Raw genomic sequence first — 113,432 nt, 5'->3', positions numbered from 1 at the left:
CGACGAGGGCGCCGAAGGCGGGGAGGGCGAGTGCGACGATCTCTCGGTCGTGGCGTCGCCGGAGAGCCTTCGGTGCCGTCGGAGCCTGAGTCATGGCGGCAATCTAATCTTCCACAGGTAAGAGATGCAACTGTCTTGCAGTCCTTACTGGCGGTCAACGTGGAGGCTCGGCTGTGTGCCGTTTGTTCTGATCTTGGTCCAGTCGGCAAAGTTTTTCTCCCCCACAGCCGGTGGACGGAGAAATGCCAGGTCAGAGCCCCTGTGGCGAGATGGTTATGACTTTGTCCACAGTGCTGTCCCCCGGTCCGTGCACAGGTTCCGGAGGGTTCTCCACAGCATCTGGACCTTCGTCCACATGGCCTGTGGATAACCAGATTGGCTGACGGTGCAGACGGGCCTACCTTGGACCGTCGCCCGACGCGCCCGAAGCGGAGTCTGGCCGTTCGTTTTGTCAGTGTCGTGCCGTAGAAAGAGTGGCACGGCGAGGTCCGCGGGGCGGACGGGAGGAGGTGGCCCGGGTGAGCATTTCCGAGCCCTTGGACGACCCCTGGGCAGCCGACGGCGGTCCCAGCGACCGTCTTCCCGTCTCCCGCCAGCGCCGCGGCGAAGGCCGCGGTGGCCGCGAAGACCAGCACGAGCGGGGCAGGGACACCGGGGGCTGGGACGGCGGTTCCCCCGGCTTCGAGCGTGTGCCTCCGCAGGACCTGGATGCAGAGCAGTCCGTCCTCGGCGGCATGCTCCTCTCCAAGGACGCCATCGCCGATGTCGTGGAGATCATCAAGGGCCATGACTTCTACCGGCCCGCTCACGAGACCGTCTACACGGCGATCCTCGACCTCTATGCCAAGGGCGAGCCGGCCGACCCCATCACCGTCGCTGCCGAACTGGTCAAGCGGGGCGAGATCACCAGGGTCGGTGGGGCGCCGTACCTGCACACCCTGGTCCAGTCGGTCCCGACGGCGGCCAACGCCTCGTACTACGCGGAGATCGTCCACGAGCGCGCGGTGCTGCGGCGCCTCGTGGAGGCGGGCACCAAGATCACGCAGATGGGATACGCGGCGGACGGCGATGTCGACGAGATCGTCAACTCCGCCCAGGCCGAGATCTATGCCGTCACCGAGCAGCGCACCAGTGAGGACTATCTGCCGCTCGGCGACATCATGGAGGGCGCACTCGACGAGATCGAGGCGATCGGGTCACGCAGTGGCGAGATGACCGGTGTTCCCACCGGGTTCACGGACTTCGACTCCCTCACCAATGGCCTGCACCCGGGCCAGATGATCGTCATCGCGGCTCGTCCCGCCATGGGTAAGTCCACGCTGGCGCTGGACTTCGCCCGTGCCTGTTCCATCAAGAACAATCTGCCGAGCGTGATCTTCTCCCTCGAAATGGGCCGCAACGAGATCGCGATGCGTCTGCTGTCCGCCGAGGCCCGAGTGGCGCTGCACCACATGCGCTCGGGAACGATGACGGACGACGACTGGACCCGGCTCGCGCGCCGCATGCCGGATGTGTCGCAGGCTCCGCTCTATATCGACGACTCCCCGAACCTCTCGATGATGGAGATCCGGGCGAAGTGCCGACGCCTCAAGCAGCGCAATGGTCTGAAGCTGGTCGTCATCGACTATCTGCAGCTGATGCAGTCCGGTGGTTCGAAGCGCGCGGAGAGCCGTCAGCAGGAGGTCTCGGACATGTCCCGAAACCTCAAGCTGCTGGCGAAGGAGCTGGAGCTCCCGGTGATCGCGCTGTCGCAGCTGAACCGTGGCCCCGAGCAGCGTACGGACAAGAAGCCGATGGTCTCCGACCTGCGTGAATCAGGCTCCATCGAGCAGGACGCCGACATGGTCATCCTGCTGCACCGCGAGGATGCGTACGAGAAGGAGTCACCGCGCGCGGGCGAGGCGGACCTGATCGTCGCCAAGCACCGTAACGGCCCGACGGCGACGATCACAGTCGCCTTCCAGGGGCACTACTCCCGCTTCGTGGACATGGCACAGACCTGACCAGGAGCAGTGTGGGATCCCGAATCCCTGTCGGAATCCGCAGCACGATGTCGGAGCCGTGTACTTCACGTTTGGTTTCCGAGCCGGAGCTTCAGCGGTTGGCCAAGTGCGGCCGAGGAGGGGGAGCGCGCGCTCAATTTCCCTGAGGGTCCATGAACCGGGGAGCGGTCGCTCCAGGCCTTATTGCTCGTGCCGGCTGGTGTCGGAGCTGTTGCCGAGGACATTGTCGATGTAAGCCGCGAGCGCGGAGCGCAGGGCTTCGGGCGCCATCTTCTGATCGTCGATCAGGTGAGCCACGAGGTCGGCACGGATGGCGGCCAGCAGTGCGTGCGCGGTGAAATCAGCGTTGTGCACGCCGGGCACGTGCTCCAGTGCCACGCGGAGGATTTCATGCCACCAGCCGTAGTGCTCGGCCTGGTAGGGGCTGCTGAGCCCGGCGTCCTCCGCAGCCGACATCAGGCGCCGGTTCTCGATCTTGAAGCGCAGTGAGGCGTTGAGGAGGTCCAGCACCTGCTGGCGCGGTGAGGACCCGCCTGCGTCCTGTGCTTCTTGCACGGCTTGCTGGAGGGGTCCGAGGCGGGAGGCGATCACGGCGCCGATCAGGCCGGCACGGTCGCCGAAGCGGCGGAAGAGGGTGCCCTTGCCCACACCCGCGGCCGCGGCGATGTCGTCCATCGACACGCTGGTGGGGCTGCTGCTGTGGGCGAACAGGGCGTCGGCGGCAGCCAGGATCGCTTCTCGGTTGCGCAGGGCGTCCGCGCGCTCTGTGCGCTGGGCCACGGGTCCTCCTTGGTCTTCGGCCTGTCCCGGCCCCCCGGAATGGTATCGGTGGGTTCGCATCAGCGGTGGCTCGCGCCCGGCTGCCCTTCCCGCATCAGGTACGGGCAGCCGAGCGGTCCGCGTGACGCGAAAACGGGTCAGACCGTGTCGTCGAGCCAGTCGAAGATGCGCGCCACCGAAAGGCGGAGGGCGCCCGGGTGGCAGTGGGAATCGGCGCCTTCTTCCTCGGTGAAGCTCAGGAGCGTCTTCGGCGCGGTGAGGTGCCGGTACAGCTTGCGCGGATCGGATTCCTCGGTGGCGGAGTAGTACAGGTCGTTGGTCGCCTCGCACACCAGCACGGGGCAGGTGATGTTCGCGGCGCTCCCGTCCCTGAAGTTGTAGCGGGCGTACTCGGCCAGGAACTCCCGGTCCGTCGAGGTCCCGGTGACGTAGCGGCCGTGGTCGAAGGCCCAGCGCATGATCGGGCTCTCGGCGCGGGCGGCGGCGATCATCCGGTCCAGTTCCTCGTCGTGCTCGGCTGCCGAGCGCCGGACGGCTTCCTCGTGCGACAGCGGGAGGTGAGCGGTCAGAGCGGAGACGGCGTCGAAGACACCGTCGACGGCGACGACAGCTGCAAGGCGCGGCTCGTAGGCCGCCGCGCGGGGCGCGAGGTAGCCGCCGAGACTGACGCCGAGCAGCGCGATGCGGGCCGGATCGACGCCCGGTTCCTTGGTGAGGAAGTCCAGGACGGGACCGACCACGTTCTCCCAGTCCGGACGGAAGGTCATCCCGTCCCGGTGGATGGCTGAGGGCTGCCCGGGGCCGTCGAACGTCAGGACGTGGTAGCCGCGCTCCTGTCCGCCGAGTGCGCCGAAGAAGTGCAGTTCCTCGGCGGCGCCGTCGAATCCGTTGTGCATCACCAGTGCCGGCTTCGGGCCCTCGCCCGCCGCCCGGTAGAAGTAGCCGCGAAGGACGGTGTCCTGGTAGGGGATATCCACGGGCGTGATGTCGGTGAAGTGGGCGACGGCGTCGCGGAAGCAGGCGACGCTGCGCCCGTAGGCGTGGTCGATGCGCGGGTCGTCGGGGTTGCCGTGGAGGAAGAATTCGGCCGCCCGGTAGTAGCTGGAGGCGCGCAGCAGTCCGTCGCGGGCGCTGATGGGGTGGCTCCGGCGCGCCTCGGTTTCCAGGCGCTCGGCGGTGGACAGCCACGCGTCGTGCCAGCCGTCGTAGTCGCCGGGGGTGACGCGGGAGGCGGTGGCCACGACTTCGCCGACGTCCGAGCCGCCGTAGGCGGCGAGACCGAGGTTGCGCAGGGTCTCGAACCAGAACGCCGGGTCGTCGTGGAACATCAGCTGCTTCAAGACACCTCCCTTTCAACGAAGGCACGGAAGGTGCCCGGGGGGCGGCCGGTGAGGCGCTGGACGGTGTCCGAGGTGCGGTCCTCGGCCCCCTCGGCGATGGCGACGTCCATGCTGGCCAGCATCGTGGCGAACTCCAGCGGTATCTCGGCTGCCCAGCGGTCGCGCAACTGTTCAAATGTCAGCTGCCGGTGCACCACCGGCCGACCGGTGACCTCGGCGATGGTCGCTGCGACGTCGGCGTAGCTCAGCGTCTGCGGCCCGGTGAGGATCAGGTCGGTGTTGGGGGCCTGTTCGTCGGTCAGGGCGCGTACGGCGACGGCGGCGATGTCCTCCGCGTCGATGAACCCGACGCGGCCGTCTCCCGAGGCCGACATGATGGCGCCCTCTTGGGCGATGCTGCGCGCGTGGGGGGTGGAGCCGGTGAAGTTCTGCATGAACCAGGAGGGCCGCAGCACCGCCCACTGCTCGAACAGGCCGGGCAGGGCCTGGTGGACCTGTCCCACCGCCGGACCGCCTGCGGGGATCGCCGATGAGCTGAGCAGCACCGCGCGGTGCACGCCGGCTGCGAGGGCCTGGCGGAGGAAGGGCAGCATGGCTTCGGCCGGGCCCGAGGAGCCGATGGGCGGGATGAGGTAGGCGCGGTCGACGCCGCCGATGGCCTCGCTCCAGGTCGCGGGCTCGTTCCAGTCGAAGCGGACAGCCTGGGTGCCCTCAACCGGGGTGGCGCTCCGGCCGGCGGCCTTGACGCGGTGGCCCTCGGCGATCAGGCCGGCGGCGACGCGGCGGCCGGTGGTGCCGGTGGCCCCGATGACAAGGGTGACGCCGGGGGTGCTCATCAGTTCGCTCCTGCGAAGTCGGCGCCGGGCTGCTGAACGGCGAGGGGGTTCCAGTAATCGCGGTAGGAGGTGATGCGCTGGTCCTTGACCGTGACCACGGCGATGTAGGTCATGTCGAAGGGGCTGTCGGTCTCGACCAGACGGCCGACCCCGCGCATCTCGACCACGATCGTCTCGGTGTCGGTGGTCTGGTGGATCTTCACGTCGGGGAAGTCGTGGAGGTCGACGTGGTCGGGGTAGTGGCGCATGTAGTCGCCGACCGCGGTCTTGCCTTCCAGCCGCTCGGGCCAGCCTTCGGGCGCGAAGGGGAATTCGAGGACGCCATTGTCGTCCCACAGGTCCACCCAGCCGGGGATGTCCTTCTCCAGCAGCAGTTGCAGGCCGTGGCGGTAGAGCTCGGAAGGCGTCATGGGCATGGTCATGATCAAGGTTTCCGTTTCCGCTCGAAGGTGCAGCGATCTTGACCCGTCGGGACATCGCCTCTCGTCACGAGATGGGCGATACCTCCCGTGATGGTGGTTTCTCGCGACGGGCCATCCGAACATATTCGGACCGACAGTCCGTATAGCTGGATCGTACGGACCGCCGGTCCGCTTTGCAAGCCTGGGCCCGGTCGGCCGCTGCCCGGACGACGTTCGTTACGGACGGCTTCTCGTACGCGCGCCGCGTAATGTCACGTCAGTTGCTCGACGTGACGAGGCGGCCCAGATAGACCTGCCTCATGACCTCCTCTTATGACGAGCTCCTTCCTGCCACGCGGCGGGCGCTGTTGCATCGCATCGCCGTTGCCCAGTCCGAAGGGCGCGCGCCCTCCTTTGTCGCCGGGGTGCAGCGCGACGGGCAGCTCATGTGGTCGGGCTCCCGCAGCTCGGTCGACGGACATGCGCCCGACGCCGACACCCAGTACCGCATCGGCTCCATCACCAAGACCTTCACGGCCGTCCTGGTGCTGAGGCTGCGGGACGAAGGTCTGCTCGACCTGAACGACCCGCTGGAGCGGCACCTTCCCGGCACCGGGGTCGGGGATGTGACCATCGCTCAGTTGCTCGGTCATAGCGCCGGCCTGAGCGCGGAGACCACGGCGCCGTGGTGGGAGCGCACGCCCGGCTCGCTGCGCCCCGAACTCGCCGACGTTCTCGGAGACCAGTCGCGGATGCATCCGGTCGGGCGGTGCCACCATTACTCCAACCCCGGCTATACAGTGCTGGGTTCACTGATCGAGGCGGTACGGAAGGCCTCCTGGGAGGACATCCTGCGGAGCGAGATCCTGGAACCGCTGGGCCTGCACCGTACGAGCGCGCGGCCCGAGGCCCCGCATGCCGGTGGCTGGGCGGTGCATCCCTGGGCCGATGTGATGCTCCCCGAACCTTGCGAAGACCTTGGTCTGATGGCCCCGGCCGGACAGCTCTGGTCGACCGCCGCCGACCTCTGCCGCTTTGCTGCGTTCCTCGCCGAGGGCGACGAGCGCGTGCTGAGCGCGGCGTCCGTGCGGGAGATGAGGACGCCGTCCGTGCCGGCCGAGGCCGGGGAGTGGGAGAGCACCTATGGCCTGGGGATGCAGATCGTACGGAAGGAGGGCCGCACCCTTGTCGGGCATACGGGCTCGTTGCCCGGCTTCCTCGCGGGGCTCTGGGTGAGCGTGGACGACGGCATCGCGGCCGTCGCGCTCGCCAACGCCACCTCGGGGCCGTCGGCTGGTGCCGTGGCCGCCGATCTCGTCCGGATCGTGGCCGAGGCCGAACCGCGTATCCCCGAACCCTGGCGGCCGCTGCCGGAGGTCGACCACGCTCTGCTGGAGCTGACCGGGCCCTGGTACTGGGGGACTCAATCCTTCGGGCTGCGTCTGGTCGCCGACCGGGGTATGGAATTGCAGCCGCTCGGCGGTCCCGGCCGCGGGTCGCGTTTCGCCGGCGAGGTGGATGGGACCTGGACCGGACTCAACGGCTACTACGCGGGGGAGACGCTGCGTGTGGTGCGGCTCGAGGACGGCTCGGTGAGCCATCTCGATCTGGCCTCATTCATCTTCACGCGTGCGCCGTATGAACCGGGGGCGGCTGTTCCGGGTGGCGTGGACAAGGAGGGCTGGCGCGGACTCAAGGCGTGAGACGGAGCTGATGTTTCACGTGAAACGGGAGCGAGGAGGGTCCCGGGCCCGCTTCAGGCCGTCAACTCCCGCTCCAGCGGGGTACGGAAGCGCGGCGTGATCCGGGCTTCGGCCACCCAGGCCGACAGCCGCGAGGCCTCTGCAGCGATGGCGGCGGCGGCCTCAGAGCCGGGGTCCGTCAGCAGCCGCCAGACGATCTCGCCGTCCGCGCGCTGGGCCCAGCCGCCGATGATCTGCCCGTTCCACCACACCGTGGGTCCGACATTGCCCGAGCGGTCGAAGAGCGCCGAGCTGTGGTCCGCGGTCAGGTGGAAGCGGCGGTCGGCCCAAGCCATGGCGCTCGGGTCGAGCGCTGGCAGCAGGGCGGCCCAGGGTTCCAGGGGCTCCTCGGGTGCCGCGTCGCCGGGAGCCACATAACCGGTGCCCTCAGAGAGGTCGACCTCCTCTACCCCGGCGGCAGCCATTGCCTTGCGTACGTCTGCGAGGCTCCACCCCGTCCACCACTTGAGGTCGGACTCGGTGGCCGGTCCGTACGACTGGAGCCAGCGTCGCGCCAGTTCGGTCCGTGCCTCAGTGGGCGACAGCGTGGGCCAGGGGTCGCTTGCCGTCCAGCGGAACTGGCTGGAGGTCCAGGAGCCGCGCGGCCGGTCCCGCCGGATGCGGCAGTCCGCGGCGAGCAGCCGGATCACACGGGTGGCGACGCCCTGCACCGTCTCGTACTTCTTGCCGGGGAAGACTGTGATCTTCGTCTTCAGTGAGGGCACGTCGGTGGAGAGCTGGCTGCCGGTGGCGGAGCCACGGGTGGCGATGGCGGCGAGTACCGCTACCTCGGCCTCGGCCAGCCAGGTCTCGTCCAGACCGTTCGCGTCCTCCTCGAGGTGGCTGAGCAGTGTCCTGCGCTCCTTGACCGCGATGGCGCGAGCGGTGGAGGCGTCGACGTACGGGGCGAGTTCGGCGGAGACCGCGAAGAGCGTGCGCCGCATCGAGAGGAGCCGGACGAGCGTCACGTCCTCGTACAGAGACTGCTCCACTGTCTGGACGCTCGGGTCGGTGAGGCGTGCGCAGGCGGAGAGGAAGACGGTCGCGGCATCGGTGGCATGCAGCGCGACGAGCGCGTCGGCGACCGCCACCGGTGAGTCGGTTCGTACGGACGGAGCCAGCAGATGGCGGCGGCCGAGCCGGATGCGGCGCTGCTCGTCACTGATCCGGTGCATGCTGAACTCCCTTGGTCAGAGAAGGAGTTTGAAACCTGCGTGGGATGCCTCGAAGCCGAGCCGTTCGTAGAAGCGGTGGGCTTCGGTGCGGGAGGCATCGGAGGTCAGTTGCACCAACTGGCAGTTCTGGCGGCGGGATTCGTCGATGGCCCACTCGATGAGACGGGTGCCCAGACCGAGGCCGCGTTCGTCGGCGTGGATCCGTACGCCCTCGATGATCGAGCGGGTCGAGCCGCGCCGGGAGAGCCCCGGGATGATCGTGAGCTGGAGGGTCCCGACGACCTGGTCCGCGCGCACGGCCACGGCCTGGATCTGGTTCGGGTCCTGGCTCAGCCGCTCGAAGGCGGCGGTGTACGGGGCGAGGTCGTCCGGCGATTCGCGCTGCGCGCCCAGCGGGTCGTCGGCGAGCATCGCCACGATCGCCGGGATGTCGTCGAGAACCGCGGGCCGTATGTCCAGATCGCTCATGGTCCGCAGATTACGCGGGGACCCGCAGTTCCTCGACGGCCCGTACCAGGGGAGCGAGCTCAGGGTTCTTGGCCGCCTCGTCGAGGGCCTCGCGCAGCGCTGCGTCATTGGTCGGCCGGGCCTCGGCGAGCAGGGCCAGACCGGACTCGGTGACATCGGTGTAGATACCGCGGCGGTCGGTGTCGCAGAGATAGCGGGTCAGCAGGCCGCGGTCCTCGAGCCGGGTGACGAGCCGGGTGGTGGCGCTCTGGCTGAGGACGACGGCGTCCGCCACCTGCTTCATCTGCAGATGGCCGCCGGGGCCGCTGTGCTGGCGGCTGAGGACATCGAGGAGGGAGTACTCGCGCATGCTCAGGCCGTGCTTGCTCTCCAGGGCACGCTCGACGTGTGCCTCGATCCTCCCGTGGAGCAGAGAGAGGGCGCACCAGCTCTGGGAGAGCGCGGTGAGTGCGGGCTCGGTCGCGGTCATCTGTCTTCCTCCTCCGTGCCGGAGCGGCTCTGCCCAGGATAGACGACGAACGCAATAGTCCGCGTTTGCAATTATCTGTCGCTTGCCAAGGGGCTAGCCCGCGGCCACCGACAGCGGCGCGAAGCGGCGTGTCCAGTCGCCGGGGAGGTCCGGGATGCGATAGGTCATCACGGTGTTGAAGGCGACCGTTTCCAGGCCGTGTTCCTTCACCCACGCGATGAGTTGCTCATGCCGTACGTCGATGTCCGTACGCAGCGGCCGGTCCGTGCCCGCCGCCAGCGAGGCGACCAGGGCCTTCGCGGTCTCCGTGTCCCGGGCGATCAGTGGTCCGACGACATGGGTCTGCATATTGGGCCAGGCCGCGGCGTACCCGCTGAGGACCCCGTCCTCCTCCGCGACGCGGAGCTGATCCGAGAAGGCCGGCAGCCGCGTGATCATGTGGGTGCGGTCGAGGCCGAAGACCTCGGCGTCGAGACGCACGATCGCGGGAAGGTCCTCGGCCGTCGCCGGCCGGGTGGTCACCCTTGCCTCGGGGAAAGACTCCGGGGCCCGCAGGTGGCCGCGGACCATTTCGGCACGGCCGGTCTCGACGAAGCCCAGCTGCTCATAGAGGGGCTGCCCGTACGGCGTTGCGTGCAGCGTCAGCGGGATGTCCCCGGCCTCGTTCACAACGTGCTGCATGAGACGGCGCCCGACGCCCCGGCCGGCGTACCTCTCGGCGACAAGCATCATCCCGACCGCGGCGAGCCCGGGGCCGTAGGAGGTGACCACGCAGGCGGTCACCAGACCCTTGCCCTCCGGGTCATCGATTCCGTACCCCGTACCGGCCGTGAGCAGCAGACCCCATTTGTGCTCCTCGCGCGGCCAGCCCCGGTCCTCGGAGAGATCTGCGCAGGATGTGAGGTCGTCGGTGGTCAGACGGCGGATGGGCAGCTCGGAGAGCGGTGTCGACATAAGGGTCAGGCTGTCGGACGCAGTGATCGCTCGTCCAGCGCTTTCCGGGAAGTGGTCAGGCCGCGCAAGTGCCGACCGCGACGGGTGAGACCCCATGGCTTGAGTACCGAGACAACCGTCATGAAGACATACGTCGTGAAGGAGACGACAGGTCCCATCACCAGGCCCAGAGGGTCCGCCAGCGTCGCTCCGGAGGCCACGGTGTCGACCGCGCCATTGACACCCGGACGCAGCGCGAAGATGGATGCGGTGAGGGTGATGAGCGTCAGCCAGAACTTCGCGTAGACCCAGCGGTGTCGCGCGAGACCCCACCGTGTTCCGAGCGACAGCACGAGGCCGCTGAACAGGGTGAGCATGGCGAGAGGAATCACCAGCCAGTCCGTGAAGACCTTCATCGAGCGGCAGGCGGCCTCAATCATGGCGGCGGACTCTGTGGTGGCTGCGGTGAGGGAGAGCGCGAGCAGGCCGAGTGTGAGCCCCAGCCAACCGGCGGATGCGGCGACATGGACGACGAGGAGAGCCCGGCGTGCGGGGCGCTTGAGTGGTTTCACGTGAAACACCGTGCCGGGCGGGCAGACATATCGCGTCTGACAGCGGGAGTAGCCCCGCGTACTAACCTCGGCGTACATGGCGTACCGGAAGAGAAGACCCAGCCTTCACATCTTCGATCTCGACGGCACTTTGATCCGTGGCTCGGCGGCGACCGTGGAGATATCCCGGCAGCTGGGGCTGCTGGAGGAGATCGGTGAGCTGGAGCGGGAGCTGATCGCCGGAACGATAGGCCCGCCGGAGTATGCGGTGCGTGTGCATGCGCTCTGGGGCGGTCTCACGGACGCTCATGTCTCGGCAGCGTTCGAGGCCGCACCCTGGCTCGACGGCATCCAGGACGTGTGGCGGGAGATCCGTGAGAGCGGGGACTACTGCGCCGTCATTTCACTCTCACCCTCCTTCTTTGTGGAGCGACTGCTCGGCTGGGGGGCTCATGCGGCGCACGGATCACGCTTTCCCGACGTGCCGTTCACCCGGCCTGTGGAGCCGGAGGGCATTCTCAATGCGACCGCGAAAGTGAAGATCGCGAATCGGCTCTGTGCAGAGTTTGGGGTAGGTCTGGACACATGTGTTGCGTATGGTGATTCCATGTCCGACGCGGAGATCTTCGCGGTAGTGCCCACAACGGTGGCGATGAATGCCGATCACCATCTGTCGGGTCTGGCTACGCATGCCTATACGGGGGGCGATCTGCGCGAGGCCTACGAACTGGTGCGATTCCGCCGCTAGTTCAGGAGCCCGGAGGTGGTCCGGGCGACCCGGAATTTGGACATGGGGGCAATGGAGCCTAACGAAAAAGCGGGTCCGGATGCCCGGACTTTCCGCTCTTTGTCCCCTGTGTTGGTGCTCCCTGGCATGCTGCGACGACGGGCGCTGCGGGCAATGTCACATTTCTTGCTCAGTCGTCCCGATTCAGCTTGCGGTCGTGGTTAGTGTGGGCTGGCAGTAGTCCTGAGCGAAGCGGGGAATGAAGCACGTTCCGAGTTGGCGGAAGTGCGGACCGACCGAAAGATGTTCGAGGCGAGGCAGACAATGGACGCTCCGACCACCACGTCGGCCGACAATGGCACTTCGGACGAGAGCAGCGGGGGCGGATGGTTCACCCCTCGTAGGCGGCCGGTCCAGGGCCGGACCGACCCTGGTGAGGAGGCTTCCGCGGGTGACGCGGGTCAGGAACGGATAACGGCTCCGAGGCGTCCTGTCGCTTCCATACGCCCGGTCGGCTCCGTCACCTCTCGTCCGGAGCGGCCGTCGGCGAGGGATGAGCCGCGGCCCACGACTCCCGTCGACGAAGCCCCGTCGGCCGGGGCGGCCGAGACCACGGGTGGGCGCCAGGATCCCCTTGCCCGCGAAAGCCGGGCGGATCCTCGCGTGCCGAGCCCCCGTGAAGCGCCCCACCCCCACCAAGCCCCTTGGCCCCGTGATGCGATCTGGCCCGCCGAGAGCCCGCAGCGACTCCATAGCGCGGGCCAGGTGGACCAGGCTCACGAACCCGCGGCACAGCCTCACGGCACAGCGGGCAGACCACAAGAAGCCGCGGAACGGCCCTACGAAGCCGTAGGACCGCGCGAAGTCCCCCGGCCGCACGAAGCGCCGCGCGAGGCCCCACGCGAAGCCGGCCAGCCGCGCGAGGCCCCCCGTGACACTCCCCACCCGCAGCCCGCCTCGCCCGCCGGCGACGCCTCGCCCGACGCGATCCTCATCCGCCGCACCATGGCGGAGATCGGGCCCGTCGCGGACAAGGTCACCTCGTACTTCTACGCCCTGCTGTTCGTCCGCCACCCCGAGCTGCGGAGCCTCTTCCCCGCCGCCATGGACGCACAGCGCGACCGGCTCCTCAAAGCCCTGCTCACCGCCGCCGAGCACATGGACAACGCGGAGGTGCTCACCGACTACCTCCAGCACCTGGGCCGCGGCCACCGCAAGTACGGCACCGAACCCGCGCACTATCCCGCCGTCGGCGAGGCCCTGCTCGGAGCGCTGTCCCGGTACGCCACCTCGACCTGGGACGAGGCGACCGAGGCCGCTTGGGTGCGCACCTACACCACGATCTCGCAGATCATGATCGACGCGGCCGCCGAGAACGAGCGGACGGCGCCCGCCTGGTGGCACGCCGAGGTGGTGTCGCACGATCTCCGCACCCCCGACATCGCGATCATCACCGTGCGCCCGGACCAGCCGTACGCGTTCGTGGCCGGGCAGTACACAAGCCTGGAAACGCCCTGGTGGCCGCGGATCTGGCGGCACTACTCCTTCGCCGGTGCGCCCCGCGCCGACGGTCTGCTCTCCTTCCACGTCAAGGCGGTCCCGGCGGGCTGGGTCTCCAACGCCCTGGTCCGCCACGCGCGCCCCGGCGACATGCTGCGGCTCGGCCCTCCTGCGGGATCCATGACCGTCGACCACTCCACCGACAACGGCCTGCTCTGTCTGGGCGGCGGCACCGGTATCGCGCCGATCAAGGCACTGGTCGAGGACGTCGCCGAGCACGGTGAGCAGCGCCCGGTGGAGGTCTTCTACGGGGCGCGTACCGACTACGACCTGTACGACATCGACACCATGCTCCGGCTCCAGCAGACGCACCCGTGGCTGTCGGTGCGCCCGGTGGTGGACGACCGTGCGCAGTTCCCGGACGCCGTGCGGGAGTTCGGCCCGTGGCACGAGTACGACGCCTATCTCTCGGGGCCGCCCGGCATGATCCGCAGCGGTGTGGACGCGCTGCGCGGCATCGGTATCCCGTCCGCCCGGATCCGCCACGACTCCCTCGAAGAGCTCGTCGCGACGGGCGACTAGCGCACGACAGCCGAGGCGGGCAGGGTCAGCCCAGGTCAGGGGCGTGCATCGCGCGCACGCCCTCGATATTGCCGTCCAGGTAGTGCCGCAGCGACAGCGGTACGAGATGGACGGCGGCGATGCCGACCCGGCTGAACGGCACCCGTACGATCTCGTACTCCCCGCTGGGTTCGTCGATCTCCGGGCCGTGCCGTCGCGAGGGGTCCATGGACTCCAGCCGGCAGACGAAGAAGTGCTGCACCTTCACCCCCGTCACACCGCCGTCGGCGATGTGCTCGACGGTGTCGACGAAGCAGGGCACCACATCGGTGATCTTGGCGCCGAGCTCTTCGTCCACCTCCCGGTGGAGCGCGTCCACCACGGTGGCGTCCTCGGGCTCGACTCCGCCGCCGGGCGTGAGCCAGTAGGGATCCACGCCGGGCTTGGTGCGCTTGATCAGGACGAGATCGTCGCCGTCGAGCAGGATGGCGCGTGCGGTGCGCTTGACCACTGGCCGTTCGGTCATGGGTAGAAAATGGCCCGCCAGACCTGTTCTGAAACTCCTGGCAGCCCTGCGGTCACCAGTCGACCGCAGCACGCAGAAGCAACTCGTGCGCCCGCGCGATGTGCGGGAGTGCGAGTGTGCCGGTCCGGACGACGAGAAAGTACGTACGCAGCGGGGGTACGGGAGGGTCGAGCAGTGCCACCACACGTCCGCTGCGGAGCTCCTCCTCGCACAGATAGCGCGGCAGCACGGCGAGGCCCGCGCCCGAGGCCGCCGTCTCCAGGACGGCCCGCAGGTCGGGGGCGATCACGGCGCCCGCGGCGGCCGGCCGGGAGTCGAAGACGGCGGACCAGTAGCGCGAGACGAACGGCAGGGATTCGTGGACTTCCACGACGGGCAACTGCTCGAGCACCACATGCCCGCCGCGCAGCACTCCGGGACCCAGCCGGGCCGCCCAGCGCGGCGAGGCGACCAGGACGTGCTCCTCGTCGCAGAGCGGCGTCGCCGTGAGCAGCTCGCCGCGCGGACGGGCGGTGGCGATGGCCAGATCGTGGTGTCCGGCGGCCAGACCTTCCAGCGTCTCCTCGGCGTTCCCGAACGAGGCTCGCAGCGCGAGCCCCTGGGATATGAGCGGGGTGAGGGCGGGCAGGGCGCGCAGCGACACGAACTCCGGGGGACCCGCCAGATGCAGGGTCCGTACGCCCGACTCCTCGTCGAGACCGGTCTCGGCGATCTCCACCAGGGCGTCCAGATGTGGGGCGGCCCGGTGCGCGAGTTCGTCGCCGATGGTCGTGGGGGTCACTCCGCGGGCCTGGCGCAGGAACAGCGGCCGCCCCAGCTGCTTCTCCAGCGTGCGGATCTGCCCGGTCACGGCGGGCTGGGAGAGCCCCAGCAGTGCGGCGGCACGGGTGAAGGAGCCGGCCCGGTGCACCGTGACGAATGTGCGCAGCAGGGCCAGATCCATGCCAAGCCCCTCTCGACCGACGATGCCCGCGGACCGGACAACTATAAATAAGTCGATAGGTCGCTGTCGCTACTGTGATTGGACACTGACGCAGAGTCAACTAGCCTTGTTCGCGCGGTTCTTCGCGCAGGGAACCGAGGGCGGTCCGAGCCATGAGGGGGGAGGCTCGGACCGCTCGTTTTGCGTAGCGCCGCTCAGCGCGCCGTTGTACTCCGGCGTACGCCCCTCGGTCCACACCGCGCGCGGCTTCGTGCGCCCCCGCCCCGAGTCGCCGCCCCCCAACCCGAACTGCCCGGAACCAGCGACTCCGCCCTACTGTGCCGCCTCGTCCAGCGCCCGCAGCACATCCGCCACCAGGTCCTCCGCGTCCTCGGCGCCCGCCGAGAAGCGGATGAAGCCCTCCGGAACCGCGTCGCCACCCCAGCGACCGCGCCGCTCAGCGGTGGAACGCACCCCGCCGAAGCTCGTCGCGTCGTCCACGAGCCGCAGCCCGCCCAGGAAGCGTTCCGCGTGCCCCCGATCCGGCAGCACGAAGGAGACCACGGTGCCGAAGCGCCGCATCTGCTGCGAAGCGATCTTGTACGAGGGGTCCGGCGGCAGCCCGGGATACCGCAGCCCGCTCACCTCGCCCCGGCCGCCCAGTGCCTCCGCGAGCGCCAGCGCATTCGCGCACTGCCGCTCGATCCGCAGCTGCAGCGTGGCCAGCGAGCGGTGCGCGAGCCATGCCTCCATCGGGCCGGGAATCGCCCCGACCACCTTGCGCCAGCGCCGTACACCCGCCACCAACTCCGGATCCCGGCAGGTCACATGGCCGAGCAGGATGTCTCCGTGGCCCGTCATGCCCTTGGTGTCGCTGGCCACGGAGAAGTCCGCGCCGAGCTCCAGCGGCCGCTGACCGAGCGGCGTCGCGAGGGTGTTGTCGACCGCGACCAGCGCGCCGGCCGCATGCGCCGCCTTCACCAGCCGCCGTACATCACACACGTCCAGCCCCGGATTGGACGGCGTCTCGATCCACAGCAGCCGCGCCCCGTCGAGCACGCCCAGTTGCGCGTCGCCGCCCGTCGGCGCGGTCCTGACCTCGACGCCGTAGGCCTCGAGACGTTCCCGTAGCAGCGGCAGCGCCTGATAGCCGTCGTCCGGAAGCACCACCGCTTCCCCGGCCTTCAGCTGCGAGAAGAGCACCGCCGAGATCGCCGCCATCCCCGAGGCGAAGGCCACGGTCCCGACGGACTCCCCCGGCGCCTCGAGCTCGCCGATCGCCCGCTCCAGATGGGTCCAGGTCGGGTTCTCGTCGCGGCCGTAAGTGTAAGGACCGGTGGGCTCGCCCGGGAGGTGGAAGTGGGCCGCGAAGACCGGTCCGGGCAGGGTCGGTTCGTACTTCACCGGCTCGGGCAGCCCGGCCCGTACCGCCCTGGTGCCGTCCCCCAGACTCCCGCCGTCGCCTGCATTCATGCCGCCGCTCATGCCGCACGCTCCTCGACTGCCATCCGTACGACGTCGAGCAGCCCCTCGCTCGCCGCCTCCACCATCTCAAGGCACTCCTCGAAACCGTCCATACCGCCGTAATACGGATCCGGAACATCCAGGTCCCCGGCCGCGGACGGATCGTACGACCGCAGCAGCCGCACCTTCGCGGCGTCCGCGGCCGTCGGCGCGAGCCGCCGCAGCTCCCGCAGATGCCCCTCGTCCAGCGCGATCACCAGATCGAGGAGCGGGAACCAGGAGGCGCGGAACTGCCGGGCGCTGTGCCCGGACTCGTAGCCGTTCGCCTCCAGCACGGCGACGGTGCGGCCGTCCGCACCGTCGCCCTCGTGCCAGCCTCCGGTGCCCGCGCTGTCCACCTCGACCAACCCGTCGAGTCCGGCCTCGGCCACGCGCGCGCGGAAGACGGACTCGGCCATGGGCGAGCGGCAGATGTTGCCGGTGCAGACGAAGCAGACGCGATACGCAGAACTCACTCGGTGTTCAGTCCTTGTCCGGCAGAGCGACATTCATCGCCCACGAAACGACAGAGATGATCAGGCCGCCGAGCACGGCGGTCCAGAAGCCCTCCACATGGAAGTTCAGGTCGAACTGGTCGGCCAGCCAGGAGGTCAGCAGCAGCATCAGGGCGTTGATGACCAGCGTGATCAACCCGAGGGTGAGGATGAACAGCGGCAGGGTCAGCAGCTTCACGACAGGCTTGACGAGGAAGTTGACCAGACCGAAGAGCAGCGCCACCAGGACCAGGGTCCAGGCCTTCTTGCCGGTGCTGTCCCCGGTGAGGGTTATGTCCTCCAGCAGCCAGATGGCCACCAGCAGGGCTGCCGCATTGGCGATCGTCTTGACTAGGAAATTCATCATGTGTCTGATCGTGGCAGACGTGATCGGACCTACGGCAGGGGCGGACGGACCATGAAGGCATTCCGACTGGATGAGCTGGAGGCGGAGCGCGCCGCCAACGACGGCGCATATCTCCAGTTTCTGCGCGAGCGGAACATGTCGGTCGGGCTGTACGCACTGGATGCCGGTGATCTCGACCCCCAGCTGCCCCACCGTCAGGATGAGGTCTACTTCGTCGTCAGCGGCCGCGCCTCCATCACGGTCGGGATGGAGACGACCCAGGTCGGACGGGGCAGTGTGGTCTATGTCCCCGCCGGAGTGGCCCACAAGTTCCACCACATCACCGAGGATCTGCGGGTCATGGTGGTCTTTTCTCCCCCTGAGAGCTGACCGGAACCCTGCCCGGTCCCTAGGGGTTCGCTCAGGGGAGATCAAGGGCTCGCGGGCCCCCGGACGTCACCCCTCGCGCATAGCATCGAAGCCAGGAACCCAGAGAAACGAGGTAGGGACGATGGCTGTGCGGGAGATATTCGCGGGGATGCCGTGGTGGGTGAAGTGGGTCGCGGTGCCCGTCATCGCCCTCGTGCTGTTCGGCGGCCTGATCGCGAGCGTGATCGGCTTTGTGATCGGACTGCTCTTCAAGGTCCTGCTGTTCGCCGCACTTGTCGGCGGACTCGTCTTTGTCGTACGGAAGTTCATGTCGTCCTCCAGCTCGCGCAGCGACTGGTAGTGACCAAGAGGGGCATATCCGGACGGGCGTTAGCCCGGCCGGGAGGACACCCCGAGCGGCGGCCGCTGCGGCTTCTGGAGGCTGCGGGCTCCCATCGGGGCGGAGCCCCCGCGAGACAGCTCGCGCGCGAGGCAGGCCCTCCGCTTCCTGTCGTCGCCCTCGCCGACACCCCTTGTACCCCTGCAGTCGAGGTGTGGGCCGTTCTCAGCTCGCTGGCGCTCTCTATCAGTATCTGAAAACTCACTCCTTGTGATCTTCGAGCGCGTACTGGACGATTACGTCAAGAGGGCCATGGGGATCTTTCCTGGCCTTTTTGACGAGCTTCCGTTCACTGCTTCATCCACTGCGGGGTACATGATGCGCGAGTCGGTCCAGGCCGAGGTCCTCATGAGTTTCCTTGTCTCCGAGGAGCTCTCCTTCCGGATCCCGGTGGAGATCCGGTACGAGACGAAGGATCCGTTCGCCGTGCGGATGACCTTTCACCTGCCCGGAGATGCGCCTGTGACCTGGACCTTCGGTCGGGAGTTGCTGGTGGACGGCATCAACGGCCCGAGCGGGGACGGCGATGTGCACATCGCGCCGACGCGTCCCGGGAAGCTGTCCGATGTGGCCATCCGGCTCCAGGTCGGCTGCGACCGGGCGCTGTTCCGGGTGAGTGCCGCGCCGCTCGTGGCCTTCCTCGACCGCACGGACAAGCTGGTGCCGCTGGGGCAGGAGCGTACGGTCGTCGACTTCGAGTGCAATCTCGACGAGGCCCTCGGGCGCATCCTCGCGGAGGAGAACGCCGGCTGAGCGGCGCCGGGGCATCTACGGCTTGTGCCCGCTACCTCTTACGCCGGCGGCCACTGCCGCCACGCATCGCAGCCCGGCCTGTCGCCGGGAGAGGACCCGGCCGGTCGGCGGAGACCACCAGCGCAGCCAGCGCGGTGGTCACAGGCACCGAGGCGACCAGGCCGATCGAACCGATCAGGGTCCGTACGATCTCCTCCGCCACCAACTCGCTGCTGGCCACCGTCCCCACACTGCTCTGGGCGATCGAGAAGAGCAGCAGGAGTGGCAACGCGGCGCCCGCGTAAGCCAGTACGAGCGTGTTGACGACGGACGCGATGTGGTCCCGGCCGATGCGGATACCGGCCCGGTAGAGCGCCCGCCGGCCCATGCCCGGGTCCGCCTGATGCAGTTCCCACACCGCCGAGGTCTGGGTCACCGTCACATCGTCGAGCACACCGAGCGAGCCGATGATGACGCTCGCCAGCAGCAGACCGCTCAAGTCGATGTTCGGAAACAGGCCATGGATCAGGCCGGTGCTGTCGTCGGTGTTGCCGCTCAGACTCGCCCAGCCGATGAACAGCGAGCCCAGCAACCCGATCACCAGCAGCGAGATCAGGGTGCCGATCACCGCGACCGAGGTGCGCGCGCTCAGCCCGTGGCACAGATAGAGCGCGATCAGCATGATCGCGCTCGCTCCGACCACCGCGACGATCAGCGGATTGGAGCCCTGCAGGATCGCGGGCAGGATGAACAGGGTCAGTACGGCGAAGGAAGCAGCGAGCGCGATCAGCGCCATCACACCGCGCATCCGCCCCACCAGCACCACCACGAGCGCGAAGATCCCGGCCAGCAGCGCCAGCGGGAACTCGCGGTCCACGTCGGTCACGGAGTACTGAAGATCACGGGGCGCGTCGGGGGCGTACGCCACCACCACACCCTGGCCCTCGCTCAACTGACGGGTCGCGTCCGGCTGGACGATCTCGACGAAGGTGCGGCCCTTGTCCTTGCCGGTGGTGACCTTGACCGTCGCCTTCTTGCACGTGCCCTGCTGGGCGTTGACCGCCTCACGTCCCTCGGGTGTGGAGGTGTCGCCGGTCGGTGGGACCTGCGCGGCGTTCACGTCCTTGCAGTCGACCTTCTCGACCCGAACCACCTTGCCCTGCTCGGTCTGCCGGTCGAAGCCGACACCGGTGCGCTCATGGCCGGGAGCGCCGCCAGGCCAGAGCACGACGAGGCCCACGACGACGGCCGCGGCGAAAGGAATCAGCACCGCGGCGATGACCTTGCGGAGGTGCTGCGAGACGGGTGCGGCGGGCCCATGGCTGTGCGAGTGGCCATGGGGCTCGGGCGTCTGCGGCGGGGGTGTCGGCGATGAGGTCACCGACCGATCATCGCAAGAACGACGGGGCCCACTGTTCAGCACGCCGGAAATGACGCTAGCGTGGTGGCACCTTTGCACACGCGGGAGCTCGGAGCACCGGGCTGAGAGGGCGCTGAAATCCGTACGAACCGTACGGAAACGGCTGCGCCGACCGCCGAACCTGTTACCGGGTAATGCCGGCGTAGGGAGTAGGTCACGATGACCGTTCAGGATGCACGCACGCCTGCCTCGAATCAGCCCGAGGCCGGGAAGTCCATCGGCTGGCACAAGGGATACGTCGAGGGCTCGCGTCCCGACCTCCGGGTGCCGGTCCGCCAGGTGCACCTCACCAACGGCAAGGACGTGACGCTGTACGACACGTCCGGCCCGTACACCGATCCGAACGTCGAGACCGACGTCCGCCGCGGGCTTGCGCCGCTGCGGGAGAACTGGATCATCGGCCGCGGCGACACCGAGGAGTACGCGGGCCGTCCCGTCCGCCCCGAGGACGACGGGATCAAGCACACCTCGCCGAGGGGCGGTCTGCGCAACCTCGACGCGGTGTTCCCCGGCCGCCCGCGCCAGCCCCGGCGGGGACGCGACGGGCAGGCGGTGACGCAGCTCGCGTACGCCCGCCGGGGCGAGATCACGCCGGAGATGGAGTACGTCGCGATCCGCGAGAACGTCTCCCCCGAGGTCGTACGCGAGGAGATCGCCGCAGGTCGCGCGGTCCTTCCCGCCAACGTCAACCACCCGGAGATCGAGCCGATGATCATCGGCAAGCGGTTCCTGGTGAAGGTCAACGCCAACATCGGCAACTCCGCGGTCACTTCCTCCATCGAGGAGGAGGTCGAGAAGATGACCTGGGCGACGCGCTGGGGCGCGGACACGGTCATGGACCTCTCCACCGGCCGCAACATCCACACCACCCGTGAGTGGGTGCTGCGCAATTCTCCCGTGCCGATCGGCACCGTGCCGCTCTACCAGGCGCTCGAGAAGGTCGACGGCAAGGCCGAGGAACTGACCTGGGAGATCTACAAGGACACGGTCATCGAACAGGCCGAGCAGGGCGTCGACTACATGACGGTCCACGCGGGTGTGCGGCTGCCGTACGTCCCGCTGACCGCCAACCGCAAGACCGGCATCGTCTCGCGCGGCGGCTCGATCATGGCGGCCTGGTGTCTCGCGCACCACAAGGAGTCGTTCCTGTACGAGAACTTCGAGGAGCTCTGCGAGATCCTCGCCGCGTACGACGTGACGTACTCCCTCGGCGACGGTCTGCGGCCCGGCTCGATCGCGGACGCCAACGACGAAGCACAGTTCGCGGAGTTGCGCACGCTCGGGGAACTCAACTCGGTCGCTAAGCGTTTCCAAGTGCAGACGATGATCGAAGGCCCCGGTCACGTCCCGATGCACAAGATCAAGGAGAACATCGACCTCCAGCAGGAGATCTGCGAGGAGGCCCCCTTCTATACGCTCGGCCCGCTCACCACGGACGTGGCCCCCGCGTATGACCACATCACCTCCGGCATCGGGGCGGCGATGATCGCCTGGTGGGGCACGGCGATGCTCTGCTACGTCACGCCCAAGGAGCACCTGGGCCTGCCGAACCGTGACGACGTCAAGACGGGCGTCATCACCTACAAGATCGCTGCCCATGCGGCCGACCTCGCCAAGGGGCACCCGGGCGCCCAGGAGTGGGACGACGCGCTGTCCGACGCCCGGTTCGAGTTCCGGTGGGAGGACCAGTTCAATCTGGCCCTCGACCCGGACACGGCACGGGAGTTCCACGACGAGACGCTCCCGGCCGAGCCGGCGAAGACCGCGCACTTCTGCTCGATGTGCGGTCCGAAGTTCTGCAGCATGAAGATCTCGCAGGACATCCGCCGCCAGCACGGTGGCTCGAAGCAGGAGATCGAGGAGGGTATGGCGGAGAAGTCGAAGGAGTTCGCCGCCGCGGGCAATCGCGTCTATCTGCCGATCGCGGAGTGATGCCCCGCCGGGGCGCGCGCCGCTGAGTGGTGTCCCCCCAGCACCGGCCGGGGATCACTCCGGCTGGTGCTCGGGGCCGCCGAAGTCCGGGCTCGTGAAGTCCGGGCTGGTGAAGGTGGGGCGCTGGCCCGATGTCGAGCCCTCGCTCGGGCTGGAGTAGTCCGGGCCGCTGTAGCCGACCTTCGGGATACGGCTCACATGGCGCGGCGGGGCCGCGGAGGTCGGGTCGGCGCTGGGGTCGGCGAGCGCTGCTCGCAGGAAGGGCAGGAGACCGCGCTCCAGCAGGGCGTGCCGCCAGGCCTCTTTGGCCCGGGACACCTCGTCGGGCAGTTCGCCCGTTGATTCCTCGGCCGGGAGTTGGGTCGCGCCATTGCGCAGCGCGGTCAGCAGCAGCCCTATCGCGGCGACCAGAATGGCGGCCGCCGTGAGGGCTGCGAAGAACCAGCCCGCCGCGACCATGGTCGCCGCGAAGGAGGGCGTGGGGCTGAGCATCTTCAGGATGTAGCCCACCAGCAGGAAGATCAGTGCGGCTGTCCCCGCGAGCACCGGGGCCAGCACGGCTATGACGGCGGCGAACCCGGCGCCGTTCTGGGACGCCCCGTCGGCGGCGGAGGCGGGCACGGAGATCCGGGTGGAAGCGGCGGCCGCGGGGGAACGCATGTCCTCGCGGATCTTTGTGTAGTGCTCGTACTCGGCGGCGGCGGCGGTGGTGATCAGTGCCGTCGCGTTCAGGGCCATCGTGCGCAGCTGTTCGGCGTTCAGGCGCTGCCCCACGGCAGCGAGGTCCGGACGGTCATGGGCGTTGCGCAGCGCGTCGTCGAGGATGCGCTCGTACTCGGCGCGGTCCTCGGTCAGCAGGTGCGGAGCGCTGTTCATGTGCATCCCCCGATGCTCCGTAGGGCCGGGTTGCCCGCATGGATCGGGCGGTTGGGCAGAAACGGAGGAGAGCCTGCTACGGATAAGCCGATGGTAGAGCGGTTACGGCACGGCGTGACAGGGGCTTTCCGTAAATCGCCTGCCGGGCTCTGCTCAATTGGACAGAGGAAGTTGGACGACAAGCAGCTTTCCGGCCATGGTCACGCCGCCGTCCATGGCGATCGCGAGCCCGTCCGCGTACACATGCGGGCCTTCGACGACCGGACGTGCTCCGTCCTCGCCGTCCTCGGTGCCCACCTCGCCGAGCAGATACGGAATGGGGCTGTGGCCGTGGACGACGCGGTTGCCGCCGTAGGCCGCGAGCAGTTCGCGTACGGCCTGCGGTCCCGCGTCGTCACGGAAGGCGAAGCGCTTGGTGAATTTGCGGAACAGGTCCCAGCACTCGTCGGCGTCATTGCGCGTGAGGATCGCGTGCACCGTGTCGTTGACGTCTTCGATGCTGGAGCCGTACTCCAGATACGCGGTGGTGTCGGAGTGCATCAGCAGATGCTCGTCCTCCTCGATCACCGCGTCGAGCCGCGCCATCCACTGGAGATGGACGTCCTGGAGCCGGTCCATGTCGGACTTCTGACCGCCGTTGAGCAGCCAGGCGGCCTGGAAGGTGGCGGTGCCGGCGCCGGAGTTGACCGGGGTGTCGCCGAACCGCTTGGCGCCGAGGAGCAGCAGTTCGTGATTGCCCATCAGGGCCTTGCAGTAGCCGCCGGCGGCCGCGGCCTCGGCGGAGAGCCGCATGACGAGGTCGATGACGCCGATTCCGTCGGGACCGCGGTCGGTGAAGTCGCCGAGGAACCAGAGGCGGGCATGGCCCGCCGCCCATTTGCCTTCGGCGTCGATGAGGCCCTGTTCGGTGAGGGCGGCGACGAGTTCGTCGAGATAGCCGTGGACATCGCCGACGACATAGAGCGGACCGAGGCCTTCGGGCGCGGGCGCCTCGTCGGGCGCGACCTGCACCTGGACGGTGTCGCCGGGACCGCCGGCGCTGATCACCGGGAGGTCGCGCGCGGTGGGGGTGTAGCCGTCCGGGGTTTCGCCCTCGGGGACCGCGTTGCCGGGATGGCTCGACTGAGGTGACTGTTGTGACTGCACGGGCACCTGCGCATACGGCGGCACACGGAAATCGCGCAATGTCGCCGTCCGCACCACGGGTCCTTGACCGGCCCCCTGAGTCATCGACCCCTCCACCACCGTCGCGCCGCCGTTCACCTCTCGGCCCAGCCTGGTCGGGGTGGTCCGCGGTGTCGTGCGCCCATCATAGGAATGAGCTCCGCGCTGTGTGACGCACCAGGGGTGGTGAATCCGTCAGCACCCCTGGTTCGCCGGTTGTTTCGTCCCGATTTATCAGGTCTAGTCCGGTGAAGGTGATCGCGGGGCGCTCACGGTCGTTCGCGGAGGGCGGCGCTGCGAGGACGTCCGCACGATCAGTTCGGTGGGTATCACCTGTTCAACCGGCCGGTCTTCGTTGATGCCTTCGATGGCGTCGATGAGGAGCTGGACGACCGCTGTGCCGATCCTGCGCGGTTTGAGCGAGAGCGTGGTGATGGGCGGTTCGGTGGTGGCGTACACGGTCGATTCGCTGCAGCAGACGAGCAGCAGATCCTCGGGGACGCGCAGGCCGTACCGCCGGGCGGCGGCGAGCAGATCGGTGCCGTTGGGGTCGAAGAGCCCGTAGACCGCGTCGGGTCTGTCCGGGCGGGCGAGCAGCCGGTCGGCGGCGACTGCGCCGGCGCACGGGTCGTGGGCGGGGTAGGACTCGTAGACCGGATCCTGGCCCACGCGCTCGCACCAGCTCAGATAGGCGGTGGTGGACAGACGGGTGTAGGTGTCGGTGGTGGTGCCGGTGAGCAGGCCGATCCGGCGGGCGCCCGCGTCGGCGAGATGGTCGAGCAGATCGAGTACGGCGGCTTCGTGGTCGTTGTCGACCCAGGCGGTGACCGGAAGGGTTCCGGCCGGCCGGCCGTCGGAGACGACGGGCAGGCCCTGGCGGACGAGTTCGGTGACGACCGGATCATGGTCGGAGGGGTCGATGACGACGGTGCCGTCGAGGGCGACGTTCGACCAGACGTCGTGGCGTGAGGTTGCGGGCAGGATGACAAGTGCGTAGCCGCGGGCGAGCGCGGCCGAGGTTGCGGCTCTCGCCATTTCGGCGAAGTACGCGAATTCGGTGAAGGTGAAAGGTTCATCCCCGTACGTCGTCACCGTCAGGCCGATGAGGCCTGATTTTCCGGTACGGAGGGTTCGGGCCGCTGCGGAAGGGCGGTAGCCCAGCCGGTCGGCGACTTCGCGGACATGTTGGCGGGTGGCGTCCGGGAGCCGGCCCTTGCCGTTGAGCGCGTCTGAGACAGTCGTGATCGAGACACCGGCCGCGGCGGCCACGTCTCGGATGCCCGCCCGACTCTGCCGGCTGCTCCGGCGGGATGTCTCCGTCCGGCTCACCTGGTGCTTCCCTGCTGCTGTCATGGCGAGCCGATAGTAGGGCTCGCGTGGGTGGTTGAGCCGGTCGCATATGCACGCGTTGACAGGCACGTTTCTGCATGATCACTTACGCCCAACTACCTTGGAAGTCAAGGAAGTTGTGGGTTGCGCCCAGGGCGTCTCGGGTGCCGGGTCGCACAGGCCTGTCGAATGGTCGATGTTTCGAAGAGGTCTCAACTCACCACTACGGGTGATGCGCGCCACGGCGTGAGCTACCGGCGCGCGCCGCGGAGGCGGGCGCTCCCCCTTTCCTGGCCACGGCCATTCGCAGTGGCCGGGAATCCTCATAAGGTGAGCAGTATTCGAACCTGCCCAAGGTGCGAGAAGCTACGAGAAGGCACGAGGAGGACCTGCGGTGAGCGAGACGAGCCCCAAGCTGCGCGCTGAGCTGGACGGCATCCCCACCTACAAGCCGGGCAAGCCCGCGGCTGCCGGCGGCCCGGTCGCGTACAAGCTGTCGTCCAACGAGAACCCCTATCCGCCGCTGCCGGGTGTGATCGAGAGCGCGATTGCCGCGGCGCACGGGTTCAACCGCTACCCGGACATGGCCTGCACCGGCCTGATGAACGAGCTGGCGGACCGCTTCGCCGTGCCAGTGACGCATCTGGCCACCGGCACCGGCTCGGTCGGCGTCGCGCAGTCCTTGCTGCAGTCCACCTCGGGCCCGGGGGACGAGGTCATCTATGCCTGGCGGTCCTTCGAGGCGTACCCGATCATCACCCAGATCAGCGGAGCGAAGTCGGTGCGGGTGCCGCTGACCGCCGGTGAGGTGCACGATCTGGACGCGATGGCCGACGCGATCACCGACAGGACCCGGCTGATCTTCGTCTGCAATCCCAACAACCCGACCGGCACGGTGGTGCGCAGGGCCGAGCTGGAACGATTCCTCGACCGGGTGCCTTCGGACGTCCTGGTGGTACTGGACGAGGCGTACCGCGAGTTCATCCGCGATGCCGAGGTCCCGGACGGCATCGAGATCTACCGCAACCGCCCCAATGTGGCGGTGCTGCGCACCTTCTCCAAGGCATACGGCCTGGCGGGACTGCGGGTCGGCTTCGCGATCGCCCATGAGCCGGTGGCCGCGGCGCTGCGCAAGACCGCGGTGCCCTTTGGTGTCTCGCAGCTCGCGCAGGACGCGGCGGTCGCCTCGCTGCGCGCCGAGGACGAGCTGCTCGGCCGGGTCGGCTCGCTGGTCTGCGAGCGCGCGCGGGTCTACGACGGTCTGGTCCAGCAGGGCTGGACGGTGCCGGAGACCCAGGCGAACTTCGTCTGGCTGCGGCTGGGCGAGCGCACGCTCGACTTCGCGGCGGCGTGCGAGAAGGCCGGTGTCGTCGTCCGGCCCTTCGCGGGTGAGGGCGTGCGGGTCACGATCGGGGAGACCGAGGCCAACGACCTCTTCCTGCACACCACCGCGGCGTTCCGCAAGGAGCTCTAGGGGGACACCCTCGAGCCCGGCAAGATCAGCCGGACAGGGCCTAGGCCGCCTCGGCTCGTTCGACGCGGACCGGGTCGCCGGAGCGGACCGTCGCCAGCGGCGGGGGTCGCCGTCGATCCGGCCGAGGACATTGCACGGGCTCGCGAGGCGGCACTCTCCCTCAGAGTCCGAGAGCGGGGTGGGGGCCGAAGGGCAGCGCGAGCGCGTTGCCCTTGGTCCAGAACGCGACCGTGCCCGGCTCGACCACCTGTCGTGCGTCCGCCTCCAGGGCGGGGGAGACGGTCGTGTCGAAATAGTCCTCGTCGCCCCAGGTCAGGGCGGTGAGCGGCAGAGCCCCTGCGAGCGCCTTGCTCGTGGGGGTTTCGTCGAGGGTTGCGGTCAGGTGCCCGGCGGGCCATGAGATACGTATCTGCACGCGCCGAATTCAACAAGATGTTGAACTTCCCGGGAAGGGGTACCCCCGCCCGACGGTATGGATTTCGTATGAGCCATAATTGCTTGTGAATGTGAACGCGTTCACAAGCTCGCCTTGATTGTCCCGAGATCGATGGGATTGGAGGGGCAAGCTGCCGATCACTACGGCGATGTAAGGAGAAGACGACGTGGACCTGGCTCTGGCGCCCGAGACTCTGGCGCGATGGCAGTTCGGCATCACCACCGTCTACCACTTCCTCTTCGTTCCTCTGACGATCTCGCTCGCCGCGCTCACCGCCGGCCTGGAGACGGCATGGGTGCGGACACAGAAGGAGAAGTACCTCAAGGCCACGAAGTTCTGGGGCAAGCTCTTCCTGATCAACATCGCCATGGGTGTCGTCACCGGCATCGTCCAGGAGTTCCAGTTCGGCATGAACTGGTCCGACTACTCGCGCTTCGTCGGTGACATCTTCGGCGCCCCGCTCGCCTTCGAGGCGCTGATCGCGTTCTTCTTCGAGTCCACCTTCATCGGACTGTGGATCTTCGGCTGGGACAAGCTGCCGAAGAAGATCCACCTTGCCTGCATCTGGATGGTGTCGATCGGCACCATCCTCTCCGCGTACTTCATCCTGGCCGCCAACTCCTGGATGCAGCACCCCGTCGGCTACCGCATCAACAAGGAGCGCGGGCGGGCCGAACTCACCGACTTCTGGCACGTACTCACCCAGAACACCGCGCTCACCCAGTTCTTCCACACCATCACGGCGGCCTTCCTCGTCGGTGGCGCCTTCATGGTCGGCATCGCCGCCTTCCATCTGGCGCGCAAGAAGCACATCCCCGTGATGCGGAGCTCGCTGCGGCTCGGGCTGGTCACCATCGTCGTCGCCGGACTGCTCACCGCTGTCAGCGGCGATCTGCTCGGCAAGGTCATGTTCAAGCAGCAGCCGATGAAGATGGCCGCAGCCGAGGCACTGTGGGACGGCGAGGCGCCCGCGCCCTTCTCGGTCTTCGCCTACGGCGACGTCGAAAAGGGCCACAACAAGGTCGCGATAGAGATCCCGGGACTGCTGTCCTTCCTGGCCAACGACGACTTCACCTCGTTCGTCCCCGGCATCAACGACGTCAACAAGTCCGAGCAGGAGAAGTTCGGGCCCGGCGACTACCGGCCCAATATCCCCGTCGCCTATTGGGGCTTCCGCTGGATGATCGGCTTCGGCATGGCGTCCCTCACCATCGGCCTGATCGGACTCTGGCTCACCCGCAAGAAGTTCATGCTGCCGGCGAGCCTGCGGACGGGCGAGGACGAAGTGCCCCATCTGGTCCTCTTCAAGAACAAGGCGCTGAACCCCCGGCTCACCAAGTGGTACTGGATCATCGCCCTGTGGACGATGGCCTTCCCCCTGATCGCCAGCTCCTGGGGCTGGATCTTCACCGAGATGGGGCGGCAGCCCTGGGTCGTGTACGGCGTACTGCGCACCCGTGACGCGGTCTCCCCCGGTGTCTCGCAGGGCGAGGTGCTCACCTCGATGCTCGTCTTCACCCTGCTCTATGCGGTGCTCGCCGTCATCGAGGTCAAGCTGCTCGTCAAGTACGTCAAGGCCGGACCGCCCGAGCTCACCGAGGCCGACCTCAACCCGCCCACCAAGATCGGCGGCGACGACCGTGACGCCGACCGGCCGATGGCCTTCTCGTACTGAGGCCCTGAGGAGCTGCTGAGGCATGGAACTTCACGACGTCTGGTTCGTACTCATCGCCGTCCTGTGGATCGGCTACTTCTTCCTGGAGGGCTTCGACTTCGGGGTCGGCGTGCTCACCAAGCTGCTCGCGAGGGACCGGACCGAGCGGCGGGTCCTGATCAACACCATCGGGCCCGTCTGGGACGGCAACGAGGTGTGGCTGCTGACGGCCGGCGGTGCGACCTTCGCCGCCTTCCCCGACTGGTACGCCACCCTCTTCTCCGGCTTTTATCTGCCGCTGCTGCTCATCCTGGTCTGCCTGATCGTGCGCGGAGTCGCCTTCGAGTACCGGCACAAGCGGGAGGAGGAGCGCTGGCAGACCAACTGGGAGCATGCGATCTTCTGGACCTCGCTGCTGCCCGCCTTGTTGTGGGGCGTGGCCTTCGGCAACATCGTGCGCGGCGTGAAGATCGACGGACAGAAGGAGTACGTCGGTACCTTCTTCGATCTGCTCAACCCGTACGCGATTCTGGGCGGGCTCGTCACGCTGACCCTGTTCACCTTCCACGGCGCCGTGTTCGCCGCGCTGAAGACGGTGGGCGACATCCGGGTACGGGCGCGCGCCCTGGCCCTGAAGCTGGGGCTGCTCACCGCCGCCCTGGCGCTCGGCTTCCTGATCTGGACCCAGGCCTCGCACGGCGACGGCAAGAGCCTGGTCGCGATGACGGTCGCGGTGGTGGCGCTCGTCGGTGCGATTGTGGCCATCAAGGCGGGGCGCGAAGGCTGGTCGTTCGCGCTCTCCGGCGTCACGATCACGGCCGCCGTCGCGATGCTGTTCCTCACGCTCTTTCCGAACGTCATGCCGTCCACGCTCAATGAGGAGTGGAGCCTGACGGTCACCAATGCCTCGTCGAGTCCGTACACCTTGAAGATCATGACCTGGTGCGCAGGCATCGCCACTCCGCTGGTGCTGCTTTACCAGGGCTGGACGTACTGGGTCTTCCGGAAGCGGATCGGTACGCAGCACATCGTCGATGCCCATTAGTGGGGGATGTTTCACGTGAAACCGATCGACCCGCGTCTGCTCCGGTACGCCCGGGCCACCCGCCGATTCCTGATCGCGGTGGTGCTCCTCGGACTTGTCGGGGCGGCGCTGGTCGTCGCCCAGGCGATGCTGATCGCCGACGTGGTGGTGGGGGCCTTCCAGAAGGGGCTCTCCACCGCCGGTCTCGGGACACCGCTGATCCTGCTCGCCGCGGTCGCCATCGGCAGGGCGGTCGTCTCCTGGCTGACCGAACTGGCCGCGAACCGGGCGAGCGCGGCGGTCAAGTCGGAGCTACGGGGGCGGTTGCTGGAGCGGGCCGCTGAGCTGGGGCCGGGCTGGCTGAGCGGGCAGCGTACCGGGTCGCTGGTCGCGCTCGCCACGCGTGGAGTCGACGCACTCGACGACTACTTCTCGCGCTATCTCCCGCAGTTGGGGCTCGCGGTCGTGGTGCCGGTGGCGGTGCTGGCGCGGATTGTGACCGAGGACTGGCTCTCGGCGGCGGTCATCGTGGTGACGCTGCCATTGATCCCGGTGTTCATGGTCCTCATCGGCTGGGCCACCCAGGCCCGGATGGACCGCCAGTGGCGGCTGCTGTCCCGGCTGTCGGGGCATTTTCTCGATGTGGTCGCCGGACTGCCCACCCTGAAAGTCTTCGGACGGGCGAAGGCGCAGGGCGAGTCGATCCGTTCCATCACCGCGGAGTACCGGCGGGCCACGTTGCGGACGCTGCGGATCGCGTTCCTCTCGTCCTTCGCGCTGGAGTTGCTGTCGACTCTTTCGGTGGCGCTGGTCGCCGTCGGCATCGGGATGCGGCTCGTGCACGGGGATCTGGATCTGTATACGGGTCTGGTGATCCTCATCCTCGCGCCCGAGGCGTATCTGCCGATCCGGCAAGTCGGGGCGCAGTACCACGCGGCGGCGGAGGGGCTTTCGGCCGCGGAGGAGATCTTCCAGGTTCTGGAAAGGGAGCCTCGGGCGAGCGGTACGGGGGAGATTCCGGGCAGTCTGCGGTTGAAGCTGGACGGGGTGACCGTCCGCCATGCGGGGCGCAGCGAGGCGTCGTTGGACCGGGCGTCACTGGTGGTCGAGCCCGGGGAGACGGTCGCGCTGGTCGGGCCGAGCGGCGTCGGGAAGTCGACGCTGCTGAATGTGCTGCTCGGGTTCGTGGAGCCCGCGGCGGGGCACGTGCGGGTCGGGGGCGTGGACCTTTCCACCCTGGACCTGGAGTGCTGGCGGGAGCGGATCGCGTGGGTGCCGCAGCGGCCGTATCTCTTCGCGGGAACGGTCGCGGAGAACGTGCGGTTGGCGCGGCCGGACGCCGATGACGCGGCGGTGCAGGAAGCGCTGCGGCAGGCGGGGGCATACGGCTTCGTGGCGGAACTCCCCCAGGGCGTGGACACGGCGCTCGGCGAGGACGGGGCCGGTCTCTCGGCCGGTCAGCGCCAACGGCTCGCGCTGGCCAGGGCGTTCCTCGCGGATCGGCCGCTGCTGCTGCTCGACGAGCCGACGGCGGCGCTGGACGGCGAGACCGAGGCGGGCATCGTCGACGCGGTACGGCGACTGGCCTCCGGCCGGACGGTGCTTCTGGTCGTCCACCGGCCGGCGCTCCTCGCGGTGGCCGACCGGGTGGTGGAGGTGGGGGGGTCGCAGGGCTCCTTTGCGGTGCCGGGCCCGTCGGCTTCGCCGGAAGGTGCCATTGACAGCGCGGTCCGTCGCTCCGAGCCGGTTCCCTCGGCGGCTGCGCCGGACGGTGGCGGACAGCTCTCTGAGCGTGGCCCTGCCGGGAGCGATACGCCCGGCTTCGCGCCGTCCGGAACCGGTGGGCTCGCGCGGGTGCGGGGGATGGCCGGAGAGCTGCGGGGGCGGTTCGGGCTCGCGTTGCTTCTGGGGAGCCTCGCGCTGGGATCCGCCGTCGGGCTCATGGCCGTCTCGGGGTGGCTGATCTCGCGGGCCTCGGAGCAGCCTCCGGTCCTCTATCTGATGGTGGCCGTAACGGCGACCCGGGCCTTCGGTATCGGGCGGGCCGTCTTCCGCTACGCCGAGCGACTCGTCTCGCACGACGCCGTGCTGCGGATGCTCGCCGAGCTGAGGGTCGCCGTCTACCGCAGGCTGGAACGCATTGCGCCCGCCGGCCTGCGGCAGACCCGGCGCGGGGATCTGCTGTCCCGGCTCGTCGCGGATGTGGACGGGCTTCAGGACTACTGGCTGCGCTGGCTGCTTCCCGCGGGCGTCGCCGTCGTCGTGGGTGCGGGATCGGTCGGATTCACCGCATGGCTGCTGCCCGAGGCCGGGGCCGTGCTTGCCGTTGGACTGCTCGTCGCAGGTGTTGCCGTACCGCTGGTCAGCGGGACCTTCGCCCGGCGGGCAGAGCGGCAACTCGCCCCCGCACGCGGGTCATTGGCCACCCATGTCGTTGATCTTCTCGGCGGGAGCGCCGAGTTGACGGTCGCCGGAGCCCTGAAGGGACGGATCGAGCGGACGCGGGCGGCCGACGGGCGGCTGACGCGGATCGCCTCGCGCGGCGCCGCGGCCACCGCGCTCGGTGCCGGGCTCTCCGCCCTGGCCTGCGGGTTGACCGTTGTGTGCGCCGCGTTCGCCGGCGTACAGGCGGTGCGGGACGGACGGCTCGACGGGGTGTCCCTCGCCGTCGTGGTGCTCACCCCCCTCGCCGCCTTCGAGGCCGTCACCTCACTGCCGCTTGCCGTCCAGTACCGGCAGCGGGTCAAGCGCAGTGCCGAGCGCGTCTACGAGGTCCTGGACGCGCCTCTTCCCGTACACGAGCCGGACCACAGCGGCACGCCGCCCGTGACGGCGTTCCCGCTCGAACTGCGGGGACTGAGTGCCCGGTACGCAGGGCAGGAGCGGGACGCGCTCGAAGGCTTCGATCTCACCCTGACCGCGGGCAGGCGCATCGCAGTGGTCGGCACATCGGGCTCGGGCAAGACCACCCTCGCGCAGGTGCTGCTCCGCTTCCTGGACGCCAGGGAGGGGACGTACACGCTCGGCGGTGTGGAAGCGGCCTCGCTCGACGGGGACGCGGTCCGGCGGTTCGTCGGACTGTGCGCGCAGGACGCCCACCTCTTCGACAGTTCCGTACGGGAGAACCTGAGGCTTGCGCGGACGCAGGCGACGGAGGACGAACTCCGGCAGGCGCTGGACAGGGCACGGCTGCTGGAGTGGGTCGACGCGCTCCCCGACGGTCTCGACACCCTCGTCGGTGAGCACGGCGCGCAGCTCTCCGGCGGCCAGCGGCAGCGGCTGGCCCTGGCGCGTGCCCTCCTGGCCGACTTCCCGGTGCTCGTGCTCGACGAGCCTGCCGAGCATCTCGACCTGGCGACGGCGGACGCGCTGACGGCGGATCTGCTGACGGCGACCGAGGGCCGGACGACCCTGCTGATCACGCACCGGCTGCAGGGTCTCGACGCCGTGGACGAGATCGTCGTCCTGGAGGCGGGACGTACGGTGCAGCGCGGCTCGTACGCGGAACTCGCCGCGGCCGATGGCCCCCTGCGCAGGATGCTGGAGCGTGAACGGGCCGCCGACCTGCTCTCCGCCCGGATCGGCGAGGCCGCACAACCGGCTTTCTTCACGAAATAGGACTAATTGCTGGGCCGGTCGGGCGTACGACACCTCACGGGTACCGGGAATCGTCCCGGCGCCGGGTGACGATCCGGGAATGTGCCTGAGACACCGCGACCGGCTGCTGCTCGTCCCGGTGCTGCTGTGCGCGCTCATCGGTACGGCTGTGGCCCCGGCCACGGCGTCCGACGGGCCGACCGCCAGTGCCGAGGTGGCGCGGCTGTACGAGGACGCTGCCAAGGCCACCGCGACGTACGAACAGGGCAGGCGCGCGGCCGACGCACAGCGCACCGCCGCGGGCCTGCTGCAGGAGCGCCTGAACCGGCAGCGGCTCGAATTCGCCGCGATCCACGACGCGGTGGGCGGTGTGGCCCGCGCCCAGTACCGCACCGGCGGCCCGCTCGCGCTCACCGCCGGGATGCTGCTTGCCAAAAACCCCGATGAGCTGATGCGCGGACAGCGGCTGGCATGGCAGGCGGAGAGAGCCGTGAACCAGCTGATCGGCCGGGCCCGGGCGGCCGAGCGGCGGCTCTCCGTCGCCGAGGCGCGGGCGAGGTCCGCCTGGCGCGAACTCGACGTACGCAAAGAGCGGCTCGCCGCGATCAAGCAGGGCATCGAGACAAAGCTGGAGGCCGCGCAGTGGACGCTCCAGGCGGAGGCGGACGAAAGCGTCGCGGCGGGCAAGTGCGCGGGTGCCGTGGATCTCAAAGAGACCGGGGGCGCGCCGCCGCCGGGCACCGAGTGGGTGACGCCGGTGGAGCACTACGAGCTGTCGGCCGGGTTCGACAGTGCCGGTCAGCACTGGGCACACCGGCACACCGGACAGGATTTCGCGGTGGGCATCGGGACCCCGGTGCGCTCGGTCGGGGCGGGGCGCGTGCTCTCGGTCTCCTGCGGCGGCGCCTTCGGGATCCAGATGGTGGTGCAACACCCGGGCGGCTACTACACGCAGTACGCGCATCTGGCGGCGGTCACCGTCGATCAGGGCGAACAGGTGCGGACCGGGCAGTGGATCGGGCAGACGGGCACGACGGGGAATTCGACAGGGCCGCACCTGCATTTCGAGGTGCGGCTCACGCCGTATCTGGGGTCCGGGGTGGATCCGGCGGTCTGGCTGCGCGAGCACGGGGTCCCGCTCTAGCGGCTGTCGTTGCCCTCGCTGTGCTTGTTTCCCTCGTAGCCCTTGCTGTGCTCGTCGTGCTCCAGGCGGCGGGCGAGTATCTGCTCGATGACGACCGCGACGCCGTCCTCGTTGTTGGCGACGGTCCGCCCGGACGCGGCGGCTATCACGTCCGGATGAGCGTTGCCCATCGCGTACGAGGTTCCCGCCCAGGTCAGCATCTCCACGTCATTGGGCATGTCACCGAAGGCGACGACCTCGTCGGAGGAGATCCCGCGCTCGGCGCAGCAGAGCGCCAGCGTGCTCGCCTTGCTCACACCCAGTCCGCTGATCTCCAGCAGCGCGGTCTGGCTGGAGCGGGTGAAGGACGCGTGCTCGCCGGCCGCCGTACGGGCCAGGGCGAGGAAACCGTCGGGGGTCAGCTCGGGGTGATGGGCGAGCAGCTTGATCACCGGGGCAGCGGAGCCGGGCCCCTCCTCGCGGAGCAGCTTCTCGGCGACCGCGACGGTGGCGCCCGGGTCGACATGGAACGGCGGATAGTCCGGCTCGTAGTGGATGCCGGTGGTCGTCTCGACCGCGAAAGATGTCCCGGGGGCGGCATCGCGCAGCGTCCGGACGACATCGAGGGCCGTATCCCGCTCCAGGGGGCGGACCTCGATCACCTTCCCACCGGCGTGCAGATCCACGACGGCGGCGCCGTTCGCGCAGATCGCCAGACCGTGGCCGTGGACGTGGTCGCTGACGACGTCCATCCAGCGGGCCGGGCGGCCGGTGACGAAGAAGACCTCTATCCCGGCCTCCTCGGCGGCGGCGAGTGCGGCGATGGTGCGGTCCGAGACGGACTTGTCGTCACGCAGCAGAGTGCCGTCGAGATCGGTGGCGATCAGCCGGGGAGCAGCGGGCAGGGCGCGGGGATCGGTAGCTGAGGTCACAGATCCATTCTCTCGTACGCCGGCGCACGGGTGTGCGGGCGGGCGCACATGTGAGAGTGCACGGACCACTTCTGGGCCACGTAACCTCGAAGCATGCGTTTGAGTACCGTGATCCTTCCTGTCCGTCCCTGGCACCAGGGTGGCCGCGACGAGTGGACCCGAGCCGAGCAGCTCGGTTTCCACACCGCGTACACCTACGACCACCTTTCGTGGCGTACCTTCCGCGACGGCCCGTGGTACGGCGCGGTCCCGACGCTGACCGCGGCGGCCGCCGCCACCGAGCGGCTGCGACTGGGCACCCTGGTCACCTCGCCGAACTTCCGGCATCCGGTCACCCTCGCCAAGGAGCTGATCTCGCTCGACGACATCTCCGGCGGCCGGATCACGCTCGGCATCGGCGCGGGCGGCACGGGCTTCGACGCCACGGTGCTGGGCCAGGAAGCCTGGACGCCTCGCGAACGGGCCGACCGCTTCGGTGAGTTCGTCCCCCTCCTCGAACGGCTGCTGACCGAGGACTCCGTGACGTACGAGGGGACCTTCTACTCGGCGGTGGAGGCCCGCAACAGCGGGTGTGTACAGCGGCCGCGGCTGCCCTTCGCGGTCGCCGCCACCGGGCCGCGCGGGCTGAAGCTCGCGGCGAAGCACGGGCAGGCATGGGTGACCACGGGTGACCCGAAGCTCTTCGAGACGGGGACGCCCGAGCAGTCCGTCGACGCGATCCGCGGGCAGGTCGAGAAGCTCGGCAAGGCGTGCGCCGACATCGGGCGGGACGTGGCCGAGCTGGACAAGATCCTGCTCACCGGCTTCACACCGGAACCGGGCAAGGTGCTGGAGTCCCTCGATGCCTTTGTGGACTTCGCGGGCAAGCACTTCGAGCTCGGCTTCACGGAGATCGCGATCCACGCACCGATCCCGGACTCGGACTTCGCCGCCGACCAGGCGGTCTTCGAGCAGATCGCTACCGAGGGCCTCGCCCAGCTGCGCCGCTGAGTGCGCCGCTTCCCCGCCCCGCTCACCGGCCCCGCTTCCCCGCCCCCCTTATGCGCCGGGGAAGCGCAGAAACTCCGGCGGTACGGCGTCGGCCAGCCAGACACCGTTGGCGCTGACGCGGAAGAGGTGGCCCGCCCGGTGCATCGCTCCGGCGTCCACGGACAGGACGACGGGGCGGCCGCGGCGGGCGCCCACGCGGGTCGCGGTCTCGCGGTCGGGCGAGAGATGGACGTGGTGGCGCTTCATGGGGCGCAGGCCTTCGGCGCGGATTGCGTCCAGGCTGCGGGCGACGGTGCCGTGGTAGAGATACTCCGGCGGCTCGGCCGTGGGAAGGTCCAGGTCGACCTCGACGGTGTGGCCCTGGTTGGCGCGGATGCGCGTGCCGTCGATCGTGAAGCGCCTCTTGTCATTGACGGCGACAACATGATCGAGCTCGGCGCGGGTGAACCGGAAGCCGTGCGCCGCCGCGGCGCGCATCAGCTCCTCGACCGCCACCCAGCCGTTCTCGTCGAGGGTGATGCCGATCCGTTCCGGCTGGTGCCGCAGATGCTTCGAGAGGTACTTGGACACCTTGACGGTGCGTCTTTCGTCGGTCGCGCCGGTCGTGTCCGACTCGTCGGGTCTTTCGTTCATCCCGTCAGCGTGCCTCGCGTCGCGTCCCGGTGCCACCGAAAAAAATCGCTCTACAGGTTTGATCCACAGCCAACTGTAGTTTTCCACAAGGGAATTGGCGCCTCTGTGGACAACGACGCCCCGTTTCAAGCCTTTTGACCAAATTGCAGGGAACTATTGGCTTTTGAGGCAAGAGTGTCCAATGTCCTGGCCTGCACCTCCCGTTCGGTCGCCGCCGCGATGAACGCCGCCGCGTGCTCCTGCCCAACCAGGCCGTGCACCGCCCGCATTGTCTCCGGCGGCAAGGACACCGAACGCGGCTCACTGTCCGCCGGCGGTGGCCCCTCCGCACCCAGGTGGTGCTGAAGATGACGGGTGGCGAACGTCCGCATGGCCCGGGCCAGTTCGGCGTCCACCGTCTGCTGCGCGAGCGGCCGCAGCCGCCGCACCATCGAGGCCGCTTCGGCCGCGTCGGCCTCGGTCGGCGGACGATGGCCCAGATAACGGGCGAAGACATGCTCGGTGGTGAACTCCAGGAAACGGGAGGCGATGTGCTCGACCTGTCCGCGAAGTTCCCGCAGATGACCGGAGATCGCGGACAGCGGTACGCCCGCCGCGTGCAACTCCGCTGCCACCGCAAGCTCTTGGGGGCTCGGTACGAGGAATTCGTCGTCCCGTCCCGGGATCCGCTCCAGCACCCCGAGCTTGACCGCTTCCGCCACGGCCTCCTCGTCCGGCCTTCCGCCGAATTTCTCGTCCAGCTCGGTACGGGTGATCCTGGCCGCCTCCTCGTCGGTCCACGGACCCTGCACCTCCGCGACCAGACCCAGTACCCCTCCGAGCCCCCGCCCGGCGTCCCAGGCCTCGAGCAGTTCCTTGATCGAGGCCAGGGTGTAGCCGCGGTCGAGCAGGTCGGCGATCTGCCGCAGCCGGGCGAGGTGCGACGAGCCGTACACATTGGCCCGGCCGCGGCGCTCCGGTTTCGGCAGCAGTCCGCGGTCCTGGTAGGCGCGGATCGTACGGACGGTGGCGCCGCTGTGGTGCGCCAGATCCTCGATCCGGTACTCGGCCACTGACTGGGCCACTGGCTGCTCGGACAAGCCCGCCCCCTTGAGGACAGATGGAAACGACAGATCGGATTACAGGCCGAGGAGAGCCGATGGGCGGCTGATGCGCGGCCGAAGAGCCCCGTCTATGACATGGCGGCCCGCCCCACCGCCCCCGCCGCCGCGCGGGCCGCGGGCGAAGTCGCGAGGTATTCCACGGCCTTGCGCAGCGAGCCCTCCTGCGAGGGATGGTACGACCGCCGGAAGTAGCGGGGTATGGCCGCGCCCAACTCCCGCCAGGTGGGCAGCAGCCCCTTGCCCACTGCGCGGTTGTGCTCGCGCAGCGAGTAGCGCATCCGCCCGGCGAGCTGGGGATCGTGGCGGATCAGATAGGCCGTGCCCCATGCCCACAGCCAGAGCAGCATGGGCGCGGTGACGACCATGCCCTCGATACGGCGGGCATAGCGCGGCAGACCCTCGCCCCCGCAGTGCTGGTACATGTCGAAGGCGACGGCCCGGTGCTCGACCTCCTCCGCGCCGTGCCAGCGCAGCAGATCCAGCATGATCGTGTCGGCGTCCCCCCGGTCCAGCCCCTCGGCGCGCAGCACCCAGTCGCCGAGGACCGCCGTGAACTGCTCGATCGCGGCGATGATCGCCAGCCGGAAGCGCAGCCACTCCTGGGGCGGTATCGGCGCACCGAACGGCGGCTTCTCGCCGAGGAGTTTCTCGAAGAGGAAGTCGACGTGCTTGGTGAAGCCTTCCGTGTCGAGCCGCTGGGCGGCGAGGTGGTCCAGTACATACGCGTGCTGGACGCTGTGTGTGGCCTCCTGGCCCATGAAGCCCTTGACGTCCTTCCTCAGCACCGGATCACGGACCAGTGGCAGGGCCTCCTTGAAGACCTTGACGAACCACCGTTCCCCGGCCGGCGGCAGCAGATGCAGCACATTGATGACGTGCGTGGCCGTGGGCTCGTCCGGTATCCAGTGCAGCGGGGTCTCGTCCCAGTCGAACGAAACCCGGCGCGGCTTGATGGGGTAGTGGCCGACCTGCTCCTCGGCGCTCATAGGGGCGGCTCCAATCGGGCGATCGCCCGCAGTGTCCTGGGCGTGAAGCGGGACATGAAGTGGGCGCCACGTGCCTCGGGCGTCACCGGCACCACCGCCTGGTTCTTCACGACCGCCCGCAAAATCGCGTCGGCGACCTTCTCCGGCGGGTAGTTGCGCAGGCCGTACAGCCGGGCGGACTTCTTCTGGCGGCGCTTCTCCTCGGCCTCGTCGACCCCTGCGAAGCGCGCCGTGGACGTGATGTTGGTGTTGACGAGGCCCGGGCATATCGCCGAGACCCCGATGCCTTGTCCTGCCAGCTCGGCCCGCAGGCACTCGCTGAGCATCAGCACCGCCGCCTTGGACGTGCTGTAGGCGGGCAGCGCCTTCGAGGGCAGATAGGCCGCGGCCGACGCGGTGTTGACGATATGGCCGCCCTGTCCGCGCTCGGCCATCTGCCGGCCGAAGAGCCGGCAGCCGTGGATGACACCCCACAGATTGACGTCGAGGACCTTCTTCCAGTCCTCGGGGCTGGTCTGGAGGAAGGAGCCGGAAAGGCCTATCCCGGCGTTGTTGACCAGGACGTCCACCACGCCGTACTCGCCGGCGACCTTCTCGGCCAGCTTCTCCATCGCCTGCTCGTCGCTCACGTCGACCGTTTCGCCCCAGGCCTCGGGTGCGCCGATCAGCCGTGACATCTCCGCTGTCCTGGCCGCCCCCTCCGCGTCCCGGTCCACGGCGACGATCCGTGCCCCTGCCTCGGCAAAGGCGAAGGCCGTGGCCCGCCCGATGCCGCTGGCAGCGCCCGTCACCAGGACGAGCTGGCCCGCGAACCGCTCGGCATACCGTCCCCGGGCCACGCTCTCCCTCCCAGCCACCCCGGCGGCGCTGTCCTCGTTGGCGGTGACGAACTCGCTGATCCAGGCCGACAGCCGGTCCGGCCGGCTGCGCGGCGCCCAGTGCTTGGCCGGCAACGAGCGGCGCGTCAACTGAGGTGCCCACTCGCCGAGTTCGTCGTAGAGCCGCTCGGACAGGAATATGTCACCGGTGGGCGTGATCAGCTGGACGGGCACATGCGCGTACGCGTCGGTGCGCGGGCGGCGCAGCCTGGCCCGGACGTTGTCACGGTAGAGCCAGGCGCCGCGTGCCGCGTCCTGCGGCAGCGAGGGGGTGGGGTAGCCGGCCGACGGCATCCTCTCCAGCCGCTGAAGGATCTTCGGCCACTGCTTGCCGAGGGGCCCGCGCCAGGCGAGCTCCGGAAGCACGGGGGTGTGCAGCATGTACACGTACCAGGACTTGGCACCCTGGCCGAGAAGCTGGCCGACCCTGCGGGGTGTGGGCCGGCTCATCCGCTTCTTGATCCAGTGCCCGAAGTGGTCGAGCGAGGGACCGGACATCGAGGTGAAGGAGGCGATGCGGCCCTCGGTGCGCTTGACCGTCACGAACTCCCACGACTGCACCGAACCCCAGTCGTGGCCCACCAGATGCACCGGCTTGTCCGGGCTCACCGCGTCCGCGACCGCCAGAAAGTCGTCCGTCAGCTTCTCCAGCGTGAAGCCGCCTCGCAGGGGAACCGGCGCGGTCGAGCGGCCGTGCCCCCGGACGTCGTACAGCACCACATGGAAGCGGTCCGCCAGCCGCCGTGCGACCGCCGACCAGACCTCCTTGCTGTCCGGATAGCCGTGCACGAGCAGCACGGTCGGCTGCGTCGCGTCGCCCAGTTCGGCGACGCACAGCTCGATCCCGCCGGTACGGACCCAGCGCTCCCGCGCCCCTTCGAGACCCATGCCGGTTCCCTCGCTCACGCGTCCTCCGCCCAGCGCCGCACATGCGGCAGATCATCGTCCAGCCAGAACGCGCTCTGTTCGGGGTCCTTGGAGTCGGTGACCACCAGGATTTCCTCGAACTTCGCGCCCGTACCCCTGAATCCGAGGTGCGGCTCGACCGCCCACAGCCCCGGCCGGGGCGGATGGTCGGAGAACCTGTACGGGCTCCACAGCGGCGACCAGCCGTCCCGGTGACCGTGCAGGGCGTCGCTCGCCAGTCCCTTCAGCGACTGGGTGCCGAAGCCGAAGAGCTGCGGCGACCAGCGCCGCTCCTTCACCCGGTCGATCTTGTGGGCGATGACGCCGAAGGGATAGGCACGGTGTCGGTTGGCGTAGCCCTGCCGGACCATGAGCCGGTCCACGTCCTCGTAGATCTCGCGCATCGAGCGCCGCTCGCGCACCTCGCGCAGGATCAGCTCGCGGTGCGCCTGAAGGTCGGCCAGCAGCTTGTTGTGCAGAGGGCTCGGGCCGAGGCAGCCCGAATAGCCGATGTCCGCGGTGAAGCCCTTGTGGACGGGGGCCATGTCGAGGATGAAGGGCATGCCCGCTTCGAGGACGCGGTTGGTCGGGAAGAACTGCAGCGGTATACGGAAGTTGACGAAGGCCGTGCGGTCCCCGAACCAGGCGAAGGGGAGGTGGAACCAGTCGCGCACACCCCGCTCCCGCAGCCACTCGCGCTGCATCCGCGCCGCCCCGCGCTCCGTCACGCCGGGCTTGAGCTGGGCCGCGACCGCCTCCGCGCATGCGTACGCGAGCCGCTGCACCTCCCTGAACCCCCGCAGTTCCGCGGTCAGTTCGCTTGCCACTGCTGAGGTCATGCCACCTGCCCTCCCCGTGCGGTACCCGCCTCGTAACTTGCCACTGATGAATGTGACAATGCCCGACGGCTGCGTCAAGGCCCGTGCGTCAGCCTGTGGACAACTCGGAGGCCAAGGGTCACGGAGTTGTCAACAGCGAGGAGCGGGGACCCCTGCACTCAGGTAGCAGCCCCCTACGGGTCCGTACCTCTGGAGTCGGACACGGATCCAGCCGCGCAGGTTGACGCCCGATGTGTGGTGCGCCACTACCTTCGAAATGTGACTGTGATCGCGACCGAAAGCCTGAGCAAGCGGTTCCCCCGGGTGACCGCGCTTGACCGGCTCTCCTTGGACATCGGACCCGGTGTGACCGGCCTGGTGGGCGCCAACGGAGCCGGCAAGTCCACGTTGATCAAGATCCTGCTGGGTCTGTCCCCTGCCACGGAGGGCCGGGCCGCCGTGCTCGGCCTCGACGTCGCCACGAGCGGCGCCGCCATCCGGGAACAGGTGGGGTACATGCCCGAGCACGACTGCCTGCCGCCTGATGTGTCGGCCACCGAGTTCGTCGTCCACATGGCGCGCATGTCCGGGCTGCCGCCGACGGCCGCCCGCGAGCGCACCGCCGACACGCTGCGCCATGTCGGGCTGTACGAGGAGCGGTACCGCCCCATCGGCGGCTACTCGACCGGCATGAAACAGCGCGTCAAGCTCGCGCAGGCCCTCGTCCACGACCCGAAGCTGGTCCTCCTGGACGAGCCGACCAACGGGCTCGACCCGGTCGGCCGCGACGAGATGCTGAACCTGATCCGCCGCATCCACACCGACTTCGGCATCTCGGTCCTGGTCACCTCGCACCTCCTCGGCGAACTCGAACGCACCTGTGACCATGTCGTCGTCATCGACGGCGGCGCGCTGCTGCGCTCCAGTTCGACCAGCGACTTCACCCAGATCACCACGACCCTCGCCGTCGAGGTCACCGACACGGACACCCATCCCGACGGCACCGCGGTGCTCCGTGAGGCGCTCGCCGCCGCCGGAATCACGCTCCACGCGCGCGTGGAGGAAGGTCTGCCCGGAGCGGGCCACATCCTCCTCATCGAGGCGACGGGCGAGGAGACGTACGACGTCGTGCGCGACACCGTCGCCGGGCTCGGCCTCGGTCTCGTACGGATGGAACAGCGCCGCCACCACATCGCCGAGGTCTTCCGCCCCGAAGGTCCCCAGACAGCGGCCCAGCCCATGGAGGTGCAGGCGCGATGAGCACAGAGCTCACCGGGGTCCCGGGCAGCGGTGCCCAGAACGAGACCACCCGGATCCACAACATCGGATACCGCAACTACGAAGGCCCGCGGCTCGGCCGGGCGTACGCCCGCCGCTCGCTCTACTCGCAGTCGCTGCGCGGCGCGTACGGACTGGGCCGCTCGGCCAAGTCCAAGGTCCTGCCGATGATCCTCTTCGCGGTGATGTGCCTGCCTGCGGCGATCATCGTCGCGGTCGCCGTCGCCACGAAGCTCAAGGACCTGCCGCTCGACTACACCCGCTACGCGATCGTCACCCAGGCGGTCATCGGGCTGTTCCTCGCCGCGCAGGCTCCGCAGTCCGTCTCGCGCGATCTGCGCTTCAAGACGGTTCCGCTGTACTTCTCTCGTCCCATCGAGCGCATCGACTACGTACTCGCCAAGTACGGGGCCATGGCTTCGGCGCTGTTCGTGCTCACCGCGGCGCCCCTGGTCGTCCTCTACATCGGTTCGCTGCTCGCCAAGATGGACTTCGCGGACCAGACGAAGGGCTTCGCGCAGGGCATGGTCTCCGTCGCGCTCCTGTCCGTACTCTTCGGCGGCATCGGCCTGGTGATGGCCGCGCTCACCCCGCGCCGGGGCTTCGGCGTCGCCGCCGTCATCGCGACGATGACCATCACCTACGGCGCGGTCTCCACCGTCCAGGCGATCGCCTGGGAGACCGGATCACCCGAAGTGATCAAGTGGCTCGGCCTCTTCTCGCCGGTCACCCTCATCGACGGTGTACAGACCGCGTTCCTCGGCGCCACCTCGGCCTTCCCTGGCGAGGCGGGCCCCGGTGCGGGCCCGGGCATGGTCTATCTGCTCGTCGTCCTCGCGCTCGTCGCCGGCTCGTACGCCGTACTGATGCGCCGCTACCGAAAGGTCGGGCTGTGACCACCATCAACATCGAGCACACCTCGCGGTGGTTCGGAAATGTCGTGGCCGTCAACGACGTGACCATGACCGTCGGTCCGGGCGTCACCGGACTGCTCGGTCCCAACGGCGCCGGAAAGTCCACCATCATCAACATGATGGGTGGTTTCCTGGCCCCCTCGACGGGAAGCGTCACGCTCGACGGTCGGGCGATCTGGCGCAACGAGTCGGTCTACCGCCAGATCGGCGTCGTACCGGAGCGGGAAGCCATGTACGACTTCCTCACGGGCCGCGAATTCGTCGTCGCCAACGCCGAGTTGCACAATCTGGGCAAGAAGGCCGCCCAGAAGGCGCTCGCCACGGTCGAGATGGAGTACGCGCAGGACCGCAAGATCGCGACGTACAGCAAGGGCATGCGGCAGCGCGTGAAGATGGCGTCCGCCCTGGTGCACGAGCCGTCCGTGCTGCTGCTCGACGAGCCCTTCAACGGCATGGACCCGCGCCAGCGCATGCAGCTGATGGACCTGCTGAGGCGGATGGGCGCGGAAGGCCGCACCGTGCTGTTCTCCTCGCACATCCTGGAGGAGGTCGAGCAACTCGCCTCGCACATCGAGGTGATCGTGGCAGGACGGCATGCCGCGTCCGGCGACTTCCGCAAGATCCGCCGGCTGATGACGGACCGGCCGCACCGCTATCTCGTACGGTCCAGCGACGACCGGGCGCTTGCCGCTGCCCTGATCGCCGACCCGTCGACGGCGGGCATCGAGGTCGACCTGGCCGAGGGCGCGCTGCGCATCCAGGCCGTCGACTTCGGCCGGTTCACCGAGCTGCTGCCGCGGGTCGCCCGCGAGCACTCGATCCGGCTGCTGACGGTCTCGCCCTCGGACGAGTCCCTCGAATCGGTCTTCTCCTACCTCGTAGCGGCCTGAAAGGAGCTGTGTCGTCCATGTACAACCCCACAGTCGCCCGGCTCACCTATCGGGCCGTGCTCGGCAGGCGCCGCGCGGCGATCCTGTTCGTACTGCCCGGTCTGCTGCTGCTCATCGCGGTGGCGGTCCGGAGCTTCAACGGCCTGGACGACCAGGTCGCGGCCGACCTCCTCGGCGGATTCGCCATCGCCACGATGGTGCCGCTGATCGGAGTGATCGCCGGCACCGGCGCGATCGGGCCCGAGATCGACGACGGGTCGATCGTCTATCTGCTCGCCAAGCCGGTGAAGCGCCCGACGATCATTTTCACGAAACTGATCGTGGCCATCGCGATCACCATGGCCTTCTCGGCGATTCCCACGCTGATCGCCGGGTTCATCCTCAACGGCAACGGCCAGCAGGTCGCCATCGCCTACACGGTCGCGGCGCTGGTCGCATCGATCGCGTACAGCGCGCTGTTCCTTCTCCTCGGCACGGTCAGCCGCCATGCGGTCGTCATCGGACTCGTCTACGCGCTGGTGTGGGAGACGCTGTTCGGCAGCCTCGTGCCGGGGGCGCGCACGCTGAGCGTGCAGCAGTGGTCGCTGTCACTCGCCGAGAAGATCGGCGGGGAGGGGCTGATCGGCTCGGACGTGGGGCTGCCGCTCGCCGTGACGCTGCTGGCGGGAGTCACGGTGGTGGCGACCTGGTACGCCGGTCAGAAGCTCAGGGTGCTGAAGCTCGCCGGCGAGGAGTGATCTGGAAGGCCCTCTGACAGTCGGGCAGTTCGTTCTCGGCCCCCGTCCTCAGGGCGGGGGCCGACGCGTACTGGCAGGGCGCCGGTCGCCGCGCCGGAAAATCAGTGGCAGCGAATCGTCCACCGGGGCACAGTAGTTGAGCCGGGCGCACGCCAGTGCGACCGACGCCACCGACCGGGAGAGGAGCGCGGCGATGACCGAGAGTACGAGTGCGAGTCCGTCGAGCTCCCCACAGGGCAGCGCCGGGCAGGCAGCGGAGTAGCCACCGACGACTCCGCGAGGCCGCCCGCAGGCAGCTGCCCGGGGGCGGCCGCTTCGAGCGCGCATCTGCGCGGGCCGCCCCCTCCCGGTTCGGGCCCTTCCCCGTGACCGCCCGACGCAAGGGCACCGGGGCCGGGGTGTTGTGCCCACCCGTTCCGCCCCAGCGGAACGAATGCCCACAACGGTGCGTCAGCCCAGCAACCTCTCCAGTACCACCGCGATGCCGTCGTGGTCGTTCGACGCCGTGATCTCGTGCGCCACGGCCTTCAGCTCTTCATGCGCATTGGCCATCGCCACACCGTGCGCCGCCCACCCGAACATCGGGATGTCGTTCGGCATGTCGCCGAACGCGATCGTGTCCGCGGCCCGCAGCCCAAGGCGCCTCGCCGCCAGCGACAGCCCCGTCGCCTTGCTCAGCCCCAGCGGCAGCATCTCCACGATGCCCGCGCCCGCCATCACCACGTTCACCAGGCTGCCGACGGTCGCCCTGGCCACGCTCGTCAGCGCGTCGTCGTCCAGCTCCTGATGCTGGATGTACACCTTGTTCAGCGGGGCCGACCACAACTCGGCCGGGTCCTCGTACGCCACCACCGGCAGCGGGCCTTCCTGCACCCGGTATCCGGGGCCGACCAGCACTTCGCCGTCGAGCCCGTCGCGGCTCGCGGCCAGCGCCAGCGGGCCGACCTCCGCCTCGATCTTGGAGAGCGCGAGCCGGGCCAGCTGCCGGTCCAGCGTCAGGGACGTCAGCAGCCGGTGCTCGCCAGCGTGGTAGACCTGCGCGCCCTGGCCGCAGACGGCGAGGCCCTCGTAGCCCAGGTCGTCCAGGATGTGCCGGGTCCAGGGCACGGCACGTCCGGTGACGATGATGTGCGCGGCGCCCGCCGCGGTGGCCGCGGCGAGCGCGTCGCGCGTGCGCTGCGAGACCGTGTCGTCGTCACGCAGCAGCGTGCCGTCGAGATCGGTCGCGATCAGGCGGTACCGCAAGCTCACTTGGAGACCGGTTCAAGCACTTCACGACCGCCGAGGTACGGCCGGAGCACCTCGGGCACCCGCACCGAACCGTCCGCCAGCTGGTGGTTCTCCAGGATCGCCACGATCGTGCGCGGTACGGCGCACAGCGTGCCGTTCAGCGTCGCCAGCGGCTGCACCTTCTTGCCGTCACGCATCCGGACCGACAGGCGGCGCGCCTGGAAGCCGTCGCAGTTCGAGGCGGAGGTCAGCTCGCGGTACTTGCCCTGCGTCGGGATCCACGCCTCGCAGTCGTACTTGCGCGAGGCGGAGGCGCCCAGGTCGCCGGTGGCCACATCGATCACCTGGAACGGCAGCTCCAGGCCGGTCAGCCACTGCTTCTCCCAGTCGAGGAGCCGCTTGTGCTCGGCCTCCGCGTCCTCGGGAGCGACGTACGAGAACATCTCGACCTTGTCGAACTGGTGCACCCGGAAGATGCCGCGGGTGTCCTTGCCGTACGTCCCCGCCTCGCGGCGGAAGCACGGCGAGAAGCCGGCGTAGCGCAGCGGCAGCTTGTCCGCGTCGAGGATCTCGTCCATGTGGTACGCCGCGAGCGGGACCTCGGAGGTGCCGACCAGGTAGTAGTCGTCCTTCTCCAGGTGGTAGACGTTCTCCGCGGCCTGGCCGAGGAAGCCCGTGCCCTCCATGGCGCGCGGCCGGACCAGTGCGGGCGTCAGCATCGGGATGAACCCGGCCTCCGTCGCCTGCGCGATCGCGGCGTTGACGAGCGCGAGTTCGAGCAGCGCGCCGACGCCCGTCAGGTAGTAGAAGCGCGATCCCGACACCTTGGCGCCGCGCTCGACGTCGATGGCGCCGAGCGCCTCGCCGAGCTCCAGGTGGTCCTTGGGCTCGAAGCCCTCGGCGCCGAAGTCGCGGATCGTGCCGTGCGTCTCGAGGACGACGAAGTCCTCCTCGCCGCCGACCGGGACGTCCTCGTGGACGATGTTCCCGAGCAGGAGCAGCAGCCGCCTGGCCTCTTCGTCGGCCTCGTCCTGGGCCGCGTCTGCGGCCTTGACGTCGGCCTTCAGTTGCTCGGCCCTCTTCAGCAGCTCGGCGCGCTCTTCGGGAGTGGCCCTGGGGATGAGCTTGCCGAGCTGCTTCTGCTCGGAACGCAGCTGGTCGAAGCGGAGGCCGGACGACCTGCGCCGCTCATCGGCCTGGAGCAGGGCGTCGACGAGTTCGACGTCCTCTCCACGGGCGCGCTGGGAGGCGCGAACACGGTCGGGGTCCTCACGGAGCAGGCGAAGGTCAATCACCCCACCAGGCTACCGGTGCCGACTCGCTCAACCTCACTCGATATTGCCTTGCGTGTCACTATGTCCGAATTGCCGGAATTTAGAAAGCTGCCGCCTATTCACCGGGCACGCGTCAATAAACGTTCGACCGCTCGCCGAAATGGGGCACCCGGCCGTTGTCTGAATTGACCCGCTTCTCTTGTGGCGGGTGGGACTCGGGCTCCCCTTGTCCACAGGGATACGGGCTGTCGCACGGTTATCCACAGGCTGTGTGCGAGATCTGTGGACCACGGAAATGATCATTTCCAATGGCGGGCGCGGGCCGGAGGATTCCCCTTCCAAACCCACCTCACACGCTCATTCGGGTGGGAATTCCTCGCTCCAAAGAGTTGATCAATGGAATTGAGGTGACACAAGGCACCGTGCGTACCTGTGGACGGAAGTGGGCGACTGGACCGATTTGTCGACCATGTCGTGTTGTGTTGTCGACTTGTCCCCAGGTCGAGAAGCGCACCTGTGGATAACTTCTGTGGATAACGAAAATCTGCAGGTAGGACCGGTTCGGACCCCGACCCGGACGCCGGCCCCGGCCCCGCAGTGGGCTCAGGCCCGGCCGTCCTGGCAGCGCGCCAGCCAGTCGGACGCCGCTGTGAACTCCGCGTCCGACGTCCCCGCACGCAGCGCCCGTACGTCCCCGACCGCCACACCCGCCCGCGGGTACGAACCGAGGAACCGCACATTCGGACAGATCCGCTTCAGCCCCATCAGCGCCTCGCCCACCCGGCGGTCCGAAATATGGCCCTCGGCGTCCACGGCGAAGCAGTAGTTCCCGATCCCCGCACCCGTCGGCCGGGACTGGATCAGCATCAGGTTGACCCCGCGCACCGCGAACTCCTGGAGCAGTTCGAGCAGCGCACCCGGGTGGTCGTCGCCCAGCCAGATGACCACCGACGTCTTGTCCGCACCGGTCGGCGCCGCGGGCCTGGCCGGACGGCCTACGAGCACGAAGCGGGTTTCCGCGTTCTCGGCGTCATGGATCTCGGTGACCAGCGGCTCAAGGCCGTATGTCACCGCCGCGAACTCGCCCGCGAAAGCCGCGTCGTAGCGGCCTTCCTGCACCAGCCGAGCGCCGTCCGCGTTCGACGCGGCCGACTCCCACAGGGCATCGGGAAGATGGGCCCGCAGCCAGTTGCGCACCTGCGGCTGGGCGACCGGATGGCCGGTCACCGTCTTCACCTCGGACAGCTTGGTGCCCGGGCGTACCAGCAGCGCGAAGGCGATGGGCAGCAGCACCTCGCGGTAGATCATCAGCGGTTCGCCGGAGGCGAGCTCGTCGAGGGTCGCGGTGACGCCGCCCTCGACGGAGTTCTCGATCGGTACGAGGGCGGCCGCGGCGTCCCCGTTGCGTACGGCATCGAGCGCGGCGGGCACGGACACCATCGGGACGAGCTCCCGCGTGGCGGCTTCCGGGAGCGTACGCAGGGCGGCCTCGGTGAAGGTGCCCTCGGGGCCGAGATAGGTATAACGAGTGGCTGACATACGTCATCCTCGATCGAGCGGCAGCGGCGGCGTCGGTGACTGCGCACGCCCCGACCGGGGGTTCGGCGGTTGTCCCCCGATGTATGCAGCGCGCGTGGCCGACATACCGTCACCCTAATGGGCCCGGCGTTCCTGGGGGTGTCCGGCGGATCAGGCTGGGCTCGCGACGCCCTGCGACTCCGTCTCCTGCGTTGTCGTCGGTCGGCATGGCTCCGCCATGCCTCCCTCCTCCGCCATGCCTCCCTCCTCCGCCTTGGATCCGAAGCCGCATGACGCCGCTCCCTGATCCAGCCTGATCCGCCGGACACCCCCTAGGACTCCAGGAGCCGCTGTCCCACGTACTCGCCCTCCTCCGGCCCGCCCGGCGCCGCGAACAGCCCGCTCGCCTCGTGGCGGATGAACGCCGACAGCGCATCGCCCCGGTCGAGCTTGCGCTGCACCGGAACGAAGCCGCGCAGCGGATCGGCCTGCCAGCAGACGAAGAGCAGCCCGGCGTCCGGCGTCCCGTCGGCACCGATCCCGTCGTGGAAGGAGAACGGCCGCCGCAGCATCGCCGCGCCGCCGTTCTGCTCGGGCGCGGAGATCCGGGCATGGGCGTTGTCCGGGATGACCAGCTTTCCGTCCGGGCCGGTCTTGTCGAGCGCGAGCTCGGTGGTCTCACTGCCGCCGCTCAGCGGAGCGCCGTCGGACTTGCGACGGCCGATCACCTGCTCCTGCTTCGTGAGCGGCAGCTGCTCCCAGTCGTCGAGCAGCATCCTGATCCGGCGTACGACGGCGTACGAGCCGCCCGCCATCCACGCGTACTTCGCCTCCGAGGTCCCCGACCCCGAGGTCCCCGACGGCTGCGACGGCACGAAGATCCGCTTGTCGAAGTCGGGCTCGGACGGCTTCGGATTGCGGGTGCCGTCGATCTGGCCCATCAGATTGCGGGCGGTCATCGGCTTTCCGGTGGCCCCCGGCGAACGGTTGAAGCCGTTCATCTGCCAGCGCACCCGGGCTGCCTCCCCCGCCGCCTTCTGGATCGCGCGCAGCGCGTGGAAGGCGACCAGCGCGTCGTCCGCGCCGATCTGCACCCAGAGATCACCGTCCGACCGCTTCTTGTCCAGCTGGTCGGAGGAGAACGCGGGCAGCGGGTCCAGCTGCGGCGGGCGCTGCGCCACCAGCCCCGTACGGTCGAAGAAGCTGCGGCCGAAGCCGAAGGTGAGCGTCAGCGAGGACGGCCCGGCGTCCAGCGCGACGCCCGTGTCGCCCTCGCCCGCCGACCGGCCAGCCATCAGCCCACTCGCGAGCGCGGACCAGCGGCGCAGCAGCGCGGCGGCCTCCTTGCGGCCCGCACCGGGGACCAGGTCGAAGGCGATCAGATGGCCGCGGGCCTGGAGCGGCGTGGTGATGCCCGCCTGATGAGTGCCGTGGAAGGGGATGCCGGTGGAGCCGAGCGTCGTCAGCGCGGTCGGGACGTCGCCGGAGGCCGCGGCATGCGCGGCGGCGCCGCCCGCGGCCCCCAGCACAAGACCGGTGGCGCCGGCCGCACCCACGGTGCCGAGCAGCCGCCGCCTGGAGATGTCGTTGTCGCGCACAGGGTCACTCACGGGTGGGTCAGCCGATCTTGATGTTCTCGTCGGTGGTGGTCTGGTCGATGTCGGAGGTCCGCACGGTCACCTGGACGTGCCAGTCGCCGGGCATCGGGATCTGGACCGCGTCCGCGCTCCAGTGTCCCGTGGCGACGCGTTCGGGCGTGATCGGCAGCGGGCCGATCTGCTTGGCCTTGAGGGTGAAGGAGACCTTCACCTCCGGCACGTCCATCGGCTTCAGGTCCGGGCTGTAGATCCAGACGTGCATCACGTTGGCGCCGGAGGTGGCCGGGTCGAGGCTGAGCCGGACGGTGCCCTTGCCGTTCTTGCCGCGGGTGTCGAAGGGCAGCTTGATCTCGGTGGGGCCGTTCGGCACGGCCGCGGCGGCTTGCGAGCCCGAGGCGTTGGCGGCCTCTTCTTCCGTACGGCCCGGTTCGGTGGACGTCAGGATGGTGGTCACAGCGAGCAGGACCACCGCGATGCCTGCCTCGGCCAGTACGGAACGGCGCAGTCCGGAACGTACCGGGTCAGCGTCCCTGGCCTTGCCCCGGGCCTTCTTCTTCTGGGCCGTGGCCACCGCGGCCTTCTGCCGGGCGAGTTGGGCGACGCGCTCGGGATCCGCGGCGTCCTCGGCAACCGGGTCAGCTTCATCGGCCGCCTCCTCGGCAACCAGGTCCGCCTCATCGGCCGCCTCCTCGTCGGCCTCCTCCTCGCCCGCCTCCGTCACCTCCGCCGACTCGGCGAGCTGCGCCGTCCACCGACGCGAGATCCACGCGACGCTCACCAGGACGACGACCAGCCCCACCTTGATCAGCAGCAGCTGCCCGTACCACGTCCCGGTCAGCGCCGACCAGGAGCCGACCTGCCGCCAGGACTGGTAGATCCCGGTCGCCGCGAGCACGACCACGCTGCCGAACGCCACCTTGGAGAACCGCCGTACCGCAGCCCGCTCGATCGACGGTGCACGGTAGAGCGCGGTCAGCAGCGCCGCGAGCCCGCCGAGCCAGGTCGCGACGGCCAGCAGATGAGCGACGTCCACGGGCATCGCAAGTCCCGGCTGAATGCCCGTCGACGCATGCTCCGAGAGCGCCCATGTCGCCGCGATCCCCGCCGCGACGACCGCGCCGCCGATGGCGAGTCCGAAGGTCAGGTCCTTCTTCTCGCCCTCGTCCTCCCGCTTCGCGTACGCCCCGAAGAGCACGGCGATGAACAGCGCGGCCGCCCCCAGCAGCATCAGCCGGGAGCTGAGCGCGGCGCCGGTCTTGGTCTGCAGGACGTCCTGCAGCCCGCCGAGGTCGAAGGCGTCCGCCAGTTTCCCGGAGCCGGTGTACGGGGTGCGCAGCAGCAGCGTCGCGAGAGTGGCCGCGGTGAGCGTCACCCACCCCCGTACGACCAGGCGTTGCAGCGGCCGTACGGAAGCACCCCGCTGCCAGCAGACGAGCACGAAGGCCGCGCCGCCCGTCAGCAGCACGAAGCCCGCGTACGAGGCGTAGCGCGCCATGTCGTAGAGGACGCCGACCACTCCGCCGCCGGCCTTCTGGTCGGGAACAACGGCGGTGGTCTTGGAAGGCGCCCCGATGGAGAAGGTGAAGGCACCGGAGACGGGATGGCTGTCGGCCGAAACGGCCTGCCAGGCCACGGTGTAGGTGCCGTCGGGCAGTCCGGGCAGCAGATCGACGCCGTAGATGACCTTGCCGCCGGTGCCGAGGTCGCGGACGGCGGCCTTGTCGGCGCGTTTGCCGCTGGGTTCGAGGACCCGGATCGAGTCGTTCCCCATGGCCACCTGCTCGGAGAAGGTGAGCGTGACGTCCTTGGGGGCGGTGGCGACCACCGCCCCGTCCTTCGGGTTGCTCCCGGTCAGCGCGGCATGCGCCGACGCGGGGCTCGCACCGGCCAGGAGCGCACCGAAGAGCGTGCCGACGAGCACGATCGCGGCGAGCAGCAGCCGGAGGGGGGACGGGCCGAAGCGCGGGGCGGTGGCTGTCACGGATTGATCAGTCCCTCGGTGCTCAGTGCTTCTTGGGGTTGTACGTGGGCTCCTTGACGGGAAGTTCGACCGTGATCGGGTCGGACTCCTCGAAGCGCAGCTTCACGGTGACCTTCTCGCCCTGCTTCGGCTGCTGCTTGAGCTTCATGAACATGATGTGGTTTCCACCGCGTTCGAGATCGAGCTCGCCGTCCGCCGGGACGTCGAAGGCCTTCACCTCCTGCATCGTCTGCTTCTTCGACTCGTGGATCGTGATGTCGTCGGAGATGTCGCTCGTGACGGTGGTGAGCTTGTCCGCCCCACCACCGCTGTTGTGCACCGTCAGAAAACCGGCGGCCATGTCACCGACGGGCTGTGGCATGAACCCGCCGCTGACCTTCAACTCCGGTTTGCCGTCGGACGAGCAGCCCGCCAGCGCCAGCCCCGCGGTCAGGGCTATGACGGCAGCGAGAGACGTACGCCGGTTCACGGGTTCTCCCCGCGGATGATCTTCGGGAGGTCCTTGGCGTAGTCGTCCGCCGTGGTGTCCTCGCCGTAGAGCACATAGCCCTTGTCGGTCTTCGGGGAGAAGGCGATGACCTGGGCGCCGTGCATGGAGACGACCGTGCCGTCCTTCTCCTTCTTCGGCGGGTCGATGCCGATGCCGATCTGGCGTGCGCCGGCCTGGATGGTCGGGAAGTCGCCGGTGAGCCCGGTGAAGGACGGGTCTCCGGCGCTCGGCAGCCACTTGGCCAGCTCCGCCGGGGTGTCGCGCTCCGGATCGGTGGTGACGAACACGACCTGGAGCTTGTCCTGGTCGGCCTTGGGGAGCTGCTTCCTGGCGATGGCGATATTGCTCATCGTCAGCGGGCAGACGTCGGGGCAGTGCGTGTAGCCGAAGTAGATCAGCGTCGGTTTGCCCTTGGTCTGCTCACGCAGGTCGTACTTCTTGCCGTGGGTGTCCGTGAGGACGAGGTTCGGCTTGGTGAACGGCTGGTCGAGCACGGTCGCGGGCCGGTTCGCCCCGGCCGAGACATCGGCGACAGGGCTCTTGGCGGAGTCGTCGCCGCCCGAGCAGGCGGAGAGGCTGAGCGCAGCGGCCACGACGAGCGTGGCCGCGAGCACGGTCTTCTTGCGCATGGAGAAATGTCCCAAGTGTGGTGTACGGAGCGTCAGGAGGAGCGACGGCGGCCGGCCAGGACACCGAAGGCCACACCCGCGATGCCGACCAGGATGCCGAAGACCGCCAGGATGCGGGCCGTCGTGTCGCTGCTGTCGGCGGACGCGGTCTCGGACTTCGTGTCCTCGTCGTGCCCGGCGTTCTTGCCGTCCTTCGCGGACGCGTCCTTCGCACTGCCGCCGTGGTGGTCCTCGGTCGCGGCCGACAGCTTCAGGACGGGCGCGGGAGACTCGGGCTCCGGGGCGCCCTCCTTCGCCTCCTCGATCCAGCGCACGACCTCCTTGTTGTCGTACGTCTGGAGTGCCTTGAACACCAACTGGTCGGTGTCCTCGGGCAGTCGGCCGAGGGAGACGGGGAACTGCTGGAACTCGCCCGGAGCGATCTTTCCGCCGTCCGCGGTCCACGTGATCTTGGACGGGGCCTCGGTGATCTGCTTGCCGTGCACCTCAAGAGGCTTGGCCAGCTTGGCCTTGGTGACGACGGCCTTCCAGCCGGGGACGGGCTGCGGCATGGCGGAGGCCATCGGGTGGTCGGCCGGGAGGCTGACCTCGAGCTTCACGGTCGAGGCGTTGTCGCGCTCGTTGGGGACCTTGAAGTTGACCGTCGCGTAACCGCCCTTGGCGGCCGCGCCCTGCGGCTGCACGCTGACGTGCGCGAAGGCGGTGCCCGAGAGGAGCAGCACGGAGGAAGCAGCGATTCCGGTCGCGACAGCGATACGGGAAAGGTTCATGGGTGAGGACACTCCACAGTTCAGAAGAGGTGAGTGTGCGCCGCGCACATACGGATGCGCGGACACCACGGCACCACTCCCGTCGAGTGGGCCGCGTCAGGCTGCCAGAGCGAGGCGGGCGGGAGGCCCGCGCCTGATCACCGTGTGCTGGAGTGCCTCACCGGCGAGGAGCGCGGGAGGGGCGGACGAGATCCGGGCAGTGCGCGGATCCACGGCGGGCGCCACCGCCAGACCGGAACGCAGCGCCCGTACGAGACGGAGAGCGGCACGCAGCGAACGCAGCCGGCCCGCCTCGGCCACCTCATGGGCCGAGTCCGCCGACAAGCGGATCAGCCGCTCCAGCGCCAGATCCCCGCGCCGCAGCAGCCAGCCGGTCGCGAGCGCGGCCAGCAGATGCCCCAGCAGCATGGGGAGGGAGGGCAGCAGTTCCGGCGAAGCGACGGCGGTCTGCGCCACGTGCTCATGGCCGAGGTGTCCGCCGGGTCCGCCCTGTCCGGGCGGGGTGATACCGGAGGTGGTGACGATCCGCCGGGCGTCCGCGGGGCTGATCGAGGCGGCGCCCGCCCCGCACATCAGTTTCGCGGCCATCCTGATCAACGCGTCGTCCGCCGTGGGGGCGAGGCGCAGCTGATGCTGTCCGAGCCCGAACAGGGCGTGCAGGGAAAGCTGTCCGGCCGTGAGCGCGACCGCGATGGACGGCAGCGAGCGCACCCGTCCCGCGAACGGCGCTACCAGCGCGAACATCCCGACGAAGCCTGCCGTGAGCGTCCACCAGGGAATCGCGGCGCATGCCGCCAGCGCATGTCCCGTCGCGGACAGCACAACGCAGACCGCGGTGAACACCGCGGCCCTCAGCAGCCGGGGACCGGCTCCGGCGCGCGCAACGGGAAGGGACGACATGGCCGGGTCATCATCGCACTGTGCCCGGAGCGCCCATACGGCAGGTCCGGAAGATCCCTTTTCTGACGCGCATCGCCGCGTACGAGGCCTCAAGCGCCGGCGCATACACCGCCACCCGAACCGTGCGCATCCGCCGAATGAGCGCAATCACATCAACTGTGTGCTTACGCACGGTGTCTTACGGCAATACGTATCGGTATGTCGAGCCGCAGCCAGGAGGCCGGAGCATGAGCATCTGGTGGTCACTCCACTTGCGGCGCGATGCCGCGAGCGTCCCGCTCGCCCGCCGCCTCTTGCTCGGCACGATGGAGACCGCGGGAGTCGATCCCGACATCTCCTACGATCTGTCGGTCGCCCTCAGTGAGGCCTGCGCGAACGCCGTGGAACACGGCGGCGGTCAGGGGGCCGGCGAAGCCTCGGCGGCGTACCGCGTGACCGCCTATCTGGACGGCGAGAAGTGCCGTATCGAAGTGGCCGATTCGGGGCCCGGCTTTCCCGTCCGGCGCGGCGGGCAGTGCGCGCATGCCGCGCAACCACCGTCCCCGACCGCCGAAAGCGGCCGCGGTCTCTGTCTCATCGAGCAGCTCGCCGACCATGTTCATGTCCGCAACCGGCCCGGCCGGGGTGCGGTGGTCAGCTTCGACAAGATCCTCAAATGGCGGGAGGGCGCGCTGCTCAAGGTCTCCTGAGCAGCGCGCCCTCCTGGAGGTTGTGTCCGGCCTCCGGGTCAGCCCTTGAGCGAGGCCATCCAGGCCTCGACCTCGTCGGCCTGCCGCGGCAGCGCCGCCGACAGATTGCGGTTGCCGTCCTCGGTCACCAGGATGTCGTCCTCGATCCGGACGCCGATGCCGCGGTACTCCTGCGGCACGGTCAGGTCGTCCGCCTGGAAGTAGAGCCCGGGCTCCACCGTCAGACACATGCCCGGCTCCAGGGTCCCGTCGACATAGGCCTCGGTGCGCGCGGCGGCGCAGTCGTGGACGTCCATGCCGAGCATGTGGCCGGTGCCGTGCAGCGTCCAGCGGCGCTGCAGACCCAGCTCCAGCACCCGCTCCACCGGACCCTCGATCAGACCCCACTCGACGAGCTTCTCGGCGAGCACCCGCTGCGAGGCGTCGTGGAAGTCGCGGAACTTGGCACCCGGCTTCACGGCCGCGATGCCCGCCTCCTGGGACTCGTACACCGCGTCGTAGATCTTGCGCTGCAGCTCGTTGAAGCGGCCGTTGACCGGCAGCGTGCGCGTGATGTCCGCGGTGTAGAGGGTGTGGGTCTCCACGCCGGCGTCCAGCAGCAGCAGCTCGCCGGAGCGGACCGGTCCGTCGTTGCGCACCCAGTGCAGGGTGGTCGCGTGCGGTCCCGCGGCGCAGATCGAGCCGTAGCCGATGTCGTTGCCCTCGACGCGGGCGCGCAGGAAGAAGGTGCCCTCGATGTAGCGCTCGCTGGTCGCCTCGGCCTTGTCCAGGACTCTGACGACGTCCTCGAAGCCGCGCGCGGTGGAGTCGCACGCCTTCTGGAGCTCGCCGATCTCGAACTCGTCCTTCACGGCACGCGCCTCGGAGAGGTAAACGCGCAGTTCCTCGTCGCGCTCCGCGGTGACCTTGTCGGTCAGCGCCGCCTCGATACCGGCGTCGTGGCCGCGCACGGCGCGGACCGGGCCGCTCGCTTCGCGCAGCTTCTCCGGCAGCTCGCGCACGTCCTTGGCCGGGATGCCCAGCAGCTGCTCGGCCTCGGCCAGGGAGTGACGCCGGCCGACCCACAGCTCGCCCTGGCCCGACAGCCAGAACTCGCCGTTCTCACGGTTGGAGCGCGGCAGCAGGTAGACGGTGGCCTTGTGCGCGCCGTTCTTGGGCTCCAGAACGAGGACGCCGTCCTCCGTCAGGTCGCCGGTGAGGTAGGCGTACTCGGTGGAGGCGCGGAAGGCGTACTCGGTGTCATTGGAGCGGGTCTTCAGATTGCCCGCCGGGATCACCAGGCGCTCGCCGGGAAAACGCGCGGACAGCGCGGCACGGCGGGCGGCGGTCTGCGAGGCCTGCGCGATGGGCTCCAGGTCGCGCAGCGCGGTGTCGGCCCAGCCCGTCGTCATGTTCTCGGCGAGCTCGTCGGACACGCCCGGGTACAGGCCGTTCTTACGCTGCTTGATCGGCTGCTCTTCTTCTTCCGGGGTCTCCGGGGGGAGCTCCTCGGCCACGTCTGCCTCCTGGGCCTGTCGGCCTTTCCTGATACGACACTGGGACCTCCCCTGGCTTCAGCCGGGGGCGACCTCACCATCGTATGTGTGAGCGGAAGACGGCCAGGTGTCCTGTGGAAAACGTGCGACGAATCAGTCAAAACGGGCAGCGAGCAACACCACGTCCTCACCGGTGTCGGCCTCGTCGAGCCCCTCGGGCAGCACCGTGCGCAGCACATGCTCGGCGATCGCTCCCGGGTCGTCGCGCAGCGACTTCGGCACACTCGCGGCCGCCGCGTGCAGCCGGGCGAAAGCCCGGTCCATGGGGTCACCGGTACGCTGCAGCAGCCCGTCGGTGTAGAGAAGCACCGTTTCTCCGGGCTCGGGGGACAGCTCCACGCTCGGAGCCTCCCAGCACGCGAGCATCCCCAGCGGCGCGGACAGGGACGTCTCGACGAACTCGGTACGCCGCTCCCCGACCACCAGCGGAGGTGTGTGCCCGGCGCCGGCCAGCACGATCTTCCTGGCGGCAGGCTCCGCGTACGCGAAGAGCGCGGTCGCGGTACGGGCCGGTTCCGTCAGCCGCAGCAACAGCTCCAGATCGGACAGTACGGCGACGGGGTCCTCGCCCTCCATCACGGCGTACGCCCGCAGTGAGGCGCGCAGCCGTCCCATCGCGGCCATCGCGCTGGGACCGGAGCCGCTGACCGATCCGACCGCGAGCCCCAGCGCTCCCTCGGGCAGTGGCAGCGCGTCGTACCAGTCGCCACCGCCGCCTGGGGTGGTGCGGTGTCTGACGGCGAGCTGGACGCCGGGCACCCGGGGCAGCCGGCTGGGCAGCAGTTCCTCGGCGACGGTCGCCACCGTGGCGCGCGCCTGCTCCAGCTCGACGAGCCGGGCCAGATGCTCGGTGGCGTAGCGCATGTAGAGGCCGACCAGATGGCACTGGCGCTCCACCGGGGTGGCGGGCTCGTCGTACATCCACACGGCGGCGCCGAGCGTTCCGGCCGCTTCGGAGGCGAGCGGCACGGTGTAGCTGGCGGCGTAGCCGAGGCGGACGGCCACCTCGCGGTGGCGGGAGTCGAGCGTCTTGTCGGCGAGCAGATCGGGCTGGGCGACAGCCTCGGGAGGTCCGTCCGGGCCGGGCAGTCCGTCCGGGAGGCGGCCGTCCAGGATCCGCCCGTAGGCGGTCGCGGTGCGCGGCACCGTCTCGATGTGGCCAAGTTCGGCATGGGTGAACCCGAGGCCCTTGGTGAGGGCGGGACCGCGGTCCGGCTCGAAACAGTCGGCCCGTGAGACGGCGGAGGCGGGTTCGAGGACAACCAGGCCACGCCGGGCGCCGACGAGGGCGGCACCGGCGCGCAGCAGTTCATGCAGGGCGTCGTCGAGCGAAGCGGTCCGGACCAGCCGCTCGGTGAGTTCGTGGAGGGTGGTCAGGTCGGAGACCCAGCCTGCGAGCCGGTCCTGAATCACCGCTCCGGGAGGGGCCGGTGCGGCGGGGATGGCGGGCAGGGCGGCGGCAGTGTGCGCGGGGTTGGGAACCGTTGAATCGATTCCAGCCACTTTCGGCAGGTGAGAGGGGCTCATGGCAGCCGGCTTTCCGACTGGTGCGTTTCGCTCAATAGCATCGCAAACCCCCATGTCATTCTGCGCCGCTATCAATGCATCCACATGTACACGCACAAGTAAGGGGATGTCCAGCATTGGACCAGTGGGATCGGTGGTGTCTAGGTGACCTTGAACTTGGCCGAAAAAAGCACCCCCTGGCGGTCAATTGAGGTCGACTGAGGGCTGTTCGGCAGGGGGGATCCTCCCAGGGCGAAGCCCGAGGGGGAGTCATTCCAAGCGGGATGGGTACCTAAACGGTGATGGCCAGGGGCAGTTGAGACCGCCCCGGAACCTGGCGACGGGCCCGGGCGTCATAACAGCCGGAGGCCGCGCCTCATCCCCGAGCGGCGGGGAAAAGTTCAGCGGGACTGCAAGCGCCAGGCGCGCGCCACCCCTCGCCACACGTTTAATGGACTACAGCCCACGTTCGGCCCCGGGCGGCGATCCTGCCGCAGGCGAAGCGGCGGGCCGCCCATGCCACAGGCAAGGGGCGGCGATGCGCCGACTTGTACGCACAGTGAAGAGCTGCACACAAGGTGTGATGTGGTGGACCTCGGCGTTCAACGGAAAGGAACGAGCGCTCATGCGCGAGATCCTCGGAAGGCGACGCAGGCTCCGGTTCCGGCGCAAGAGGGGGCCTGTCCAGCTCGACGCGGCGCTCATCTGCGCCGCCGGGTGGCAATGGCCCGTACTCCCCGGTGTGGGACTGAAAGCGGCCGGAAGTCGCGGTGACCGCGGGCGCGGCTGCGCCTGCCCCGACCCCGAGTGCGTCGTACCCGGCGCGCACCCCTTCGACCCCGGAATCCTCGCGGCGACGACGGACGAGCGGATGGTGCGCTGGTGGTGGACCAACCGGCCCACCGCTCCGATCATGCTGGCCACCGGAGGGCGTGCGCCCTGCGCCGTCAGCCTGCCGGCGGTCGCCGGGGCGCGAGCCCTGTCGGCGCTGGACCGGATGGGCATGCGGCTCGGCCCGGTTGTGGCGACGCCCACCCGCTGGTCGCTGCTTGTGGCTCCGTACACCCTCGAACGGCTCGGTGAACTTCTCTTCGTCAAGGACTGCGTGCCCAGTTCGCTGCGCTTCCACGGAGAGGGCGGCTATCTCGTGCTGCCGCCTTCGGAGGCCGGGACGGGACAGGTGCGCTGGGAACGCGCGCCGCTGCCCGGCTCCGCGGCTCCCTGGCTGCCGGATGTGGAGGCGGTGGTGGACGCGCTGGTCGAGGCGAGCACCAGCGCACCGGACGGCGGCAGCCGCCTCGCGTACTGACCGCGCGTACTGCCAGCGCGTAAAGACAACGTGCACTGACAACGTGCACAACGTGCACTGATCCGGGCCGGCTCCGTCACTCGTACGGGTAGGAGCCGGCCCGAGTTGTATGGGAATTGGGCGCGCGGCGCCCCGGGCGCCCGCATTCCGTCGCTATCTTCGGCCCACCGTCAACATTTTCCCGCGCAGTCGGCAGGTGGACCCATGAATCTCCGCATGATCGGGCTCTGCGCTGTCGTGGTGTTCACCGCGCTGCTGCCGCTGGCCGCGTTCGCCGGGCCGAGCGGCGGAATCTGGCCGGGATCCGGCGCTGCACCCCTGGACGAGGCGAAGCCGAAAACCGATGCCCGGCCCGGCCTGCTGCCCGGTCTCGGCTCCGCCGAAGGGCCGGGCGACGGAGCAGCCGCCTCCGACCCCGCCGAGTCCTCCGGTGTGACCGGGGCCACTGCCCCGCAGACATCGGCCCGATGTGGGCCGGAACTCACCTCTCCCGAGGGCGTCGAGGCACAGACCTGCGTACTGAGAGAGGGGCGCGACACCTGGGCGCGTACCTACTACCGCAATGCGACGGGCGAGGAATTGAGTTCCGTACTCACTCTGATGGGGCCCGGCGGACGCACTTTGCAGACCAACTGTGTGGTCGAGGCGGGCGACGAACCGGATGTCTGTGAGACGCCCCGTGAGCTCTCGCGAGGGCCTGTTGCGCGGTATTCGGCGGTGTCGGAGTTCGCGACTGCGGACGAGGCGGGCGAAGGGCCGCTGCTGCTGCGATCCGGGAGCAACTCGGCTACTCCGGCTGGCCGTTGAGGAATGAGCCATTCCGCGGAAATGGAAGCGCCCGGTCGCTGGCGACGGGGGATGCACCAGCGACCGGGCTTCTAGAACGGTAACAAGAGATCGGCGGTTCGCAAATTCGATCTCGGGTATTCGGACAGGGATTTACTTGCCCGTAGGGCGAGTTGTGACTGGAGTCACCTATCGGTCGACAGAAACCGTCACTCTCAGCTCAGGGTGACTTGGCGGTTGGTGAGCCCGCCGCGCGCCCGGCGCTCCTCGGCGGTCAGCGGAGCGTCCGTCCGAAGAGCCTTTGCCAGCCGCTCGGCGAGCTCGGCCGCGGGCTTCTCGCACTCCTCGGCGCCCATCCCGCTCGGCAGGTCCCAGACGGGGACCATCAGGCCGTGCGCGCGGAAGGAGCCGACCAGCCGCGTGTCCTCGCCGAGGGAGGAGGTGCCTGCGGCGTGCAGCCGGGCGAGCGCGTCGAGGAGCTGCTCCTCGGGGTGCGGCATGACCCAGCGCAGATGGTTCTTCTCCGGGGTCTCGCACCAGTAGGCGGCGTCGACGCCGGAGAGCTTCACGGTCGGGATCGCCGCGGCGTTCGCGCGCTCCAGCGATGCGGCGACCTCGGGGGTGGCGTTCTCCGCGGAGTCCGGGACCCAGAACTCGAAGCCGGAGTGGACGACCGGCTCGAATTCGGCGCTCTCGTCGAGGAGGTCCTGAAGGCGGGGGCCGTCGGCGGGCACCCGCTCGGCGGCGACCGGAGTGCCGGGCTCGGCGCTCAGCGCACGCCGGAGCGTATCGGCCAGATCGCGGCTCAGATCGCCCGACGACGTGTCGTTCTGCAGGCCGAGCAGCACGGAGCCGTCGTCGCGGCGCAGCGCGGGCCAGGCCATCGGCAGTACGGTCGCGAGGGTCACCGAGGGCACGCCCTCGGGCAGTCCGCCCTTCAGGGTCAGCTCAACGGTGGCGGCGGGCACCAGTTCGCGCAGGGCTACCCAATCGCACTCGCCGGGCAGGCCCTCGAAGGGACGCTGGACCAGCTCGGTCACGGCGTGCGCGGCGGCCCGGCCGTGACAGGCCTTGTAGCGGCGGCCCGATCCGCACGGGCAGGGCTCGCGGGCCCCGACGACCGGAATCTCCCCGCTTTCGATCTGGGGCTTGGCGGCCTTCGTCTGGGGGCGCTTCTTCGCCATGGTGTGGCTCTCTCCCGACTGCGGTGGTGCTGTGTCGGGCGCGAGCCTAGTCCTCTGTCGCCGTGACGGGGGAGCAGCGGCTCACAAGCGCGGCCTGGTGCGCCGAACCGGTGGTGCCGGTTCCGCTCCCCGTATCCCGCTCCCCGTTCCGCTCCTCCGCCCCGCTCTCCGCTTCGGCCGGGCTTCGGTCGCGGCTTCAGTCGAGGTCGTCGTACGAGTCCGCGAAGTTGAAGCCGGGGCCGGGGCCGGCGACGCGCGTAGCGAAATCCTCGCGGCGGCGCCCTTCGGTAACGATGACCCACACGGTGACCTCACCGGCCGCGCTGTCCCGGACACCCCAGTCCTGGGCGAGCGCGCTGATGATGTTGAGCCCCCGGCCACCACGCGCCGTGACCGAAGGCGTGGCCGGAACCGGCCGGGTCGGACCGCCTCCGTCCGTCACTTCCACGGTGAGCCGGCCTATCGCGTCGACCCGCCATGCTGCGCGGATGTCGCCGTCGCCCACCTCGGCGTGGCCCAGCGGCCTGCCATGACGGCATGCGTTGCTGAGAAGCTCGGAAAGGATAAGAACTGCATCGTCGACGACCGTTTCGGACATCCCGCTGCGTCGCAATTGCTCCCGCATACGGTGTCTCGCCTCACCCACGCCCGCAGGGCCATGGGGTACGGCCATGCTCGACGACGTGGGCACCTCCTGTGCCACCACCAACGCCACCCCCGAGACCTCCTTTGCCCCACGCCACGGTGTGAATGCCCCAATGGACTGGACCGGAAACCGGCCAACGGCAGGTCAGTGACGCACTCGTAACGATCGAATACGGACCGAACGCGCCGGTGCACTCCCTGTCATCAGAGTGAGCGACGACCCAACTGGGACAGCACCTGTTTGGGGCGATTGGTGATGATTGCCTCGACGCCCAGCCGGGCACAAAGCTCCACGTCCTCCGGCTCATTGACCGTCCAGACATGGACACGATGGCCCGCGCGGTGCAGCCGGTCGATATAGCCGGGGTGGTTGCGTACGATCCGCATCCCCGGTCCCGCGATCCGCGCGCCGGCCGGCAGCCGTCCGTCGCGCAGCCGCGGGGTCACGAACTGCATCAGATAGACGGTGGGCAGGTTGGGGCTGGCCGCGGAGACCCGGTGCAGTGAGCGGGCCGAGAAGCTCATGATCCGTACGGGGGAGTCGTCGGCCGTGGCCGGATCGGCCAGCCCGAAGCGGCCGAGCAACTGGATCAGCCGCTCCTCCACCTGGCCCGCCCAGCGGGTGGGGTGCTTGGTCTCGATCGCCAGCTCGATGCGCCGCCCGGAGTCGGCCACCAGCTCCAGCAGCCGCTCCAGGGTCAGTACGGACGTGAAGGACGGGTCTCCCCAGTCGGGGCTCTCCTCGCTGTCCTTCCAGGACCCGAAATCGAGGGCGGCGAGATCCGCGAGCTCCAGGGCGGAGACGGCGCCCCGGCCGTTGGACGTGCGGTTGATGCGCCGGTCGTGGACACAGACGAGATGGCCGTCCGCGGTGAGCCGTACATCGCACTCGAGGGCGTCCGCGCCGTCCTCGATCGCCTTCTTGTACGCGGCGAGGGTGTGCTCGGGCGCGTCCTCGGAGGCGCCTCGGTGGGCGACGACCTGGATGTTGTGCTGTCGTGCTTGAGTCACCGCGTCATGGTGTCACCGCAAACGGGGTAGGCGGGTGCCGGGGGCCGTCATGTGTCACTCGCAGGTCCGTCCGAAGGGCGGGCGGTATCTGTCCGGCGGCCCTGGAGATGCGTCCGTTTTGCCGGACGTAAAGGATTGCGTAGATACGCACAGGTCCCGCTTACAGTGGCCTGACGGGCTGTGGGAAAAGCTGTCCGCAGACACTTGCATAGCGCCGACGTGGAACCTGAGGAGAAACAGCTGTGAGCACCGAGAACGAGGGCAACGAGGGCACTGCGGTACCGGCCGCCCCGTCCGTACCTCCTGTGCCGGCCGCTGCTCCCGCGGGCATGCCCGCGTCCACCGAGGGAGCCGGGGCGGACCGGGCGCCTCACACGAACGGGGCCACCCGAACCATCGAGCCGGCAGCGGCCGCGGTCCAGGAGCCCGGGCACTCCCCCCAGCCCGAGCCAACCACCGCGCCGCTGCCCGGTCCCGTACCTGCCGCCGCGGCGGCCGGCGGCCACCCGCAGGGAGCCGACTGGCCGCCGCCCCCGCCCGCACTCCCCTCGTACGGGAGCGGCTCCTACGGGGGCGGCTCCCATGGGGGCGGCTCCCACGGGAGCGGCGACAGCGGCGGCGGCCCGGTCTGGGGAGCACCCGCCCAGGTCTCGGAGCCCCCGCGCAAGCGTTCCGGCGGCCTGGTCGCCGCGGTGCTCGTGGCCGCGCTCGTCGCGGGCGGCGTCGGCGGCGGCATCGGCTACTGGGCCGCCGAGCACAACGACGACGGCATCGACTCGACCACGGTCTCCGCGGCCGACACCCCCAAGGACTTCAAGCGCGAGCCGGGCACGGTCGCCGCGGTCGCGGCCAAGGCGCTGCCGAGCGTGGTCACCATCGAGGCGAAGGCGGGCGGCGCCGACGTCGGCGAGAGCGGTGAGACCGAGGGCGGCACGGGCACCGGCTTCGTCTACGACAAGGAAGGCCACATCCTCACCAACAACCACGTGGTGGCCTCCGCGGCCGACGGCGGCACGCTGTCCGCGACCTTCTCCAACGGCAAGAAGTACGACGCCGAAGTGATCGGCCGGGCACAGGGTTACGACGTCGCCGTACTGAAGCTGAAGAACGCGCCATCGGGGCTGAACCCGCTGGCCCTCGGCAACTCCGAGCAGGTCGCCGTCGGCGACTCCACCATCGCGATCGGCGCTCCCTTCGGCCTGTCGAACACCGTCACCACCGGCATCATCAGCGCGAAGAACCGCCCGGTCGCCTCCGGCGACGGCTCCAGCGGCAAGAACTCGTACATGAGCGCCCTCCAGACCGACGCCTCGATCAACCCGGGCAACTCCGGCGGCCCGCTGCTCGATGCACGCGGCGCGGTCATCGGCATCAACTCCGCGATCCAGTCGGCGGGCAGCGGCCTCGGCCAGACGCAGGCGGGCTCGATCGGCCTCGGCTTCGCCATCCCGATCAACCAGGCGAAGAACGTCGCGGTACAGCTGATCAAGACGGGCAAGCCGGTCTACCCGGTGATCGGTGCCACGGTCGACATGTCGGGCAAGAACTCCGGCGCCAAGATCGCCACCCAGGGCACGGGCGGCACCCCAGCGGTGTCCCCGAACGGCCCGGCGGCGAAGGCGGGCCTCAAGGCGGGCGACGTCATCACCCAGTTCAACGGCAAGCCGGTGGAGAGCGGCCCGACGCTGATCAGCGAAATCTGGAACCACAAGCCGGGCGACAAGGTGACGCTCACGTACGAGCGCGACGGCAAGGAACACACGGCGGAGGTCGTCCTGGGCAAGCGCACGGGCGACAGCTGACCGACGGCGCTCCTTCGGTACGGGAGAACACTGCTGCGACGCACGACGCGGGGCCGGTAGTCTGTAGCCCGCTCCGCCGCAGGTGGCCGGGGCGTGGGTGGGTTGCCCGAGCGGCCTAAGGGAACGGTCTTGAAAACCGTCGTGGCAGCGATGTCACCGTGGGTTCAAATCCCACACCCACCGCAGCAGGTCAGCGTAGACGCTGGTCAGAAGGGGTGCCTCTCGATGAGAGGCACCCCTTCTGCGGGTGTGGCCAAGCTGCGTTCAGGTGCACCGTCAAGGCGAGATCACCCCGCCCCGTGCCCGGAGCAACGACCGGGGCACGAGGCAGTCGCCTGATCGGACGTACAAGTCCCAGGGGGCGTGTCTCGGGCGTCGCCGTCGAGTTCGTCGTCGGGCTCTTCCTCGTGGTCGGTGGCCCGGTAGTGGTACGCGTCCGCCCACCAGTCGTCGTCCATCCAGTCGTCGTCCTCGTCACCGTCCTCGCGCAGTTCGCGGTCGGTGCCCCGCCACCTGCTGTGGTCGCCGATGCTCCTGAGGACGTGGAACCGCTGCTGCTCGTCCAGCGCCGCGAGGGACGGATGCGACTCTGCGCGGATCCGCTCCCCCAGCGGGTCCTCGCATGCCGTGCGGGCGCGGACCGCCTGGTGGGCATCGTCGGCGAACCAGAGCGCCGCCAGGCCCGCGGTGGCCGCCGCGGCGGCGGCCCATTCCAGGACGCCGTGCGGGCGCGCCATCACCAGCAGCACGCCCGCCAGGCACCAGAAACTCAGCAGGAGGGTGACGCCCATGCAGGCGCAGCAGGCCAGCAGCTGCCGCCCCTCGCCGTCCGGCATGCGCGGAATCTCGGGCAGCAGGGCGTCCCGCTCGCTCCGGTACGCGTGGCGCCGCGCCACGTACTCCTCGTCGCACCAGTCGATCCAGCCGATCGACACCGGCTCGGGATCGTGCCGGCGCACGGCCTCCAGCAGGGCGGCGGGCAGCGGATGGGCGGGCGTCCGGCCGGGGGCGCGGCCCGCCTCGGTCAGGAGCGCTGCCCCTTCCCCGTCGATGTCGAGGTACTCGCCGAGCAGCAGCTCGGCGGCAGCCGCCTCGGTTGCCCGGGACTCCATCGCGGCCGCGTGGTACGGCTCGAGGTCCAGGTTGGCGACCAGCCCGAGGATCTCGCGCCGGATCCGGGCCCGGCGCCGCCACCCGAGGCCGATGGCCCCGTACACGGCGGCGGCCACAGTGAACACGGATGCGGCAAGGACGAGTTGGAGCACGCCCCGAGGCTACGTCCGCGGGCGCGGGAGCCGACAATGGAATTTCGGCACGCCGGCATGATCCGCCGGACACCTCAGGAGCCCGGTCACGGTGTATCGAGACTTGCGAGAGCGTGCCGGATTGCCGCAAGAACTTCCTCGTTGGTGGCGTTGAGCTGCTTGGCGGCAGCCGCGTAACTGCTTGCGTGTTCCGCGAGCTTCGCCTTGATGTCGGTGATGGCCGCCGGGGCGACGACCTGGGTGCCAGAGCCTCGGCGGCTCTTGACGAGGCCCGCGGTCTCCAGTTCGCGGTATGCCCGCACAACGGTGTTGTTGGCCAGCCCGAGGTCGGAGGCGAACTGGCGCACGGACGGCAGTCTTTCCCCCTGGCGCAGTCGGCCGACGGAGATCAAATCGGCTAGTTGTGCGCGGAGTTGCTCGTACGGGGGGACGGGGGAAGCGTGGTTGACCCTGATGCTGATGCCATTGGTTGTCATGGCCGTTCCTTGTCGTAGGCCCGCGGCAGCAACAGGACGCACAGGCAGTGACCCGCCGTCAGTGCAGAGGTGACGGCCGTGGCGATCAGCCCCCACGAGGCCACCTGCATCATCCCTCCCGAGCAGGGCGAGCTCAGCGCCGCGACGCCCATCGTCGACGAGACAGCGAAAAGAGGGGCGCTCACCAGCACTCCCCATGCGCCGACTGCCGCCCGGATGCTCGTGCGGCGTTGATCGTCGCTCCCGGAGCGCGCGGTAACGCGGCGCAGGAACAGTGCGCAGGCAACGGTACCGAGGACGAGACCGCCGAGGGCCGGCCAGGCGTAGTAGAGGCCGGGCCAGGGCGAGAGCAGATGGGTGCCCGCCGGGCACGTGACGGACAGAGCGTGCCCTGAACGACCGTCGGCGTCCGCCGAGGCAGTTGTGGCGGCAACGATCAGGAGGATCAGCAACACAACAGCCTGGGTGGCCAGTGCGGCAGTCAGGATGCGGGGCAGTTGGTCCCGGATCCGGCGCGGAGTCACCTCGGCCACTCGTAGTCGGCCAGGACTCGGGCGCGCGATCACATCTGCCGTGAACGCCCCGGCCATGGCGCACAGGCCGAACACGGGGAATCCGTACAGCAGGTCCACGTCAGGCTCGGGGCTGTAGGAGACCAGCGCGTTGACAGCCAGACCGGTCGCCGCACCGGCCCAGCGCACGGGGGTAGCGAGTCCTGCCCGCCACGTGCCTTCCGTTCCTGCGGCTAAAGACATGCCGACTCCTTCCCTCTCCCAAGGTGTATCAACTATCTGACACAATCGTCCGGAGGGCTGAAGTGTGTCAAGTGGTTGACACGCTTGGCTGCAGTGTCGGCGCGTATGTGCGGGGCGCCGCGACTGCCGCAGGCGGCGACGGCGGGGCCCCGGTGGCGCGAGCATGATCAGCCAGGGTGACGGGGCGCGCGGAGCCAAAACTCGGCTCCGGTCACGCGTGAACACCTGTCGGAGGGCGCAGTTGACCACCCGTCATCATCTGAACGCTCTGGTCAGAGCCGTGCCCAGTCCCATAGCCACAGCCTCGGCCTGTCTGTCTTGGGCTCTTCGACGACGCGGATGTCGCCGCTCCTCCCGTCGTGATCCCTGCCTGCTCGGCTTGGCGGCGCGCCGTCGGTGTCCGCGCTGTCGCTCTGGGAGGTGCGGCGGCTGCGCATCCGCTGTGGCGTGACGCTCCGGTCGGCGCCGGGTCGTTGGTTCCGACGGGGCTCAGGAACTCTCGACGAAGCGGACGGACCAGGCGTAGCCGCTCAAGCCGTCGTGTGGGACGCGCCGGACTTCCCTGACCTCGCAGCCGTCGTGGGCGTATTTGCGGGCGAACCTGTCGAGGCGCTGCTCGTCGGTGAGATCCTCCATGGACAGCGGTGCTCCGACAACGAGGTCTTCGTGAAGGACTGTCTGCGGCGAGGCATCGTCCGAGCAGGCCGGGCAATGATGCGTTCTGGGTAGGGCCATAGGGTCAGTGTCCTCCTCTGGACGCCCCGACGTGATCCCCGGCCGCCTTCGTGTGTCTGGGCCGCTCGCCGCAGTGAGCAGGTGCGCGCTGTCTCCCGGCAGCAGCGCCCGGCACCACCGCATGCTGTGACTCTCCCGTTGCCGGAACTGTGGGCTCCGTCACAGCCGTCGTGATCTTGCCCTGGTGCACTCGACGGATGGTGTTGCTGCTCCTGCTGTTCATCCCGGGCGGGCTCGTCGCCGCCTTCGCCTTCGTCGGCTACGGCTTCGGCACCCTGGGCCGGGCCGGCCACCGGCGGGCCGGCCGCGAGGTGTGGCTCCGGAGTCTTGCCGCGATTCTCGGTGCCGTCGCGTCCGCCCTGTATACGTGGGGCCTGCTCCATGTCGCCGGTGCGGTCCTCGACGCGGAGGACGGCGGTGCCGATTCGTCACCGCTTCGACCCTGCCGTACACCGGGTCAGTGGGAGCGGGCGCTGCGCGTCGTCGACTACACCGTGAACTACGTGCCCCTCCGGTTCGTCTGCGAGACGAAGGGTGGCGGAAGCTACGCCGCCGAGTCCGTTCCCCGCTACGTCAACCCGGCCGTGCTGGGCTCCGTGCTGGCCGCCGCCGGATGCGCCGGCGCCGCGGCCCTCGCATCGCAGCGCCGCGCCGGGGACGACACGGCCGTGTGATGCGGGTAGGGCCTCGGCCCCCGGCTCGCCTCGGCGCTCAACTGCCTCCCGCGCTGCTGTCGAAGTGCTGTCCTTTCTCGGCACAGATCTTGGGGAGTCGTTGCTGAGTGTCACGTCGAACACGAGCGCGTCCCAGAACGATGCATCGGCCTGCATGACCAGCACCAACACCGTCCACAGCCGACGACGGCAGAGACGACCAAGGACCTGACGCAGCGTCATTCCCGGCTGCCAGACGGCCAGGTGTACGCGGTCTCACGCGACCCAGCCCCTCACAATCGAACATCTAGTGCTGTGACCAGGAACGTTCACCGGGTGGTCGCGATACACGATCGCCGGACGATTGGACAACCCACCCTGTCGGGTGATTGGGGGCCTCTTCAGGTCCTCCCTCGGCGGGCGCAACGTCCTCCCGCAGGGGGAGGCAGTCCGCCGTAGCGGACGATGTGAAGGTGCCGTGTCCGAAGCCAGCATGTACGTCATGACGACAGCCAACGCTCCCCTCCCCGCCTTAGCACCCGCGCCTGTCTGGGCTCGCCGCGCCGCCCACGCCATAGCCCTCTGCGCAGTCCCGTCCGGTCTGTGGCGTATCGCCATGGCCTCCGGTGTCTATGTGGGCTACAGCGACCAGGTGCTGCGCGACGTCTTCGACATCCCGGGATGGGGCATCGCGTACGTCGTCGGCCTCTCCGTCCTTGCCGAGGTAGCCGCTCTGTTTCCGCTGCTGCTCGTCAGCGACCGGTGGCAGCCGCTGCGCCGGCGGGCCCTCGCCACGCTGGCCTGGACCGCCTCGGGTGTCCTGGTCCTGGTGGCGCTGTGGCAACTCGTGGTCGCTTTCACCGTCGAAAGCCAGACGTACATGTCGAGCGATACGGCACTGACCGTCTGGTGGCTCGCTTTCGCCCCGCTGTTCGCCATCCCTGCCCTGATGACCGCGGTGACCTGGTCTTATGCAAAACGGCACCGGGCATGGGTACAGGCATAGCGCTCAACGCGTGATGGACATCAGCTACTCCCTTCCCGCGGCTTCCCGATCCGACAAGCGTGGTCGATGGCTGGGCTGCGAGGGCGTCGGGACGGCGGGCGTTGATGCTGCCCACCACCGCCAACCTGGCGAACGTTCCCGGGTCACAGCACTGGGTGACGCTCCGCGACCGCTCCACAGATCTGTGCCAGAACCCCTTTTCTCGCAGAGCCACCCTCGACAGGCAATCCGCGCGGAACGGACTTACGGTCGAGCAGTAGACGCTGCACCGGGATGCGGAGCACCTTCATCCGCCCGTTGATCCTCGTCAAGACACAAACAGGAGACGACCCTGCCATGGCCACAGCATCTGAAACCCCGGTACTGGACACCCTCGCCGCGATGACGGTCGACTCGGTTGAGCGGTGCGGGCTGACCCCGGACATGTTCATGCTCACCCGCATCGCGGCCCTCGCCGCATCGGACGCTCCGCCGATCTCCTACCTCGCCAACATCGACCCCGCCCTCCAGGCGGGTATGACCGCCGACCAGCTGCAGGACGTACTGGTCGCCATCGCCCCCATCGTGGGTACGGCCCGTGTCATGACGGCAGCGGGCAACATCGCCCAAGCACTCGGCATCGCGATCGCCGTCGCCGACGCCGAGGCCCAAGGCTGAGCGTAAAGAGCCCGAGGTCTGGAGCACCCACCGCAGGGTGCGAGACGAATCGGCCCGGACCGGTCAAGGATGCCGGTCCGGGCCGTTCGCATGTCCCAGCCCGCCTCGAATCACGGCTGGGCCGGTTCGAAGCCGGCGAGCATCTGCTCGAGCGCCTGCTGGTCCGGGCCGACGAAGGGGTCCGCGCCCGGGGCGGCCTCGATGGTGTCGAGCATCGGCCCCGCCAGTCCGGACGCGGGCGGCAGGTGGGTGCAGAGGACCAGTTCGGGGGCCATGGTGCGCAGGGGCTGGACCGTGGCGAGGTAGGTGTCGTTGTCGACCACGTGGACCCAGGGGCTGTCGACCGTGGCCCACAGCAGTTGGGCGTCGCGCAGATCCCCGGCGGGTACGGCGCCGACGTCGTCGGCGACGGCCAGTTCCGCGCTCGGCATGGGTGCGCCGAAGCAGTCGGAGCTGAAGCAGGTCGCCGAGCGGTCGTCGTAGAAGCCGACGGTGGCGGGGTTGTCGAACAGCGGCGGCCGGAACGCCCTGAGGGTGCGATCGCCGACGTCCAGGGTCTGGCCCGGGTTGACCAGGCAGACGCGGTCGAGGGGCAGGGGCCGCTCGGTGGACATGATGCCCGCGCCGATGAAGGTGGTCACCACACGTGCCTTGGGCGCCGCGGCGAGCAGGTCGAACAGGCCGCCGGTGTGGTCGCGGTCGGGGTGGGTGAGCCAGATCCAGCGGACGTCGGCGGGGTCGATGACGGAGCCGAGGGTGTTGAGGAAGTCCCGGTCGGGGAGCGAGAGGCCGGTGTCCACGACTACGGGCTGGCTGGAGTGCAGGACGAAGGCGTTGACGGGGATGAAGCCGATTCCGGGCACTTCGAGGCAGTCGCTGAGTACGGTGCTGTCGCTTCCGGCCTTGTGTGTGTTCATGGCGAGTCCGGGTGAGTCAGCCGGGGACGGTGCGGGTTCGCGGCCGTCCAGAGAACCGCGGCCGCGATCAGGCCCGCGACCTGCTCGCGGGCGGACAGGACTACGGACAGGACTCCGGACGCGCGGTGCCCATGTGTCCAGGGTGTGCTCGTGCGTACGCCGGCGCACGCGGGAGCCCGGTGGGGTGGTGGCGGGACCCTTCACGGGACCTGTTCAGTAGCGGCGCCCCGAGGTGAGCCGTTCCGCCGAGGCGATCGTCGCGCGGGCCTCCCGTTCGGTCAGGCCCGCCTGGACCGCCGCCTCGGTGAGGGCGTCCGCGAGCTCGTCGCCGAAGCCGTTCTCGTAGGCGCGGCAGGCCGCCCAGAACAGCCGGGTGTTGCGCTGGCCCTCGTGCGCGGCGAGGACGAACTGGACCAGGCCGTTGCCCTGCGCCGGGCGGGCCGGGCCGGACTGTGTGGGGTGGTGGGGGCGTGCGGGGGGTGTCACGAGGCGAAGGAGTGCGCGGGGGCAGGGCGCGGGGGACAGCTCGGCCGTGCCGGGGGCGAGGCGGTAGGCGCCGTGCGCGCTGACCGAGCCGGGACCGACGAGATAGCCGCCGGCGCCGCGTACGTCGATGCCGGGGGCGAGCCTGCTCGCGGAGTTCGGGACGACGATGTCGGGCGGGCCGGTCAGCCAGAGGTGGCGGCCGCCGCTCGGGGTCAGGACGGTGACCGTCTCGGGGATGGTGAAGAGGTGGCGCAGGGCCAGGTCCTGGAGCGCGGCGAGGGAGTCGGTCGCGGTCTTGGTGTCGAGGTCGATGCCGATCAGATGGTGCGGCGGCCGTCCGCAGGCGATGCCGTAGCCGGTGGCCCATGGGGCGGCGGCGAAGAGGGCGCGGACGCCTGCGGGGTCGGTGGTGGCGTCGTGGACGCCGTGGCCGGGGAGGCCGCATTCGCCGCGGCACAGGACCGGCTCGGCCTCGCCCCGGTGGGGGGAGCGCAGGGCGGGGAGCTTGCTGGGGGACAGGGGAATGACGGGGAGCCCGCGCTCCGCGGCGGAGAGAGCGTGGGCGAGGGCCAGGGTGGCGTTCTGCCGGTCGGTGGTGGCCATGCCTCTATGTTCGTACAGGTGTTCGAAGAAGGGAAGGGGGGACCGCCGCGGCGAGCGCAGGGGGGAATGGCCAAAAATATGCCGTAACCGCTTCCTCCCTTGCCCTGCCCGGGTTTCGTGGTGCGACTGGCCTGAGCTGGGGTTCTGTGGGCGTGAAGGGGGTTTATCGACATGTCCTCACGCTTGAGGGGGAATTGGGGTGTCCGGGGTGGTTCGCCTGGGATTCCGTGGGCAACTCTGATCTCGCGACGTCGTGATCACGATCCCGGGCGGTCGGCCAACTGCCCTGGAACAAGCCGTAGTCAAGCTGTAGTTCTGCTGAGTTCTGCTGTTCCCGTTCATGGAGGAAATGACATGGCATGCATCCGTACCGCCCGCGGTTTCGCCGCCGTCGCTGCCCTGCCCCTGGCTGCCGCACTCTTCTCGGGTGTCGCCCAGGCCGACAACGGCGCTTTCGCGGACGACGGATCTAACGCGGCGGTGGCCTCGGTCAACGGCAGCGGAGTCGCCGGCGACAACTGGGGAAATTCGACCACCACCCACCAGGTGGCGAACGGAGCCGGAGCGTCCAACCAGAACCACACCGCAAGCGTGAGCGGCTCCGGCTTCACGGCGATCGACCAGTCCCATGCGGTGGTGAACTTCACGGAATTGTGGTGGTGACCGGCCCGATGGGGGGTTCGACCAAGGGGTGAACGACGGCCTGCGCGGCGGTACTTCGGTGCCGTCGCGCAGGCTGTTGTGCGTACGGAGGCATCCGCCCGAGCGGCCGCCCGGGCCCTGCTCGCCCGGCCGGGGCTGCGGCTGACCTTGACAGGGCACACGCATCTGACGGACAGTCAGAAACCCTGATCCGTACGCCCGGGAGGCGGCCGCCGTGCACCTCGCCCCGACGGAGCGGCAGCAGCAGCTGCGCGCCGAACTTCGCTCGTACTTCCGAGAACTGATGCCGGACGGACCGCCGCCCGCCTCCGACGAACCGGGCCGCAGGCGGCTGCTGCGACGCATCGGGGCGGACGGGATGCTCGGTCTCGGCTGGCCCGTGGAGTACGGAGGCCAGGGGCGCGGCCCCGACGAGCAGTTCGTCTTCTTCGACGAGGCGTACCGCGCCGGTGCGCCCGTCTCCATGGTGACCCTGAACACCGTCGGCCCGACCCTGATGAAGTACGGCACCGAACAGCAGAGGTCCTTCTTCCTGCCCCGCATCCTCAGCGGCGACCTCGTCTTCGCGATCGGCTACAGCGAGCCGGAGGCCGGGACGGACCTTGCCTCGCTGCGTACGCGTGCCGTCCGGGACGGCGAATCCTGGGTCGTCGACGGACAGAAGGTCTTCACCAGCAACGCCCAGAACGCCGACTGGATCTGGCTCGCCTGCCGTACGGACCCGCAGGCGCCCAAACACAAGGGCATCTCGATCATCCTGGTCCCGACCAACGCGCCGGGCTTCTCGTGGACGCCGATCGAGACGGTGGGCGGCCTGGCCACGACGTCGACGTACTACGACGGGATACGGGTACCCGCCGGGAACCTCGTCGGCGAGGAGAACGGCGGCTGGGGACTGATCACCAACCAGCTCAACCACGAGCGGGTGGCGCTCGCGGCGATCGGAATGCAGGCCGAGGATTTCTACGCGGCGGTGCTGGAGCGGGCCCGTACACCCGATCCAGTGACGGGCGAGCGCCGGATTGACGTGCCCTGGATCCAATTCCGAGCGGCCGAAGTGCATGCCCGGCTCGCGGCAACGCGCCTGCTCAACTGGCGTTTGGTGGGGGATGTGGGGGCGGGCCGGCCGGCCCCCGGCGACGCGAGTGGCGTGAAGTTCGCGGGAACTGAATCCGCGGTCGAGGCGTATCGCATGTGTCAGGAAATTACGGGGGAAGTTGGGCTGATCCGGGCCGGATCGCCCGGATCGCTCGACATCTGCGCCGGGGAGCGTCCGCTGGGGGAGGGGGAGCTGGAGCGGATGAACAGAGCAGCGCAGATCAACACCTTCGGGGGCGGGGTGAGCGAGGTGCAGCGGGAGATCGTCGCGACGATGCGACTCGGCATGAGGAGGGGGAAGCGGTGACGGACCTGTATGAGCGGTTGAAGGCGTACGAGGGGCGGGCGGCCACCACCTCGGGCGTCGGCAAGGACCTGGTCAACGAGCCGATGATCAGGCACTGGTGCGAGGCGATGGGGGACACCAACCCCGCCTACAGCGGGCCCGACGCCATAGCGCCGCCGACCATGCTGCAGGCCTGGACGATGGGCGGTCTCTCGGGGCACACGGACCGGTCGGCGGTGCACGACGAGCTGTTCGGACTGCTCGACGACGCGGGCTACACCTCGGTCGTCGCGACCGACTGCGAGCAGGAGTATCTGCGGCCGCTGAGGCCGGGGGACCGGATCACCTTCGACGCGGTGATCGAGTCGGTGTCGGAGCTCAAGACGACGAAGCTGGGGGCGGGCCACTTCGTCACGACACGGATGGACGTGAGGGCCGACGGCGAACCGGCCGGGACGCATCGCTTCCGGATCCTCAAGTACGCACCGGCCAGGCGGAAACCGAAGGCTGCCACGGCCAGACGGCCACGGCCGGTGATCAACCGGGACAATGCCGGATTCTGGGAGGGGGTGGCCGCACGCAAACTGCTCATCCAGCGGTGCGGCGGGTGCGGGACGCTGCGCCTGCCCTGGCTGCCGGGATGCGGGGCGTGCGGCTCGGCGCAATGGGACACCGTCGAGGCGGGCGGCGCGGGGACGGTCTACTCGTACGTGGTGATGCACCACCCGCCCTTCCCGGCCTTCGACCCGCCGTACGCGGTGGGGCTGATCGAGCTGGCCGAGGGCGTCCGCATGGTCAGCAATGTGGTCGGGGTGCCGTACGACAAGGTGCGGATCGGGATGCCGGTACGGCTCGAATTCCTGCGGGTGGACGAGGAGTTGGAGCTGCCGGTCTTCAGTGGTGCTCAAGGGGGTGCGGGCTGATGGACTTCACACCCACGCAGGAGCAGACGGCCGCCCGGGACCTGGCGGCGCGGATATTCGGTGATCTCTCCACGCATGAGCGGCTGGTCGCCGCCGGGACCGGTACGGACGCGGAATTGTGGAAGGCGCTGTGCGCGGCGGGCCTTCCGGGGGCCGCCGAGGACATAGGTCTGCTCGGTCTGGTGCTGCTTCTGGAGGAGCAGGGACGGACCACCGCTCAGGTGCCGTTCGCCGCGACCTGCGTCTACGGAGTGCTGGCGGTGGCCGGGCACGGCACGGACGAGCAGCGGGCCCGGCTGCTGCCCGCGCTGGGCGAGGGCACGGCGGTGGCGACCGGGGCGTTCCCGGCACGCGGAGGAGTACAGGTTCTGGCGCCGGACCGGCTGACCGGCTCGGTGCCGCTGGTTCCCTGGCTGCGGGACGCCACGCATGTGCTGGTGCCGGACGCCGACCGCGGGCTGTGGTTCGTACGGACCGCGGATGCGGAGGTGACGGATGTGGAGACCACGGCGCCCTGGTCGGCGGGACGGCTCGTGCTGTCCGGCACCCCGGGCGAGCGGCTGGGCGGGGCCGGTGCGTACGAGTCCGTGCTCGCTCTGGGCCGTACCGCGTTCGCGGGACTGCAGGCCGGGGTGTGCGCGGGCTCGCTCGCCCGGGCCGTCGAACACACCTCGGCCCGTGAGCAGTTCGGGCGTCCGCTCTCCACCAACCAGGGCGTGCTGCTGCGCGCCGCCGACGCGTACATGGACACCGAGGCGATACGGGTCACGGCCTACGAGGCCGCCTGGAGGCTGGACGAGGGGCTCGACGCGGCCGCCGAAGTGCTGACCGCCGCCTGGTGGGCCTCCGAGGCCGGCCGGCGCGTCGTCCACGCCGGGCAGCATCTGCACGGCGGGACCGGTGCCGACCTGGACCATCCGGTCCACCGGCACTTCCTGTGGGGCCGCCAGCTGGACGCCTACCTCGGCTGCGGTCCGGAACTCCTCGCCGAACTGGGCCAGTTGCTCGCACAGGAGCCCGCAACCGCACCGGACCCCGTACTCACAAAGGAGCCCGTACGTGAAAGCCGGTGACGAACTCCCGCCGCTCACCATCCCCATCACCCGCACCCTGATCGTCGCCGGAGCCGTGGCCTCGCGCGACTACCAGGACGTGCATCACGACACGGAGCTCGCGAAGGAGAGGGGATCCCCGGACATCTTCATGAACATCCTGACGACCAACGGCCTGGTCGGGCGGTACATCACCGACTGTCTCGGGGAGCGTGCCGTGCTCCGCAAGGTCGCCATCCGGCTCGGCGCCCCCAACTACCCGGGAGACACCATGGTGTTGAGCGGCACAGTCACCTCCGTCGAGGACGGCACCGCCGCGGTGCGGGTCGTGGGCGCCAACGGCATGGGCAACCACGTCACCGGCACGGTCACCGTGAGCCTCGAGCCGAGCCGGGAGGGCGCTCTATGAGCATCCGCAGACGGGACACGCTCGGTGGCAGGGCAGCCGTCGTGGGCATAGGGGCGACCGAGTTCTCCAAGGACTCCGGCCGCAGCGAACTGAAGCTGGCCGTCGAGGCGGTGCTTGCCGCACTCGACGACGCCGGCCTCTCCCCCACCGACGTCGACGGCCTGGTGACCTTCACCATGGACACCAGCCCGGAGATCACCGTTGCCCAGGCGGCGGGGATCGGCGAGCTGTCTTTCTTCTCCCGTATCCACTACGGAGGCGGCGCGGCCTGCGCCACCGTGCAGCAGGCGGCCCTCGCCGTCGCCTCCGGGATCGCCGAAGTCGTCGTCTGCTACCGGGCGTTCAACGAACGGTCCGGTCGGCGCTTCGGCTCCGGGGTACAGCACCGCGAGCCGTCCGCCGAAGGCACGGCGCTCGGCTGGAACCTTCCCTTCGGGCTGCTCACCCCCGCCTCCTGGGTGGCCATGGCCGCGCAGCGCTATCTGCATACGTACGGGCTGACGCCCGACGCGTTCGGCCATGTCGCCGTCACCGACCGCCGTCACGCGGCGAACAACCCCGCCGCGTACTTCTACGGGAAGCCGATCACGCTCGCCGACCATGCCGCTTCGCGCTGGATCGTCGAGCCGCTGCGTCTCCTTGACTGCTGCCAGGAGACCGACGGCGGTCAGGCGATCGTCGTCACCAGCGCCGAGCGGGCCCGTGATCTGCGGCAGCCGCCGGCGGTGGTCGTCGCGGCCGCGCAGGGTGCGGGCCGGGCTCAGGAGCAGATGACCAGCTTCTCTCGCGAGGATCTCACCGGGCTGCCCGAGATGGGTGTGGTGGCCCGGCAGCTCTGGGCGACGTCCGGACTCGCCCCCGGCGATATCGACGTCGGCGTCATCTATGACCATTTCACCCCGTTTGTTCTGATGCAGTTGGAGGAGTTCGGGTTCTGCAAGCCGGGCGAGGCCGCGGAGTTCGTGGCCGCGGACGCGCTGCCGCTCAACACCCATGGCGGGCAGCTCGGCGAGGCGTATCTGCACGGCATGAACGGCATCGCGGAGGCGGTCAGACAGCTGCGCGGCACTTCGGTGAACCAGATACCGGGCGCGTCCAGGGTGTTGGTCACCGCGGGCACCGGCGTGCCCACATCCGGGCTCGTCCTGGGGGCGGACGGCTGACGGACGGCGGAGGGGCGGCGGGAGGGGCGGCTTACGCGGCCTACGGCGGCTTACGGACCGAGGCGAAGCAGCAGCTGCCCGCATCCCACCGTCAGGGTGGGCCTCCACCTTCAGGAGGTGGGGGCAGTGCCACCCGTACAACCTGAGGCGGACACCGCTTCGGGACCTGGGGCCGATCCGCGACGGTAGTGCCCGCTCCTAGCGTGGACCTATGACCACGCCAGTCTGCACAAGCGCTTCGAAGGCCGCCGCACCGGCGGCCTCGTACACGCCGAACGCGCGCTATGCGACCTACTCATCGTTTTCGTCGTACGTACGGGCGCGGGGGCCCGTGCTGCTGCGAACAGCCCGCTCGCTCACCGCGAACCCGAGCGACGCCGAGGACCTGCTGCAGACCGCGCTCACGAAGACATATGTCGCGTGGGAGCGGATCGAGGACCACCGGGCGCTCGACGGCTATGTGCGCCGCGCACTGCTCAACACCCGCACCTCGCAGTGGCGCAAGCGCAAGGTCGACGAGTTCGCATGCGACGAGCTGCCCGAGCCCGAGACCGTGCCCACGCCCGATCCCGCCGAGCAGCAGGTGCTGCACGACGCGATGTGGCGCGCGGTGATGAAGCTGCCCGACCGGCAGCGGGCGATGGTGGTGCTGCGGTACTACGAGGATCTCAGCGAGGCCCAGACGGCCGAGGTGCTCGGGGTTTCCGTCGGCACGGTCAAGAGCGCGGTGTCGCGGGCGCTCGGCAAGCTCCGCGAGGACCCGGAGCTGGCGCCCGTCCGCTGACCGGCCCCGGCCAAGCCCCCCGGCCAGGCCCCGCCCCACGGACCGACCCGTCTCCAGCACCCCTTCCCGGCCGCTCCCGCACCCCTCCCGTCTCACCTGTTTCCGCAGGCCCTGCTGTTTCCGGACTGATCTTCCGGCGCCGATTGATTGCCTCCGGGTAGTGACATACCACGCGGTATGTGAGCAGAATCTTCCCACCCTTACTGCCACGTAGCGCTAGCGCCCACCGGGAGGACGCCGTGCTGAGCACCATGCAGGACGTACCGCTGACTGTGAGCCGCATCCTTCAGCATGGGATGACGATCCACGGAAAGTCACAGATCACCACCTGGACAGGAGAGGCCGAGCCGCAGCGCCGCAGCTTCGCGGAGGTCGGCGAGCGGGCGAGCCGCCTGGCCAACGCCTTGCGCGACGAGCTCGGTATCGACGGCGACCAGCGCGTCGCCACCCTGATGTGGAACAACGCGGAGCATGTCGAGGCGTACTTCGCGATTCCCTCCATGGGCGCCGTACTGCACACCCTGAACCTCCGCCTGCCCACGGAGCAGCTGGTGTGGATCGTCAACCACGCGGCCGACCGGGTTGTCATCGCCAACGGCTCCCTGCTGCCGCTCCTCGCGCCGCTTCTGCCCCACCTGCCGACGATCGAGCACATCGTCGTCTCCGGTCCCGGGGACCGTTCGCTGCTCGACGGCGCGCAGGCGCGGGTGCACGAGTACGAGGAGCTGATCGACGGCCGCCCGAGCACGTACGACTGGCCGCAGCTGGACGAGCGCACCGCCGCCGCCATGTGCTACACCTCCGGCACCACCGGCGACCCCAAGGGTGTCGTCTACTCCCACCGTTCCATCTACCTGCACTCCATGCAGGTCAACATGACCGAGTCGATGGGGCTGACGGACCGGGACACGACCCTCGTCGTGGTCCCGCAGTTCCACGTCAACGCCTGGGGCCTGCCGCACGCCACGTTCATGACCGGCATCAACATGCTGATGCCCGACCGTTTCCTCCAGCCCGCCCCGCTCGCCGAGATGATCGAGCGCGAGAAGCCCTCGTACGCCGCCGCCGTCCCCACCATCTGGCAGGGTCTGCTCGCCGAGGTCACCGCCAACCCGCGGGACATCAGCTCCATGAAGCAGGTCACCATCGGCGGCGCGGCCTGCCCGCCGTCCCTGATGGAGGCGTACGACAAGCTGGGTGTGCGGCTCTGCCACGCCTGGGGCATGACGGAGACCTCCCCGCTCGGCACGATGGCTCACCCTCCGGCCGGGCTCAGCGCGGAGGAGGAGTGGCCCTACCGCGTCACCCAGGGCCGTTTCCCGGCGGGTGTCGAGGGGCGGCTGGTCGGTCCCGGCGGCGAGATCCTGGCCTGGGACGGCGAGTCGGCCGGTGAGCTGGAGGTGCGCGGCCCCTGGATCGCGGGCGCGTACTACGGCGGTGCGGGCGGCGAGGACTTCAGGCCCGAGGACAAGTTCAGCGAGGACGGCTGGCTGAAGACCGGCGATGTCGGTGTGATCAGCGCCGACGGCTTCCTGACGCTGACCGACCGGGCGAAGGACGTCATCAAGTCCGGCGGCGAGTGGATCTCCAGCGTCGATCTGGAGAACGCGCTGATGGCACACCCGGAGGTCGCCGAGGCGGCCGTGGTCGCGGTCCCGGACGCCAAGTGGGGCGAGCGGCCGCTGGCGACCGTGGTGCTCAAGGAGGGTTCGAACGCGGACTACGAGTCGCTGAAGGCCTTCCTCGCCGAGAAGGTCGCGAAGTGGCAGGTGCCGGAGCGCTGGGCGGTGATCCCGGCCGTTCCGAAGACGAGCGTCGGCAAGTTCGACAAGAAGGTGATCCGCAAGCAGTACGCGGACGGCGAGCTGGACGTCACCCAGCTGTAGCCGGGCGGAGCCGCGGGAACTGTAGTTGACGTACGAAAGGGGCGGCGGCCACAACCGCCGCCCCTTTCGTGCTAGTTCGTACCGATCTTCGCCAGCAGATCGACGATGCGCGCCTGTACCTCGCTGCTCGTGGAGCGTTCGGCCAGGAAGAGCACCGTCTCTCCCGACGAGAGCCGCGGCAGCTCCGCGCGGTCGAGGCCCGCCGAGGTGTAGACGACCAGCGGCGTGCGGTTCAGCTGCCCGTTCGCACGCAGCCAGTCGATGATCCCGGCCCTGCGGCGGCGTACCTGCATCAGGTCCATCACCACCAGGTTCGGCCGCATCTGGGCGGCGAGCGTGACCGCGTCCGCGTCCGCCCCGGCGCGCGCGACCTGCATACCGCGCCGCTCCAGCGTCGCCGACAGCGCGAGCGCGATCTCCTCGTGCTCCTCGATCAACAGCACGCGCGGAGGGTGCTGTTCGCTGTCGCGCGGGGCCAGCGCCTTGAGCAGTACGGCAGGATCCGCGCCGTACGCGGCCTCCCGCGTCGCCTGCCCCAGCCCCGCCGTCACCAGCACCGGAACCTCCGCCGCCACCGCGGCCTGGCGCAGCGACTGCAGGGCTGTCCGGGTGATCGGGCCGGTCAGCGGGTCGACGAAGAGCGCCGCCGGGAAGGCCGCGATCTGCGCGTCGACCTCCTCGCGCGAGTGCACGACCACCGGGCGGTAGCCGCGGTCGCTCAGCGCCTGCTGGGTGGAGACGTCGGGCGCGGGCCAGACAAGGAGACGGCGCGGGTTGTCCAGCGGCTCGGGGGGAAGTTCGTCGTCGACGGGCTGCGGCTGCGGCCGGTTGGCCACCTCGACCGCGCCGCCCGGGCCGTCCAGCGGCTCGGGGCCCTCCGCGCCCTCGTCGGGGGCACCGATCGCATACGCCCGGCCCTCGGTCCGCTCGGCCGGCATCAGCGAACCGGTCTGCGCCGGGCCCTGCGGGTGCTGACGGGCGGATGATTCGGAACGCTCGCCGTCCGGGGGCGTGGCCAGCTTGCGGCGACGGCCGGAGCCGAGTGTCTGGTTCTGCTTCTCGGTGATCTGCTGCGAGAACGGCACGCCCTGCCCCAGCGTGCGCACGCTGAAGGCGCGTCCCTGTGAGGCGTCGGCCGGAACCGGGGCCTCGGCGGGAACCGGGGCCTCGGCGGGCAGCGGCTGCGCCGCGGGCAGTGGCTGCGCGGCGCGCGAGGCGGCGGGACCGTCGGCCGGCACGGGCAGCGGCATCGATACGGAACCGGCGGCCGCGACCGTCCGGCCAGGGCTCACGGCCGGGCTCTGCGCGGGTGCGGCTGCGGGTGCGGACCGCTGCGCGGCCTCGTCGACGGCCGCCGCGTGGTGCCCGGTCGAGTCGTCGGAGGCGAGGGCCGCGAGGCCGCTGCCTGCGGTGCCGTTCTCGGCCCAGTCCGGCTGTACGGCAGGCTGGGCGACGGGCTGAGCGATGGGCTGCGCCGCAGACGGCTCGGGTGTCTCTTCGGGCAGAGGCTGAGCGTCCTGGCGTGCCCGGCGCCGGCCCGTGGGCTCCGGATGCTGCTGCGGCGGCGTGTGGTGCTGGGTGCCCGGCTCGGTACCTACGGCGTCGTGCCGGCCCGGCAGCGAGGCATCGGCCTCACCCGCCGACGGCGGAATCCGGTCGGCCTCGGCAGGCGGGAGCGCGAACGCCGTGCGCCCTGACTCCACCTCGGCCGGCGCGGTCGCCAGCGCCCGCCTGGCGCGTCGCCCGGCGGTCGGAGCGGGGGCCGCGGTCGCGGTCGGAGCTGCGGGCAGCTGGGGCATCCCGCCATCGGGGCGCAGCGCGCGCCGCCCGGAGGGGCCCGTTCCGTGCGGGTCGACGGGCACGCCCTGCGGCGGCACCGTCGCGCCGAGCGCCGCGCGCCCGGTCGAGGCCGCGCCCTCCGCGGCCGTCACCACCGAACCCTCGGAAGGCCGGGGGGCCGTTCCCGCGGCGACCGCGACAGCCTGCTCGGCGGGGCTCGGCCGCCCGCGCCGCCGTCCGGTCCCGCCGTTCCCCGAACCACTCCCCTCGCCCGATTCCTGGGCGGGGGTCTGCTCCTGCTGCGACTCTCCCGCATGACCCCTGCGGCGGCCCGTCGGCTGCGCGGCCGACGGGTCCTCCACGGCGACGGGGCTCTCCAGGAAGGCGTCCGTGGAGGCCCGCCGCGCGCGCCGCCGCCCGCCCCCGCCGGTCGTTGCGGGCGAGGCCTTCTGTTCCGGCACGGCGAGCACACCGGCCTCGGGGTCCGGCGCCGGGGGAGCCGTCACCGTCCCCGAGCCCTCGCCCAGCGGCACCTCCAGGACGTACGCGCTGCCGCTCATCCCCGGCACCTCGTGCGTCTGCAGCACCCCGCCGTGGGCCCGTACGATCCCGCGCACCATCGGCTCGTGCACCGGGTCTCCCCCGGCGAACGGCCCGCGCACCTCGATCCGTACGACATCACCGCGCTGCGCCGCCGCCACGACGACCGTCGAGTCCACATAGCCGCCGCCCGGAACCACCCGGGCCTTGCCGGTCGAGTCGACCCCGGCCACGTCCGCGACGAGATGCGCGAGCGCCGTCGCCAGACGCCCCGCGTCCACCTCGGCCTCTATCGGCGGCGAATGCACCGCGAACTGCGCCCGCCCCGGACCGATCAGCTCGATCGCGCCCTCGACCCCGGCCGCAACGACCCCGTCGAGCAGCACCTTGGCCTTGTGCAGCTCTTCCGCGCCCGTGTCGAGCCGCTGATAGCTAAGGACATTGTCGACAAGCGTCGTCATCCGGGCATATCCGGCGGCCAGATGATGCAGGATCTGGTTGGCCTCGGGCCACAGCTGCCCGGCCGGATCGGCGGCCAGCGTGCCCAGTTCGGCGCGCAGTTCCTCCAGCGGCCCGCGCAGCGACTCACCCAGTACGGCGGTCAGCTGGGCATGCCGGGCGGCCAGCTCATCGAACCGGTCGGTCCGCTCCTCGATCTCGGCGGCGTAGCGCTCAGACTTGTCCGCGAGTTCCGCCGTCAGCCGCTCGGTCGTCTCCGCGATCTCGGCCGTCAGCCGCTCGGTCGCCTGCGCCAGCTCCGCAGCGTGCTGCTCCGCCTGCTCCTCGTAGGGGCGCCGGTCGGTGAAGGTCATCACCGCGCCGACGAGCTGGTCCCCGTCCCGTACCGGCGCGGTCGTCAGATCGACCGACACCTTCGAACCGTTCTTCGCCCACAGCACCTGCCCGCGCACCCGGTGCTTGCGGCCGGACTTGAGGGTGTCCGCGAGCGGCGACCCCTCGTACGGGAAGGGCTCGCCGTCCGCGCGCGAGTGCAGGATCAGCGGATGCAGCTCCTGGCCGCCGAGGTCGCTCGCCCGGAACCCGAGGATCTGCGCGGCGGCCGGATTGACCAGGACGACGCGCCCATCCGTGTCCGTACCGACGACACCCTCGGACGCGGCCCGCAGGATCATCTCGGTCTGCCGCTGCGAACGCGCCAGCTCCGCCTCGGTATCCACGGTCCCCGACAGATCACGCACGACGAGCATCAGCAGCTCGTCACCGGTGTAGCCGCCGCCGTACGAGTCGTACGCCTCGCGCCCGTCCTCGAGGCTCGCGCTGGTGACCTCGACCGGGAACTCACTGCCGTCCGTACGCCGCGCGATCATCCGGGCGGGCTTGGTGCGGCCCCGCTCGTCGGCCGCCTCGGGCCGGCGCATGGAGCCCGGGATCAGCCGGGAGTCGAAGGAGGGCAGCAGATCGAGCAGCCCGCGCCCGACGAGTGCGGTGCCCGCGCTCTCGAAGAGTTCGAGGGCGATGGTGTTGGCGTTGACGACTGTGCCATTGCAGTTGACGAGCACGAGCCCGTCAGGGAGCGCGTCGAGTATGGCTGCGAGGCGAGCAGCGCCTCGGGATGGCCTGCTGCTCACGACGACGGTTCCTCCCTGACCTACTGCATGGTGCGGACGGCCGGTCCCATCCTGCCCCTCGGGCTTCAGCCTGTCACTGGAGGGAGTCTAAAGGCAGCGGATGTGCGGGAGGCGGCGGATGAGGGGGAGCTCTCACCAAGGTTGTGTGCACAAGGCCTACGCCCTGGGCCTATGACCTGGTGTTCGGCAGTACGGGCTCCATGGTGTGCCATCGCGAGATTTCGCAGCCGTTGGTCCGGCTGAAGGTGGCATCCACCGGCCGTCCCTGCCAGGTGCCGGTGATGCGCGCGGTCTCGTCACCACCCATCTGCTCCGTACACATCTGGTCCTGCCGCACCGGCGCGAACGGGTCCTTCCCCTCCAGCGCCAACTCGTCCAGCCGGTCGCAGGCGTCCTGCGCCGCCGGGTGGTCCCCGCCGGTGGGCCCGCACCGAAGCTCGTACATCCCGTCGGTCCGGGCGGTGTCGGACACGGTCACGGTCAGCTCGTCCTCGGCCGGCGCGGACAGCAGCGCCAAGGGCAGCGGAAGGGACGAGGCCCCGGCGGCGGGGACGGCGGCGGCCAGCGCGGCGGCGGAGGCGGTTGCGATGAGGACGATGCGGCGCAGCATGGAAACTCCTGGAGCTCGAGAGTCACGGTTCCGTCCGGGGCCCGGGGCCCCGGCATCTTTAACGCTCCGTGGGCCGCGGCGTTGCGCAACCGGAGAAGCGCTTTGCTCTGTGGCCCGCGCGCCTAGTACCGTGGACAGCGATTGGTGACACCCCACCGGGCTGTGTCATCATCTGCACGCACCACTCGCGCCCGCGCGGGTGAGCTGGAGGCGTCGCCTAGTCCGGTCTATGGCGCCGCACTGCTAATGCGGTTTGGGTCTTAAAGCCCATCGAGGGTTCAAATCCCTCCGCCTCCGCCAGTTGATCACCGAAGCCCCGGCCTGATGGCCGGGGCTTCGGTCGTTCACGGCTGCTTCGCGGGGGCGATTCAGAGGCGTTTCTGCGGCGTTTTCGCAGGTCAGGCAGGATGTGCTTAACGGATTTCACCTGACGGCGCGGGTCATGTAATGTTGTTCCCGCAACGCCGACCGGGCAGAACAGCCCAGGACGCACAAGCACTCGTAGCTTAACGGATAGAGCATCTGACTACGGATCAGAAGGTTGCAGGTTCGAATCCTGCCGAGTGCACAACAGGCCAGAGGCCCTGTCGAGAGATCGACAGGGCCTCTGGTTTTTGGTTTGACGGCGGTGGTTGACGGCAACCGCCTCTAGATCGCGGCGATTGCTCCAGTCGAGTCGTCATCGCTGTCCGGCCGGTTGCCGTCAATGCCTGCCAGCGCATCACTGACGCGGTCGAAGGCGGCCCGCTGGGTGTCCAGCCGGACGAACGTGTAGACGTCCATGGTCACGCGGATCGAGCTGTGCCCGAGGACCTCCATGATCGTCCTAGCGTCGGCCCCTTGCTCGTGCAGCAGCGAGGCACAGGTGTGCCGAAGATCGTGGAAGCGCACCTGGCGGATACCGGCGCGCCGACTCAGGGTCTCGAAGGCGCGGTTCAGGTTGCGCGGTTCTATCGGTGTCCCGTTGCGAGTCGTGAAGACCAGATCTGTTGTCGTCCACTTGTCCCCGCGAGCCAGTCGGTCGGTGTGCTGCTGAGCGCGGCAGGCACGCAGCGCGATCGCACACTCAGCAGGCAGCGGCACTCGGCGCGTGGAGCGAGCTGTCTTCGTGGCCGCTCGCACCAGCTATCGCCGTCACGTCGGCCATTCCCGCCCACCTGGTCGGCCTGATGCCTGAGCCGAAGCCGGAGGAGCCCGCGGACCTCTGGGACAAGGCCAATGAACCTGACGACCCGTACGCCGTCAAAGCGCATCAGAGTGACTATGAGCCGTCCGACCTCGACGACGACCAGGAGCCCGAGGAAGAGGACTACGTACCGTGGACTCCTTTCCAGCGGCTGGCGGAACGGCACGGACCGATCAGCTTCACTACGACCGTGACTGCACGCATGCCTTTCGGTGACGAGCCTGGCGATCTGGACGTATCCAGCGGCACACCCGTCCTCGATGTCCGACGGACGATGGTGGACAGCCATGGCCGACCCCTGGAAGTCACCACGATCACGGCACCATCGGATCGCTTCGAAGTTGCCAGCGCACCACAGTGGTTGGCCACGGCCCGCAGCACGGGAGCAGAGTCCGCCGCAGCGCTCACCCTGTAGGTCCCGCAAGTTTTCTTTACAAGGTCAAGGCGGCTCGCTCCGCTCGCCGCGCGCTCCCCGGCTCACCGCCGGGTCCCGACGCTCCGTGTCTTCGCCACCGCTCGGGCCCCGGCTGCGCCGGTCGCGCCGCTGGAGCGAGGCGACTTGGCCGAGGCGAAAACGGCCAGTGGGTGGCTGGGGCGGTCGGCTTCGCGGCTTTACGCAGCCACCATGGGGCGAGCCTCGAAGATCGGGGCCCAGATCGGACTACTGCGGGCAGGCCAGGTGCCGGCCCGATTCGCGGCCAGCTTATGGGCCCCGATCTCTCGCCCCATTGCAGCTCCCGCCCAAAGCCGCTGCGCCAACCTTGTATCGGTCAGCAGCGCGAAGTGCCCGCGATGGTCCGTGCTCACCCGGCTGCGCTACTCGGCGCGCCCCACGCACGGCGAAAACATAGCGTGCACGCATGGGCGCGATGCGTACTTACCTTGATCGGTGGGCTGGGCTGAGTACTCGAAGCCAGCACGGCCGACCTGGGCGCACTTCGTGTCGCGAGGCCGACGCCCGCTGGGTGGTTTTGGCATGATGAAGAGGATCTTGGTTGCGCTCGGGATCGTGCTGGTCCTGCAGAGCCTCTTCGCGCTCTGTCTGGTCAGTTCGCTGCAACTGCTGGTGCTGCGCAACGCCCCGATCGGCGTGACCGGTGCTTCCCCGGTCGTGAACGCGGTGACGTCGAAGGTGTCACTCCAGACGCTCAGCTATGCGGACGAATCCGCCGTGCTCGACGCGATCGACCAGAGCAAGCTCTACGGCGCCTATCTGCCCGGTCCGAAGACCGACACGCTGATCGTGGTCCCGGCCAAGAGTTTCTTCGGTCGCGTGGAGCTGGAAGCCGCGTTCGGCGACGCGGCCAAGAAGCTCGGCAAGCCCCTGGTGGTGAAGACCGTCAAGCCGCTGCCCAAGAGCGACCGTCTCGGCGGCGTCGCCGGACTGCTCCTGATCCCGCTGCTCATCGGCGGGTACCTGGCCGCCGTCCTGGTGCTCAAGGCGACCAAGACGGCCGCCGCACCATGGCACGTGGCGATGCTCGTCGGCTACTCGGCGGTCGGCGCCCTCGTGACCGACCTGATTGCCGGGCCGGGGATCGGCGCCTACGACAACAGCCATTTCTGGCCGCTCCTGCCATGCTTCGTCCTGATCACCGCCGCCGTCTCCCTCGCCGCCGCAGCCTTCCAACGCCTCGTCGGCCCCCTGGGCACTCTTCTGGTGGCGGTCCTGTTCATCATCGTGGGCGGGGCCGCGGCCGGCGGGGTCGGGCTCTCCCTCCTGCCCTCCTACTGGCAGCACATCGGCGCCATCTTCCCGCCCCAGCACGCCGTCGCACTGCTGCGCAACGTCATCTACTTCAACGGAAACAACATCACCACGCCGCTCATCGTCCTCGGCCTGTACGCGCTGGCGGGGGGCATCATCATCGGCTACCTGGGCCGGTGGCGACCGGTCAAGAAGGTCGGCGCGACAGCCCCCTCGCACAGGGCGGGTTCCACTACCGAACCATCCTCCGGGCCAAGACCCCTCGTGCGGGCCCTCGTCGCGTTGGCGATCGCCGCAGTGATGCAGTGCCTGTTCACTGCGAACTACATCAGCTCCGCGCACGAGCCCGTCGCGACCGACCTCCCGATCGGTGCCACAGGCCACTCCCCGATCCTGACCGCGGCCCAGAAGAACCTCTCACTCAAGGTCACCCTCTATCCCGACGAATCCGCCGTGAAAGACGCGATCGACCAGGCCAAGATCTACGGCGCGCTCATCCCCGGACCGACATCAACCACTCTTCTCGTCGTCCCCACCCTCAGCGATATCGCACCCCTCGACCTGGCAGGGAACTTCGAGGTAGCCGCGAAGAAGCTCGGACAACCTCTCCACGTCCAGCAGTACGCGCCCCATCCGCTGGCGAAGAAGGACCCCTTCGGCCTGGTCGAGTCGCTGATGCTGATCCCGCTGCTCGTCGGCGGATACATGGGCGCGACGATGCTCAGAGCAACGACCGGGACCTCGGTCGGACGCTGGCGCCTGCCCGCACTTGCTGGGTTCGCCGTCCTCGCCGCCCTGCTGGTCAACGTCGTCGTCTGCTTCTGGCTCAAGGGCTACCCCGCGCCCAAGTTCTGGATCGTCTGGCCGATCCTCAGCCTGATCATCGCGGCGGTCGCCGTCGTCGCCGCCGTCCTGCAAAAGCTCCTGGGTGCCGCCGGAACTCTCGTGACCGTCATCGTGGTCATGCTCTTCGGCAACCCCTCATCCGGTGGAGCGAACGGAGTCCCCTACCTACCGGCGTTCTGGCGCGCCATCGGCCCGTACCTGCCACCCCGCAACGCCTACATCCTGCTCCGCAACTCGATCTACTTCGACGGTCACGGCACCACGCAGGCCCTCATCGTCCTGTTGCTCTACCTGGTCGTCCCCGCCGTGGCCCTCCTCCTGCTCTACCGGTTCCGCACACCGGACACCCACGTGACCCCGGAGACCGAGGCCGAAGCAACAGCAGTGACCGTCCCCGTCGGCGGCCTCCCGTAGTCCAGCCGGTCAAACCAACGGCGAGTGGACCGGCTACAGCATCGATCGCGCCCGCATTCATGGATGCAGGCGGCACGGGTCGCTATAGATCGCCAGTGGGACCACAACCGCCAACACGATGGCTAGTCGCTGCCTCACGGCCGGGCGCCTCGGGGCTCGGTCTCCCAGTAGGGGTTGCCGGGTGCCGGTTCCACTCGCCAGAAGCACTCTGTCACCGCCTTGAACTGACGATGCGTCGGATGCAGCCCCGTGTGCTTGAGCGCCCATACCTCCACCGGCAACCGCTCGCCGTCCACGGGCTGTGCCTCAGCGCCGCAGGTGACACAGGTCGCCGAGAAGATCGCCTGAGGTGCACCCTCGGCCGACTCGGCGCTCAGCGTCCACTCGGCGGCTGTGATGATCGTGTGCGGAGTCATCAGAACCCCCGGTTCTGACTACGCCTGTTGGTCTCAGCGACCCGCGCGCTCAGCGCCTCATCCGAGCTCGCCTCGCGGATGTCCTGCGGCGCTACGTCCCACTCGCGGCCACCTTCTAAGGGGCGCAGCTGGACCCTTGGCCCAACTTGGCCCATCACGCGACCGACCTTGTTCCGCTTCGTGTCGGCAGCCAGCGAACCGATCTCCAGCGCGGCAGGAGTCACGCTTTCCGGCCCGTCTGCCCTTGTCCCAGCCATGGTCACCACCTCGTGGTCTTGCGTCTCGTACCGCCAAGACCAAAGCGTGATCGCTGTGTTCTGAGCCACACTTGATGCGTGCAGCGCATACGCGCATGCACCAAGCGCATTCGGATGCCAAGTGGCGCGGCCGGGGGACCTACCGTACGGAGAGGTGAGTCGATGAACTGGTCCAAGCAGGCCATCCGGGACGCGTCGCGCGAGAGCGACTACGGGCGCGTCATTCAGCTTGCCCGTAGGGAACGGGGCTTTACGCAGCGCCAGTTAGGCGAGGCATGCGGCCTCACGCAGTCCGCCGTCTCACGGCTCGAAGGCCGGGCAGCGGGCCCGTACAACATGAGCATTCTGGCGAGCGCCGCCGCCTGCCTGGGTCTCCCCCCTCGTCTCGTCGGTCTCGCCGACGGAACAGCAGCCGCAGATGGAAGAGACCCAGTGGAACGCCGAGAATTCCTGGCAGGAGCCGTTGCCGCAGCAGCGACGCCCGCCCTGGTAGCCATTCCGATACCCGAGCGCCAGGAGGCCGGCCAGGCCGCCACGCTCAGACTCGCCACGACAGCGTTCCGGCGTATGGACGGGTCGACCCCGTCACGGCAGCTGTCCGAGGTTGTCTTCGCCCATCTGCGCCTGGTGCAGAGCGTCGCGGCGGAGGCACCTGACGAGGACCAGCGCGTCAGACTCGCTGCAGTGGGCAGCGAGGCAGCGAGTCTGGCCGGATGGCTGAGCTGGGACATGGGCGACCACGGTTCGGCCCGCACCTGGTACGGATCGGCCATCAAGGCTGCCCGTCGCTCGGGGAACCGGCTGCTCGCCGCGTACCAGATCGGCAGCCTGGCCCAGATGGAGGCGGACGCCGGCAACGCTGCCCAAGGGCTGAATCTGACGCGGTCTGCTCGACGGCACCTCGGTACGACTGCTCCGGCCATCGCGGACGCGTGGCTGTGCACGGTGGAAGCCCTTTCACATGCCGCAGCGGGGGATGAGCGCTCGACCGATCAAGCCCTCGTGCGCAGCCGGACGGCAGCGGCACTCATCACAGCGGAGGAGCCCCCACCATGGCCTTGGGTCTTCACCTTCAATGAGGCGAAGATCTCTGCGTGCCGGGTGGCGTGCGGTGCGCGTCTCGGGCTGCCCTCGTGGGTGTTCGGCAGGCACGACGACAGAGCGACAGCAATGCCATCGGCGCACGCCAAACAACATGCGCTGCTGCAACTCGACTTCGCGGCCGGGCACCAAGCCGCTGGACGGTTGGAGGCCGCCTACGTCCTTGCGACACAGGCTGTCGAGTCCGGGCTGCGCTACCGGTCCGGGCGGGTCGTCGAGCGGGCCCGCGTTTTCCGGCGGGCGTACACCAGCAGCACGCCGCCCAAGGTGGTGCGGACATTCGACGACCGGTTGCACGGCGTGTACCTGTGAGGTGAGAGGGGACGGAATGAGGGTCGGAATCACCGGGCATCGCGGTCTGCCTGCGGAGGTGGAGGAGCGTGTGAAGCGAGCGATCAGCGAGGTTGTGAGCGGCATTCCCGCCGCCGATCTCGTGGGCATCTCCTGCATTGCTGACGGGCCCGACGCCTGGTTCGCACAGGCTGTGCTTCGCCACGGTGGCGCTCTGGAAGTCGTCGTCCCCGCCGAGAAGTATCGGGATTCGCTGCCCGAGTGGCATCACGCGGTGTACGACGACCTCATGCACCGGGCCGTCCAGGTCCACGAGACCGGGCTGACGGAGTCCGACTCGAACGCTCACATGGTGGGCAGCGAGATCCTGGTCGGTCTGGCGGACGAACTGGTCGCCGTCTGGGACGGAGAGCCCGCGCGTGGCTATGGCGGCACTGCGGATGTGGTCAGCTACGCCGAGCGCACAGGGGTGCCGGTCCGGGTGGTTTGGCCCGAGGGTGCAAGCCGCGACTGACGGCAACCCAGTGGTGCCCGGATTAGCCAACGGTCCCTGACCGATTCAGCAGGTCAGGGGCCGTTCGTCTGCGGTGGGTGTGGGATTTGAACCCATGGTGACATCGCGGCCACGACGGTTATCAAGAATCGCTGATGGGCGACGCCCGGAGAGAGATCGGGGCTGCTGTCCCTTTTTGCACCTGAGGAAGCTCGCGTCTTGCTCAGGAATGATCGATTCCTCTGGGGCGGGGGGCATGAACCTGCCAGGGTCGTGCTCGGCCCGCCCAGATGGGGCGGCATAGGGGGGAGACCCACATGGGAGTTTCTGTCAGACGCGGACCGCTGGCTTCCGCGATCGCTTTCACCGCGCTGGCCGTTATGGCTGCGCCGGCACATGCGCTCGCCACACCGGTTGCTTCTGTTTCTGCGTCCGAGGAGCCGACCGCGGTCAATACCGCTCCGCCCGTGGAGCCGGAGGAGACCGATCTGGGGCCTGCGCCTGAGTTGGAGCCGCTGCCGGGGGAGACCGGGAAGCCGCCCGTCGACAGGCCGGACGCCGAATACTGCGGGCCCACGCAGCGGATCTACACCCCCTCGAGCAAGGGCGCGCAGTACCACGCGGGGGTCGGTCCGACGAACTCGAACTACAACGGGACGTCGCGGGTCGCACGCTCTACCTTCACTTCCGAAGTCACTGGCGAGGTTGGTGTCAGCGTCACGGTCGGCCTGTCCACCAGCATTGATGTCATGATCGCCAAGATCGAGGCCAAGTACGACGTGAATCTGTCGGCCAAGCTGACTGCGAAGCTGGGCAACTCGATCGCGGTCGACACCCCGCCGCGGAAGACCACCAACGCGAAGTACGGCGTTTTCCGGCTCAAGAACACCGGCACGAGCTACATCATCTACAGCAACTGCAGGACCAGCGCCAAGAAGACGGTCACCAGCTACACGCCGCTGAAGGTCGGCTGGTACCTGTGGGAGAGCTAAGACACGCTCTCGGGTGCCGCCCGCACCGTGGCGGCACAGGCCTGTTGATCGCCGCCTTGCTGCTGGGGATCAGCGGCTGTTCCGATGACGACGCAAAGTCCCAGCCGACGTCCACCTCGGCATCACCCGTGAAGCCGATGCCCACAAGCACCACGGGCAGTAGTAGGGCGGAGCACATCGAGGGCGAAACCGTCACCCAGGCGCCCAAGCCAGTCGACGGCAAGGCCGTCCTCAGGGTGGCATCGCGCACAGGCAACGCCACCCTGCCTCTGAGTGACATCGGTGCCGGGCGGCTGGCCATCCAGGTCAACTGCCAGGGGAAGGGCACCCTCACGGTGTCCGTCACACCAATCGGCCTCAGCTTCCCGCTCGAATGCGTGGACCACGAGGTGAGCAGTACCTACAACGAGATCCGCCTGAAGCGAGCGCGTAGCGAAGCGGCCATTCAGATCACGGCTCCGTCGGCGGTCATCTGGGCACTTACCGTCGAGCAGTGAAGAACAGCGGATGGAGCGCGTCGCCGAGCATCCCCTCAGCAACGCGTTCTGCAGTAGGAGTACAGCAGCGCTGTACCGCAACCACAGCAACCGTCCTCGTCCGGTAGCGCCCCTCCGCGACCGTGAAGCGGCCGGTGCGGCCGTCGCTGACCGGTCCGGCTGGAGCTACCGATCAGAAGGTTGCAGGTTCGAATCCTGCCGAGTGCACACAGCTCAGAGGCCCCTCGGAGAAATCCGAGGGGCCTCTTGCGTTGCCGCGAATCCTGAGCTCTCGCGGAGCCGATCGGGTGGCCCGGGCCGGGTGGTGGTGCGGAAATCTCGGCGATGCGGTGGACGAGCCGTAAGTCTGACCGGGTTCGGGTTGTGGTCGAGGAGGCGTGCGGAGTGCGGGAACTCGCGATCATCGAGGCGCCCTCCGTCCTCGGGCTGCGGCCGACCGGGGTTGAGGAGCTGCCGCGGGCGCTGCTCCGGGCCGGGCTGGTGGAGGGGCTGGGGGCCGTGCGGGGTGGGCGGGTTGAGGCGCCGGCGTACGAGGTGGGGCGCGATCCCGAGAGCGGGGTGCTCAATTCGGGTGGAATCGCGCGGTACTCCAGCGCACTCGCCGACACCGTGGGTGGCGTCCTTGACCGTGGGCTGTTTCCCGTCGTCCTCGGCGGGGACTGCAGCATCCTGCTCGGCAATCTCCTCGCGCTCCGGCGACGGGGGCGGTACGGACTGCTCTTCCTCGACGGGCACACCGATTTCTATCAGCCGTCCGCGGAGCCGGCCGGTGAGGTGGCGTCGATGGAGCTCGCGCTGGCGACGGGGCGCGGGCCGCGGGTGCTTGCCGATCTGGAAGGGCTGGGGCCGTTGGTGCGGGACGAGGATGTCGTCGCGCTCGGGTTCCGGGATGCAGGCGAGTCCGCGGAGGCCGGGATGCAGGCGCTGCCGCCGCAGTTGGGCGCGGTCGATCTCGACGGCGTGCGGGCTGTCGGGGCCGCGGCGGCGGCGCGGGGGGCCGTGGGGCGGCTCGGGGAGTACTGGGTGCACCTCGATGTGGATGTGCTGGACGACGCGGTCATGCCCGCCGTCGACTACCGGCTTCCCGGCGGGCTGAGCTGGGCCGAGCTGGAGAGCGTGCTGCGCACGGCGCTCGGGGACGAGCGGGCCGTCGGCTTCGATGTCACGATCTTCAATCCCCGTCTCGATCCCGACGGGAGCATCGCCGCGAGGCTCGTCGAGTGCCTGCGCCGGGGGCTGTCCGCGCGCACCGGCCGGGGCTGAGCCGGGGCCGGGCCGGGGCTGAGTCGGGCTGGTCAGGTCTTGGCCGGGGCCGCGCAGGCCTGAAACGATCGCGGGCGATGTCCGTGGGCTCCGGTAACGTCCCCGTTTTCTGCCGGAGGTGTGTGTATGGCGTGGCGCTGCGCAGGACTCAGCTGGCCGCGGGGGACCCGGATTCCCGTGCTCGCGTGGGAAGGCGGGCGGGTCAGTCCGCTGACCGCCGGGAAGGAGCTCGGCTTCCGCGCCGAGGGCGAGCGATCCTGCGTCGGGGCGCGGGGCAATCCCTGTCCGCTCGGGGCCGTCGTGGCGGGCCGGGCGACCCAGGCGCGGTGTGCGGAGTGCGCGCGGCTGGACCGGGCGCACTCGGTGGCCGCCGACACCATCGCGGACGACCCCAGGACGTACCGCGTGTATCTCGCCTGGTTCGGTCGAGAGATGGTCAAGGTCGGCATCACCGCCGAGGAGCGCGGGCCCGCGCGGCTGCTCGAGCAGGGTGCCGTCGTCTTCAGCTGGCTGGGGCGCGGTCCGCTGATGGCCGCGCGGCGGACCGAGGAGCTGATGCGCAGTGCGCTGGGAGTGCCGGACCGGATTCCGTACGCGGCCAAGCGCGCCGTGCGGGCCGCCCTGCCCGGGGCGGCCGAGCGGGCCGCGGAGATCGGGGAGCTGCACCGCCGCGCGGTGGCGCTCGCCGGGTGGGCCGAGTCGCTGGAGCGGCTGGATTTCGAGGCGGTCGACCACGCCGAGGTGTTCGGGCTCGACGGTCTGCCCGCCGCGACCGCGGTGGTGCGCGAGGTGGTCGACGGCGGGGTCGTCGCCGGGCGCGTGGTGGCAGCGGCCGGGCCCGATCTGCATCTGCGGACCGCGGACGACGGGCTTGTCGTGCTCGATACGCGGCTGATGACCGGCTGGTCGCTCCTCGGCGCCGGGCCGGGGGAGGGCGTGACGGTGCCCCTACTCGACGTCGCCGGCGGGGCCGTTCAGGACGGGCTCTTCTGACCGCATGGTCAAGTCTTGGATCCCCTTTGGATCCCTTACGGCAATGAGGCTGGACACTTCCCCGACCCGGAACGGACGCTGGGTGTCATGAGCATCCAGAACATCAGGCCTGTCGCGGCACATGAACCGCCTTACTACACAGTGGTCTTCACCTCCGTCCGTACCGACCGCCCCGAGGGATACGGTGAGACCGCCGAGCGGATGAAGGAACTGGTGCGGGAGGTGCCCGGGTTCCTCGGGTACGAGTCGGCCATGACTCCCGGCGGGATCGCGATCACCGTCGGCTACTTCAGGGACGAGGAAGCCATCGCCGCCTGGCAGCGGAATCTGGAGCACCAGGCCGCGCAGAAGCGCGGACGCGCCCAGTGGTACGAGAGCTACAGCGTGCATATCGGCAAGGTGGAGCGGAGTTACGGCTTTGAGCGAGAGTGACGACGTCCGGATGTTCTGGCAGCGGCTCGGGCTGCCCGGACTCGTGGACGTACACACCCACTTCATGCCCGAGCAGGTCCTCAGGAAGGTGTGGGCGTACTTCGATGCCGTCGGCCCGCTGACCGGCATGGAATGGCCCATCACCTACCGGCACGAGGAGGAGGAACGCGTCGCGCTGCTGCGGGAGTTCGGGGTGCGCTCGTTCACCTCGATGCTCTATCCGCACAAGGCGGGCATGGCCGCGTGGCTGAACGGCTGGGCCGCGGACTTCGCCGAGCGCACTCCCGGCTGTCTGCACACCGCCACCCTCTTCCCGGAGGAGGGCGTCGAGCGGTACGTGCGCGAGGCGGTCGAGCGCGGGGCGCGGGTCTTCAAGGCGCACCTCCAGGTGGGGGCGTACGACCCCAACGACGCGCTGCTCGACCCCGTCTGGGGACTGCTCGCCGAGGCCGGAATCCCAGTGGTGGCGCACTGCGGCTCCGGGCCCGTGCCCGGCAAGCACACCGGGCCCGAGCCGGTGGGCCGCCTGCTCGCGCGGCATCCGCGGCTGCGGCTGGTCGTCGCCCACATGGGGATGCCGGAGTACACCGACTTCCTCGATCTCGCGGAGCGCTACCGGGAGGTGCGGCTGGACGCGACGATGGCGTTCACGGACTTCAGTGAGCGCCTCAGCCCCTTCCCTGCCGGGGAGCGGGCCCGGCTGGCGGCGCTCGCGGACCGGGTGCTGCTCGGGACCGACTTCCCCAACATCCCGTATCCGTACGTCCATCAACTGCGGGCGCTGGAACGGCTGGATCTCGGGGACGACTGGCTGCGCGCGGTGTGCCACGACAACGGCGCGGCTCTCTTCGGTCTCAGCTAGCCGTCGCACCCAGCGTTTTCTCAGGGAATTCACAGCAAAGGGCAAGGACCCTCTCAGGGCGCGGTCGCAGGGTGACCAGCATGACCGCGACCTCGCCCCAGGGGCGTACCGAAATGCTCAGGCCGGACGGCAGCCCTGTCCGGGTGCTCGTCGTGGACGACGAGGCGGCGCTGAGCGAGCTGCTGTCGATGGCCCTGCGCTACGAGGGCTGGGAGGTGCGCAGCGCCGGGGACGGCGCGGGCGCTGTGCGTTCCGCGCGCGATTTCCGGCCCGACGCGGTGGTGCTCGACGTGATGCTGCCCGACATGGACGGGCTCGCCGTCCTGGGGCGGCTGCGGCGCGAACTGCCTGAGGTGCCGGTGCTCTTCCTCACCGCCAGAGACGCGGTCGAGGACCGGATCGCCGGACTGACGGCGGGCGGCGACGACTATGTCACCAAGCCCTTCTCGCTGGAGGAGGTGGTGGCCAGGCTGCGCGGTCTGATCCGCAGGTCCGGGGCCGCGACCGTACGCAGCGAGTCGCTGCTGGCGGTCGGGGATCTGACCCTCGACGAGGACAGCCACGAGGTCAGCCGGGGCGGTGCGTCGATCCATCTGACGGCGACCGAGTTCGAGCTGCTGCGCTTCTTGATGCGCAATCCGCGGAGGGTGCTCAGCAAGGCGCAGATCCTGGACCGTGTGTGGTCGTACGACTTCGGCGGGCAGGCCAATGTCGTCGAGCTGTACGTCTCGTATCTCCGCAAGAAGATCGACGCGGGTCGTCCGCCGATGATCCACACCCGGCGCGGGGCCGGATATCTGATCAAGCCGGGCGAATAGTGCGCGGCGTACGTGGACGGCGGCGCAGATGGTCGCTGCGGACCCGGCTCGTGGTCTCGGCGGTGGCGCTGATCGCGGTGGTGTCGGCGGTGATCGGTACGGTCACGACGATCGCCTACCGCACGTATCTGTACGGGCAGTTGGACACCCAGCTGGACACCGTCGGCATGCGTGCCGCCGGACCGCCGGGCCCGGTCGAGGACCGGCCGTTCGCCGGGATGCCGGAGAGGGATCCGCTCGACTTCGTCACCGGCGGCGGTACGCCGGTGGGCACCGTCGGCGCACAGCTCACCCTCAGCGGCACGGTTCTCGACGCCGCGGCCAGCACCGAGCGGACGACGGACGCGCTGGGGCCGAGCCGGAGCCCGCTCACCGCGGCACAGTCCAAGGCTCTGGCGGAGGTCCCGCGCGACGGCCGTCCGCACACGCTGGAACTGCCAGGCCGGGGCGACTACCGGGTCGAGTACCGCACCGGGGTCCGCGGCTCCTACCTCGTCGGGATCCCGACGAAAGACGTGCAGGACGCGCTGGGCACACTGGTCCTGGTCGAGGTCTCCGTCACCGGCGCCGGGCTGATCGCCGCCGGTATCGCGGGCGCCACCCTGGTCGGGGTCGCGCTGCAGCCGCTGCGGCGGGTCGCCGCGACCGCGACCCGCGTCTCCGAACTTCCGCTCCACAGCGGCGAGGTGGCCCTGCACGAGCGCGTCCCGGACACCGAGGCCGATCCGCGGACCGAGGTCGGTCAGGTGGGCGCGGCGCTCAACCGGATGCTGGGGCATGTCGGTTCGGCGCTCGCGGTGCGGCAGGAGAGCGAGACGCGGGTGCGGCAGTTCGTCGCGGATGCCAGCCATGAGCTGCGGACGCCGCTGGCGTCGATCCGCGGCTACGCCGAGCTGACCCGGCGCGGACGCGAGGACGTCGGCGCGGACACCCGGCACGCGCTGGGGCGCATCGAGGCCGAGGCGACGCGGATGACGGGCCTGGTGGAAGATCTGCTGCTGCTCGCACGTCTCGACGCCGGACGCCCGCTCTCGTACGAGAGCACTGATCTCTCGCCGCTGGTCGTTGACGCCGTGGGTGATGCGCAGGCGGCGGGACACGACCACAAGTGGCGTCTGGAGCTCCCGGTGGAACCGGCGACGGTCCAGGGCGACAGCGCCCGCCTGCACCAGGTGCTGGTCAATCTCCTCGCGAACGCCCGTACCCACACACCACCCGGTACGACGGTCACCGCACGCGTGCGACGTGAGGGCAGCCGGGCCGTCGTGCTGGAGGTCGAGGACGACGGCCCCGGCATTCAACCCGACCTGCTGCCGCACATCTTCGAACGGTTCGCGCGCGGCGACGCCTCCAGGTCCCGGCACGCCGGATCCACCGGCCTCGGCCTGGCGATCGTGCAGGCCGTCGTCACGGCGCACGGCGGCACCGTGAGCGTGCGCTCCGAACCGGGGCACACAGTCTTCGCCGTGGCAATGCCCGCGGCGCACGACTCACAGACGGGCCACAGGCACATCACACGGGCGTGACAGCGCGGCCGCCGAGTGTCGTGCCATGCGAACCGACACCCCAAGGGGGACTCTTCCGGCCCGGGAGCATCTGCTCGCCCACACCGCTGGCCGGCCCGTACTCGACGTGGTGATCCCGGTCCACAACGAGGAGAAAGACCTCGAACGGTGCGTGCGCAGACTGCACGACCACCTCGTACGGACCTTCCCGTACGGCTTCAGGATCACCGTCGCCGACAACGCGAGCACCGACGCCACGCCCCAGGTGGCGACCCGGCTCGCCCGCTCCATCCACGAGGTGGAGGCCTGCCGGCTGGAGGAGAAGGGCCGCGGCCGGGCACTGCGCACCGTGTGGTCGCACTCGGACGCCCCCGTACTCGCCTATATGGACGTCGATCTGTCCACCGACCTCAACGCCCTGCTGCCGCTGGTCGCACCGCTGATCTCCGGGCACTCGGACCTCGCGATCGGGTCCCGGCTCGCGCGCTCGTCGCGCGTGGTGCGCGGGCCGAAGCGGGAGTTCATCTCGCGCGCCTACAACCTGATTCTGCGCGGATCGCTCGCGGCGCGGTTCTCGGACGCCCAGTGCGGATTCAAGGCGATACGGCGTGAGGTCGCCGAGCGGCTGCTGCCGATGGTGGAGGACACCGGCTGGTTCTTCGACACCGAGCTGCTGGTGCTGGCCGAGCGGGCCGGGCTGCGGATCCACGAGGTGCCGGTGGACTGGGTCGACGACCCGGACTCGACGGTGCACATCGTGAGCACGGCGACCGAGGACCTCAAGGGCGTCTGGCGGGTGGGGCGTGCGCTGGCGGTCGGCGCGCTGCCGCTGGACCGCCTCGCGCGGCCCTTCGGGGACGATCCGCGTGACCGGCAGCTGAGCGGGGTTCCGGGTGGTCTCGCCCGGCAGCTGGTCGGCTTCTGTGTGGTCGGCGCGCTGTCCACGCTGCTGTATCTGCTGCTGTATTCGCTCTTCAGGGCGGGGGTCGGGCCCCAAGTCGCCAATGCGGGAGCGCTGTTGCTCTCCGCCGTCGCCAACACGGCCGCGAACCGGCGGCTCACCTTCGGGATCCGGGGCCGGGAGCGGGCCGTACGCCATCAGGCGCAGGGCCTGGTCGTGTTCGGCATCGGGCTCGCGCTGACCAGCGGCTCGCTGGCCGCGCTGGACGCGGCCGCCGGAAACCCGTCCCACGGCACCGAGCTCGCGGTCCTGATCGCGGCGAACCTCGCGGCCACGATGCTGCGCTTCCTGCTCTTCCGGGCGTGGGTCTTCCCGGACCGGCGCGACGCCGACGTCCCGGCCGACGGCCACGTCCCGGCCGACGACCATGCCCCAGCCGACGACGAGCGGCCCGCCTCCGAACTTCCGTACACCGTAAGGAACTCACGATGACGACGACTCTTCCCCACGACGGGCTCGCGGTGGCGGAGCGCCCCGGGCACGCCCGCAGCGCGCCGGGCACCCGAATCTGGCGCGGGCGCGCCGACGATGCCGCCTGGGTGCGACCCGCCTTTCTCGGACTTCTGCTTCTCACCGCGCTGCTCTACCTCTACAACCTGAGCGCGTCCGGCTACGCCAACTCCTTCTATTCCGCGGCCGTGCAGGCGGGCAGCGAGAGCTGGAAGGCCTTCTTCTTCGGCTCGTCCGACGCCGCGAACTCCATCACCGTCGACAAGCCCCCGGCCGCGCTCTGGCCGATGGCCCTGTCCGTACGGCTCTTCGGGCTCGGCTCCTGGCAGATCCTGGTCCCCGAGGTGCTGATGGGGGTCGCGACGGTCGGTGTGCTGTACGGCGCCGTACGCCGGCGCTTCTCCCCCGCCGCGGGCCTGATCGCGGGCGCCGCGATGGCCGTGACACCCGTCGCCGCGCTGATGTTCCGCTTCAACAACCCGGATGCGCTGCTCGCGCTGTTGATGACGGTGACGGTGTACTGCGTGCTGCGCGCCCTCGAAGGCGCACGCACGAAGTGGCTGGTCTGGGCGGGTGTGGCGGTCGGCTTCGCCTTCCTGACGAAGACGCTGCAGGCCTTCCTGATCCTGCCGCCGCTGGCCGCCATCTACGCCGTGTGCGCACCGACGACCCTGCGGCGGCGGCTCGGCCAACTGGCGCTGGCCGGGCTCGCGATGATCGTCTCGGCCGGCTGGTGGGTGGCGATCGTCGAGCTGTGGCCCGCGTCCTCGCGGCCGTACATCGGCGGCTCGCAGAACAACAGCTTCCTGGAGGTGACCTTCGGCTACAACGGCCTCGGCCGGATCAACGGCAACGAGACCGGGAGCGTCGGAGGCGGCGGCGGGGGCCGTGGCGGCGGCTGGGGCGAGACCGGCATCGACCGGATGTTCGCCGGGAACATCGGCGGCCAGATCTCCTGGCTGCTGCCCGCCGCGCTGCTGCTGCTCGTCGCGGGGCTTGTCATCACCTGGCGCGCTGGGGGCACCTCCCAGGCCGGCAGGCTCTGGGGGAGATCGGACACCGCGCGGGGCGCGTTCCTGGTCTGGGGCAGCTCACTGCTGATGACCGCCGGGATCTTCAGCTTCATGGCCGGGATCTTCCACGAGTACTACACGGTGGCGCTGGCGCCGTACATCGCCGCGCTCGTCGGCATGGGCGCGACGGTGCTGTGGGAGGAGCGGCGTTCCTACGCGGCCTCGGCGGCGCTGGGCGGCACGGTCGCGGTGACGGCGTACTGGTCGTACACCCTGCTCGGCCGGAGCACGGACTATCTGCCGTGGCTGCGGTGGGCCGTGCTGATCGGCGGTCTGGTGGCCGCGGCCGGGCTGCTGCTCGCCGGCAGGATCGGCCGCCAACTGGCGCTCGGCGTAGCGGGTTTGGGGCTCGCGGCCTCGCTGGCCGGGCCGCTCGCGTACTCCCTCACGACGGTGAGCGAGGGTCACGCGGGCTCGATCGTGACGGCGGGACCTGCGGTGGCCGGTGGCCGCGGCGGTCCGGGCGGCGGCGGTCCCGGTGGGCGGCTCGGCGGTGACGGCGCACGGATGCAGCCCCCCGGGCAGCAGGGGCAGGGGCAGGGTCAGGCTGCCGGGCAGCAGGGTGGCGGCATGCCGGGCGGCGGTATGGGGCAGCCCCCGACGGGCGGGCAGATGAGCCAGGGCCAAGCCCCTCAGGGCCAGGGGCAGATGCCCGGCGGTTTCCCCGGCGTCGGGCAGGGCGAGCGCGGCGCCGGTGGCGGCGGCATGGGCGGTCTCCTCAACGGCGCGAACGTCAACGCCGAGGTCGAGGCCAGGCTGAAGCAGAACGCAGGCGACTACACCTGGATCGCCGCGGCCATCGGCTCCCAGAACGCCGCCAGCTATCAACTCGCCACCGAGAAGCCGGTGATGGCGATCGGCGGCTTCAACGGCAGCGACCCGTCGCCGAGCCTCGCGCAGTTCAAGCAGTACGTCGCGGACGGGAAGATCCACTACTTCATCTCCGGCGGCCAGGGCGGCGGGCCCGGCGGCAGCGGCAGCTCCGGGATCACGACGTGGGTGGAGGCGACGTTCACCAAGGTCACCGTGGACGGCACGACGCTCTACGACCTGACCGACCAGAAATAGCGCTATACAGCGTATGAGGATCCTTGTACGGTGTACGACGATATCCCGTACACCGTACAAGGAGCGTGTATGACGGCAACGACTGCCGAGACCCGCCTGGCCCCCGCCGGCCGCCATCCGCAGCGCTGGCTGATCCTCGGCGTCATCTGCCTCGCCCAGCTCACCGTGCTGCTCGACAACACCGTCCTCAGCGTCGCCATCCCCTCCCTCACCCGTGAGCTCGACGCCTCCACGGCCGACATCCAGTGGATGGTCAACGCGTACTCGCTTGTCCAGTCGGGGCTCCTGCTCACCGCGGGCAACGCCTCCGACCGCTACGGCCGCAAGAAAATGCTGGTCGCCGGACTCGCTCTGTTCGGCCTCGGCTCCCTGGCCGCCGGACTCGCGCAGACCGCGACCGGGCTGATCGCCGCGCGCGCGGGCATGGGTGTCGGCGGCGCGCTGCTGATGACCACCACCCTCGCGGTCGTCGTCCAGATCTTCGACGACACCGAACGCGTCAAAGCCATCGGCCTCTGGTCCACCGTCAACTCCCTCGGCTTCGCGGCCGGTCCGCTCATCGGCGGGGTCATGCTCGACCACTTCTGGTGGGGCGCGATCTTCCTGGTCAACATCCCGGTGGCGGCGATCGGGCTCGTCGCCGTCCTCGCACTCGTACCGGAGTCCAAGAACCCGCAGGGCGACCGCCCGGACCTGCTCGGCGCGCTGCTCTCCACCATCGGCATGACGGCCGTCGTGTACGCGATCATCTCCGGGCCCGAGCACGGCTGGACGTCCACACAGGTCCTCGCCTCCGCGGCGGGCGGAGTTCTCGTCCTGGCCGTCTTCGTCCGCTGGGAGCTGCGCATCCCGTATCCCATGCTGGACATGCACTTCTTCCGCAACCAGCGCTTCATCGGCGCGGTCGCCGGCGCGATCCTCGTGGCCTTCGGCATGGGCGGCTCGCTGTTCCTGCTCACCCAGCATCTCCAGTTCGTGCTGGGGTACGGGCCGCTGGACGCGGGTCTGCGTACGGCGCCGCTCGCACTGACCGTCATCGCCCTCAACCTGACCGGCGTCGGCGCGCGGCTGCTGCCGAAGCTCGCCACCCCCGGGACCATCGCCACCGGGATGACCCTGGTCGCCGCCGGGCTCGCGGCGATCGCGGTACTCGGCGGCGACGGATACGGCGGCATGCTGCTCGGGCTCGTCGTCATGGGCGCGGGCGTCGCGCTCTCCATGCCCGCCATGGCCAACGCCATCATGAGCGCGATTCCGCCCGAGAAGGCGGGGGTGGGGGCCGGAGTCAACGGCACCCTCGCCGAATTCGGCAACGGCCTCGGGGTCGCCGTCCTGGGCGCCGTGCTCAACTCCCGCTTCGCCGCGCTCGCAGCGACCGTCGCGGGCGCGGCCTCCCTCCCGGCGGCCCTCGCCGCGGCCGACGGTCCCGCCGAACGCGGCCGCATCTCCGACGCCTTCGCCTCGGGCCTCCAGACGAGTCAGCTGGTCGGCGCGGTCGCCGTACTCGCAGGCGGGCTGCTCGCCGCGATGCTGCTGCGGCGGGCCGGGCGGGAAGACTCACCCAGGGCGGCGGCATAGCATCGGAGTCGGGGGGCGAACCGAGGAGGATGCGCGATGGTGAGTGCGGCCGACCGCGCCAAAGGGCCCGCGCGGACCAGCGTGTGGCTGGACGGCAAGACGGACCGGGACCGCGGCCGCAAACCGGGCACCCGCGACCAGCCTGCCGGTCTCGACCGCGACAAGATCATCGAAGCGACGGTCCGGCTCCTCGACACCGAGGGCGCGTCCAAGTTCTCGATGCGCCGCCTGGCCGCGGAGCTGAACGTCACGGCGATGTCGGTGTACTGGTACGTCGACACCAAGGACGACCTGCTGGAACTGGCACTCGACTCGGTGTTCGGCACGCTGCGGCTGCCGGAGGTGGACGCGACGGGGGACTGGCGCGAGCAACTGCGCGAACTGGCCACCGGCTACCGGGCGTTGCTGGTCCGCCACCCGTGGGTGTCCCCGCTGATCGGTACGTTCCTGAACATCGGCCCGAACGCGATGGCGTTCTCACTGGCGGTCCAGCAGGTGATGCGCAACACGGGCCTGCCGCCGCACGGGCAGATGGGAGCGCTCGCGGCGGTGTTCCAGTTCGTGTACGGGTTCGGCACGGTCGAGGGGCACTTCATTCAGCGGTGCGCGACGGCGGGGATGAGCCAGGACGAGTACTTCCGCCAGGCGATGGGGACGGTGAGCGAACAGCCGCAGTTCAGGGAGATGGTGGAGAGCGCGTCGGAGCTGATGGAGGCGCGGGGTGGGGACACGGTGGAGGAGATGAGGGAGCGGGACTTCGGGTTCGCGCTGGAACTGCTGGTGGCGGGCATCGAAGCGATGGTTGCTCGCGCGTAGGTCCCGGTGCGGGTCTTGGGGGTCCGGGGTGCGGGCCGACCGCGGGGCGCGGGCCTTGGCGTCCGCGGTGCGAGCCCGCCTCGGGGTGCGGGTTCCGGGTCCCCTCCGGGATCGACTCCTCGGCGTCGGCGGCGATGAGGGGTTCGTAAGGGCACCCGGTGTTGGCCGCCAATCGCCTGCGGGGACGACCCTGCACGGCCCCTCCCCACGGGACGGGCTGTGGTGCGCGGGGATTCGCCCGCGAGACCACCCACGGGCAGCATTGCTCCGTGGCGAAGCCACTGGAGTCCCGGGGTGTGGGGGCGTCAGCCCCCACTGACCCCCGGGGTCCGGGGCGGAGCCCCGGTTACGGGAAGGGGCGGGGTGGGGGAAACAACCCCCCGGCCCCCCGCACCGTCACCCCCCGCTCAGCCTCGCCGGAAACCCACCCCTCGCCACCGGCCCCCACCGCCCCACCCTCACCCGGATGATCGACTTGCCCTGCTTCACCATCGCCTCCCGGTACGCGTCCCAGTCCGGGTGCTCCCCCGCGATGTTCCGGTAGTACTCCACCAGCGGTTCCACCGAGTCCGGTGCGTCCAGTACCTCCGCCGTGCCGTCGATCTGGACCCAGGGGCCGTTCCAGTCGTCCGACAGGACGATCACGCTGACTCGCGGGTCGCGCCGCGCGTTGCGGGTCTTGGCGCGTTCCGGATACGTGGAGATCACGAGACGGCCCGCATCGTCGACCCCGCACGTCAGCGGCGACCCCTGCGGCGTGCCGTCCGCGCGGGTCGTGAGGAGGATGGCCCGGTGCCTGGGGCGTACGAAGTCCAGCAACTCGTCCAGTTCCACCGCGGTGTTGGTGGCGATGTTGGGTGCCATGCGCCGCAGCCTATTCCCGTACGGAGGTCCCGGCGGCGACCGCCGCGGCAGGCGACTCGACCGCCTCCGCCGCCTCGGCCCCCGCCGTCTTCGCGTGGCTCTTCAGGGCGACCTCCTTGATGAACAGCGTCACCAGGAAGGCCAGCAGCGCGAACGGCGCCGCGTAGAGGAAGACATCGGCGACACCGTGTCCGTACGCGCTCTCCATCACCGTACGGATCGGCGCGGGCAGCTTGTCCAGATCGGGAATGCCGCCGCCCGCCGTGCCCCCGTGGCCCAGCGCCGCGCCCCGCGGGCCGAGTTCGGCCAGTCCGTCCTTGACGTAGTGGGTGACCCGGTTGGCCATGACCGCGCCCAGCGCGGACACGCCGACCGCACCGCCCAGCGAACGGAAGAAGGTGACGACCGAGCTGGCCGCGCCGAGGTCTTCGGCGGCGACCTGGTTCTGCGTGCAGAGCACCAGGTTCTGCATCATCATGCCGAGGCCGAGACCCAGGACGGCCATGAAGATCGCGATGTGCCAGTACTCGGTGTCGTACCGCATGGTGCCGAGCAGTCCGAGGCCCGCCGTCACCAGCACGCCGCCGCCGACCAGCCAGGCCTTCCAGCGGCCCGTCCTGGTGATGACCTGGCCCGAGACCGTCGACGAGAGGAACAGGCCGCCGATCATCGGGATGGTCATGACGCCGGACATGGTCGGCGACTTGTCGCGCGCCAGCTGGAAGTACTGGCTGAAGAAGACGGTGGCCGCGAACATCGCGACGCCGACGAAGAGCGAGGCCAGCGACGCCAGCGTGATGGCGCGGTTGCGGAACAGCCGCAGCGGGATGATCGGCTCGCTCGCCCTCGACTCCACCAGGAGGAAAATCGCACCCAGGACGACCGAGCCACCGACCATCGCGTACGTCTGCCAGGAGATCCAGTCGTACTTGTCACCCGCGAAGGTCACCCAGACCAGCAGCAGCGAGACCGCCGCGCTGATGAAGAACGCTCCTGACCAGTCGACCTTGACCTGGCGCTTCACGACCGGGAGCTTCAGGGTCTTCTGCAGGACGATCAGCGCGATGACCGCGAACGGCACACCGACGTAGAAGCACCAGCGCCAGCCGAGCCAGTCGGTGTCGGTGATGACACCGCCGAGCAGCGGGCCGCCGACGGTGGCGACGGCGAAGGTCGCGCCGAGGTAGCCGCTGTAGCGGCCGCGCTCGCGCGGGGAGATCATCGCGGCCATCACGATCTGCGCGAGCGCGGAGAGACCGCCGACGCCGATCCCCTGGACGACCCGGCAGGCGATGAGCATCCCGGCGTTCTGCGAGAGTCCGGCGACCACCGAGCCGAGGACATAGATGACCAGGGCTATCTGGACCAGCAGTTTCTTTGAGAAGAGGTCGGAGAGCTTGCCCCACAGCGGGGTGGTCGCGGTCATCGCGAGGAGCGAGGCCGTGACCACCCAGGTGTAGGCGCTCTGGCCGGCGCCGAGGTCGGTGATGATCTCCGGCAGGGCGTTGGAGACGATCGTGGACGACAGGATGGCGACGAACATGCCGAGCAGCAGCCCGGACAGCGCCTCCATGATCTGCCGGTGGGTCATCGGCGCGCCCTCGGAGGACTGCCCTCCGTGTTCGGCGTCGCCGCCCCGCACACCGGCCGGTGTGGTCGTAGCCATGAACTTCCTTACGTCTCGAGCGGTGTACGGGTGGGGTGGTGGGCCCGGCAGTCGCCGAAGCTGTCGCGGAGCCGGGCGAGCATGACGATCAGCTGTCCGACGTCTTCGTCGGACCAGTCCTTGAGGTTCTCGGCGAACATCTCGGTCGCCCGCCGGGCGAGCTCGTCGAGCATGTCCAGTCCTGCGGGGGTGAGCCGCAGGATCCGGGAGCGCTTGTCCCCCGGGTCGGGGAGCCGTTCGATCCAGTCGCGCTCCGCCGCGTGGGCGACATGGCGGCTGGTGACCGACATGTCGACGGCGAGCAGTTCGGCCAGTCGGCTCATCCGCATCTCTCCGTGCCGGTCCAGCAGGGTGAGTACGGCGGCCGAACCGGACGGGCACTCGGCGGGCAGCATCCGCGCGAGGCCGCGTTTCACGGCGCCGATGGCGCTGAGCTGACGGGCCAGTTCCGCGTACTGACTCTGTGCGGCCACGGCCGTCCCTCCCCGCGTCTTGTTGCTTAGGGCAACCATAAAAGCTGTTGGTTGCCGCAGGCAAACTAAATCGGGCACCCGGGAGTAAAGGAACACCAAAGGCTTCGCATGCCGCCGGTCATTGCCCTCAGGGGGAGGTATCCGCTGTCCGCCCGGGGTTGGGCGGGCGCACCGGGGTTCGCTAGGGTCCTGCCCCATGGCACACAACCCCCATGCTCCCCAAGGTCAGGGCCCCGAGGGCAACTACGACCCGGCGGGCAGCACCCAGATGTTCCGCGCCTTCGTCGACGAGGGCGTGCCGCAGGGCCGCCAGGCGGCGCCCGCCGCCCAGTCGTCCTCGCGTATCGGACTGATCGTCGGCATCATCGCGGCCGTCGCGATCCTCGGCGCGGTGGCCTGGCTCGCCCTCGGCTGAGCCCTCCAGCGGCGGGTCACCGCCGGGTCACTTCCATTCGGCGGTGACGTCCTGGGTCTCGACATGCATGCCCAGCGGCACCCGCCAGGCGTCCACGCACACGGTGTACGCCTGTTTTCTCACCGCTCCCGCGGCGATCGGCGCGGGCAGCGGCTGAGCCGACTCGACGGTCGCCCAGTCGATCCCGAGTGCGCCGATGATGTGCGTCGCGAACGTGACCGTGCCCGTGGTCACCGGCGAGCCGCCGGTGTTGCGGAACTCCACGGTCACCTGCTCGCACCAGCGCTTGTCCAGCGCGGCACGGACCGGTTCGCCGAGTGCGAGAACGGCGGGGCCCGCCGGGGGCGGTGTCGGCGTCGGGCCGGGTGGCGGGGTGGTGCCGCCGGTGCTGCTGCCCGTACCGCCTGATCCGCTGCTGCCGCCGGAAGTCCCCGAGCCGCCTGTGCCGCCCGTGCTGCCTGAGCCTCCGCCCGTACCGCCCGAGCCGGCTCCCGCGCCGCCCGGGCTTCCGGCACCGCCGGTGCTGCCGCCCGTACCGCTCGATGTGCCGCCGCTGCCGGGCACCGCGGGCAGCCCCGTCCCGTTCGCGGCCTGATCGCCCGGCGGCTTCCCCGCCTCGCCACCGGACGGTGTGGTGCCGTCCAGCGGCACCAGAACGACCTTGCCCTTCGGCGGTACGGCCGCGGTGGGCGCCTCGTCGGGCCCCGACCCCGCGGCGCCGAGGGCCACATAGCCGTCGTCGCCGCCGCTCCCGCACGCGGTCAGCGCCCCGCCGAGGCAGAGCGTGACCGCCGCGAGAGCGGCCCCATGACGTCGTCGCATCGCGCCAGTGTGTCTGACGCACCGTCAATAAGGAACCCCGCCCACCGGGCTTCGGCCGGGGCTCAGTCGCCGATCAGGCCCTCCCGCAGCTGCGCGAGCGTACGGGTCAGCAGCCGCGAGACATGCATCTGCGAAATGCCGACCTCCTCGCCGATCTGCGACTGGGTCATGTTCGCGAAGAAGCGGAGCATGATGATCTGCCGCTCGCGGGGCGGGAGTTTGGCCAGCAGGGGCTTGAGCGACTCGCGGTACTCCACCCCCTCCAGTGCCGAGTCCTCGTACCCCAGACGGTCCGCCAGCGAGCCCTCGCCGCCGTCGTCCTCGGGCGAGGGCGAGTCCAGCGAGGAGGCGGTGTAGGCATTGCCGACGGCGAGACCGTCGACCACGTCCTCCTCCGACACCCCCAGCACCGCGGCGAGTTCGGGAACGGTCGGGGAGCGGTCCAGCTTCTGCGCCAGCTCGTCGCTGGCCTTGGTGAGCGCGAGCCGCAGCTCCTGGAGCCGGCGCGGCACCCGCACCGACCACGAGGTGTCGCGGAAGAAGCGCTTGATCTCGCCGACGACCGTCGGCATCGCGAACGTGGGGAATTCCACGCCGCGTTCGCAGTCGAACCGGTCGATCGCCTTGATCAGGCCGATGGTGCCGACCTGGACGATGTCCTCCATCGGTTCGTTGCGGCTGCGGAAACGTGCCGCCGCGTACCGCACGAGGGGGAGATTGAGCTCGATGAGGGTGTCGCGCACATAGGTGCGCTCCGGGGTGTCGGCTCCGCCCGCGGCGTTTTCCGTGTCCAGCGCGCGCAGCCGCAGGAACAGGGAGCGGGACAGAGTGCGGGTGTTGATGGCCTCGGAGCTGTCGGGTACGACAGGTGCGGGCGCGCTCTTCGTGAGCGTGAGCACCTTGGAGCTGCCCTGTTCTACGGACATGCCACCCCCTTGAGGTCGCGGACGGTCGCGGCGGCCACGACCATCGGAGGAACGCAGCCTCCACCTGAATACCGGAGGCGGGGCTGCGGCAAACGCGGTTCCCGCAGAATGTCACATGTCGGCAACGCGCTGAAGTGACATGTCGACAAGTAACCGGCGAATCTGTGCAGGAAGCAGGGGGTGCGGGGCTGTTGGGTCGCTGGAACCGGCGCGCAAACGGTCTACCCGTTTCAGCTATGCCTCGATCCTGTTTGCGGATCGCAGTCGGGCAAAACTTCGGGCAAGCAGCCTTGACACATGCATCTGTGAGACGCCGAGTTCCTGGCTGATCTGGGACTGCGTCAGATTGCTGTAGTAGCGCAGCATCAGGATGCGCTGTTCGCGCTCGGGCAGTTGTACGAGGAGATGGCGGACCAGATCGCGGTGTTCGACGCCGGCCAGCGCCGGGTCCTCGTACCCGAGCCGGTCGAGCAGTCCGGGCAGCCCGTCGCCCTCCTGGGCGGCCTCCAGTGAGGTCGCGTGGTACGAGCGCCCGGCCTCGATGCAGGCCAGCACCTCGTCCTCGCCGATCTTGAGGCGCTCGGCGATCTCGGCTGTTGTGGGCGAGCGGCCATGAGCCGTCGTCAGGTCCTCGGTGGCGCCGTTGACCTGGACCCACAGCTCGTGCAGCCGGCGGGGGACATGGACGGTCCGTACGTTGTCGCGGAAGTACCGCTTGATCTCGCCGACGACCGTGGGCATCGCGAAGGTCGGGAACTGCACCCCGCGGTCGGGGTCGAAGCGGTCGATGGCGTTGATGAGCCCGATGGTGCCGACCTGGACGACGTCCTCCATCGGCTCGTTGCGGCTGCGGAAGCGAGCCGCGGCGTACCGCACGAGCGGCAGATTCGCCTCGATCAGCGCGCCACGCACCCGGGAGTGTTCCGGGGTGCCCGGCTCGAGCTCTTTGAGCTCGCCGAAGAGCACCTGGGTGAGCGCGCGGGTGTCCGCCCCCCTGCTCTGCGGTTTGGCGGCGGCAGAGGGATCGTCCGGCCGCTCGTTCTGGGGTGGCACTTGAGGCGCAGTACTGGCCGGCACGGTCACGCCACCCCTTTGCGGTCAACTAAGGTCAACTCATCCGTCAAAAGCGGTCATAGCATCACAAGACATGTCCACTGTGTGCAAGCACCGCATAACTACGTG

The 113,432-nt window shown here is 69.6% G+C and carries 105 protein-coding genes, 3 tRNA genes, 1 pseudogene and 1 riboswitch (1 of these 110 running past the window's edge); of the genes and pseudogenes, 53 read left to right on the top strand and 56 right to left on the bottom strand.

From position 1 onward, the window contains the following. Window positions 1–94, bottom strand: the 5' portion of a protein-coding gene (locus OG741_RS20270; protein WP_405599849.1) for an MATE family efflux transporter. 1,244 nt of this gene lie to the left of the window's left edge; only the first 94 of its 1,338 coding nucleotides appear in the window; its start codon is at window positions 92–94; its stop codon lies beyond the left edge, outside the window. A gap of 424 nt (window positions 95–518) precedes the next feature. On the opposite strand from OG741_RS20270, the gene dnaB reads away from it, so the two are divergent. After that, complete coding sequence (dnaB, locus tag OG741_RS20265; RefSeq protein WP_405599846.1) at window positions 519–2,003, top strand: replicative DNA helicase; 1,485 nt, start codon at window positions 519–521, stop codon at window positions 2,001–2,003. Window positions 2,004–2,183: 180 nt separating this feature from the next. Here the strand turns inward: dnaB and OG741_RS20260 are convergent, their stop codons facing one another. The 4 genes from OG741_RS20260 to OG741_RS20245 all read right to left on the bottom strand — a co-directional run bounded on the left by OG741_RS20260 (window position 2,184) and on the right by OG741_RS20245 (window position 5,381). Next, window positions 2,184–2,783 carry a TetR/AcrR family transcriptional regulator gene (locus tag OG741_RS20260; protein ID WP_405599844.1) on the bottom strand — a complete coding sequence of 200 codons (600 nt, stop codon included), beginning with the start codon at window positions 2,781–2,783 and terminating at the stop codon, window positions 2,184–2,186. A gap of 137 nt (window positions 2,784–2,920) precedes the next feature. Beyond that, the gene (locus tag OG741_RS20255) at window positions 2,921–4,123 is read right to left on the bottom strand and encodes an alpha/beta hydrolase family protein (protein ID WP_405599841.1); all 1,203 of its coding nucleotides are present in this window, start codon (window positions 4,121–4,123) and stop codon (window positions 2,921–2,923) included. Next, window positions 4,120–4,959 (bottom strand): NmrA family NAD(P)-binding protein, encoded by an 840-nt coding sequence (locus tag OG741_RS20250; protein WP_405599840.1) that lies wholly within the window; start codon window positions 4,957–4,959, stop codon window positions 4,120–4,122. The genes OG741_RS20255 and OG741_RS20250 overlap by 4 nt, the downstream gene beginning before the upstream one ends. Continuing rightward, the gene (locus OG741_RS20245; protein ID WP_405599838.1) at window positions 4,959–5,381 is read right to left on the bottom strand and encodes a nuclear transport factor 2 family protein; all 423 of its coding nucleotides are present in this window, start codon (window positions 5,379–5,381) and stop codon (window positions 4,959–4,961) included. Before OG741_RS20245 ends, OG741_RS20250 begins: the two co-directional genes overlap by 1 nt. A gap of 299 nt (window positions 5,382–5,680) precedes the next feature. Here OG741_RS20245 and OG741_RS20240 point away from each other — a divergent pair, with 299 nt between their 5' ends. Next, the gene (locus OG741_RS20240; protein ID WP_405599836.1) at window positions 5,681–7,063 is read left to right on the top strand and encodes a serine hydrolase domain-containing protein; all 1,383 of its coding nucleotides are present in this window, start codon (window positions 5,681–5,683) and stop codon (window positions 7,061–7,063) included. A 53-nt stretch (window positions 7,064–7,116) separates the two neighbouring features. On the opposite strand, the gene OG741_RS20235 is transcribed toward OG741_RS20240, so the two are convergent. The 5 genes from OG741_RS20235 to OG741_RS20215 all read right to left on the bottom strand — a co-directional run bounded on the left by OG741_RS20235 (window position 7,117) and on the right by OG741_RS20215 (window position 10,719). Beyond that, window positions 7,117–8,277 (bottom strand): winged helix DNA-binding domain-containing protein, encoded by a 1,161-nt coding sequence (locus OG741_RS20235; RefSeq protein ID WP_405599835.1) that lies wholly within the window; start codon window positions 8,275–8,277, stop codon window positions 7,117–7,119. A gap of 15 nt (window positions 8,278–8,292) precedes the next feature. Then, on the bottom strand, window positions 8,293–8,745 hold the full coding sequence (locus OG741_RS20230; RefSeq protein WP_405599832.1) for a GNAT family N-acetyltransferase: 453 nt from the start codon (window positions 8,743–8,745) through the stop codon (window positions 8,293–8,295). A 10-nt stretch (window positions 8,746–8,755) separates the two neighbouring features. After that, window positions 8,756–9,214, bottom strand: coding sequence for a MarR family winged helix-turn-helix transcriptional regulator (locus OG741_RS20225; protein ID WP_405599829.1), 459 nt, complete (start codon window positions 9,212–9,214; stop codon window positions 8,756–8,758). Window positions 9,215–9,307: 93 nt separating this feature from the next. After that, the gene (locus OG741_RS20220; RefSeq protein WP_405599826.1) at window positions 9,308–10,168 is read right to left on the bottom strand and encodes a GNAT family N-acetyltransferase; all 861 of its coding nucleotides are present in this window, start codon (window positions 10,166–10,168) and stop codon (window positions 9,308–9,310) included. Between the two features lie 5 nt (window positions 10,169–10,173). Next, a complete protein-coding gene (locus OG741_RS20215) occupies window positions 10,174–10,719 on the bottom strand; it encodes a DUF2269 domain-containing protein (RefSeq protein WP_405599823.1) in 546 nt (181 codons plus the stop codon). Between the two features lie 76 nt (window positions 10,720–10,795). Between OG741_RS20215 and OG741_RS20210 the strand changes: the two genes are divergently transcribed. Both OG741_RS20210 and OG741_RS20205 read left to right on the top strand, forming a co-directional pair. Then, window positions 10,796–11,446 carry an HAD family hydrolase gene (locus tag OG741_RS20210; protein ID WP_405599821.1) on the top strand — a complete coding sequence of 217 codons (651 nt, stop codon included), beginning with the start codon at window positions 10,796–10,798 and terminating at the stop codon, window positions 11,444–11,446. A gap of 282 nt (window positions 11,447–11,728) precedes the next feature. Beyond that, on the top strand, window positions 11,729–13,507 hold the full coding sequence (locus OG741_RS20205) for a globin domain-containing protein (protein WP_405599819.1): 1,779 nt from the start codon (window positions 11,729–11,731) through the stop codon (window positions 13,505–13,507). A gap of 25 nt (window positions 13,508–13,532) precedes the next feature. Here OG741_RS20205 and OG741_RS20200 read toward each other — a convergent pair whose 3' ends face one another. From OG741_RS20200 to OG741_RS20180, 5 genes are all read right to left on the bottom strand, one after another. Beyond that, window positions 13,533–14,012 carry an NUDIX domain-containing protein gene (locus tag OG741_RS20200; protein ID WP_266480665.1) on the bottom strand — a complete coding sequence of 160 codons (480 nt, stop codon included), beginning with the start codon at window positions 14,010–14,012 and terminating at the stop codon, window positions 13,533–13,535. A 52-nt stretch (window positions 14,013–14,064) separates the two neighbouring features. Next, entirely contained in the window at window positions 14,065–14,955 is an 891-nt protein-coding gene (locus tag OG741_RS20195) for a LysR family transcriptional regulator (protein ID WP_405599816.1), read from the bottom strand. A gap of 312 nt (window positions 14,956–15,267) precedes the next feature. Next, window positions 15,268–16,419 carry a cystathionine gamma-lyase gene (locus OG741_RS20190; RefSeq protein WP_405599814.1) on the bottom strand — a complete coding sequence of 384 codons (1,152 nt, stop codon included), beginning with the start codon at window positions 16,417–16,419 and terminating at the stop codon, window positions 15,268–15,270. After that, window positions 16,416–16,946 carry a low molecular weight protein-tyrosine-phosphatase gene (locus tag OG741_RS20185; RefSeq protein WP_405599812.1) on the bottom strand — a complete coding sequence of 177 codons (531 nt, stop codon included), beginning with the start codon at window positions 16,944–16,946 and terminating at the stop codon, window positions 16,416–16,418. The genes OG741_RS20190 and OG741_RS20185 overlap by 4 nt, the downstream gene beginning before the upstream one ends. Further along, window positions 16,921–17,298, bottom strand: a complete 378-nt coding sequence (locus OG741_RS20180; protein WP_266480674.1) for a phage holin family protein — start codon at window positions 17,296–17,298, stop codon at window positions 16,921–16,923. Before OG741_RS20180 ends, OG741_RS20185 begins: the two co-directional genes overlap by 26 nt. Window positions 17,299–17,349: 51 nt before the next feature. Between OG741_RS20180 and OG741_RS20175 the strand changes: the two genes are divergently transcribed. From OG741_RS20175 to OG741_RS20165, 3 genes are all read left to right on the top strand, one after another. Next, window positions 17,350–17,667, top strand: a complete 318-nt coding sequence (locus OG741_RS20175; RefSeq protein WP_266480676.1) for a cupin domain-containing protein — start codon at window positions 17,350–17,352, stop codon at window positions 17,665–17,667. A 127-nt stretch (window positions 17,668–17,794) separates the two neighbouring features. After that, window positions 17,795–18,007 (top strand): DUF5326 family protein, encoded by a 213-nt coding sequence (locus OG741_RS20170; RefSeq protein WP_266481709.1) that lies wholly within the window; start codon window positions 17,795–17,797, stop codon window positions 18,005–18,007. Window positions 18,008–18,364: 357 nt separating this feature from the next. Further along, window positions 18,365–18,799: an SsgA family sporulation/cell division regulator gene (locus OG741_RS20165; protein WP_266481716.1), complete on the top strand. Its 435-nt coding sequence runs from the start codon at window positions 18,365–18,367 to the stop codon at window positions 18,797–18,799. 31 nt (window positions 18,800–18,830) lie between these two features. Here the strand turns inward: OG741_RS20165 and OG741_RS20160 are convergent, their stop codons facing one another. Further along, on the bottom strand, window positions 18,831–20,159 hold the full coding sequence (locus OG741_RS20160) for a YibE/F family protein (RefSeq protein WP_405599809.1): 1,329 nt from the start codon (window positions 20,157–20,159) through the stop codon (window positions 18,831–18,833). Window positions 20,160–20,229: 70 nt separating this feature from the next. Then, window positions 20,230–20,364: riboswitch (TPP riboswitch) on the top strand. On the opposite strand from OG741_RS20160, the gene thiC reads away from it, so the two are divergent. Further along, on the top strand, window positions 20,358–22,130 hold the full coding sequence (gene thiC, locus OG741_RS20155; RefSeq protein ID WP_405599807.1) for a phosphomethylpyrimidine synthase ThiC: 1,773 nt from the start codon (window positions 20,358–20,360) through the stop codon (window positions 22,128–22,130). It overlaps the preceding riboswitch by 7 nt. 54 nt (window positions 22,131–22,184) lie before the next feature. Here thiC and OG741_RS20150 read toward each other — a convergent pair whose 3' ends face one another. The 3 genes from OG741_RS20150 to OG741_RS20140 all read right to left on the bottom strand — a co-directional run bounded on the left by OG741_RS20150 (window position 22,185) and on the right by OG741_RS20140 (window position 25,523). Continuing rightward, window positions 22,185–23,012, bottom strand: a complete 828-nt coding sequence (locus OG741_RS20150) for a hypothetical protein (protein WP_405599805.1) — start codon at window positions 23,010–23,012, stop codon at window positions 22,185–22,187. A gap of 147 nt (window positions 23,013–23,159) precedes the next feature. After that, the gene (locus OG741_RS20145; RefSeq protein WP_405599803.1) at window positions 23,160–24,236 is read right to left on the bottom strand and encodes a metallophosphoesterase; all 1,077 of its coding nucleotides are present in this window, start codon (window positions 24,234–24,236) and stop codon (window positions 23,160–23,162) included. Window positions 24,237–24,410: 174 nt separating this feature from the next. Beyond that, a complete protein-coding gene (locus OG741_RS20140; RefSeq protein ID WP_405599801.1) occupies window positions 24,411–25,523 on the bottom strand; it encodes a LacI family DNA-binding transcriptional regulator in 1,113 nt (370 codons plus the stop codon). Between the two features lie 370 nt (window positions 25,524–25,893). On the opposite strand from OG741_RS20140, the gene hisC reads away from it, so the two are divergent. Next, window positions 25,894–26,973 (top strand): histidinol-phosphate transaminase, encoded by a 1,080-nt coding sequence (hisC, locus tag OG741_RS20135; protein WP_405599799.1) that lies wholly within the window; start codon window positions 25,894–25,896, stop codon window positions 26,971–26,973. A 40-nt stretch (window positions 26,974–27,013) separates the two neighbouring features. Here hisC and OG741_RS20130 read toward each other — a convergent pair. Continuing rightward, window positions 27,014–27,388 (bottom strand): annotated as a pseudogene (locus tag OG741_RS20130) (cyclophilin-like fold protein). 187 nt (window positions 27,389–27,575) lie between these two features. Here OG741_RS20130 and OG741_RS20125 point away from each other — a divergent pair. From OG741_RS20125 to OG741_RS20110, 4 genes are all read left to right on the top strand, one after another. Further along, complete coding sequence (locus OG741_RS20125) at window positions 27,576–29,084, top strand: cytochrome ubiquinol oxidase subunit I (RefSeq protein WP_405599796.1); 1,509 nt, start codon at window positions 27,576–27,578, stop codon at window positions 29,082–29,084. 22 nt (window positions 29,085–29,106) lie between these two features. Beyond that, window positions 29,107–30,108, top strand: coding sequence for a cytochrome d ubiquinol oxidase subunit II (gene cydB / locus OG741_RS20120; protein ID WP_405599794.1), 1,002 nt, complete (start codon window positions 29,107–29,109; stop codon window positions 30,106–30,108). Between the two features lie 15 nt (window positions 30,109–30,123). Beyond that, window positions 30,124–33,705, top strand: coding sequence for a thiol reductant ABC exporter subunit CydD (cydD, locus tag OG741_RS20115; protein WP_405599792.1), 3,582 nt, complete (start codon window positions 30,124–30,126; stop codon window positions 33,703–33,705). 79 nt (window positions 33,706–33,784) lie between these two features. Beyond that, complete coding sequence (locus OG741_RS20110; protein ID WP_405599790.1) at window positions 33,785–34,828, top strand: M23 family metallopeptidase; 1,044 nt, start codon at window positions 33,785–33,787, stop codon at window positions 34,826–34,828. Here OG741_RS20110 and OG741_RS20105 read toward each other — a convergent pair. Beyond that, window positions 34,825–35,739, bottom strand: coding sequence for a Cof-type HAD-IIB family hydrolase (locus tag OG741_RS20105; RefSeq protein WP_405599788.1), 915 nt, complete (start codon window positions 35,737–35,739; stop codon window positions 34,825–34,827). The genes OG741_RS20110 and OG741_RS20105 overlap by 4 nt on opposite strands. A 93-nt stretch (window positions 35,740–35,832) precedes the next feature. Here OG741_RS20105 and OG741_RS20100 point away from each other — a divergent pair, with 93 nt between their 5' ends. Then, on the top strand, window positions 35,833–36,729 hold the full coding sequence (locus OG741_RS20100; protein ID WP_405599786.1) for an LLM class flavin-dependent oxidoreductase: 897 nt from the start codon (window positions 35,833–35,835) through the stop codon (window positions 36,727–36,729). A gap of 48 nt (window positions 36,730–36,777) precedes the next feature. Here OG741_RS20100 and OG741_RS20095 read toward each other — a convergent pair whose 3' ends face one another. The 5 genes from OG741_RS20095 to OG741_RS20075 all read right to left on the bottom strand — a co-directional run bounded on the left by OG741_RS20095 (window position 36,778) and on the right by OG741_RS20075 (window position 42,074). Further along, a complete protein-coding gene (locus tag OG741_RS20095) occupies window positions 36,778–37,362 on the bottom strand; it encodes an RNA 2'-phosphotransferase (protein WP_405599784.1) in 585 nt (194 codons plus the stop codon). A gap of 125 nt (window positions 37,363–37,487) precedes the next feature. Further along, window positions 37,488–38,441: a MerR family transcriptional regulator gene (locus OG741_RS20090; RefSeq protein ID WP_405599783.1), complete on the bottom strand. Its 954-nt coding sequence runs from the start codon at window positions 38,439–38,441 to the stop codon at window positions 37,488–37,490. Between the two features lie 92 nt (window positions 38,442–38,533). Next, window positions 38,534–39,451: a metal-dependent hydrolase gene (locus OG741_RS20085; protein ID WP_405599782.1), complete on the bottom strand. Its 918-nt coding sequence runs from the start codon at window positions 39,449–39,451 to the stop codon at window positions 38,534–38,536. Further along, window positions 39,448–41,217: an SDR family oxidoreductase gene (locus OG741_RS20080; protein ID WP_405605671.1), complete on the bottom strand. Its 1,770-nt coding sequence runs from the start codon at window positions 41,215–41,217 to the stop codon at window positions 39,448–39,450. The genes OG741_RS20085 and OG741_RS20080 overlap by 4 nt, the downstream gene beginning before the upstream one ends. 14 nt (window positions 41,218–41,231) lie before the next feature. Next, window positions 41,232–42,074, bottom strand: a complete 843-nt coding sequence (locus tag OG741_RS20075; protein WP_405599780.1) for a M24 family metallopeptidase — start codon at window positions 42,072–42,074, stop codon at window positions 41,232–41,234. 264 nt (window positions 42,075–42,338) lie between these two features. Between OG741_RS20075 and OG741_RS20070 the strand changes: the two genes are divergently transcribed. From OG741_RS20070 to OG741_RS20055, 4 genes are read left to right on the top strand one after another with little or no spacing between them, the layout of a single operon-like run. Continuing rightward, window positions 42,339–43,313, top strand: a complete 975-nt coding sequence (locus OG741_RS20070) for an ABC transporter ATP-binding protein (RefSeq protein WP_405605669.1) — start codon at window positions 42,339–42,341, stop codon at window positions 43,311–43,313. Beyond that, window positions 43,310–44,227, top strand: a complete 918-nt coding sequence (locus tag OG741_RS20065) for an ABC transporter permease (RefSeq protein WP_405599778.1) — start codon at window positions 43,310–43,312, stop codon at window positions 44,225–44,227. The genes OG741_RS20070 and OG741_RS20065 overlap by 4 nt, the downstream gene beginning before the upstream one ends. Further along, window positions 44,224–45,135 (top strand): ABC transporter ATP-binding protein, encoded by a 912-nt coding sequence (locus OG741_RS20060; RefSeq protein WP_405599776.1) that lies wholly within the window; start codon window positions 44,224–44,226, stop codon window positions 45,133–45,135. The genes OG741_RS20065 and OG741_RS20060 overlap by 4 nt, the downstream gene beginning before the upstream one ends. 17 nt (window positions 45,136–45,152) lie before the next feature. Next, window positions 45,153–45,872: an ABC transporter permease subunit gene (locus tag OG741_RS20055; protein ID WP_405599774.1), complete on the top strand. Its 720-nt coding sequence runs from the start codon at window positions 45,153–45,155 to the stop codon at window positions 45,870–45,872. Between the two features lie 450 nt (window positions 45,873–46,322). On the opposite strand, the gene OG741_RS20050 is transcribed toward OG741_RS20055, so the two are convergent. The 9 genes from OG741_RS20050 to OG741_RS20010 form a co-directional block, all read right to left on the bottom strand. Beyond that, complete coding sequence (locus OG741_RS20050; RefSeq protein WP_405599772.1) at window positions 46,323–47,123, bottom strand: HAD family hydrolase; 801 nt, start codon at window positions 47,121–47,123, stop codon at window positions 46,323–46,325. After that, on the bottom strand, window positions 47,120–48,397 hold the full coding sequence (gene serS, locus OG741_RS20045) for a serine--tRNA ligase (RefSeq protein WP_405599770.1): 1,278 nt from the start codon (window positions 48,395–48,397) through the stop codon (window positions 47,120–47,122). Before serS ends, OG741_RS20050 begins: the two co-directional genes overlap by 4 nt. A gap of 582 nt (window positions 48,398–48,979) precedes the next feature. After that, window positions 48,980–49,915 carry a prephenate dehydratase gene (gene pheA / locus OG741_RS20040; protein WP_405599768.1) on the bottom strand — a complete coding sequence of 312 codons (936 nt, stop codon included), beginning with the start codon at window positions 49,913–49,915 and terminating at the stop codon, window positions 48,980–48,982. Window positions 49,916–50,226: 311 nt separating this feature from the next. After that, entirely contained in the window at window positions 50,227–51,492 is a 1,266-nt protein-coding gene (gene efeB, locus OG741_RS20035; RefSeq protein WP_405605667.1) for an iron uptake transporter deferrochelatase/peroxidase subunit, read from the bottom strand. Between the two features lie 19 nt (window positions 51,493–51,511). Beyond that, entirely contained in the window at window positions 51,512–53,473 is a 1,962-nt protein-coding gene (locus OG741_RS20030) for a copper resistance CopC/CopD family protein (protein WP_405599766.1), read from the bottom strand. A 22-nt stretch (window positions 53,474–53,495) separates the two neighbouring features. Beyond that, window positions 53,496–53,942: a copper chaperone PCu(A)C gene (locus tag OG741_RS20025; protein ID WP_405599764.1), complete on the bottom strand. Its 447-nt coding sequence runs from the start codon at window positions 53,940–53,942 to the stop codon at window positions 53,496–53,498. Continuing rightward, complete coding sequence (locus OG741_RS20020; RefSeq protein WP_328674415.1) at window positions 53,939–54,592, bottom strand: SCO family protein; 654 nt, start codon at window positions 54,590–54,592, stop codon at window positions 53,939–53,941. The genes OG741_RS20025 and OG741_RS20020 overlap by 4 nt, the downstream gene beginning before the upstream one ends. Window positions 54,593–54,624: 32 nt before the next feature. Next, on the bottom strand, window positions 54,625–55,362 hold the full coding sequence (locus tag OG741_RS20015; protein WP_405599761.1) for a YcnI family protein: 738 nt from the start codon (window positions 55,360–55,362) through the stop codon (window positions 54,625–54,627). Window positions 55,363–55,458: 96 nt separating this feature from the next. After that, window positions 55,459–56,262 (bottom strand): hypothetical protein, encoded by an 804-nt coding sequence (locus tag OG741_RS20010; protein WP_405599759.1) that lies wholly within the window; start codon window positions 56,260–56,262, stop codon window positions 55,459–55,461. A 227-nt stretch (window positions 56,263–56,489) separates the two neighbouring features. Here OG741_RS20010 and OG741_RS20005 point away from each other — a divergent pair, with 227 nt between their 5' ends. Continuing rightward, window positions 56,490–56,951 carry an ATP-binding protein gene (locus OG741_RS20005; protein WP_405599756.1) on the top strand — a complete coding sequence of 154 codons (462 nt, stop codon included), beginning with the start codon at window positions 56,490–56,492 and terminating at the stop codon, window positions 56,949–56,951. 38 nt (window positions 56,952–56,989) lie between these two features. Here OG741_RS20005 and OG741_RS20000 read toward each other — a convergent pair whose 3' ends face one another. Together OG741_RS20000 and OG741_RS19995 are read right to left on the bottom strand one after the other, a co-directional pair. Further along, a complete protein-coding gene (locus tag OG741_RS20000; protein ID WP_405599753.1) occupies window positions 56,990–58,447 on the bottom strand; it encodes an aminopeptidase P family protein in 1,458 nt (485 codons plus the stop codon). A gap of 132 nt (window positions 58,448–58,579) precedes the next feature. Continuing rightward, a complete protein-coding gene (locus OG741_RS19995; RefSeq protein WP_405599751.1) occupies window positions 58,580–60,130 on the bottom strand; it encodes a PP2C family protein-serine/threonine phosphatase in 1,551 nt (516 codons plus the stop codon). 487 nt (window positions 60,131–60,617) lie between these two features. On the opposite strand from OG741_RS19995, the gene OG741_RS19990 reads away from it, so the two are divergent. Together OG741_RS19990 and OG741_RS19985 are read left to right on the top strand one after the other, a co-directional pair. Then, window positions 60,618–61,301, top strand: coding sequence for a bifunctional DNA primase/polymerase (locus OG741_RS19990; protein WP_405599749.1), 684 nt, complete (start codon window positions 60,618–60,620; stop codon window positions 61,299–61,301). 204 nt (window positions 61,302–61,505) lie between these two features. Continuing rightward, window positions 61,506–62,108: a hypothetical protein gene (locus tag OG741_RS19985; protein ID WP_405599746.1), complete on the top strand. Its 603-nt coding sequence runs from the start codon at window positions 61,506–61,508 to the stop codon at window positions 62,106–62,108. 194 nt (window positions 62,109–62,302) lie between these two features. Here OG741_RS19985 and OG741_RS19980 read toward each other — a convergent pair whose 3' ends face one another. The 3 genes from OG741_RS19980 to OG741_RS19970 all read right to left on the bottom strand — a co-directional run bounded on the left by OG741_RS19980 (window position 62,303) and on the right by OG741_RS19970 (window position 64,927). Beyond that, window positions 62,303–63,271, bottom strand: coding sequence for a DUF5926 family protein (locus OG741_RS19980; RefSeq protein WP_405599744.1), 969 nt, complete (start codon window positions 63,269–63,271; stop codon window positions 62,303–62,305). A 196-nt stretch (window positions 63,272–63,467) separates the two neighbouring features. Next, window positions 63,468–64,031 (bottom strand): ATP-binding protein, encoded by a 564-nt coding sequence (locus tag OG741_RS19975; protein ID WP_405605665.1) that lies wholly within the window; start codon window positions 64,029–64,031, stop codon window positions 63,468–63,470. 89 nt (window positions 64,032–64,120) lie between these two features. Continuing rightward, complete coding sequence (locus OG741_RS19970; protein ID WP_266480742.1) at window positions 64,121–64,927, bottom strand: glycerophosphodiester phosphodiesterase; 807 nt, start codon at window positions 64,925–64,927, stop codon at window positions 64,121–64,123. Between the two features lie 242 nt (window positions 64,928–65,169). On the opposite strand from OG741_RS19970, the gene OG741_RS19965 reads away from it, so the two are divergent. Together OG741_RS19965 and OG741_RS19960 are read left to right on the top strand one after the other, a co-directional pair. Next, window positions 65,170–66,729, top strand: a complete 1,560-nt coding sequence (locus OG741_RS19965) for a S1C family serine protease (protein ID WP_405599741.1) — start codon at window positions 65,170–65,172, stop codon at window positions 66,727–66,729. A 96-nt stretch (window positions 66,730–66,825) separates the two neighbouring features. Beyond that, window positions 66,826–66,912, top strand: a tRNA-Ser gene (locus tag OG741_RS19960). Between the two features lie 104 nt (window positions 66,913–67,016). Here the strand turns inward: OG741_RS19960 and OG741_RS19955 are convergent. The 4 genes from OG741_RS19955 to OG741_RS19940 form a co-directional block, all read right to left on the bottom strand. Beyond that, a complete protein-coding gene (locus tag OG741_RS19955) occupies window positions 67,017–67,994 on the bottom strand; it encodes a hypothetical protein (RefSeq protein ID WP_405599739.1) in 978 nt (325 codons plus the stop codon). An 86-nt stretch (window positions 67,995–68,080) separates the two neighbouring features. Continuing rightward, window positions 68,081–68,470 (bottom strand): GntR family transcriptional regulator, encoded by a 390-nt coding sequence (locus OG741_RS19950; protein ID WP_405599736.1) that lies wholly within the window; start codon window positions 68,468–68,470, stop codon window positions 68,081–68,083. Then, a complete protein-coding gene (locus OG741_RS19945; protein WP_405599734.1) occupies window positions 68,467–69,225 on the bottom strand; it encodes a hypothetical protein in 759 nt (252 codons plus the stop codon). The genes OG741_RS19950 and OG741_RS19945 overlap by 4 nt, the downstream gene beginning before the upstream one ends. 489 nt (window positions 69,226–69,714) lie before the next feature. Beyond that, complete coding sequence (locus tag OG741_RS19940) at window positions 69,715–69,861, bottom strand: hypothetical protein (RefSeq protein ID WP_405599731.1); 147 nt, start codon at window positions 69,859–69,861, stop codon at window positions 69,715–69,717. 296 nt (window positions 69,862–70,157) lie between these two features. Here OG741_RS19940 and OG741_RS19935 point away from each other — a divergent pair, with 296 nt between their 5' ends. The 3 genes from OG741_RS19935 to OG741_RS19925 all read left to right on the top strand — a co-directional run bounded on the left by OG741_RS19935 (window position 70,158) and on the right by OG741_RS19925 (window position 72,276). Then, the gene (locus OG741_RS19935; RefSeq protein WP_405599728.1) at window positions 70,158–70,634 is read left to right on the top strand and encodes a hypothetical protein; all 477 of its coding nucleotides are present in this window, start codon (window positions 70,158–70,160) and stop codon (window positions 70,632–70,634) included. Between the two features lie 472 nt (window positions 70,635–71,106). Beyond that, window positions 71,107–71,619, top strand: coding sequence for a hypothetical protein (locus OG741_RS19930; RefSeq protein WP_405605663.1), 513 nt, complete (start codon window positions 71,107–71,109; stop codon window positions 71,617–71,619). Between the two features lie 336 nt (window positions 71,620–71,955). Continuing rightward, window positions 71,956–72,276 (top strand): carboxymuconolactone decarboxylase family protein, encoded by a 321-nt coding sequence (locus tag OG741_RS19925; RefSeq protein WP_361901871.1) that lies wholly within the window; start codon window positions 71,956–71,958, stop codon window positions 72,274–72,276. A gap of 110 nt (window positions 72,277–72,386) precedes the next feature. Here OG741_RS19925 and OG741_RS19920 read toward each other — a convergent pair whose 3' ends face one another. After that, complete coding sequence (locus OG741_RS19920; protein ID WP_405599726.1) at window positions 72,387–73,193, bottom strand: MBL fold metallo-hydrolase; 807 nt, start codon at window positions 73,191–73,193, stop codon at window positions 72,387–72,389. A gap of 213 nt (window positions 73,194–73,406) precedes the next feature. Further along, window positions 73,407–74,282: a bifunctional DNA primase/polymerase gene (locus OG741_RS19915; RefSeq protein ID WP_405599724.1), complete on the bottom strand. Its 876-nt coding sequence runs from the start codon at window positions 74,280–74,282 to the stop codon at window positions 73,407–73,409. A gap of 354 nt (window positions 74,283–74,636) precedes the next feature. Between OG741_RS19915 and OG741_RS19910 the strand changes: the two genes are divergently transcribed. The 8 genes from OG741_RS19910 to OG741_RS19875 all read left to right on the top strand — a co-directional run bounded on the left by OG741_RS19910 (window position 74,637) and on the right by OG741_RS19875 (window position 82,546). Continuing rightward, the gene (locus OG741_RS19910) at window positions 74,637–74,945 is read left to right on the top strand and encodes a hypothetical protein (protein WP_405599722.1); all 309 of its coding nucleotides are present in this window, start codon (window positions 74,637–74,639) and stop codon (window positions 74,943–74,945) included. A gap of 214 nt (window positions 74,946–75,159) precedes the next feature. Then, complete coding sequence (locus OG741_RS19905) at window positions 75,160–76,350, top strand: acyl-CoA dehydrogenase family protein (protein WP_405599720.1); 1,191 nt, start codon at window positions 75,160–75,162, stop codon at window positions 76,348–76,350. Further along, window positions 76,347–77,252, top strand: coding sequence for a bifunctional MaoC family dehydratase N-terminal/OB-fold nucleic acid binding domain-containing protein (locus tag OG741_RS19900; RefSeq protein ID WP_405599717.1), 906 nt, complete (start codon window positions 76,347–76,349; stop codon window positions 77,250–77,252). The genes OG741_RS19905 and OG741_RS19900 overlap by 4 nt, the downstream gene beginning before the upstream one ends. Next, window positions 77,252–78,325, top strand: coding sequence for an acyl-CoA dehydrogenase family protein (locus OG741_RS19895; RefSeq protein WP_405599715.1), 1,074 nt, complete (start codon window positions 77,252–77,254; stop codon window positions 78,323–78,325). Before OG741_RS19900 ends, OG741_RS19895 begins: the two co-directional genes overlap by 1 nt. Continuing rightward, window positions 78,312–78,713 (top strand): MaoC family dehydratase, encoded by a 402-nt coding sequence (locus tag OG741_RS19890; protein ID WP_405599713.1) that lies wholly within the window; start codon window positions 78,312–78,314, stop codon window positions 78,711–78,713. Before OG741_RS19895 ends, OG741_RS19890 begins: the two co-directional genes overlap by 14 nt. Further along, on the top strand, window positions 78,710–79,876 hold the full coding sequence (locus OG741_RS19885) for a lipid-transfer protein (RefSeq protein WP_405599711.1): 1,167 nt from the start codon (window positions 78,710–78,712) through the stop codon (window positions 79,874–79,876). Before OG741_RS19890 ends, OG741_RS19885 begins: the two co-directional genes overlap by 4 nt. A 211-nt stretch (window positions 79,877–80,087) precedes the next feature. Further along, a complete protein-coding gene (locus OG741_RS19880) occupies window positions 80,088–80,660 on the top strand; it encodes a SigE family RNA polymerase sigma factor (RefSeq protein ID WP_266480768.1) in 573 nt (190 codons plus the stop codon). A 239-nt stretch (window positions 80,661–80,899) separates the two neighbouring features. Next, entirely contained in the window at window positions 80,900–82,546 is a 1,647-nt protein-coding gene (locus OG741_RS19875; RefSeq protein WP_405599709.1) for a long-chain fatty acid--CoA ligase, read from the top strand. Between the two features lie 71 nt (window positions 82,547–82,617). Here the strand turns inward: OG741_RS19875 and OG741_RS19870 are convergent, their stop codons facing one another. Both OG741_RS19870 and OG741_RS19865 read right to left on the bottom strand, forming a co-directional pair. Further along, on the bottom strand, window positions 82,618–86,454 hold the full coding sequence (locus OG741_RS19870; protein ID WP_405599706.1) for a PAS domain-containing protein: 3,837 nt from the start codon (window positions 86,452–86,454) through the stop codon (window positions 82,618–82,620). Between the two features lie 169 nt (window positions 86,455–86,623). Then, window positions 86,624–87,064: an SSI family serine proteinase inhibitor gene (locus tag OG741_RS19865; protein WP_405599704.1), complete on the bottom strand. Its 441-nt coding sequence runs from the start codon at window positions 87,062–87,064 to the stop codon at window positions 86,624–86,626. A gap of 206 nt (window positions 87,065–87,270) precedes the next feature. Between OG741_RS19865 and OG741_RS19860 the strand changes: the two genes are divergently transcribed. After that, window positions 87,271–87,364, top strand: a tRNA-Ser gene (locus OG741_RS19860). A 195-nt stretch (window positions 87,365–87,559) separates the two neighbouring features. Next, a tRNA-Arg gene (locus OG741_RS19855) sits at window positions 87,560–87,632 on the top strand. An 80-nt stretch (window positions 87,633–87,712) separates the two neighbouring features. Here OG741_RS19855 and OG741_RS19850 read toward each other — a convergent pair. Then, window positions 87,713–88,186, bottom strand: coding sequence for a tyrosine-type recombinase/integrase (locus tag OG741_RS19850; RefSeq protein WP_405599702.1), 474 nt, complete (start codon window positions 88,184–88,186; stop codon window positions 87,713–87,715). Window positions 88,187–88,233: 47 nt separating this feature from the next. Here OG741_RS19850 and OG741_RS19845 point away from each other — a divergent pair, with 47 nt between their 5' ends. Beyond that, window positions 88,234–88,665 (top strand): UTRA domain-containing protein, encoded by a 432-nt coding sequence (locus OG741_RS19845; RefSeq protein ID WP_405599701.1) that lies wholly within the window; start codon window positions 88,234–88,236, stop codon window positions 88,663–88,665. A gap of 561 nt (window positions 88,666–89,226) precedes the next feature. Continuing rightward, window positions 89,227–91,218: a hypothetical protein gene (locus tag OG741_RS19840; protein WP_405599699.1), complete on the top strand. Its 1,992-nt coding sequence runs from the start codon at window positions 89,227–89,229 to the stop codon at window positions 91,216–91,218. Between the two features lie 134 nt (window positions 91,219–91,352). Here OG741_RS19840 and OG741_RS19835 read toward each other — a convergent pair whose 3' ends face one another. Next, a complete protein-coding gene (locus tag OG741_RS19835) occupies window positions 91,353–91,634 on the bottom strand; it encodes a hypothetical protein (protein ID WP_405599696.1) in 282 nt (93 codons plus the stop codon). Between the two features lie 419 nt (window positions 91,635–92,053). Here OG741_RS19835 and OG741_RS19830 point away from each other — a divergent pair, with 419 nt between their 5' ends. The 14 genes from OG741_RS19830 (at window position 92,054) to OG741_RS19765 (ending at window position 107,084) form a co-directional block, all read left to right on the top strand. Beyond that, window positions 92,054–93,304, top strand: a complete 1,251-nt coding sequence (locus OG741_RS19830; protein WP_405599694.1) for a helix-turn-helix domain-containing protein — start codon at window positions 92,054–92,056, stop codon at window positions 93,302–93,304. Between the two features lie 16 nt (window positions 93,305–93,320). After that, on the top strand, window positions 93,321–93,797 hold the full coding sequence (locus OG741_RS19825; RefSeq protein ID WP_405599692.1) for a hypothetical protein: 477 nt from the start codon (window positions 93,321–93,323) through the stop codon (window positions 93,795–93,797). A gap of 296 nt (window positions 93,798–94,093) precedes the next feature. Next, a complete protein-coding gene (locus OG741_RS19820; RefSeq protein WP_405599689.1) occupies window positions 94,094–94,768 on the top strand; it encodes a hypothetical protein in 675 nt (224 codons plus the stop codon). 44 nt (window positions 94,769–94,812) lie between these two features. Beyond that, window positions 94,813–95,265, top strand: coding sequence for a hypothetical protein (locus tag OG741_RS19815; RefSeq protein WP_405599686.1), 453 nt, complete (start codon window positions 94,813–94,815; stop codon window positions 95,263–95,265). 384 nt (window positions 95,266–95,649) lie between these two features. After that, window positions 95,650–96,528: an arginase family protein gene (locus OG741_RS19810; RefSeq protein ID WP_405599683.1), complete on the top strand. Its 879-nt coding sequence runs from the start codon at window positions 95,650–95,652 to the stop codon at window positions 96,526–96,528. A 126-nt stretch (window positions 96,529–96,654) separates the two neighbouring features. Continuing rightward, window positions 96,655–97,521: a DUF2797 domain-containing protein gene (locus OG741_RS19805; protein ID WP_405599682.1), complete on the top strand. Its 867-nt coding sequence runs from the start codon at window positions 96,655–96,657 to the stop codon at window positions 97,519–97,521. A gap of 87 nt (window positions 97,522–97,608) precedes the next feature. Further along, complete coding sequence (locus OG741_RS19800) at window positions 97,609–97,953, top strand: antibiotic biosynthesis monooxygenase family protein (protein WP_405599681.1); 345 nt, start codon at window positions 97,609–97,611, stop codon at window positions 97,951–97,953. A gap of 10 nt (window positions 97,954–97,963) precedes the next feature. Then, entirely contained in the window at window positions 97,964–98,815 is an 852-nt protein-coding gene (locus tag OG741_RS19795; protein ID WP_405605661.1) for an amidohydrolase family protein, read from the top strand. Between the two features lie 80 nt (window positions 98,816–98,895). Continuing rightward, window positions 98,896–99,633 carry a response regulator transcription factor gene (locus tag OG741_RS19790; protein ID WP_323136063.1) on the top strand — a complete coding sequence of 246 codons (738 nt, stop codon included), beginning with the start codon at window positions 98,896–98,898 and terminating at the stop codon, window positions 99,631–99,633. Beyond that, on the top strand, window positions 99,633–101,159 hold the full coding sequence (locus OG741_RS19785; RefSeq protein ID WP_405599679.1) for a sensor histidine kinase: 1,527 nt from the start codon (window positions 99,633–99,635) through the stop codon (window positions 101,157–101,159). Before OG741_RS19790 ends, OG741_RS19785 begins: the two co-directional genes overlap by 1 nt. A gap of 25 nt (window positions 101,160–101,184) precedes the next feature. Further along, window positions 101,185–102,531 carry a glycosyltransferase gene (locus OG741_RS19780; RefSeq protein ID WP_405599677.1) on the top strand — a complete coding sequence of 449 codons (1,347 nt, stop codon included), beginning with the start codon at window positions 101,185–101,187 and terminating at the stop codon, window positions 102,529–102,531. Next, on the top strand, window positions 102,528–104,690 hold the full coding sequence (locus tag OG741_RS19775) for an ArnT family glycosyltransferase (protein WP_405599675.1): 2,163 nt from the start codon (window positions 102,528–102,530) through the stop codon (window positions 104,688–104,690). The genes OG741_RS19780 and OG741_RS19775 overlap by 4 nt, the downstream gene beginning before the upstream one ends. Window positions 104,691–104,759: 69 nt before the next feature. Then, window positions 104,760–106,268 carry an MFS transporter gene (locus OG741_RS19770; RefSeq protein ID WP_405599673.1) on the top strand — a complete coding sequence of 503 codons (1,509 nt, stop codon included), beginning with the start codon at window positions 104,760–104,762 and terminating at the stop codon, window positions 106,266–106,268. A gap of 36 nt (window positions 106,269–106,304) precedes the next feature. Beyond that, window positions 106,305–107,084 (top strand): TetR/AcrR family transcriptional regulator, encoded by a 780-nt coding sequence (locus OG741_RS19765; protein ID WP_405599671.1) that lies wholly within the window; start codon window positions 106,305–106,307, stop codon window positions 107,082–107,084. 396 nt (window positions 107,085–107,480) lie between these two features. On the opposite strand, the gene OG741_RS19760 is transcribed toward OG741_RS19765, so the two are convergent. Genes OG741_RS19760 through OG741_RS19750 form a run of 3 tightly spaced genes read right to left on the bottom strand, consistent with a single transcriptional unit; the run spans window position 107,481 to window position 110,087 of the window. Beyond that, window positions 107,481–107,948 (bottom strand): PPOX class F420-dependent oxidoreductase, encoded by a 468-nt coding sequence (locus tag OG741_RS19760; RefSeq protein ID WP_405599669.1) that lies wholly within the window; start codon window positions 107,946–107,948, stop codon window positions 107,481–107,483. A 10-nt stretch (window positions 107,949–107,958) separates the two neighbouring features. Continuing rightward, window positions 107,959–109,614, bottom strand: coding sequence for an MDR family MFS transporter (locus tag OG741_RS19755; protein ID WP_405599667.1), 1,656 nt, complete (start codon window positions 109,612–109,614; stop codon window positions 107,959–107,961). 8 nt (window positions 109,615–109,622) lie between these two features. Further along, window positions 109,623–110,087, bottom strand: coding sequence for a MarR family winged helix-turn-helix transcriptional regulator (locus tag OG741_RS19750; protein ID WP_405599665.1), 465 nt, complete (start codon window positions 110,085–110,087; stop codon window positions 109,623–109,625). A 196-nt stretch (window positions 110,088–110,283) separates the two neighbouring features. On the opposite strand from OG741_RS19750, the gene OG741_RS19745 reads away from it, so the two are divergent. Next, window positions 110,284–110,502: a hypothetical protein gene (locus OG741_RS19745; protein ID WP_405599662.1), complete on the top strand. Its 219-nt coding sequence runs from the start codon at window positions 110,284–110,286 to the stop codon at window positions 110,500–110,502. 27 nt (window positions 110,503–110,529) lie between these two features. On the opposite strand, the gene OG741_RS19740 is transcribed toward OG741_RS19745, so the two are convergent. The 3 genes from OG741_RS19740 to OG741_RS19730 form a co-directional block, all read right to left on the bottom strand. After that, on the bottom strand, window positions 110,530–111,324 hold the full coding sequence (locus tag OG741_RS19740; protein WP_405599660.1) for a hypothetical protein: 795 nt from the start codon (window positions 111,322–111,324) through the stop codon (window positions 110,530–110,532). A 62-nt stretch (window positions 111,325–111,386) separates the two neighbouring features. After that, window positions 111,387–112,250 (bottom strand): RNA polymerase sigma factor SigF, encoded by an 864-nt coding sequence (locus OG741_RS19735; RefSeq protein ID WP_266480812.1) that lies wholly within the window; start codon window positions 112,248–112,250, stop codon window positions 111,387–111,389. A gap of 234 nt (window positions 112,251–112,484) precedes the next feature. Further along, the gene (locus OG741_RS19730; RefSeq protein ID WP_266480814.1) at window positions 112,485–113,327 is read right to left on the bottom strand and encodes an RNA polymerase sigma factor SigF; all 843 of its coding nucleotides are present in this window, start codon (window positions 113,325–113,327) and stop codon (window positions 112,485–112,487) included. Window positions 113,328–113,432: the final 105 nt, after the last annotated feature.

The sequence above is a fragment of the Streptomyces sp. NBC_01410 genome (genome assembly GCF_045040195.1).
In the GTDB taxonomy this organism is placed as follows: Bacteria; Actinomycetota; Actinomycetes; order Streptomycetales; family Streptomycetaceae; genus Streptomyces.
This window is presented reverse-complemented; position numbering and strand designations above follow the sequence as displayed.

Bases quoted from the DNA above. Each gene is read 5' to 3' on its own strand.
- OG741_RS19980 (WP_405599744.1), bottom strand. From the start codon at position 63,271: ATGGCGAAGAAGCGCCCCCAGACGAAGGCCGCCAAGCCCCAGATCGAA.
- OG741_RS20210 (WP_405599821.1), top strand. From the start codon at position 10,796: ATGGCGTACCGGAAGAGAAGACCCAGCCTTCACATCTTCGATCTCGAC.
- OG741_RS19780 (WP_405599677.1), top strand. From the start codon at position 101,185: ATGCGAACCGACACCCCAAGGGGGACTCTTCCGGCCCGGGAGCATCTG.
- OG741_RS19945 (WP_405599734.1), bottom strand. From the start codon at position 69,225: ATGTCTTTAGCCGCAGGAACGGAAGGCACGTGGCGGGCAGGACTCGCT.
- OG741_RS20175 (WP_266480676.1), top strand. From the start codon at position 17,350: ATGAAGGCATTCCGACTGGATGAGCTGGAGGCGGAGCGCGCCGCCAAC.
- OG741_RS20245 (WP_405599838.1), bottom strand. From the start codon at position 5,381: ATGACCATGCCCATGACGCCTTCCGAGCTCTACCGCCACGGCCTGCAA.
- OG741_RS20110 (WP_405599790.1), top strand. From the start codon at position 33,785: ATGTGCCTGAGACACCGCGACCGGCTGCTGCTCGTCCCGGTGCTGCTG.
- OG741_RS19940 (WP_405599731.1), bottom strand. From the start codon at position 69,861: ATGGAGGATCTCACCGACGAGCAGCGCCTCGACAGGTTCGCCCGCAAA.
- OG741_RS19920 (WP_405599726.1), bottom strand. From the start codon at position 73,193: ATGAACACACACAAGGCCGGAAGCGACAGCACCGTACTCAGCGACTGC.
- OG741_RS20195 (WP_405599816.1), bottom strand. From the start codon at position 14,955: ATGGATCTGGCCCTGCTGCGCACATTCGTCACGGTGCACCGGGCCGGC.
- OG741_RS20200 (WP_266480665.1), bottom strand. From the start codon at position 14,012: ATGACCGAACGGCCAGTGGTCAAGCGCACCGCACGCGCCATCCTGCTC.
- OG741_RS20185 (WP_405599812.1), bottom strand. From the start codon at position 16,946: ATGTCGCTCTGCCGGACAAGGACTGAACACCGAGTGAGTTCTGCGTAT.
- OG741_RS19985 (WP_405599746.1), top strand. From the start codon at position 61,506: ATGAATCTCCGCATGATCGGGCTCTGCGCTGTCGTGGTGTTCACCGCG.
- OG741_RS19790 (WP_323136063.1), top strand. From the start codon at position 98,896: ATGACCGCGACCTCGCCCCAGGGGCGTACCGAAATGCTCAGGCCGGAC.
- OG741_RS20220 (WP_405599826.1), bottom strand. From the start codon at position 10,168: ATGTCGACACCGCTCTCCGAGCTGCCCATCCGCCGTCTGACCACCGAC.
- OG741_RS20015 (WP_405599761.1), bottom strand. From the start codon at position 55,362: ATGAACCTTTCCCGTATCGCTGTCGCGACCGGAATCGCTGCTTCCTCC.
- OG741_RS20145 (WP_405599803.1), bottom strand. From the start codon at position 24,236: ATGACTCAGGGGGCCGGTCAAGGACCCGTGGTGCGGACGGCGACATTG.
- OG741_RS19845 (WP_405599701.1), top strand. From the start codon at position 88,234: ATGCCTGAGCCGAAGCCGGAGGAGCCCGCGGACCTCTGGGACAAGGCC.
- OG741_RS20235 (WP_405599835.1), bottom strand. From the start codon at position 8,277: ATGCACCGGATCAGTGACGAGCAGCGCCGCATCCGGCTCGGCCGCCGC.
- thiC (WP_405599807.1), top strand. From the start codon at position 20,358: ATGACCGTTCAGGATGCACGCACGCCTGCCTCGAATCAGCCCGAGGCC.
- OG741_RS20085 (WP_405599782.1), bottom strand. From the start codon at position 39,451: ATGAGCGCCGAGGAGCAGGTCGGCCACTACCCCATCAAGCCGCGCCGG.
- OG741_RS19740 (WP_405599660.1), bottom strand. From the start codon at position 111,324: ATGCGACGACGTCATGGGGCCGCTCTCGCGGCGGTCACGCTCTGCCTC.
- OG741_RS19995 (WP_405599751.1), bottom strand. From the start codon at position 60,130: ATGCTGGACATCCCCTTACTTGTGCGTGTACATGTGGATGCATTGATA.
- OG741_RS20180 (WP_266480674.1), bottom strand. From the start codon at position 17,298: ATGATGAATTTCCTAGTCAAGACGATCGCCAATGCGGCAGCCCTGCTG.
- OG741_RS19950 (WP_405599736.1), bottom strand. From the start codon at position 68,470: ATGACAACCAATGGCATCAGCATCAGGGTCAACCACGCTTCCCCCGTC.
- OG741_RS20095 (WP_405599784.1), bottom strand. From the start codon at position 37,362: ATGAACGAAAGACCCGACGAGTCGGACACGACCGGCGCGACCGACGAA.
- OG741_RS19820 (WP_405599689.1), top strand. From the start codon at position 94,094: ATGGGAGTTTCTGTCAGACGCGGACCGCTGGCTTCCGCGATCGCTTTC.
- OG741_RS19795 (WP_405605661.1), top strand. From the start codon at position 97,964: ATGTTCTGGCAGCGGCTCGGGCTGCCCGGACTCGTGGACGTACACACC.
- OG741_RS20230 (WP_405599832.1), bottom strand. From the start codon at position 8,745: ATGAGCGATCTGGACATACGGCCCGCGGTTCTCGACGACATCCCGGCG.
- OG741_RS19830 (WP_405599694.1), top strand. From the start codon at position 92,054: ATGAACTGGTCCAAGCAGGCCATCCGGGACGCGTCGCGCGAGAGCGAC.
- OG741_RS19925 (WP_361901871.1), top strand. From the start codon at position 71,956: ATGGCCACAGCATCTGAAACCCCGGTACTGGACACCCTCGCCGCGATG.
- OG741_RS19915 (WP_405599724.1), bottom strand. From the start codon at position 74,282: ATGGCCACCACCGACCGGCAGAACGCCACCCTGGCCCTCGCCCACGCT.
- OG741_RS19840 (WP_405599699.1), top strand. From the start codon at position 89,227: ATGATGAAGAGGATCTTGGTTGCGCTCGGGATCGTGCTGGTCCTGCAG.
- OG741_RS19880 (WP_266480768.1), top strand. From the start codon at position 80,088: ATGACCACGCCAGTCTGCACAAGCGCTTCGAAGGCCGCCGCACCGGCG.
- OG741_RS19990 (WP_405599749.1), top strand. From the start codon at position 60,618: ATGCGCGAGATCCTCGGAAGGCGACGCAGGCTCCGGTTCCGGCGCAAG.
- OG741_RS19745 (WP_405599662.1), top strand. From the start codon at position 110,284: ATGGCACACAACCCCCATGCTCCCCAAGGTCAGGGCCCCGAGGGCAAC.
- OG741_RS19835 (WP_405599696.1), bottom strand. From the start codon at position 91,634: ATGACTCCGCACACGATCATCACAGCCGCCGAGTGGACGCTGAGCGCC.
- OG741_RS19760 (WP_405599669.1), bottom strand. From the start codon at position 107,948: ATGGCACCCAACATCGCCACCAACACCGCGGTGGAACTGGACGAGTTG.
- OG741_RS20240 (WP_405599836.1), top strand. From the start codon at position 5,681: ATGACCTCCTCTTATGACGAGCTCCTTCCTGCCACGCGGCGGGCGCTG.
- pheA (WP_405599768.1), bottom strand. From the start codon at position 49,915: ATGTCAGCCACTCGTTATACCTATCTCGGCCCCGAGGGCACCTTCACC.
- OG741_RS19755 (WP_405599667.1), bottom strand. From the start codon at position 109,614: ATGGCTACGACCACACCGGCCGGTGTGCGGGGCGGCGACGCCGAACAC.
- OG741_RS20005 (WP_405599756.1), top strand. From the start codon at position 56,490: ATGAGCATCTGGTGGTCACTCCACTTGCGGCGCGATGCCGCGAGCGTC.
- OG741_RS19885 (WP_405599711.1), top strand. From the start codon at position 78,710: ATGAGCATCCGCAGACGGGACACGCTCGGTGGCAGGGCAGCCGTCGTG.
- OG741_RS20055 (WP_405599774.1), top strand. From the start codon at position 45,153: ATGTACAACCCCACAGTCGCCCGGCTCACCTATCGGGCCGTGCTCGGC.
- OG741_RS19935 (WP_405599728.1), top strand. From the start codon at position 70,158: ATGGTGTTGCTGCTCCTGCTGTTCATCCCGGGCGGGCTCGTCGCCGCC.
- OG741_RS20075 (WP_405599780.1), bottom strand. From the start codon at position 42,074: ATGACCTCAGCAGTGGCAAGCGAACTGACCGCGGAACTGCGGGGGTTC.
- OG741_RS20225 (WP_405599829.1), bottom strand. From the start codon at position 9,214: ATGACCGCGACCGAGCCCGCACTCACCGCGCTCTCCCAGAGCTGGTGC.
- OG741_RS20205 (WP_405599819.1), top strand. From the start codon at position 11,729: ATGTTCGAGGCGAGGCAGACAATGGACGCTCCGACCACCACGTCGGCC.
- OG741_RS19930 (WP_405605663.1), top strand. From the start codon at position 71,107: ATGTACGTCATGACGACAGCCAACGCTCCCCTCCCCGCCTTAGCACCC.
- OG741_RS19865 (WP_405599704.1), bottom strand. From the start codon at position 87,064: ATGCTGCGCCGCATCGTCCTCATCGCAACCGCCTCCGCCGCCGCGCTG.
- OG741_RS19765 (WP_405599671.1), top strand. From the start codon at position 106,305: ATGGTGAGTGCGGCCGACCGCGCCAAAGGGCCCGCGCGGACCAGCGTG.
- OG741_RS20190 (WP_405599814.1), bottom strand. From the start codon at position 16,419: ATGAGCGGCGGCATGAATGCAGGCGACGGCGGGAGTCTGGGGGACGGC.
- OG741_RS20020 (WP_328674415.1), bottom strand. From the start codon at position 54,592: ATGCGCAAGAAGACCGTGCTCGCGGCCACGCTCGTCGTGGCCGCTGCG.
- OG741_RS20250 (WP_405599840.1), bottom strand. From the start codon at position 4,959: ATGAGCACCCCCGGCGTCACCCTTGTCATCGGGGCCACCGGCACCACC.
- OG741_RS19770 (WP_405599673.1), top strand. From the start codon at position 104,760: ATGACGGCAACGACTGCCGAGACCCGCCTGGCCCCCGCCGGCCGCCAT.
- OG741_RS19800 (WP_405599681.1), top strand. From the start codon at position 97,609: ATGAGCATCCAGAACATCAGGCCTGTCGCGGCACATGAACCGCCTTAC.
- OG741_RS19895 (WP_405599715.1), top strand. From the start codon at position 77,252: ATGGACTTCACACCCACGCAGGAGCAGACGGCCGCCCGGGACCTGGCG.
- OG741_RS19805 (WP_405599682.1), top strand. From the start codon at position 96,655: ATGGCGTGGCGCTGCGCAGGACTCAGCTGGCCGCGGGGGACCCGGATT.
- cydB (WP_405599794.1), top strand. From the start codon at position 29,107: ATGGAACTTCACGACGTCTGGTTCGTACTCATCGCCGTCCTGTGGATC.
- OG741_RS19910 (WP_405599722.1), top strand. From the start codon at position 74,637: ATGGCATGCATCCGTACCGCCCGCGGTTTCGCCGCCGTCGCTGCCCTG.
- OG741_RS20165 (WP_266481716.1), top strand. From the start codon at position 18,365: ATGCGCGAGTCGGTCCAGGCCGAGGTCCTCATGAGTTTCCTTGTCTCC.
- OG741_RS20010 (WP_405599759.1), bottom strand. From the start codon at position 56,262: ATGTCGTCCCTTCCCGTTGCGCGCGCCGGAGCCGGTCCCCGGCTGCTG.
- OG741_RS20140 (WP_405599801.1), bottom strand. From the start codon at position 25,523: ATGACAGCAGCAGGGAAGCACCAGGTGAGCCGGACGGAGACATCCCGC.
- OG741_RS19775 (WP_405599675.1), top strand. From the start codon at position 102,528: ATGACGACGACTCTTCCCCACGACGGGCTCGCGGTGGCGGAGCGCCCC.
- OG741_RS19825 (WP_405599692.1), top strand. From the start codon at position 93,321: ATGAGGGTCGGAATCACCGGGCATCGCGGTCTGCCTGCGGAGGTGGAG.
- OG741_RS20100 (WP_405599786.1), top strand. From the start codon at position 35,833: ATGCGTTTGAGTACCGTGATCCTTCCTGTCCGTCCCTGGCACCAGGGT.
- OG741_RS20065 (WP_405599778.1), top strand. From the start codon at position 43,310: ATGAGCACAGAGCTCACCGGGGTCCCGGGCAGCGGTGCCCAGAACGAG.
- OG741_RS19735 (WP_266480812.1), bottom strand. From the start codon at position 112,250: ATGTCCGTAGAACAGGGCAGCTCCAAGGTGCTCACGCTCACGAAGAGC.
- OG741_RS20150 (WP_405599805.1), bottom strand. From the start codon at position 23,012: ATGCACATGAACAGCGCTCCGCACCTGCTGACCGAGGACCGCGCCGAG.
- OG741_RS20080 (WP_405605671.1), bottom strand. From the start codon at position 41,217: ATGGGTCTCGAAGGGGCGCGGGAGCGCTGGGTCCGTACCGGCGGGATC.